Origin of the sequence: uncultured Azonexus sp., from assembly GCF_937982035.1 — a bacterium.
Taxonomy (GTDB): domain Bacteria; phylum Pseudomonadota; class Gammaproteobacteria; order Burkholderiales; family Rhodocyclaceae; genus Azonexus.
Map to the genome: position 1 here is coordinate 55,845 of NZ_CALJNI010000016.1, position 108,642 is coordinate 164,486.

The 108,642-nt window shown below is 64.2% G+C and carries 118 protein-coding genes and 3 pseudogenes (1 of these 121 cut by a window edge); 69 read left to right on the top strand and 52 right to left on the bottom strand.

The window, feature by feature from the left end; translation table 11 throughout:
* The 12 genes from murF to Q0799_RS11480 all read left to right on the top strand — a co-directional run.
* On the top strand, window positions 1-578 hold the 3' portion of the coding sequence (murF, locus tag Q0799_RS11425; protein WP_298398424.1) for a UDP-N-acetylmuramoyl-tripeptide--D-alanyl-D-alanine ligase. It extends 790 nt beyond the left edge of the window; the window shows 578 of its 1,368 coding nt (coding positions 791-1,368); the start codon falls outside the window, past its left edge; it ends in the stop codon at window positions 576-578.
* The gene (gene mraY / locus Q0799_RS11430) at window positions 578-1,681 is read left to right on the top strand and encodes a phospho-N-acetylmuramoyl-pentapeptide-transferase (protein WP_298398426.1); all 1,104 of its coding nucleotides are present in this window, start codon (window positions 578-580) and stop codon (window positions 1,679-1,681) included. Before murF ends, mraY begins: the two co-directional genes overlap by 1 nt.
* Window positions 1,682-3,034, top strand: a complete 1,353-nt coding sequence (murD, locus tag Q0799_RS11435) for a UDP-N-acetylmuramoyl-L-alanine--D-glutamate ligase (protein ID WP_298398428.1) — start codon at window positions 1,682-1,684, stop codon at window positions 3,032-3,034.
* A complete protein-coding gene (ftsW, locus tag Q0799_RS11440; protein WP_298398430.1) occupies window positions 3,031-4,194 on the top strand; it encodes a putative lipid II flippase FtsW in 1,164 nt (387 codons plus the stop codon). Before murD ends, ftsW begins: the two co-directional genes overlap by 4 nt.
* Complete coding sequence (gene murG, locus Q0799_RS11445; RefSeq protein WP_298398432.1) at window positions 4,191-5,249, top strand: undecaprenyldiphospho-muramoylpentapeptide beta-N-acetylglucosaminyltransferase; 1,059 nt, start codon at window positions 4,191-4,193, stop codon at window positions 5,247-5,249. The genes ftsW and murG overlap by 4 nt, the downstream gene beginning before the upstream one ends.
* Window positions 5,246-6,637, top strand: coding sequence for a UDP-N-acetylmuramate--L-alanine ligase (gene murC, locus Q0799_RS11450; protein WP_298398434.1), 1,392 nt, complete (start codon window positions 5,246-5,248; stop codon window positions 6,635-6,637). Before murG ends, murC begins: the two co-directional genes overlap by 4 nt.
* Window positions 6,634-7,539 carry a D-alanine--D-alanine ligase gene (locus Q0799_RS11455; protein ID WP_298398436.1) on the top strand — a complete coding sequence of 302 codons (906 nt, stop codon included), beginning with the start codon at window positions 6,634-6,636 and terminating at the stop codon, window positions 7,537-7,539. The genes murC and Q0799_RS11455 overlap by 4 nt, the downstream gene beginning before the upstream one ends.
* A gap of 8 nt (window positions 7,540-7,547) precedes the next feature.
* A complete protein-coding gene (locus Q0799_RS11460) occupies window positions 7,548-8,288 on the top strand; it encodes a cell division protein FtsQ/DivIB (RefSeq protein WP_298398438.1) in 741 nt (246 codons plus the stop codon).
* A gap of 4 nt (window positions 8,289-8,292) precedes the next feature.
* Entirely contained in the window at window positions 8,293-9,522 is a 1,230-nt protein-coding gene (ftsA, locus tag Q0799_RS11465; protein WP_028994343.1) for a cell division protein FtsA, read from the top strand.
* A 35-nt stretch (window positions 9,523-9,557) separates the two neighbouring features.
* Window positions 9,558-10,739, top strand: a complete 1,182-nt coding sequence (ftsZ, locus tag Q0799_RS11470) for a cell division protein FtsZ (protein WP_298398441.1) — start codon at window positions 9,558-9,560, stop codon at window positions 10,737-10,739.
* A gap of 91 nt (window positions 10,740-10,830) precedes the next feature.
* Window positions 10,831-11,745 (top strand): UDP-3-O-acyl-N-acetylglucosamine deacetylase, encoded by a 915-nt coding sequence (gene lpxC, locus Q0799_RS11475; RefSeq protein WP_298398442.1) that lies wholly within the window; start codon window positions 10,831-10,833, stop codon window positions 11,743-11,745.
* 7 nt (window positions 11,746-11,752) lie between these two features.
* Window positions 11,753-11,941, top strand: a complete 189-nt coding sequence (locus Q0799_RS11480) for a hypothetical protein (RefSeq protein ID WP_298398444.1) — start codon at window positions 11,753-11,755, stop codon at window positions 11,939-11,941.
* On the opposite strand, the gene Q0799_RS11485 is transcribed toward Q0799_RS11480, so the two are convergent.
* Complete coding sequence (locus tag Q0799_RS11485; RefSeq protein WP_298398446.1) at window positions 11,928-12,362, bottom strand: DciA family protein; 435 nt, start codon at window positions 12,360-12,362, stop codon at window positions 11,928-11,930. The two genes, Q0799_RS11480 and Q0799_RS11485, sit on opposite strands and share 14 nt — an antisense overlap.
* A 10-nt stretch (window positions 12,363-12,372) precedes the next feature.
* Between Q0799_RS11485 and Q0799_RS11490 the strand changes: the two genes are divergently transcribed.
* The 4 genes and pseudogenes from Q0799_RS11490 to ydiK all read left to right on the top strand — a co-directional run.
* Complete coding sequence (locus Q0799_RS11490) at window positions 12,373-13,293, top strand: M23 family metallopeptidase (protein ID WP_298398448.1); 921 nt, start codon at window positions 12,373-12,375, stop codon at window positions 13,291-13,293.
* Between the two features lie 105 nt (window positions 13,294-13,398).
* The gene (secA, locus tag Q0799_RS11495; protein WP_298398450.1) at window positions 13,399-16,104 is read left to right on the top strand and encodes a preprotein translocase subunit SecA; all 2,706 of its coding nucleotides are present in this window, start codon (window positions 13,399-13,401) and stop codon (window positions 16,102-16,104) included.
* 65 nt (window positions 16,105-16,169) lie between these two features.
* On the top strand, window positions 16,170-17,396 hold the full coding sequence (argJ, locus tag Q0799_RS11500; RefSeq protein WP_298398452.1) for a bifunctional glutamate N-acetyltransferase/amino-acid acetyltransferase ArgJ: 1,227 nt from the start codon (window positions 16,170-16,172) through the stop codon (window positions 17,394-17,396).
* Between the two features lie 3 nt (window positions 17,397-17,399).
* Window positions 17,400-18,437, top strand: a pseudogene (ydiK, locus tag Q0799_RS11505) (AI-2E family transporter YdiK); the annotation flags it as partial.
* Window positions 18,438-18,455: 18 nt separating this feature from the next.
* Here ydiK and Q0799_RS11510 read toward each other — a convergent pair.
* Both Q0799_RS11510 and apaG read right to left on the bottom strand, forming a co-directional pair.
* Entirely contained in the window at window positions 18,456-19,049 is a 594-nt protein-coding gene (locus tag Q0799_RS11510; protein WP_298398454.1) for a class I SAM-dependent methyltransferase, read from the bottom strand.
* The gene (gene apaG, locus Q0799_RS11515; RefSeq protein WP_298398456.1) at window positions 19,050-19,433 is read right to left on the bottom strand and encodes a Co2+/Mg2+ efflux protein ApaG; all 384 of its coding nucleotides are present in this window, start codon (window positions 19,431-19,433) and stop codon (window positions 19,050-19,052) included.
* 35 nt (window positions 19,434-19,468) lie between these two features.
* Here apaG and rpe point away from each other — a divergent pair, with 35 nt between their 5' ends.
* From rpe to Q0799_RS11545, 6 genes are all read left to right on the top strand, one after another.
* A complete protein-coding gene (gene rpe / locus Q0799_RS11520) occupies window positions 19,469-20,170 on the top strand; it encodes a ribulose-phosphate 3-epimerase (RefSeq protein ID WP_298398459.1) in 702 nt (233 codons plus the stop codon).
* Between the two features lie 228 nt (window positions 20,171-20,398).
* Window positions 20,399-21,874, top strand: coding sequence for an anthranilate synthase component I (gene trpE, locus Q0799_RS11525; protein ID WP_298398461.1), 1,476 nt, complete (start codon window positions 20,399-20,401; stop codon window positions 21,872-21,874).
* Between the two features lie 10 nt (window positions 21,875-21,884).
* Window positions 21,885-22,457, top strand: a complete 573-nt coding sequence (locus Q0799_RS11530; protein ID WP_298398463.1) for an aminodeoxychorismate/anthranilate synthase component II — start codon at window positions 21,885-21,887, stop codon at window positions 22,455-22,457.
* Window positions 22,454-23,482, top strand: coding sequence for an anthranilate phosphoribosyltransferase (trpD, locus tag Q0799_RS11535; protein ID WP_298398464.1), 1,029 nt, complete (start codon window positions 22,454-22,456; stop codon window positions 23,480-23,482). The genes Q0799_RS11530 and trpD overlap by 4 nt, the downstream gene beginning before the upstream one ends.
* A complete protein-coding gene (gene trpC / locus Q0799_RS11540; RefSeq protein WP_298398466.1) occupies window positions 23,479-24,267 on the top strand; it encodes an indole-3-glycerol phosphate synthase TrpC in 789 nt (262 codons plus the stop codon). Before trpD ends, trpC begins: the two co-directional genes overlap by 4 nt.
* A gap of 172 nt (window positions 24,268-24,439) precedes the next feature.
* Complete coding sequence (locus Q0799_RS11545; protein WP_298398468.1) at window positions 24,440-25,519, top strand: porin; 1,080 nt, start codon at window positions 24,440-24,442, stop codon at window positions 25,517-25,519.
* Window positions 25,520-25,666: 147 nt separating this feature from the next.
* Here the strand turns inward: Q0799_RS11545 and proB are convergent, their stop codons facing one another.
* The 4 genes from proB to rplU form a co-directional block, all read right to left on the bottom strand.
* Entirely contained in the window at window positions 25,667-26,785 is a 1,119-nt protein-coding gene (gene proB / locus Q0799_RS11550) for a glutamate 5-kinase (RefSeq protein ID WP_298398470.1), read from the bottom strand.
* Entirely contained in the window at window positions 26,782-27,855 is a 1,074-nt protein-coding gene (gene cgtA / locus Q0799_RS11555; RefSeq protein WP_028994361.1) for an Obg family GTPase CgtA, read from the bottom strand. Before cgtA ends, proB begins: the two co-directional genes overlap by 4 nt.
* 68 nt (window positions 27,856-27,923) lie before the next feature.
* Window positions 27,924-28,187 (bottom strand): 50S ribosomal protein L27, encoded by a 264-nt coding sequence (gene rpmA, locus Q0799_RS11560; protein ID WP_076092045.1) that lies wholly within the window; start codon window positions 28,185-28,187, stop codon window positions 27,924-27,926.
* Window positions 28,188-28,208: 21 nt separating this feature from the next.
* Window positions 28,209-28,520 carry a 50S ribosomal protein L21 gene (gene rplU / locus Q0799_RS11565; RefSeq protein ID WP_011289195.1) on the bottom strand — a complete coding sequence of 104 codons (312 nt, stop codon included), beginning with the start codon at window positions 28,518-28,520 and terminating at the stop codon, window positions 28,209-28,211.
* A gap of 128 nt (window positions 28,521-28,648) precedes the next feature.
* Between rplU and Q0799_RS11570 the strand changes: the two genes are divergently transcribed.
* Both Q0799_RS11570 and Q0799_RS11575 read left to right on the top strand, forming a co-directional pair.
* Window positions 28,649-28,993 (top strand): FKBP-type peptidyl-prolyl cis-trans isomerase, encoded by a 345-nt coding sequence (locus Q0799_RS11570; protein WP_028994363.1) that lies wholly within the window; start codon window positions 28,649-28,651, stop codon window positions 28,991-28,993.
* A complete protein-coding gene (locus tag Q0799_RS11575) occupies window positions 28,990-30,105 on the top strand; it encodes a pseudouridine synthase (RefSeq protein WP_298398477.1) in 1,116 nt (371 codons plus the stop codon). The genes Q0799_RS11570 and Q0799_RS11575 overlap by 4 nt, the downstream gene beginning before the upstream one ends.
* A gap of 81 nt (window positions 30,106-30,186) precedes the next feature.
* Here Q0799_RS11575 and Q0799_RS11580 read toward each other — a convergent pair whose 3' ends face one another.
* The 6 genes from Q0799_RS11580 to Q0799_RS11605 form a co-directional block, all read right to left on the bottom strand.
* Entirely contained in the window at window positions 30,187-30,624 is a 438-nt protein-coding gene (locus Q0799_RS11580) for a MaoC family dehydratase (RefSeq protein WP_028994365.1), read from the bottom strand.
* 74 nt (window positions 30,625-30,698) lie between these two features.
* Complete coding sequence (locus Q0799_RS11585) at window positions 30,699-31,898, bottom strand: ABC transporter permease (protein ID WP_298398479.1); 1,200 nt, start codon at window positions 31,896-31,898, stop codon at window positions 30,699-30,701.
* 2 nt (window positions 31,899-31,900) lie between these two features.
* Window positions 31,901-33,109: an ABC transporter permease gene (locus Q0799_RS11590; protein ID WP_298398481.1), complete on the bottom strand. Its 1,209-nt coding sequence runs from the start codon at window positions 33,107-33,109 to the stop codon at window positions 31,901-31,903.
* Window positions 33,096-33,788, bottom strand: a complete 693-nt coding sequence (locus tag Q0799_RS11595) for an ABC transporter ATP-binding protein (protein ID WP_298398483.1) — start codon at window positions 33,786-33,788, stop codon at window positions 33,096-33,098. Before Q0799_RS11595 ends, Q0799_RS11590 begins: the two co-directional genes overlap by 14 nt.
* The gene (locus Q0799_RS11600; RefSeq protein ID WP_298398485.1) at window positions 33,789-34,925 is read right to left on the bottom strand and encodes an efflux RND transporter periplasmic adaptor subunit; all 1,137 of its coding nucleotides are present in this window, start codon (window positions 34,923-34,925) and stop codon (window positions 33,789-33,791) included.
* Window positions 34,926-34,933: 8 nt separating this feature from the next.
* Window positions 34,934-35,521 (bottom strand): hypothetical protein, encoded by a 588-nt coding sequence (locus tag Q0799_RS11605; protein ID WP_028994370.1) that lies wholly within the window; start codon window positions 35,519-35,521, stop codon window positions 34,934-34,936.
* Window positions 35,522-35,864: 343 nt separating this feature from the next.
* Between Q0799_RS11605 and Q0799_RS11610 the strand changes: the two genes are divergently transcribed.
* On the top strand, window positions 35,865-36,218 hold the full coding sequence (locus Q0799_RS11610) for a RidA family protein (RefSeq protein WP_298398488.1): 354 nt from the start codon (window positions 35,865-35,867) through the stop codon (window positions 36,216-36,218).
* Here the strand turns inward: Q0799_RS11610 and Q0799_RS11615 are convergent.
* Window positions 36,209-36,499 (bottom strand): hypothetical protein, encoded by a 291-nt coding sequence (locus tag Q0799_RS11615; RefSeq protein WP_298398490.1) that lies wholly within the window; start codon window positions 36,497-36,499, stop codon window positions 36,209-36,211. The two genes, Q0799_RS11610 and Q0799_RS11615, sit on opposite strands and share 10 nt — an antisense overlap.
* A gap of 95 nt (window positions 36,500-36,594) precedes the next feature.
* Here Q0799_RS11615 and Q0799_RS11620 point away from each other — a divergent pair, with 95 nt between their 5' ends.
* Entirely contained in the window at window positions 36,595-37,281 is a 687-nt protein-coding gene (locus tag Q0799_RS11620) for a DUF3334 family protein (protein WP_298398492.1), read from the top strand.
* Between the two features lie 9 nt (window positions 37,282-37,290).
* Here Q0799_RS11620 and Q0799_RS11625 read toward each other — a convergent pair whose 3' ends face one another.
* Window positions 37,291-38,091, bottom strand: coding sequence for a M23 family metallopeptidase (locus Q0799_RS11625; RefSeq protein WP_298398494.1), 801 nt, complete (start codon window positions 38,089-38,091; stop codon window positions 37,291-37,293).
* Window positions 38,092-38,290: 199 nt separating this feature from the next.
* On the opposite strand from Q0799_RS11625, the gene paaX reads away from it, so the two are divergent.
* Window positions 38,291-39,238 carry a phenylacetic acid degradation operon negative regulatory protein PaaX gene (paaX, locus tag Q0799_RS11630; protein ID WP_298398496.1) on the top strand — a complete coding sequence of 316 codons (948 nt, stop codon included), beginning with the start codon at window positions 38,291-38,293 and terminating at the stop codon, window positions 39,236-39,238.
* On the opposite strand, the gene paaY is transcribed toward paaX, so the two are convergent.
* Complete coding sequence (gene paaY, locus Q0799_RS11635; protein WP_298398498.1) at window positions 39,227-39,847, bottom strand: phenylacetic acid degradation protein PaaY; 621 nt, start codon at window positions 39,845-39,847, stop codon at window positions 39,227-39,229. The two genes, paaX and paaY, sit on opposite strands and share 12 nt — an antisense overlap.
* Before the next feature lie 68 nt (window positions 39,848-39,915).
* On the opposite strand from paaY, the gene Q0799_RS11640 reads away from it, so the two are divergent.
* Window positions 39,916-40,716: an IclR family transcriptional regulator gene (locus Q0799_RS11640; RefSeq protein ID WP_298398500.1), complete on the top strand. Its 801-nt coding sequence runs from the start codon at window positions 39,916-39,918 to the stop codon at window positions 40,714-40,716.
* Between the two features lie 5 nt (window positions 40,717-40,721).
* Here Q0799_RS11640 and Q0799_RS11645 read toward each other — a convergent pair whose 3' ends face one another.
* The 9 genes from Q0799_RS11645 to paaN form a co-directional block, all read right to left on the bottom strand.
* Entirely contained in the window at window positions 40,722-41,504 is a 783-nt protein-coding gene (locus Q0799_RS11645; protein WP_298398502.1) for an enoyl-CoA hydratase/isomerase family protein, read from the bottom strand.
* 12 nt (window positions 41,505-41,516) lie between these two features.
* Window positions 41,517-42,290 (bottom strand): enoyl-CoA hydratase, encoded by a 774-nt coding sequence (locus Q0799_RS11650; protein WP_298398504.1) that lies wholly within the window; start codon window positions 42,288-42,290, stop codon window positions 41,517-41,519.
* Window positions 42,291-42,372: 82 nt separating this feature from the next.
* The gene (locus Q0799_RS11655; protein ID WP_298398506.1) at window positions 42,373-43,518 is read right to left on the bottom strand and encodes an ABC transporter substrate-binding protein; all 1,146 of its coding nucleotides are present in this window, start codon (window positions 43,516-43,518) and stop codon (window positions 42,373-42,375) included.
* Window positions 43,519-43,560: 42 nt separating this feature from the next.
* Window positions 43,561-44,766: a 3-oxoadipyl-CoA thiolase gene (gene pcaF / locus Q0799_RS11660; RefSeq protein ID WP_298398508.1), complete on the bottom strand. Its 1,206-nt coding sequence runs from the start codon at window positions 44,764-44,766 to the stop codon at window positions 43,561-43,563.
* A 10-nt stretch (window positions 44,767-44,776) separates the two neighbouring features.
* Window positions 44,777-46,102: a phenylacetate--CoA ligase PaaK gene (gene paaK, locus Q0799_RS11665; protein ID WP_298398510.1), complete on the bottom strand. Its 1,326-nt coding sequence runs from the start codon at window positions 46,100-46,102 to the stop codon at window positions 44,777-44,779.
* A gap of 26 nt (window positions 46,103-46,128) precedes the next feature.
* A complete protein-coding gene (gene paaI / locus Q0799_RS11670; protein WP_028994382.1) occupies window positions 46,129-46,599 on the bottom strand; it encodes a hydroxyphenylacetyl-CoA thioesterase PaaI in 471 nt (156 codons plus the stop codon).
* On the bottom strand, window positions 46,592-48,115 hold the full coding sequence (gene paaH, locus Q0799_RS11675; RefSeq protein WP_298398511.1) for a 3-hydroxyacyl-CoA dehydrogenase PaaH: 1,524 nt from the start codon (window positions 48,113-48,115) through the stop codon (window positions 46,592-46,594). Before paaH ends, paaI begins: the two co-directional genes overlap by 8 nt.
* A 2-nt stretch (window positions 48,116-48,117) precedes the next feature.
* Window positions 48,118-48,912 (bottom strand): 2-(1,2-epoxy-1,2-dihydrophenyl)acetyl-CoA isomerase PaaG, encoded by a 795-nt coding sequence (gene paaG, locus Q0799_RS11680; RefSeq protein ID WP_281983672.1) that lies wholly within the window; start codon window positions 48,910-48,912, stop codon window positions 48,118-48,120.
* Window positions 48,913-48,921: 9 nt separating this feature from the next.
* The gene (paaN, locus tag Q0799_RS11685; protein WP_298398515.1) at window positions 48,922-50,589 is read right to left on the bottom strand and encodes a phenylacetic acid degradation protein PaaN; all 1,668 of its coding nucleotides are present in this window, start codon (window positions 50,587-50,589) and stop codon (window positions 48,922-48,924) included.
* A 354-nt stretch (window positions 50,590-50,943) separates the two neighbouring features.
* Here paaN and Q0799_RS11690 point away from each other — a divergent pair, with 354 nt between their 5' ends.
* The 6 genes from Q0799_RS11690 to Q0799_RS15195 all read left to right on the top strand — a co-directional run bounded on the left by Q0799_RS11690 (window position 50,944) and on the right by Q0799_RS15195 (window position 57,104).
* Window positions 50,944-51,972 (top strand): hypothetical protein, encoded by a 1,029-nt coding sequence (locus Q0799_RS11690; RefSeq protein ID WP_028994386.1) that lies wholly within the window; start codon window positions 50,944-50,946, stop codon window positions 51,970-51,972.
* Window positions 51,973-52,071: 99 nt separating this feature from the next.
* Complete coding sequence (locus tag Q0799_RS11695; RefSeq protein WP_298398518.1) at window positions 52,072-53,121, top strand: 2Fe-2S iron-sulfur cluster-binding protein; 1,050 nt, start codon at window positions 52,072-52,074, stop codon at window positions 53,119-53,121.
* Window positions 53,122-53,200: 79 nt separating this feature from the next.
* Window positions 53,201-54,076, top strand: a complete 876-nt coding sequence (locus Q0799_RS11700) for a branched-chain amino acid ABC transporter permease (protein WP_298398520.1) — start codon at window positions 53,201-53,203, stop codon at window positions 54,074-54,076.
* Window positions 54,077-54,078: 2 nt separating this feature from the next.
* Entirely contained in the window at window positions 54,079-55,017 is a 939-nt protein-coding gene (locus Q0799_RS11705; RefSeq protein ID WP_281983675.1) for a branched-chain amino acid ABC transporter permease, read from the top strand.
* Window positions 55,014-55,775 carry an ABC transporter ATP-binding protein gene (locus tag Q0799_RS11710; RefSeq protein WP_298398524.1) on the top strand — a complete coding sequence of 254 codons (762 nt, stop codon included), beginning with the start codon at window positions 55,014-55,016 and terminating at the stop codon, window positions 55,773-55,775. The genes Q0799_RS11705 and Q0799_RS11710 overlap by 4 nt, the downstream gene beginning before the upstream one ends.
* Window positions 55,776-55,787: 12 nt before the next feature.
* Window positions 55,788-57,104, top strand: coding sequence for an ATP-binding cassette domain-containing protein (locus Q0799_RS15195; RefSeq protein WP_366940783.1), 1,317 nt, complete (start codon window positions 55,788-55,790; stop codon window positions 57,102-57,104).
* 3 nt (window positions 57,105-57,107) lie between these two features.
* Here the strand turns inward: Q0799_RS15195 and Q0799_RS11725 are convergent, their stop codons facing one another.
* The 6 genes from Q0799_RS11725 to Q0799_RS11750 form a co-directional block, all read right to left on the bottom strand.
* Window positions 57,108-57,641, bottom strand: a complete 534-nt coding sequence (locus tag Q0799_RS11725; RefSeq protein WP_298398526.1) for a protein disulfide oxidoreductase — start codon at window positions 57,639-57,641, stop codon at window positions 57,108-57,110.
* A complete protein-coding gene (pyrF, locus tag Q0799_RS11730; protein WP_298398528.1) occupies window positions 57,641-58,453 on the bottom strand; it encodes an orotidine-5'-phosphate decarboxylase in 813 nt (270 codons plus the stop codon). Before pyrF ends, Q0799_RS11725 begins: the two co-directional genes overlap by 1 nt.
* On the bottom strand, window positions 58,450-59,619 hold the full coding sequence (locus tag Q0799_RS11735; protein ID WP_298398530.1) for a class I SAM-dependent methyltransferase: 1,170 nt from the start codon (window positions 59,617-59,619) through the stop codon (window positions 58,450-58,452). Before Q0799_RS11735 ends, pyrF begins: the two co-directional genes overlap by 4 nt.
* The gene (locus tag Q0799_RS11740; RefSeq protein WP_298398531.1) at window positions 59,619-59,816 is read right to left on the bottom strand and encodes a hypothetical protein; all 198 of its coding nucleotides are present in this window, start codon (window positions 59,814-59,816) and stop codon (window positions 59,619-59,621) included. Before Q0799_RS11740 ends, Q0799_RS11735 begins: the two co-directional genes overlap by 1 nt.
* A 1-nt stretch (window position 59,817) precedes the next feature.
* The gene (locus tag Q0799_RS11745; protein ID WP_298398532.1) at window positions 59,818-61,614 is read right to left on the bottom strand and encodes a glutamine--tRNA ligase/YqeY domain fusion protein; all 1,797 of its coding nucleotides are present in this window, start codon (window positions 61,612-61,614) and stop codon (window positions 59,818-59,820) included.
* A gap of 66 nt (window positions 61,615-61,680) precedes the next feature.
* Window positions 61,681-63,252: an inorganic phosphate transporter gene (locus Q0799_RS11750; protein WP_298398534.1), complete on the bottom strand. Its 1,572-nt coding sequence runs from the start codon at window positions 63,250-63,252 to the stop codon at window positions 61,681-61,683.
* Between the two features lie 170 nt (window positions 63,253-63,422).
* On the opposite strand from Q0799_RS11750, the gene crcB reads away from it, so the two are divergent.
* Window positions 63,423-63,812 (top strand): fluoride efflux transporter CrcB, encoded by a 390-nt coding sequence (gene crcB / locus Q0799_RS11755; protein ID WP_298398536.1) that lies wholly within the window; start codon window positions 63,423-63,425, stop codon window positions 63,810-63,812.
* Between the two features lie 26 nt (window positions 63,813-63,838).
* Here crcB and Q0799_RS11760 read toward each other — a convergent pair whose 3' ends face one another.
* Window positions 63,839-64,099 carry a hypothetical protein gene (locus Q0799_RS11760; RefSeq protein ID WP_298398538.1) on the bottom strand — a complete coding sequence of 87 codons (261 nt, stop codon included), beginning with the start codon at window positions 64,097-64,099 and terminating at the stop codon, window positions 63,839-63,841.
* A 107-nt stretch (window positions 64,100-64,206) separates the two neighbouring features.
* Entirely contained in the window at window positions 64,207-65,199 is a 993-nt protein-coding gene (locus tag Q0799_RS11765) for a hypothetical protein (protein ID WP_298398540.1), read from the bottom strand.
* A gap of 109 nt (window positions 65,200-65,308) precedes the next feature.
* Between Q0799_RS11765 and hrpA the strand changes: the two genes are divergently transcribed.
* The 4 genes from hrpA to Q0799_RS11785 are packed head-to-tail and all read left to right on the top strand — an operon-like array spanning window position 65,309 to window position 71,232.
* A complete protein-coding gene (hrpA, locus tag Q0799_RS11770; RefSeq protein ID WP_298398542.1) occupies window positions 65,309-69,256 on the top strand; it encodes an ATP-dependent RNA helicase HrpA in 3,948 nt (1,315 codons plus the stop codon).
* Window positions 69,249-69,983 carry an EI24 domain-containing protein gene (locus Q0799_RS11775; protein WP_298398544.1) on the top strand — a complete coding sequence of 245 codons (735 nt, stop codon included), beginning with the start codon at window positions 69,249-69,251 and terminating at the stop codon, window positions 69,981-69,983. Before hrpA ends, Q0799_RS11775 begins: the two co-directional genes overlap by 8 nt.
* Window positions 69,980-70,750 carry a molybdopterin-binding protein gene (locus tag Q0799_RS11780; protein ID WP_298398546.1) on the top strand — a complete coding sequence of 257 codons (771 nt, stop codon included), beginning with the start codon at window positions 69,980-69,982 and terminating at the stop codon, window positions 70,748-70,750. The genes Q0799_RS11775 and Q0799_RS11780 overlap by 4 nt, the downstream gene beginning before the upstream one ends.
* A complete protein-coding gene (locus Q0799_RS11785) occupies window positions 70,747-71,232 on the top strand; it encodes a YbaK/EbsC family protein (protein WP_298398547.1) in 486 nt (161 codons plus the stop codon). The genes Q0799_RS11780 and Q0799_RS11785 overlap by 4 nt, the downstream gene beginning before the upstream one ends.
* 57 nt (window positions 71,233-71,289) lie before the next feature.
* On the opposite strand, the gene Q0799_RS11790 is transcribed toward Q0799_RS11785, so the two are convergent.
* The 15 genes from Q0799_RS11790 to Q0799_RS11860 all read right to left on the bottom strand — a co-directional run bounded on the left by Q0799_RS11790 (window position 71,290) and on the right by Q0799_RS11860 (window position 84,303).
* On the bottom strand, window positions 71,290-71,856 hold the full coding sequence (locus Q0799_RS11790; RefSeq protein ID WP_298398549.1) for a phasin family protein: 567 nt from the start codon (window positions 71,854-71,856) through the stop codon (window positions 71,290-71,292).
* A 78-nt stretch (window positions 71,857-71,934) separates the two neighbouring features.
* The gene (locus tag Q0799_RS11795) at window positions 71,935-72,489 is read right to left on the bottom strand and encodes a phasin family protein (protein WP_028994409.1); all 555 of its coding nucleotides are present in this window, start codon (window positions 72,487-72,489) and stop codon (window positions 71,935-71,937) included.
* 173 nt (window positions 72,490-72,662) lie between these two features.
* The gene (gene lptA / locus Q0799_RS11800) at window positions 72,663-73,256 is read right to left on the bottom strand and encodes a lipopolysaccharide transport periplasmic protein LptA (protein ID WP_298398552.1); all 594 of its coding nucleotides are present in this window, start codon (window positions 73,254-73,256) and stop codon (window positions 72,663-72,665) included.
* Window positions 73,253-73,834 (bottom strand): LPS export ABC transporter periplasmic protein LptC, encoded by a 582-nt coding sequence (gene lptC / locus Q0799_RS11805; protein ID WP_298398555.1) that lies wholly within the window; start codon window positions 73,832-73,834, stop codon window positions 73,253-73,255. The genes lptA and lptC overlap by 4 nt, the downstream gene beginning before the upstream one ends.
* 11 nt (window positions 73,835-73,845) lie before the next feature.
* Window positions 73,846-74,841 (bottom strand): KpsF/GutQ family sugar-phosphate isomerase, encoded by a 996-nt coding sequence (locus Q0799_RS11810; RefSeq protein WP_298398557.1) that lies wholly within the window; start codon window positions 74,839-74,841, stop codon window positions 73,846-73,848.
* An 84-nt stretch (window positions 74,842-74,925) separates the two neighbouring features.
* Window positions 74,926-75,555 carry a type II secretion system protein gene (locus Q0799_RS11815; RefSeq protein WP_298398559.1) on the bottom strand — a complete coding sequence of 210 codons (630 nt, stop codon included), beginning with the start codon at window positions 75,553-75,555 and terminating at the stop codon, window positions 74,926-74,928.
* A 26-nt stretch (window positions 75,556-75,581) separates the two neighbouring features.
* Complete coding sequence (locus Q0799_RS11820; RefSeq protein ID WP_298398561.1) at window positions 75,582-76,259, bottom strand: type II secretion system protein; 678 nt, start codon at window positions 76,257-76,259, stop codon at window positions 75,582-75,584.
* Entirely contained in the window at window positions 76,240-77,349 is a 1,110-nt protein-coding gene (locus tag Q0799_RS11825) for a hypothetical protein (protein ID WP_298398563.1), read from the bottom strand. Before Q0799_RS11825 ends, Q0799_RS11820 begins: the two co-directional genes overlap by 20 nt.
* 29 nt (window positions 77,350-77,378) lie before the next feature.
* Window positions 77,379-77,684 (bottom strand): hypothetical protein, encoded by a 306-nt coding sequence (locus Q0799_RS11830; protein ID WP_298398564.1) that lies wholly within the window; start codon window positions 77,682-77,684, stop codon window positions 77,379-77,381.
* Window positions 77,681-78,157: a hypothetical protein gene (locus Q0799_RS11835; RefSeq protein WP_298398565.1), complete on the bottom strand. Its 477-nt coding sequence runs from the start codon at window positions 78,155-78,157 to the stop codon at window positions 77,681-77,683. Before Q0799_RS11835 ends, Q0799_RS11830 begins: the two co-directional genes overlap by 4 nt.
* Window positions 78,154-79,485, bottom strand: coding sequence for a hypothetical protein (locus tag Q0799_RS11840; RefSeq protein ID WP_298398566.1), 1,332 nt, complete (start codon window positions 79,483-79,485; stop codon window positions 78,154-78,156). Before Q0799_RS11840 ends, Q0799_RS11835 begins: the two co-directional genes overlap by 4 nt.
* The gene (locus Q0799_RS11845) at window positions 79,482-80,663 is read right to left on the bottom strand and encodes a type II secretion system F family protein (protein ID WP_298398567.1); all 1,182 of its coding nucleotides are present in this window, start codon (window positions 80,661-80,663) and stop codon (window positions 79,482-79,484) included. The genes Q0799_RS11840 and Q0799_RS11845 overlap by 4 nt, the downstream gene beginning before the upstream one ends.
* A 2-nt stretch (window positions 80,664-80,665) precedes the next feature.
* Window positions 80,666-82,321: a GspE/PulE family protein gene (locus Q0799_RS11850; RefSeq protein WP_298398569.1), complete on the bottom strand. Its 1,656-nt coding sequence runs from the start codon at window positions 82,319-82,321 to the stop codon at window positions 80,666-80,668.
* Window positions 82,318-82,749: a tetratricopeptide repeat protein gene (locus Q0799_RS11855; protein WP_298398571.1), complete on the bottom strand. Its 432-nt coding sequence runs from the start codon at window positions 82,747-82,749 to the stop codon at window positions 82,318-82,320. Before Q0799_RS11855 ends, Q0799_RS11850 begins: the two co-directional genes overlap by 4 nt.
* Window positions 82,750-82,752: 3 nt before the next feature.
* On the bottom strand, window positions 82,753-84,303 hold the full coding sequence (locus Q0799_RS11860; RefSeq protein WP_298398575.1) for a type II and III secretion system protein: 1,551 nt from the start codon (window positions 84,301-84,303) through the stop codon (window positions 82,753-82,755).
* 161 nt (window positions 84,304-84,464) lie between these two features.
* Here Q0799_RS11860 and Q0799_RS11865 point away from each other — a divergent pair, with 161 nt between their 5' ends.
* From Q0799_RS11865 to Q0799_RS11935, 15 genes and pseudogenes are all read left to right on the top strand, one after another.
* Entirely contained in the window at window positions 84,465-85,286 is an 822-nt protein-coding gene (locus Q0799_RS11865; RefSeq protein WP_298398577.1) for an ABC transporter ATP-binding protein, read from the top strand.
* A complete protein-coding gene (mlaE, locus tag Q0799_RS11870; RefSeq protein ID WP_298398579.1) occupies window positions 85,270-86,064 on the top strand; it encodes a lipid asymmetry maintenance ABC transporter permease subunit MlaE in 795 nt (264 codons plus the stop codon). Before Q0799_RS11865 ends, mlaE begins: the two co-directional genes overlap by 17 nt.
* On the top strand, window positions 86,061-86,531 hold the full coding sequence (gene mlaD, locus Q0799_RS11875; protein ID WP_298398581.1) for an outer membrane lipid asymmetry maintenance protein MlaD: 471 nt from the start codon (window positions 86,061-86,063) through the stop codon (window positions 86,529-86,531). The genes mlaE and mlaD overlap by 4 nt, the downstream gene beginning before the upstream one ends.
* A complete protein-coding gene (locus Q0799_RS11880; protein ID WP_298398583.1) occupies window positions 86,528-87,247 on the top strand; it encodes a VacJ family lipoprotein in 720 nt (239 codons plus the stop codon). Before mlaD ends, Q0799_RS11880 begins: the two co-directional genes overlap by 4 nt.
* A gap of 16 nt (window positions 87,248-87,263) precedes the next feature.
* Window positions 87,264-87,890: a phospholipid-binding protein MlaC gene (locus tag Q0799_RS11885; RefSeq protein ID WP_298398585.1), complete on the top strand. Its 627-nt coding sequence runs from the start codon at window positions 87,264-87,266 to the stop codon at window positions 87,888-87,890.
* Window positions 87,890-88,171: an STAS domain-containing protein gene (locus Q0799_RS11890; protein ID WP_298398587.1), complete on the top strand. Its 282-nt coding sequence runs from the start codon at window positions 87,890-87,892 to the stop codon at window positions 88,169-88,171. Before Q0799_RS11885 ends, Q0799_RS11890 begins: the two co-directional genes overlap by 1 nt.
* Window positions 88,172-88,180: 9 nt before the next feature.
* Window positions 88,181-88,843, top strand: a pseudogene (locus Q0799_RS11895) (ABC transporter ATP-binding protein); the annotation flags it as partial.
* Window positions 88,844-88,896: 53 nt separating this feature from the next.
* A complete protein-coding gene (locus Q0799_RS11900) occupies window positions 88,897-89,649 on the top strand; it encodes an ABC transporter permease (RefSeq protein ID WP_298398588.1) in 753 nt (250 codons plus the stop codon).
* A gap of 6 nt (window positions 89,650-89,655) precedes the next feature.
* Window positions 89,656-89,898: a BolA family protein gene (locus Q0799_RS11905; RefSeq protein WP_028994430.1), complete on the top strand. Its 243-nt coding sequence runs from the start codon at window positions 89,656-89,658 to the stop codon at window positions 89,896-89,898.
* Window positions 89,891-91,144 (top strand): UDP-N-acetylglucosamine 1-carboxyvinyltransferase, encoded by a 1,254-nt coding sequence (murA, locus tag Q0799_RS11910; protein WP_298398591.1) that lies wholly within the window; start codon window positions 89,891-89,893, stop codon window positions 91,142-91,144. Before Q0799_RS11905 ends, murA begins: the two co-directional genes overlap by 8 nt.
* A gap of 200 nt (window positions 91,145-91,344) precedes the next feature.
* On the top strand, window positions 91,345-91,551 hold the full coding sequence (locus Q0799_RS11915) for a cold-shock protein (RefSeq protein ID WP_028994432.1): 207 nt from the start codon (window positions 91,345-91,347) through the stop codon (window positions 91,549-91,551).
* Window positions 91,552-91,684: 133 nt separating this feature from the next.
* Window positions 91,685-92,329 (top strand): ATP phosphoribosyltransferase, encoded by a 645-nt coding sequence (gene hisG / locus Q0799_RS11920; protein WP_028994433.1) that lies wholly within the window; start codon window positions 91,685-91,687, stop codon window positions 92,327-92,329.
* Window positions 92,330-93,634 (top strand): histidinol dehydrogenase, encoded by a 1,305-nt coding sequence (hisD, locus tag Q0799_RS11925; RefSeq protein WP_298398597.1) that lies wholly within the window; start codon window positions 92,330-92,332, stop codon window positions 93,632-93,634.
* A 6-nt stretch (window positions 93,635-93,640) separates the two neighbouring features.
* Window positions 93,641-94,201 carry a chromate transporter gene (locus Q0799_RS11930; RefSeq protein WP_298398598.1) on the top strand — a complete coding sequence of 187 codons (561 nt, stop codon included), beginning with the start codon at window positions 93,641-93,643 and terminating at the stop codon, window positions 94,199-94,201.
* Window positions 94,198-94,719 carry a chromate transporter gene (locus tag Q0799_RS11935; protein ID WP_298398600.1) on the top strand — a complete coding sequence of 174 codons (522 nt, stop codon included), beginning with the start codon at window positions 94,198-94,200 and terminating at the stop codon, window positions 94,717-94,719. The genes Q0799_RS11930 and Q0799_RS11935 overlap by 4 nt, the downstream gene beginning before the upstream one ends.
* A 13-nt stretch (window positions 94,720-94,732) precedes the next feature.
* Here the strand turns inward: Q0799_RS11935 and hisC are convergent, their stop codons facing one another.
* Window positions 94,733-95,803 carry a histidinol-phosphate transaminase gene (gene hisC / locus Q0799_RS11940; protein WP_298398602.1) on the bottom strand — a complete coding sequence of 357 codons (1,071 nt, stop codon included), beginning with the start codon at window positions 95,801-95,803 and terminating at the stop codon, window positions 94,733-94,735.
* Window positions 95,804-95,880: 77 nt separating this feature from the next.
* On the opposite strand from hisC, the gene hisB reads away from it, so the two are divergent.
* Genes hisB through tatC form a run of 10 tightly spaced genes read left to right on the top strand, consistent with a single transcriptional unit; the run spans window position 95,881 to window position 101,245 of the window.
* Window positions 95,881-96,468, top strand: coding sequence for an imidazoleglycerol-phosphate dehydratase HisB (gene hisB, locus Q0799_RS11945; protein WP_028994438.1), 588 nt, complete (start codon window positions 95,881-95,883; stop codon window positions 96,466-96,468).
* Complete coding sequence (hisH, locus tag Q0799_RS11950) at window positions 96,465-97,097, top strand: imidazole glycerol phosphate synthase subunit HisH (protein ID WP_298398606.1); 633 nt, start codon at window positions 96,465-96,467, stop codon at window positions 97,095-97,097. Before hisB ends, hisH begins: the two co-directional genes overlap by 4 nt.
* A 36-nt stretch (window positions 97,098-97,133) precedes the next feature.
* Complete coding sequence (gene hisA / locus Q0799_RS11955) at window positions 97,134-97,874, top strand: 1-(5-phosphoribosyl)-5-[(5-phosphoribosylamino)methylideneamino]imidazole-4-carboxamide isomerase (RefSeq protein WP_028994440.1); 741 nt, start codon at window positions 97,134-97,136, stop codon at window positions 97,872-97,874.
* Window positions 97,871-98,632 (top strand): imidazole glycerol phosphate synthase subunit HisF, encoded by a 762-nt coding sequence (gene hisF / locus Q0799_RS11960; protein WP_342663999.1) that lies wholly within the window; start codon window positions 97,871-97,873, stop codon window positions 98,630-98,632. The genes hisA and hisF overlap by 4 nt, the downstream gene beginning before the upstream one ends.
* Window positions 98,632-99,030 (top strand): phosphoribosyl-AMP cyclohydrolase, encoded by a 399-nt coding sequence (gene hisI / locus Q0799_RS11965; RefSeq protein ID WP_298398611.1) that lies wholly within the window; start codon window positions 98,632-98,634, stop codon window positions 99,028-99,030. The genes hisF and hisI overlap by 1 nt, the downstream gene beginning before the upstream one ends.
* Window positions 99,027-99,356 (top strand): phosphoribosyl-ATP diphosphatase, encoded by a 330-nt coding sequence (locus Q0799_RS11970; RefSeq protein ID WP_298398612.1) that lies wholly within the window; start codon window positions 99,027-99,029, stop codon window positions 99,354-99,356. The genes hisI and Q0799_RS11970 overlap by 4 nt, the downstream gene beginning before the upstream one ends.
* A complete protein-coding gene (locus Q0799_RS11975) occupies window positions 99,353-99,703 on the top strand; it encodes a histidine triad nucleotide-binding protein (protein WP_298398614.1) in 351 nt (116 codons plus the stop codon). Before Q0799_RS11970 ends, Q0799_RS11975 begins: the two co-directional genes overlap by 4 nt.
* Window positions 99,704-99,715: 12 nt before the next feature.
* Window positions 99,716-99,946, top strand: coding sequence for a Sec-independent protein translocase subunit TatA (tatA, locus tag Q0799_RS11980; RefSeq protein WP_298398617.1), 231 nt, complete (start codon window positions 99,716-99,718; stop codon window positions 99,944-99,946).
* A 43-nt stretch (window positions 99,947-99,989) separates the two neighbouring features.
* Window positions 99,990-100,391, top strand: coding sequence for a Sec-independent protein translocase protein TatB (tatB, locus tag Q0799_RS11985; RefSeq protein WP_298398619.1), 402 nt, complete (start codon window positions 99,990-99,992; stop codon window positions 100,389-100,391).
* The gene (gene tatC / locus Q0799_RS11990; RefSeq protein ID WP_298398621.1) at window positions 100,388-101,245 is read left to right on the top strand and encodes a twin-arginine translocase subunit TatC; all 858 of its coding nucleotides are present in this window, start codon (window positions 100,388-100,390) and stop codon (window positions 101,243-101,245) included. Before tatB ends, tatC begins: the two co-directional genes overlap by 4 nt.
* Here the strand turns inward: tatC and Q0799_RS11995 are convergent.
* Entirely contained in the window at window positions 101,242-102,042 is an 801-nt protein-coding gene (locus tag Q0799_RS11995; protein WP_298398623.1) for a class II glutamine amidotransferase, read from the bottom strand. The genes tatC and Q0799_RS11995 overlap by 4 nt on opposite strands.
* A gap of 5 nt (window positions 102,043-102,047) precedes the next feature.
* Entirely contained in the window at window positions 102,048-103,196 is a 1,149-nt protein-coding gene (locus Q0799_RS12000) for a Do family serine endopeptidase (RefSeq protein ID WP_298398625.1), read from the bottom strand.
* A gap of 14 nt (window positions 103,197-103,210) precedes the next feature.
* On the opposite strand from Q0799_RS12000, the gene Q0799_RS12005 reads away from it, so the two are divergent.
* A complete protein-coding gene (locus Q0799_RS12005; RefSeq protein WP_298398627.1) occupies window positions 103,211-103,957 on the top strand; it encodes a Nif3-like dinuclear metal center hexameric protein in 747 nt (248 codons plus the stop codon).
* Here the strand turns inward: Q0799_RS12005 and Q0799_RS12010 are convergent.
* The gene (locus tag Q0799_RS12010; RefSeq protein ID WP_298398628.1) at window positions 103,932-104,807 is read right to left on the bottom strand and encodes a hypothetical protein; all 876 of its coding nucleotides are present in this window, start codon (window positions 104,805-104,807) and stop codon (window positions 103,932-103,934) included. The genes Q0799_RS12005 and Q0799_RS12010 overlap by 26 nt on opposite strands.
* A gap of 77 nt (window positions 104,808-104,884) precedes the next feature.
* Between Q0799_RS12010 and Q0799_RS12015 the strand changes: the two genes are divergently transcribed.
* From Q0799_RS12015 to Q0799_RS12030, 4 genes and pseudogenes are all read left to right on the top strand, one after another.
* Window positions 104,885-105,586, top strand: coding sequence for a fumarylacetoacetate hydrolase family protein (locus tag Q0799_RS12015; RefSeq protein ID WP_298398630.1), 702 nt, complete (start codon window positions 104,885-104,887; stop codon window positions 105,584-105,586).
* 22 nt (window positions 105,587-105,608) lie between these two features.
* Window positions 105,609-106,934 carry an MATE family efflux transporter gene (locus Q0799_RS12020; RefSeq protein ID WP_298398632.1) on the top strand — a complete coding sequence of 442 codons (1,326 nt, stop codon included), beginning with the start codon at window positions 105,609-105,611 and terminating at the stop codon, window positions 106,932-106,934.
* 135 nt (window positions 106,935-107,069) lie between these two features.
* Window positions 107,070-108,230 (top strand): ADP-forming succinate--CoA ligase subunit beta, encoded by a 1,161-nt coding sequence (gene sucC / locus Q0799_RS12025; RefSeq protein WP_298398634.1) that lies wholly within the window; start codon window positions 107,070-107,072, stop codon window positions 108,228-108,230.
* A gap of 11 nt (window positions 108,231-108,241) precedes the next feature.
* Window positions 108,242-108,642 (top strand): annotated as a pseudogene (locus Q0799_RS12030) (succinate--CoA ligase subunit alpha); the annotation flags it as partial.

Sequence of the window (108,642 nt, forward strand, 5' to 3'; positions counted from 1 at the left end):
TGACGCTGACTGCGGCGGAAGGCGAAGTCGAATTCACGCTGGCCATTCCCGGTCGTCACAATGCCTGCAACGCGCTTGCCGCGGCTGCCGCCTGCCTCGCCGCCGGTCTGCCGCTGTCGGCCGTGGCCGAGGGCCTGGCCACCTTCGGTGGCGTCAAGGGGCGGCTGCAACTGCGCCAGGGCCGTAACGGTGCGCAGATCCTCGACGACACCTACAACGCCAATCCGGATTCGGTGCGCGCCGGTATCGACGTGCTCGCCGCGACCATCGGCCGCAAGGTGCTGGTGCTCGGCGACATGGGCGAGATCGGCGAAGCCAGCGGCCAGTACCACGACGAGATCGGCGGCTACGCCAAGAGCCAGGGCATCGACCGTCTGTTCGCGCTCGGCGACGCCAGCCAGCAGGCCGTGCGCAACTTCGGCGAAGGCGCCCGTCACTTCTGCAATGTCGACAAGCTGATCGGCGCGGTCGACAAGGAACTGGGTCCGGACACCACCGTACTGGTGAAGGGCTCGCGCTTCATGAAAATGGAACGGGTGGCCGACGCGCTGGCCGTTGCTTCCGGGGAGAACCTCTGATGCTTCTGGCCTTAGCCCAATGGCTCGCGCAGGACATTCGCTTTTTCAATGTCTTCAACTACATCACGCTGCGTACCGTGTTGGCGACGATGACCGCCTTGCTCATCTCATTCGCCGCCGGCCCGCGCGTGATCCGCTGGCTGGCCGCCAAGAAGATCGGTCAGGCGGTGCGCACCGACGGTCCGCAGACGCATCTGGTCAAGTCGGGGACGCCGACCATGGGCGGCGTGCTGATCCTGATCGCCATCGGCATCACCACGCTGCTGTGGGGCGACCTGTCCAACAAGTATGTGTGGACCGTGCTGGTCGTCACGCTCGGCTTCGGCATCATCGGCTGGTACGACGACTGGAAGAAGGTCGTTTACCGTGATCCGAACGGTCTGGCCAGCCGCTGGAAGTTTTTCTGGCAGTCGGTGCTCGGCGCCGGCGCGGCCCTGTTCCTGGCCTTCTCGGCGACGTCGACGGCGCAGACCGAACTGATCGTGCCCTTCTTCAAGAGCATCGCCTATCCGCTCGGCATCGTCGGCTTCATCACCCTGACCTATTTCGTCATCGTCGGTACCAGCAACGCGGTCAACCTGACCGACGGGCTGGACGGTCTGGCGATCATGCCGACGGTGATGATCGCCGCCGCGCTGGCGATCTTCGCCTATGTCACCGGTAACGCGGTGTATGCCAAGTACCTGCTGATTCCCTACGTGCCAGGCGCTGGCGAACTATGCATCCTGCTCGGCGCGATCGCCGGCGCCGGTCTCGGCTTCCTGTGGTTCAACGCCTACCCGGCCGAAGTCTTCATGGGCGACGTCGGCGCGCTGGCGCTCGGCGCCGCGCTCGGTACCGTCGCCGTCATCGTCCGCCAGGAAATCGTGCTGCTGATCATGGGCGGTGTCTTCGTCGTCGAGACGCTGTCGGTGATGCTGCAGGTGTCGTGGTTCAAGTACACCAAGAAACGTTTCGGCGAGGGCCGGCGAATACTGCGCATGGCGCCGCTGCACCACCACTTTGAACAAACGGGCTGGAAGGAGACGCAGGTTGTCGTCCGCTTCTGGATCATCACCATCATGCTGGTCCTGATCGGGCTGGCAACCTTGAAGCTGCGTTAAATGGAACTCAAGGGCAAACGCGTTCTGGTGATCGGGCTCGGCGAGTCCGGACTGGCGATGGCCAAATGGCTGCATCGCCAGGGCGCGTGCGTCCGTGTCGCCGATTCGCGCGACAACCCGCCCAACGTCGATGCGCTGCAGGCCGTCGCCCCGGGCGCCGAGCTGCTCGCTGGCGCCTTCTCGGCCGCCACCTTCGCCGGCTGCGAAGTCGTCGCGCTGTCGCCGGGCGTGGCCAAGGCGACGCCGGCGATCGCCGCCTGCGGCCTGCCGCTGATCTCGGAAATCGAATTGTTTGCCGCCGGCGTGCGCGGGCAGGTGGCAGGCTCGCAGATCGTCGCCATCACCGGCAGCAACGGCAAGACCACGACCACCGCGCTGACCGCCCACCTGCTCAACGGTGCCGGTGTGCCGGCCATCGCCTGCGGCAACATCTCGCCGTCGGCGCTCGATGCGCTGATGGATGCGCAGGATGCCGGCAATCTGCCTGCGGTCTGGGTGCTCGAACTGTCGAGCTTCCAGCTGGAAACCACGCATCACCTGAATGCCGCGGCGGCTACCGTGCTCAACCTCTCGGAAGACCATCTCGACCGCTACGACGGTAGCCTGGCCGAATACGCGGCGGCCAAGTCGCGCGTCTTCCAGGGCAAAGGCGCGATGATCCTCAACCGCGACGATGATTGGTCGATGGCCAACGGCCGCTGCGGTCGCAAGATGGTCACTTTCGGCCTCAATGCGGCGCCGCGCGGGACCGACTACGGATTGGTCGACGGCGCGATCGTGCGCGGCGGCGAGGCGCTGGTCGCGTTGGCCGACCTGCAACTGAGTGGTCTGCACAACGCCGCCAACGCGATGGCCGCACTGGCCTTGTGCGAGGCCGTCGGTGTTGCGCCGCAGCGCCTGATCGAACCGCTGAAGGCATTCCGCGGCCTGCCGCATCGGGTCGAAACCGTCGCCGAGATCGGCGGCGTGTTGTATGTCGACGACTCCAAGGGCACCAACGTCGGCGCCACGCTGGCGGCGATCGAGGGCATGGGGCGCAAGGTCGCCATCGTCCTGGGCGGCGACGGCAAGGGCCAGGACTTTTCTCCGCTCAAGGCGGCACTGGCCGAGCACGGCCGTGCGGTCGCGCTGATCGGCCGCGACGCCGCGGCGATCGGCATGGCCATCGAAGGTAGTGGCGTGCCGACCTGCATCGTCGGCGACATGGAAGCCGCCGTGCGCTGGCTGACCGCCCGCGCCGAGCCGGGCGACTGTGTGCTGCTGTCGCCGGCCTGTGCCAGCCTCGACATGTACCGCAACTACGCGCACCGCGCGCAAGCCTTCATCGACGCGGTCGGAGGGCTGAAGCCATGATGCTGTCCGCGCTCGACTCGCCGCGCCAGCAACTGGCCGAAATCGACCACGCCTTGCTGTGGTCGGCGCTGCTGCTCCTGCTCGGCGGGCTGGTGATGGTCTATTCGGCGTCGATCGCAATTGCCGAGGCCGGCCGCTTCACCAACAACCAGCCGGCCTACTACCTGATCCGGCACACGATTTTCCTGTGCATCGGGCTGGTCGCCGGCGCGGTCGCCTTCCAGCTGCCGCTGACGGTGTGGCAGAAATATGCGCCGGTGCTGTTCATGATCGGCGTCCTGCTGCTGGCCATCGTGCTCATTCCCGGCATCGGCAAGGACGTCAATGGCGCCCGTCGCTGGCTGCCGCTCGGCTTCGCCAACCTGCAGCCGTCCGAACTGATGAAACTGTTCGCCGTGCTCTACGCGGCCGACTACACGATCCGCAAGATCAACGTCATGCACGACCTGAAGCAAGCTTTCCTGCCGATGTTCGGCGCGATGGCGCTGGTCGGCATCCTGCTGCTCAAGGAGCCGGATTTCGGCGCCTTCGTCGTGATCATCTCGATCGCCATGGGCATCCTCTTCCTCGGCGGGTTGAAGGCACGCATGTTCGCACTGCTGATCGTCGGCCTGCTGATCGCCTTCGCGATCATGATCATCGTCTCGCCCTACCGGCGTGACCGCATCTTCGGCTTCATGGACCCGTGGGCCGATGCCTTCGGCCGTGGCTATCAACTCTCCCATTCGCTGATCGCCTTCGGTCGCGGCGAACTGTTCGGCGTCGGACTCGGCGCCAGCGTCGAGAAACTGTTCTACCTGCCGGAAGCACATACCGATTTCCTGCTTGCCGTGATCGGCGAGGAACTGGGTTTCGTCGGCGTACTGACCGTGATCGCACTGTTCGCCGTGCTGGTCCAGCGCGCCTTCGCCATCGGCCGCCAGTGCGTGCAACTCGACCGCCTGTACCCGGCATTGGTCGCCATGGGCATCGGCATCTGGCTGGGCGTGCAGTCCTTCATCAACATGGGCGTGAACGTCGGCCTGCTGCCGACCAAGGGCCTCACCCTGCCGCTGATGAGCTTCGGCGGCTCGGGCATCCTCGCCAACTGCGTGGCACTGGCCATTCTCCTGCGGGTGGATTGGGAGAATAGGCAATTGATGCGCGGAGGGAAGTTATGAGCAAAACCATCATGATCATGGCCGGCGGTACCGGCGGCCACATCTTCCCGGCGCTGGCCGTCGCCCACAAGATGCGCGAAGCCGGCTGGCGGGTCGTCTGGCTGGGCAACCCGGAGGGCATGGAGGCCCGCCTGGTGCCGCAGCACGGTTTCGAAATGGTCTGGGTCAAATTCTCCGCCCTGCGCGGCAAGGGCCTGCTGCGCAAGCTGCTGCTGCCGGTCAACCTGTTGCGCGGCTTCTGGCAGGGCTGGCAGGCGATCCGCCAGGTCAGGCCGGATGTGGTGCTGGGCATGGGCGGCTACATCACGTTCCCGGGTGGCATGATGGCGGCGCTCGCGGGCGTGCCGCTGGTACTGCACGAACAGAACTCGGTCGCCGGGTTGGCCAACAAGGTACTCGCCGGCGTTGCCGAGCGCATCGCCACCGGTTTTCCGGACGTGCTGAAGAAGGGCATCTGGCTGGGCAATCCGGTGCGTCCGGAAATCTCCGCCGTGGCGCCGCCGGCCGAGCGCTTTGCCGGGCGCGAGGGCGCACTGCGCGTACTGATCATCGGCGGCAGTCTGGGCGCGCAGGCGCTCAACGAAGCGGTGCCCAGGGGCATGGCCCTGCTGGCGGCCGACCAGTTGCCGCAGATCGTCCACCAGGCCGGCGAGAAGCATATCGACGCGCTCAAGGCGGCCTACGCGGCGGCCGGGGTGCAGGCGCACTGCGTGCCGTTCATCGAGGACATGGCCGGCGCCTACGAATGGGCCGATCTGGTCATCTGCCGCGCCGGGGCGTTGACCGTGGCGGAACTGGCGGCGGTCGGCGTGGCCAGCATCCTGGTGCCCTTCCCGCATGCCGTGGATGACCACCAGACCGGCAATGCCCGTTTCCTGGTCAATGTCGGCGGCGCCTTCCTGCTGCCGCAAAGCGAACTGACGCCGGAAGCCATCGCCCTGATCCGCAACTATTCGCGCGGCCAGCTTCAGGAAATGGCGGAAAAGGCCCGCAGCCTGGCCAAGCCGGAGGCCACGCTGGACGTGGTCAATCTCTGTACGGAAATTGCCAAATGAAGCACAAGGTCAAACACATCCACTTCGTCGGCGTCGGCGGTTCGGGCATGAGCGGCATCGCCGAGGTGCTCGCCCACCTCGACTACACGGTCAGCGGTTCGGATATCGCCGCCAGCGCGACGACGCGCCGCCTCGAAGGCGAGGGCGTGCGCGTGACCATCGGCCATGCCGAAGAGAACATTGCCGGTGCCGACGCCGTCGTCGTGTCGACGGCGGTCAAGGAAGACAATCCGGAAGTCGTTGCCGCCCGTGAGAAAAAGATTCCGGTCGTCCCGCGCGCCCAGATGCTGGCCGAACTGATGCGTCTGAAGCGCGGTATCGCCATCGCCGGCACCCACGGCAAGACGACGACGACCAGCCTGGTCACCAGCATCCTGGCCGAAGGCGGTATCGATCCGACCTTCGTCATCGGTGGCCGCCTGAATGCCGCCGGCGCCAACGCCCGCCTGGGCAGCGGCGATTTCCTGGTGGCCGAGGCCGACGAGTCGGATGCATCCTTCCTGTTCCTGTCACCGGTGATCTCGGTGGTCACCAACATCGACGCCGACCACATGGAGACCTACGGTCACGATTTCGAACGGCTCAAGGGCGCCTTCGTCGATTTCCTGAACCGCCTGCCGTTCTACGGCGTCGCCGTACTTTGTGGTGACGACGCCAACGTGCGCGCGATCATGCCGCAGGTGGCCAAGCAGATCGTCACCTACGGGCTGAGCCCGGAATCCAATTTCTACGCCGAGAACGTCGTCGCCGACGGCGGCCAGATGCGCTTCACCTGCGTCCGCGTCAATGGCACGACCTCGCGTCTCGAGATCACGCTGAACACGCCGGGCATGCACAACGTGCTCAATGCGCTGGCGGCGATTGCCGTCGCCACCGAAGTCGGTGTCGCCGATGCGGCCATCGTCAAGGCGCTGGCCGAGTTCAAGGGGGTTGGCCGCCGTTTCCAGCGTTACGGCGAAGTCGCCCTGCCGGCGGGCGGCAGCTTCACGCTGGTCGACGACTACGGCCACCACCCGGTCGAAATGGCGGCGACGCTGGCCGCCGCTCGCGGCGCCTTCCCCGGTCGCCGCCTGCTGCTGGCTTTCCAGCCGCACCGCTACACGCGCACGCGCGACTGTTTCGAGGATTTCGTCAAAGTGTTGTCGACGGTCGATGCCTTGTGCCTGGCCGAAATCTACGCCGCCGGCGAAGCGCCCATCGTCGCCGCCGACGGCCGTTCGCTGGCCCGCGCCTTGCGCGTCGGTGGCAAGGTCGAGCCGGTGTTTGTTGAAGATATCGCGGCAATGCCGCAAACGATCATGGATGTCGCCCGCGATGGCGACGTGGTACTGACCATGGGCGCCGGTTCTATCGGTGCGGTGCCCGGCAAGCTGGTGGAAGGCAAATGAGCGGTTTCGGCAAGGTCGCAGTCCTCTTCGGCGGAACTTCCGCCGAGCGCGAGGTTTCCCTGAACAGCGGTTCGCGCGTGCTGGCCGCATTGCAGGGCCAGGGTATCGATGCCCACGCCTTCGATCCGGCCGAGCAGCCGCTCGATGCGTTGAAAGGCTACGACCGTGCCTTCATCGCGCTGCACGGCCGCCACGGTGAAGACGGCACGATCCAGGGCGCGCTCGAGGTCATGCACATCCCCTATACCGGCTCCGGCGTGCTCGCCTCGGCGCTGGCCATGGACAAGTTCCGCACCAAGCTGATGTGGCAGGCAGCCGGGCTGCCAATCCCGGAATACGCGCTGCTGACCGCCGATTCCGATTTCGCCGACATCGAGGAAGAACTCGGCTTGCCGCTGTTCGTCAAGCCGGCGCGCGAAGGTTCGTCGATCGGCGTGACCAAGGTCAAGACGCCGGGCGAACTGAAGGCCGCCTATGTCGAAGCGGCCCGCCACGATCCGCTGGTGATCGCCGAAAAGGGCGTGATGGGCGGCGAATACACGGTCGGCATCGTCGGCGACGAGGTGCTGCCGATCATCAAGATCGAGCCGGCGACCGAGTGGTACGACTACGAAGCCAAGTACAACCGCGACGACACCCAATACCTGTGCCCCTGCGGGCTGCCCGAAGCCAAGGAAATGCAGATCCGCGCCCAGGCGCTGGAAGCGTTCCGGATGCTGGGCGGTCGCGGCTGGGGGCGCGTCGATTTCCTGATGGACGAAGACGGCAATCACTACTTCCTGGAAGTGAACACGGCGCCGGGCATGACCGATCACTCGCTGGTGCCAATGGGCGCCCGGGCGGCCGGCATGGACTACCCGGCACTGGTGCGTCGCGTCCTCGAACTGGCGGCCAACGACTGAGACGATGAATGTGGCACAAACCCCAACTGCTGACCGCGCTGGCCGACCTGCTGATGCTGGTCGCCGCTGCCGCCTTGCTGGCCGCCGGAGCGGTCTGGCTGGTGCGCGTGCCGTCGCTGCCGGTCAAGCAGGTGGTGTTCGTGGCACCGCTGGAACATGTACGCCGCGGCGAGATCGAGCAGGTTTTGCCGTCGGCGTTGCGTGGCAATTTCTTCAGCCTCGATCTGGAAGCCGTACGTCTGGCGCTGGAGCAGCTGCCCTGGGTGCGCCGGGCGCAGGTACGCCGGGTGTGGCCGGCGACGGTCGAAGTGGCGGTCGAGGAGCACAAGGCGGTGGCACGCTGGGGCGAGGGTTACGCGGAAATGGTGAACAGCCATGGCGAGGTGTTTGCCGCCCTGCTGCCGGAAAACGAGATGCGCGCCTTGCCCTTGCTGTCCGGTCCGCCGGGGACGGGGCGGGAAGTGCTGGAACGCTTCGCGGCATTCAATCAGGTACTGGCCGGGGTGGGCGAGCGGGCTGTCCAGTTGTCGCTGTCGCCGCGCCTGGCCTGGCAGTTGAAGCTGGAAAACGGCATGCGGGTGGAAATCGGGCGGGAACACCCGAAGTCGCCGGTCGGGCCGCGCCTGGAGCGTTTCGTGGCGGTGTATCCGTCGATGGTGGCCGGTTTGCCGGTGCTGCCGACGGTCGTGGATTTGAGGTATCCGAACGGTTTCGCGATGAAGGTCGCGGGCGAGGGGAAGGGAAAGTAAGACTATGAGCAGGGACAACAAGGATCTGGTGGTTGGCCTGGATATCGGAACGTCGAAGATCGTCGCGCTGGTCGCCGATCTCGACCACGAAGGACGGCTGAGCGTGATCGGCATGGGCTCGCAGGATTCGCGCGGGCTGAAGAAGGGGGTCGTGGTCAACATCGAGGAAACGGTGCACACGATCAGCCGCGTCATCCAGGAAGTCGAGTTGATGGCCGACTGCAAGGTCAGCCACGTGTACACGGGGATTGCCGGCAGCCACATCAAGAGCTTCAACTCGAACGGCATGGTGGCGATCAAGGACAAGGAAGTCACCCAGGCCGATGTCGAGCGCGTGATCGAGACGGCGCGGGCGATGCCGATCCCGGCCGAGCAGGAAATCCTGCACATCCTCACCCAGGAATTCGTCATCGACGGCCAGGACGGTATCCGCGAGCCGATCGGCATGAGCGGCATGCGCTTGGAAGTGAAGACGCATATCGTCACCGGCGCCGTGTCGGCGGCGCAGAACATCGTCAAGTGCGTGCGCCGCTGCGGTCTGGAGGTCAATGATCTGGTGCTGCAGCCGCTGGCTTCGAGCTACGCGACGCTGTCCGAGGACGAGAAGGACCTCGGTGTCTGCCTGATCGACATCGGCGGCGGCACCACCGACATCGCCGTGTGGACGCAGGGTGCGATCCGCCACACCTCGGTGATTCCGATTGCCGGCGACCAGATCACCAACGACATCGCCATGGCGCTGCGTACGCCGACGCGTGAAGCCGAGGACATCAAGTGCAAGTACGGCTGCGCCCTGGCGCAACTGGCCGAGATTTCGGAGAACCTCGATGTCGCCGGCGTCGACGACCGGCCCAGCCGCAAGTTGAGCCGCCGGGCACTGGCCGACGTGATCCAGCCGCGGGTCGAGGAATTGTTCGAGCTGATCCAGCACGAACTGCGCCGCGCCGGCTTCGAGGAAGTCCTGTCGTCCGGCATCGTCCTCACCGGCGGCGCCAGCGCCATGCCGGGCATGGTCGAACTGGGCGAGGAAATCTTCCACATGCCGGTGCGCCTGGGCAATCCCAAGTACGACGGCAGCCTGTCCGACGTCGTCCAGAACCCGCGCTTCTCGACGGCCTACGGCCTGCTGCTCGAAGCGCAGGCGCAGCGCAAGCGGGGGCAGAAGATTCAGGAGAAGCAGGGGATCAAGGATGTCTTCTCCAGCATGAAGCAATGGTTTTCCAAGAATTTTTGATTTGTCATTGAACAGTTTTTTCAGAGGAGGTCGTCATGTTTGAAATCATCGAGAAGGAAGAAGAGCTCGGCACCATCATCAAGGTGTTCGGGGTGGGTGGTGCCGGCGGCAATGCCATCGAGCACATGATCCGCGAAGGGGTGAACGGCGTTGAATTCATCGCCGCCAATACCGATGCCCAGGCGCTGGCCCGCAATGCCGCGTCGTCGAAACTGTCGCTGGGCAAGACCGGCCTCGGCGCCGGGGCCAAGCCGGAAGCCGGCAAGATGGCTGCCGACGCGCACCGCGACGAAATCCGCGCGTCGCTGGAAGGCGCCCACATGGCCTTCATCACCGCCGGCATGGGCGGCGGTACGGGCACCGGCGCTGCGCCGGTGGTCGCCGAGATCGCCCGCGAGATGGGCATCCTGACCGTCGGCGTGGTCACCAAGCCGTTCAGCTTCGAAGGCGGCAAGCGGATGAAGTCGGCCGAAGCCGGCATCGCCGAATTCTCCAAGCACGTCGATTCGCTGATCGTCATCCTCAACGACAAGCTGATGGAAGTCATGGGCGACGACGCCGATGTCGACGATTGCTTCAAGGCGGCCGACGACGTGCTCAAGAACGCGGTCGGCGGCATTGCCGAAATCATTACCTACCCGGGCCTGGTCAACGTCGACTTCGAAGACGTGCGTACGGTCATGGGTGAAATGGGCCGCGCCATGATGGGCTCGGCAGCGGCATCCGGCGTTGATCGCGCGCGCATCGCCGCCGAACAGGCCGTTGCCTCGCCGCTGCTCGAAGGCGTGAATCTGTCCGGTGCCCGCGGTGTGCTGGTGAACATTACCGCCGCCAAGGGCAACCTGAAGATGAAGGAAGTCAACGAGGTGATGAATACGGTCAAGGCCTTCGCTGCCGAAGACGCGCACATCATCTTCGGTGCCGTGTACGACGAACTGATGGGCGATGCGCTGCGCGTCACCGTCGTTGCCACCGGCCTCGGCCAGGCGGCCGCCAAGCGTCAGACCTTCGAAGTGATCAACACGCCGATGGTCGAAGCGGTGGCCACCGGTACCCATGACGCGGTCGCCTTCAACAGCGGCCCGGCCATCGACTACAACCAGATCGCCGACGTTCCGGCCGTGGTGCGCAAGCGCAACGTCACCGTCGAGGCGCTGGCCAACAGCGGTGTTGATCGTTACGACATCCCGGCCTTCCTGAGAAAGCAGGCCGATTGATCGGTAACAAAAACTCTCTCTGAAAAAGGGCGGCGGCGCATTGTGTTAAAATGCGCCGCCTTCCCCAATCATTCAAAGACTTAAAACAATAATGCTCAAGCAACGCACGCTGAAGACTGTGATCCATGCCTCGGGCGTCGGCCTGCATGGCGGTGTCAAGGTCAACCTGACCTTGCGGCCGGCTGCGCCGGATACCGGAATCGTCTTTCGTCGCGTTGATCTGCCTGTGCCGGTCGATATTCCCGCGCAGGCCGTCCTGATCGGCGACACCCGCATGTGTTCCTGCCTGGAGCGCGACGGGGTCAAGGTCGGTACCATCGAACACCTGATGTCGGCGCTGTGCGGCCTTGGCATCGACAATGCCTGGATCGACATCGATGCGCCGGAAGTGCCCATTCTCGACGGCTCGGCGGCGCCCTTCGTGTTCCTGATCCAGTCGGCCGGCATCGAAGAGCAGAATGCGGCCAAGAAATTCATCCGCGTCACCCGCCCGATCGAGGTCAAGGACGGCGACAAGTGGGCGCGTTTCGAGCCTTACGACGGCTATCGCCTGAGTTTTTCCATCGTCTTCAATCACCCGGCCATCGACAAGTCGGCGCAACAGGCCGTGGTCGATTTCGCCGAACAGTCCTACGTCCGCGAAGTGTCGCGGGCGCGTACCTTCGGGTTCATGCAGGAAGTCGAATACCTGCGCGAGAACGGACTGGCGCTGGGCGGCGGGCTCGAGAACGCGATCGTCCTCGACGAATTCCGTGTCCTCAACCAGGACGGGCTGCGTTACGGCGACGAGTTCGTCAAGCACAAGATCCTCGACGCCGTCGGCGACCTCTACCTGCTCGGTCATCCGCTGCTTGCCGCGTATTCGTCGCACAAAGGCGGCCATGCGCTGAACAATCAACTGGCGCGCGCCTTGCTGCAACAACAGGACGCCTGGGAACTGGTCAGCTTCGCCGAGTCCGCCAAGGCGCCGCAGGGCGTCACTCGCTGGCTGGCCCAGGCCGCCTGATCCGGCCATGTGGATGCTGCGCCTGCTCGCGGTCATCCTGGTCATCGCCGTCGGTGCCGGCATCCTGCTTTACGTCTTTACCGGGAATCGGGCCTATCTCTCGTTCAGCTGGCGCCTGTTCCGTTACGGGCTGGTCTTTGCCCTGCTGGTGTTCGCGCTGATGTTTGTCGAGCGCCTGGCGATCATTCCGATCTGATCGAACGTTGCAACAATGTGTCGAGCGCCTGGCGCAGTTTGCCCGGCGGCATGGTCTCGGCAACGGCCCGTAAACTGTCCGCGGCCCGCCCGGAAAGCGGCTTGATCGTGGAAGTTGTTGATCGATATGAGGATTGTCGAGGTTGAACTTTTACTTCGATGTCGTTACACTCGGCGCCTTCTAAAGATAATTCGCCACAAAGTCGCCGGCTCATCTGGCGCAATTTCGCGGCGACCGCGCCATTCTCGGCGTGGATAACCAGTTTCCCCGATTTGTAGTTGGCGACATGCGCAGCATGGCGCAGGGCACCGGGGGCAAGTTCGTCGAATCGGCTGGAGAGCTTCATCAGCAGCCTGGCATGGGCCATGACCCGGCCGACTGCGGCATCGGCGTCGAGGTAATGCGCTGGCGCTTTGTACATAGGAGGATCCGTGCAGATTATCGTTGTTTCACGCCATCTCAAGTCGGCGCGTACGATCACCATTATGCCCCGGCATGTGCTGGGCGCGCTCGCAGTTTTCTTCGTCCTGGTGTTCCTGTCGTCGGCATTCTTCTCGTTCATTTCCCTGCATTTCCGTCTGCCGATCGTCGAGAATATCCTGCTTTCCGTGCAGCAGCAGGAGACCCGCCAGACCCGCGATTACATCACCAACAACCTCAATCTGATGGCGACCCGTCTGGGCGAATTGCAGGGGCGTCTGTTGCAGCTCGACACCCTGGGTGACCGGGTTTCCGATCTGGCCGGCATCAAGCCCAAGGCCGCCGATGTCGCCGAAAAGCCGGGGCAGGGCGGTCCTTTCCTGCCGGCGCCCTTGTCGGCGACCGAACTGCAGCAGGAAATCGAGCGCCTGGCCACGGCCGTTGACCGCCAGGCCGACGATCTCGCCTTCATGGAGTTCAAGTTGCTGGAGAAACGGGTCGAAGAGCGCCTGATGCCGACCACGCTGCCGGTCAAGAATGCGGTTTTCGGTTCGGGCTTCGGCTATCGCAACGACCCGTTTGCCGGACTGCGCTCGCGTCACGACGGCCTGGATTTTGCCGCGCCGACCGGAACCCCGGTGGTTGCCGCCGCCGATGGTGTGGTGCTGACGGCTTCGTATCATCAGGAGTTCGGCAACATGATCGACGTCGATCATGGCGATGGCCTGGTTTCACGCTACGCCCACCTGTCGGCCATGGATGTCGTCGAGTCGCAGATCGTGCGACGCGGAGACAAGATCGGTGCGGTCGGGACTACCGGTCGGTCGACCGGGCCGCATCTGCATTTTGAAGTGCGTATGCTCGGCGTGCCGCAGAATCCGGCCACTTTCCTAAAGCGGGGCGAGGACTTCGCCCGGTTGCAACGACGCTGATCCGGGTTGCCGGCCATGGCCGGCAAGCGCCCCGACACCTCGGCCGGGCATGCTAGAATCCCGGCTCCATTGCTCACGTCTGCGCAATAAACCTATTCCATCGCGATGATATCCGGCCTACTCAAAAAGATTTTCGGCAGCCGCAACGATCGGCTGATCAAGCAGTATTCCCTGACCGTCAAGCGCATCAATGCGCTTGAGCCGCAGATGGCGGCACTGGACGACACCCAGCTCAAGGCCAAGACCGACGAATTCAGGAAGCGCCATGCCGATGGCGAGTCCCTCGACGACCTGCTGCCCGAAGCCTTTGCCGTGGTTCGCGAAGCGAGCAAGCGGGTGCTCGGCATGCGCCATTTCGATGTTCAGCTGATCGGCGGCATGGTCCTGCACTACGGCAAGATCGCCGAAATGCGCACCGGCGAAGGCAAGACCCTGGTCGCCACGCTGCCGTCCTACCTGAACGCGATTTCCGGCAAGGGCGTGCATGTCATCACGGTCAACGATTACCTGGCCAGTCGCGATGCGGAATGGATGGGCCGGCTGCACCGTTTCCTCGGGCTCTCGGTCGGCATCAACCTGTCGCAGATGGACCACGAGGCGAAGCAGGCGGCTTACGCTGCCGACATCACTTACGGCACCAACAACGAATTCGGCTTCGACTACCTGCGCGACAACATGGTCTATGCCGCCGGACAACGCGTCCAGCGCAGCCTCAGCTATGCCATCGTCGACGAAGTGGACTCGATCCTGATCGACGAGGCGCGGACGCCGCTGATCATTTCCGGCCAGGCCGACGACCACACCGACCTCTACCTGCGCATGAAGGACATCGTCCCGCAACTGACGCGGGCGATGGAAGAAAAGGGCGAGGGCGACTACTGGGTGGACGAGAAGGCGCACCAGGTGCACCTCAACGAATCCGGTTACGAACGCGCCGAGGTCCTGCTCGCCCAGGCCGGCATGCTGGCCGAAGGCAGCAGCCTCTACGACGCCGCCAACATCACGCTGATGCACCACCTGAACGCGGCACTGCGTGCGCTGACGCTGTTCAACAAGGATCAGCACTACGTTGTCCAGAACGGCGAAGTCATCATCGTCGACGAATTCACCGGTCGCCTGATGGCCGGTCGCCGCTGGTCGGACGGCCTGCACCAGGCGGTCGAAGCCAAGGAAGGCGTACAGATTCAGGCCGAGAACCAGACGCTGGCCTCGATCACTTTCCAGAACTACTTCCGCATGTACGGCAAGCTCGCCGGCATGACCGGCACGGCTGATACCGAAGCCTACGAATTCCAGCAGATCTACGCGCTGGAAACGGTGGTCATTCCGACCAACCGGCCGATGGCGCGCAAGGACATGAACGACCTGGTCTACAAGACCATGGACGAGAAGAACGCCGCCATCGTCGCCGACATCCGCGACTGCGCCAAGCGCGGCCAGCCGGTGCTGGTCGGCACGACCTCGATCGAGTCGTCGGAGCTTCTGTCGGCCCTGCTCGACAAGGAAAAGCTGTCGCACCAGGTGCTCAACGCCAAGCAGCACGCCCGCGAAGCCGAGATCGTCGCCCAGGCCGGTCGCCCGGGCATGATCACCATCGCCACCAACATGGCCGGTCGCGGTACCGACATCGTTCTCGGCGGCAATATCGAAAAGCAGCTCGACGCCGTGCGCAACGATGAGTCGCTGACGCCCGAGGCACGCGACGCCAAGGTCGCCGAAATGAAGGCCGAGTGGCAGCAGGTGCACGAGGCGGTGCTGGCTGCCGGCGGTCTGCACATCATCGGTTCCGAACGCCATGAATCGCGCCGCATCGACAACCAGTTGCGCGGTCGCGCCGGTCGTCAGGGCGATGCCGGTTCGTCGCGCTTCTACCTGTGCCTGGACGATCCGCTGCTGCGCATTTTTGCCGGCGAGCGTCTGCGCAGCATCATGGACAAGCTGAAGATGCCGGAAGGCGAGGCGATCGAGCATCCGCTCGTCACCCGTTCGCTGGAATCGGCGCAGCGCAAGGTCGAAGCCCGCAACTTCGACATCCGCAAGCAACTGCTCGAATACGACGACGTCGCTAACGATCAGCGCAAGGTCATCTACCAGCAGCGTAACGAACTGCTGGAAACCGACGACATTTCCGAGACCGTCGGCGCCATGCGCCACAGCGTGCTGCGTGAAATCTTCCGGCTCTACGTGCCCGAGGAGTCGGTCGAAGAGCAATGGGACATGGAAGGCCTGGAGCGTGCGCTGGCCGCCGACATGCAGATCGGTGCGCCGGTTGCGCAATGGTTCAAGGACGAGCCGACCCTGTCCGACGAGGAAATCCTCGAACGCATCACCCGGGGTGCCGACGAAGCCTATGCGGCCAAGGTCGAACTGGTCGGGACCGAGACCTTCCACCAGTTCGAGCGCAACGTCATGCTGCAGAGTCTGGACATGCACTGGCGCGAACATCTGGCCGCGCTCGACCACCTGCGTCAGGGCATTCACCTGCGCGGCTACGCGCAGAAGAACCCGAAGCAGGAATACAAGCGCGAGGCCTTCGAACTGTTCGAAGCCATGCTCGACGCCGTGCGCCGCGAAGTTACCCGCATCGTCTTCACCGTGCAGATCCGTTCGCCCGAAGATGTCGAGGAAACCGCGCCGCACGCCGACGTCAGCAACGTCAAGTACCAACACGCAGGCTACGACGAGGCGCTGGCCGATGAGGACGAAAAGCCGGCGCAACCGGTGCACAACGGCCCCAAGGTTGGGCGCAACGATCCCTGTCCCTGCGGTTCCGGCAAGAAATACAAACAATGTCACGGCAAGCTTTCCTGATCATTCGATAACCCCCCGATTCAAGGCACCCTACGCGGTGCCTTGATGCTGTTGGAGCTCTTACCATGCCCGTCAATTACGCTACCCCGACCGCCGATCAACTGTTCGCCGTGGCCGGTGTCCGTCTCGGCGTCGCTGAAGCCGAAATCCGCAAGAAGAACCGCCGCGACCTGACGCTGGTCGCCCTTGATGCCGGTTGTACGGTAGCCGGCGTGTTCACCCAGAACCGCTTCTGCGCCGCACCGGTCCAGTTGTGTCGTCAGCACCTCGCCGGGGGCAAGGAAATCCGCGCCCTGGTGATCAATACCGGCATCGCCAACGCCGGCACCGGCGAACCCGGCCGCCAGACCGCCCGTCAGACCTGCGAAGCGGTCGGCGAACTGCTCGGCGTCGCGGCGGAACAGGTGCTGCCGTTTTCCACCGGCGTGATCCTTGAGCCGCTACCGGTCGACCGCATCAAGGCCGGCCTGCCGGCCGCTTTCGCTGACCTCAAGGGCGACAACTGGCATGCCGCCGCGCACGGCATCATGACCACCGACACGGTGGCCAAGGCGGCTTCGCGCGTGGTTGCGGTCAACGGCAAGAAAGTCACGATTTCCGGCATTTCCAAGGGGGCCGGCATGATCAAGCCGAACATGGCGACCATGCTCGGCTTCCTCGCCACCGATGCCGGCATTGCCCAGCCGCTGCTTGACCAGCTGGTCAAGGAAGCGGCCGACGCCTCGTTCAACTGCATCACCGTCGATGGCGACACCTCGACCAACGACTCCTACGTGATGATCGCCTCCGGCCAGTCGGGCGCCAGCTTCGCAGCGGCAAGCGATGCCGGCTGGGCCGAGGTCAAGGCCGCGATCATTGCTGTGTCGGTCGAACTGGCGCAGGCCATCGTCCGCGACGGCGAAGGCGCGACCAAGTTCATCACGGTCGCCGTCGAGGGGGGCAAAACAATCGAGGAATGTCGCCAGGTCGGCTACGCCATCGGCCACTCGCCGCTGGTCAAGACCGCCTTCTTCGCCTCCGACCCCAACCTCGGGCGCATCCTCGCCGCCGTCGGGTATGCCGGTATTGCCGATCTCGACGTCGATGGCGTCAAGGTCTGGCTCGACGATGTGCTGGTCGCCGAGAATGGTGGCCGCGCCGCTGCCTACCAGGAAGCCGACGGTGCCCGGGTGATGGCGCAGGCCGAGATCACCGTGCGCGTCGCGCTCGGTCGCGGCAACGCAGCGGCCAAGGTTTACACCTGCGATTTCTCGTACGACTACGTCAAGATCAACGCTGACTACCGCTCGTAAGCCATGCGCGACATCCGCCGCGACCTGACCCGCAACACCCTGGCAATCTTCTTTGTTGTCGGGCTGGCCGGACTGTCGGTGTGGGTGCTCAGACCCTTTCTGGCCGCCGGCGTTTGGGCGGCGATGATCGTCGTCGCCACCTGGCCGGCCTTCCTGGTGCTCGAAGCGCGTCTCGGCGGTCGGCGCCTGCTGGCCATCGCCCTGATGACGCTGGCCATGCTGTTGTTGCTGGTGTTGCCGTTGTGGCTGGCGATCGACACCATTGCCGGCAATGTCGATGCCTTGAGCGCCGCGGCCGATTACCTGATCGCCAACGGCCTGCCACCGCTGCCGAACTGGCTGGCCGAACTGCCGCTGGTCGGCGGTACGCTGGCTGCGCTATGGGCGCAACTGGCCGCTGGCGGCACCGATGGTCTGATCGCTCAGGTCACGCCCTATGCGGCCGATACCGGAAAGTGGGCGCTCGCTCAGGTCGGCGGTCTTGGTGGCATGCTGGTGCAGTTCCTGCTGATCGTCACCATCGCCGCCATCATGTATTCCGGCGGCGAGCCGGCCGCCCGGCTGGTGCGCCGTTTTGGCCGCCGCCTGGCCGGCGTGCGCGGCGAAAACTCGGTGATCCTGGCCGGTCAGGCGATCCGAGGGGTGGCGCTCGGCGTCGGCGTGACCGCGCTGGTGCAGACAGTGCTCGGTGGCGTGGGTCTGGCGGTGGCCGGCGTGCCTTTCGCCGCCTTGCTGTCGGCCCTGATGCTGATGCTGTGCATCGCCCAGGTCGGGCCGGTGCTGATCCTGCTGCCGGCCGCCGGCTGGCTGTTCTGGAGCGGCGACACGGGCTGGGCGATCTTCCTGGTCGTATGGAGCGTGATTGTCGGCAGCCTCGACAACTTCTTGCGCCCGATGCTCATCCGGCGAGGCGCCGACCTGCCGCTGCTGCTGATCTTCGCCGGCGTCATCGGCGGCATGCTCGGCTTCGGCCTGATCGGCATCTTCGTCGGTCCGGTCGTCCTGGCCATTACCTGGACGCTGCTGCAGGCCTGGATCGCCGATGCCCTCGGCGACGACTCAGCGCCGGACCAGGCGGATACGCCGGAACCAGCCGCCGGCGAGGGCCGGGCTGTCCTCGCGCAGGGCGAGGCCGGGCTCGCCGTCGAGCAGGTCCTCGAAAACCACGTCGAGCCGGGTAGCGATACGCCGCGCTAAGGGATTGAGCAGGCGCCGCAGCGGTGCCTTCTGCTGTCGACGCAGGAATTTGTCGAGGATCAGGGCCTCGCCGCCGGGCTTCAGAACCCGTGAAATTTCCGCCAGGCACAGCGCCGGTTGCGGGACGACCGCCAGGATCAGGTGGGCGATCACGGCATCGAAACTGCCATCGGGAAACGGCAGCCGGTGCATGTCACCCTGGACAGCGGTGAAATCCAGATGCCGGGCGCGCGGCAGGCTGCGTCTGAGCATCGCGCCGGTCAGGTCGACGCCGACGTAGCGATGCTGTGCCGGCAGGTGCGGCAGATCGAGGCCGGTGCCGACGCCGGCCAGCAGAACCCTGCCCGGCGTCGCCGGCAGCGCGGCCAGGCTGCGCTGGCGCGGCGAGCGTGTCGTCCGTTCGATGGCCAGGTCGTAGAACGGCGCAATCAGCCAGTAACTGTGCTGCAGTCCCATTCAGTGCAGCGCGCGCGGAATGGCCAGAACGAACTCCGGAATCTCGGCATTGAAATGCGTGCCGTCCTCGGCCACCATCTGGTAAGTGCCGCGCATCGTCCCGACCGGTGTCGTCAACGACGAGCCGCTGGTGTACTCGAAACGCTCGCCCGGTTGCAGTAGCGGCTGCTTGCCGATCACACCCAGGCCGCGGACTTCCTGAACCTGGTTGTTGGCGTCGGTGATGATCCAGTGCCGCGACACCAGTTGCGCCGGCACGCTGCCGACGTTGCGGATCGATATCGTGTAGGCGAAGACGTAGCGGTTTTCTTCCGGGTCCGATTGTTCCGGGATGAATTGCGGGGTCGGGATGATTTCAATCTGGTACTTGTCGGGGTCGGTCATGGGATAATTTCGCCTCTTGTTTTCGGAAAACCATCATGTCAGCCAGGGATTTTGTCATCGCGCCGAGCATTCTGTCCGCCAATTTCGCCAAACTGGGCGAGGAAGTGGCCAACGTCATCGCCTCCGGCGCCGACTGGATTCACTTCGACGTGATGGACAACCATTATGTTCCCAACCTGACCATCGGACCACTCGTCTGCGAGGCGATCCGGCCCTGTACCGACGCGCCGATCGACGTGCACCTGATGGTCAAGCCGGTCGATCGCATCGTTCCCGATTTCGCCAAAGCCGGCGCCAACATCATCACCTTCCACCCGGAAGCCTCCGAGCACATCGACCGCACGCTGTCGCTGATCCGCGATGCCGGCTGTCAGGCCGGCCTGGTTTTCAACCCGGCAACGCCGCTGGATTACATGGACTACGTCATGGACAAGTTGGACGTCGTCCTGCTGATGAGCGTCAACCCCGGCTTCGGTGGCCAGAAGTTCATCCCCGGCACGCTGGCCAAGGCGCGTGCGGCGCGGGCCAAACTCGATGCCTACGAACGCGACAGCGGCCGGCGCATCCGCCTCGAGATCGACGGTGGGGTCAATACCGGCAACATCGCCGAAATCGCTCGTTCCGGGGTCGATGCCTTCGTTGCCGGTTCGGCTGTCTATGGCGCCGGCAGGGACAGCGACGCGCACCGTTACGACTCGATCATCGGTGCCCTGCGCAGCGAACTGGCCAAAGTCTGAGGCGAGACCGGGTGGACAGCGGTAAAGCGCATGCGCTAGACTGCGTTCCACCCGTCGCCTCCGGCCGGGACTTCTCTACACCTCACGACAAATGACCGCTTCCCGCAACTGGATCATCGAGCTTCGTTGGCGCCCCTGGCGTCCATAATCTCTCGCCCGTCTGGCGCCGAGTCTGTCGGCGCACCCAGTTGCAGCACCCCGTCATCGTTGTCGTACCCGAGGTATTCCATGACCGAAACCGAATTCAATGCGCTCGCCGCGCAAGGCTACAACCGTATTCCCGTCACGCTGGAAACGTTTGCCGATCTCGACACGCCGCTGTCGATCTACCTGAAGCTGGCCAACGGGCCGTTCACTTACCTGCTCGAATCGGTGCAGGGCGGCGAACGCTTCGGCCGCTATTCCATCATCGGCCTGGCCGCGTCGACGCGCATCGTCGTCCAGGGCCACGAGGTGCTGGTTCTCACCGGCAACCGCATCGCCGAGCGCGAACACGACGCCAACCCGCTCGATTTCATCGACGGCTACATGAAGCGATTCCGGGCGCCCGAGGCGACCGGCCTGCCACGCTTCCTCGGCGGACTGGTCGGCTGCTTCGGCTATGACACGATCCGCTACATCGAAACCAAGCTGACCAGGACCCAGCGTCCGGACGAAATCGGCACGCCTGACATCCAGCTGCTGCTGTCCGAGGAAATCGCCGTCGTCGACAACCTGTCCGGCAAGCTGACGCTGATCGTCTATGCCGAGCCCGGTTTCCCCGGTGCCTACCAGAAGGCGCGCGCCCGGCTCAAGGAATTGCTGGGCAAGCTGCGCCAGCCGGCGGTCATTCCGAGCGAAGCGCCGGCCCGTTCCGAGCCGGCGGTATCGGTGTTCGGCGAAGCCGCCTTCAAACAGGCGGTGAAGAAGGCCAAGGACTACATCACCGAAGGCGACATCATGCAGGTGGTGCTGTCGCAGCGCATGACCAAGCCCTTCCACGCCAGCCCGCTGGCGCTGTACCGGACGCTGCGCAGCCTCAACCCGTCGCCCTACATGTTCTATTTCGACTTCGAGGACTACCATGTCGTCGGCGCCTCGCCGGAAATCCTGGTCCGCCTCGAAGGCGACCGCGTCACCGTGCGTCCGATCGCCGGCACCCGCAAGCGCGGTGCCTCGCCGGAAGAGGATGCGGCACTGGCCGAAGACCTGCTGTCGGACGCCAAGGAGCTGGCCGAACACACCCAGTTGCTCGACCTCGGCCGCAATGACTGTGGCCGGGTGGCCAAGATCGGCAGCGTCAAGCTGACCGAGCGCATGGTCATCGAACGCTACTCGCATGTGATGCACATCGTCTCCAACGTCGAAGGCCGGCTGGAAAAAGGGCTGGATGCGGTCGACGTACTGAAAGCCACGTTCCCGGCCGGCACCGTCTCCGGCGCGCCCAAGGTGCGGGCAATGGAAATCATCGACGAACTGGAACCGGTCAAGCGCGGTATCTACGCCGGTTCGGTCGGCTATCTCGGCTTCAACGGCGACATGGACCTGGCCATCGCCATCCGCATCGCCGTGGTCAAGGACGGCAAGCTGCACGTCCAGGCCGGCGCCGGCATCGTCGCCGACTCCGATCCGCATTCCGAATGGGAAGAAACCCGGAACAAGGCGCGCGCCGTGCTGCGCGCCGCCGAACTGGCCGAGCAGGGCCTGAACACGCGGATGGATTGAGGGAGCAGCCATGTTATTGATGATCGACAACTACGACAGCTTCACCTACAACCTGGTCCAGTATTTCGGCGAACTCGGCCAGGAGGTGAAAGTCTTCCGCAACGACGCCATCACGCTGGCCGAGATTGCCCGTGTCAGGCCCGACTACCTGGTCATTTCGCCCGGCCCTTGCGCGCCGGCGCAGGCCGGGGTGTCGCTGGCGGCGATCAAGGAGTTCGCCGGCAAGATTCCGCTGCTCGGCGTCTGCCTCGGCCACCAGTCGATTGGCGAAGCCTTCGGCGGGCGCATCGTGCACGCCAGGACGCTGATGCACGGCAAGGTGTCGCCGGTGCACCACAAGAACGAGGGCGTCTTCCGCAACCTGCCCAATCCGCTGACCTGCACCCGCTACCACTCGCTGGCCATCGAGCGGGCCAGCCTGCCCGATTGTCTGGACATCACGGCGTGGACCGAGGACGGCGAGATCATGGGCGTACGTCACAAGACGCTGGCCGTCGAAGGCGTCCAGTTCCACCCGGAATCGATCCTGACCGAACGCGGTCACGATCTGTTGAACAACTTCCTCGAGGAGCATCGCCCATGACCCCGCAAGCCGCCCTCCAGCGCGTCATCGAGCATCGCGAAATCTTCCACGACGAAATGGTCTCGCTGATGCGCCAGATCATGAGCGGCGAAGTCTCGCCGGTGATGATCGCCGCCATCGTCACCGGACTGCGCGTCAAGAAGGAAACCATCGGCGAGATCGCCGCCGCCGCCAGCGTCATGCGCGAGCTGGCGACGCCGGTCAAGGTGCCCTACGACAAGCACTTCGTCGATATCGTCGGCACCGGCGGTGACGCCGCGCACAGCTTCAATATCTCCACCACCTCGATCTTCGTCGCCGCCGCTGCCGGTGCCAAGGTCGCCAAGCACGGCGGGCGCAGTGTCTCGTCGAGTTCGGGCAGTGCCGACGTGCTCGAGGCGCTTGGTGCCAACATCAATCTGACGCCGGAAAAGGTTGCTGCCTGCATCGAGCAGTGCGGCATCGGCTTCATGTTCGCGCCCAACCATCACAGCGCGATGAAGCATGTCGCGCCGGTCCGCCGCGAAATGGGCGTGCGTACCATCTTCAACATCCTCGGCCCGCTGACCAACCCGGCCGCCGCCCCGAACACGCTGATGGGCGTCTTTCATCCCGACCTGGTCGGCATCCAGGTCCGCGTCATGCAGCGCCTCGGTGCCGAGCGCGTGCTGGTCGTGCACGGCAAGGACAACCTCGACGAAATCTCGCTCGGCGCGACGACGCTGATCGGTGAGTTGAAGGACGGCGAAGTCCGCGAATACGAAGTGCACCCGGAAGACTTCGGCTTGCAGATGATGTCGCTCAGGAACCTGCGCGTCGGCAGCGCCGACGAGTCGAAGGCGATGATGCTCGCCGCCCTCGACAATCAGCCGGGTGCCGCCCGTGAGATCGTCTGCCTCAACGCCGGTGCTGCGCTTTATGTCGCCAACGCCGCCGCCAGCATCGGTGACGGCATCGCCAAGGCGCGCGAAGCCATCGCCAGTGGCGCCGCGCGCGCGAAACTGGCGCAGTTCGTCGAATGCACGCAACGCCTGGGGGCCGCATGAGCGACATCCTGAACAAGATCATCGCCACCAAGCGCGAGGAAATCGCCGCCGGTCTGGCCGTCAAATCCCTTGCCTCACTTGAGGCCGAAGCCGCGCAACAAGCCGCGCCGCGCGATTTCGTTGGTGCCATCCGCGCCAAGCTCGCCTGCGGCCAAGCTGCCGTGATTGCCGAAATCAAGAAGGCCAGCCCGTCCAAGGGTGTCATCCGCGCCGATTTCCGCCCGGCCGACATCGCCCGCAGCTACGCCGCTCACGGTGCCGCCTGCCTGTCGGTGCTGACCGACCGTCAGTATTTCCAGGGTGCCCCCGAATACCTGCAGGCCGCCCGCGCCGCCTGCAGCCTGCCGGTGCTGCGCAAGGACTTCATCGTCGATGCCTGGCAGGTCGCCGAAGCCCGTGCCATGGGCGCCGACGCCATCCTGCTTATCGCCGCCGCACTCAGCCTGCCGGAAATGCAGGCGCTGGAGCGCCAGGCCATGAGCTACGGCATGGCCGTGCTGGTCGAAGTGCACAACGGCGAGGAACTCGACGCCGCGCTGCAGTTGCAGACGCCGCTGCTCGGCATCAACAACCGCAACCTGCGCACCTTCGATGTCACCCTCGACACCACCCTCGGCCTGCTGGCGCGGATTCCCCAGGCGCGCATCGTGGTCACCGAAAGCGGCATCCTGAAGCCGGAAGATGTCGCCCTGATGCGCGAACACGCGGTCAACGCCTTCCTCGTCGGCGAAGCCTTTATGCGTGCGGATGAGCCGGGAGAAGAGCTGGCACGCCTGTTCCGGTGACGTGTTGTTGCGTTGATGCAACAGTCGCCACAATGTCTCGTCCCGCTGCTGGATTAAGTCTTGCCGCTGTCACATGCGGCTAGCACAATGCTTCACAACTTCTCGATCCGAGAGGTAAAGCTTAACCAGCCCGAAAGGCTGGTTAAAAACTAACCACTAAGGAGATTTTCTGATGCAAAAGAAGATTATCGCTCTGGCCATCGCTGGCCTGGCTTCTACCGCTGCTTTCGCGCAAACCAACGTTACCGTTTACGGTGTTGCTGATGCCTACTACGGCAACTTCTCTGCCAAAGGCACCGATGGTCTGAGCGGCATCCAGTCCGGCGGCCTGTCGGGTTCCCGCGTTGGCTTCCGTGGTACGGAAGACCTGGGCAATGGCCTGAAGGCTGTGTTCGAATACGAACTGGCTTTCAACCTTGACTCGAATGCTCCTAACACCGCGGCTATCAACGGTGCTGCTACCGCTGGTGATGCTCGTGGCAATGGCCTGACTAATACCCGTCAGTCCTTCGTCGGTCTGGCCGGTGGTTTCGGTACCGTCGTCGCCGGTCGTCTGCAGACCCCGGGTTACTACATCGGCAAGTTCGATGCCCTGGCTTCCGCTGCCATCTCCCCGCAAGCCATCCTGGCTGCTGACCAAGGCGCCACCATCGCTCCGTCCAACGCTGGTCGTGTGAACAACGCCGCTGCTTACATCTCGCCGACCTTCTCCGGCTTCTCCGCTGTTGCTGCTTACGGTTTCGGTGAAGAAACCGTTGACAACACTGAACGGGAAAGCGTGATTGGTCTGGGTCTGAACTACGCCAACGGTCCGGTTGCTGTCAGCTACGTCTACCACAAGGTTGGTAACGTTGGTGCCAACAACGTTGCCGGTGCTCAGTTCAACGACCAGAAAGAACACATGGTCGGCGCTTCTTACGACTTCGGCGTCGTCAAGGTTCTGGGTAGCTACCAGACCATGGACACCACCAACGTTCAGAACGACAAGGACAAGATCTATCAACTGGGCGTTGTCGTTCCGGTTGGTAAGGGCAATGTCCACGCTGCCTACGGTAAGGCTGCTCGTGACGCCGCTCGTAGCGACTCCAAGTCCTGGACCGTTGCTTACACCTACGGCCTGTCCAAGCGCACCACCGCTTACGCTGGCTACAACAGCACCTCCAACGATAACCTGGCCAACGCCGGTGTCTTGACCCCGGCAGCTGGTGGCAAGAGCCGCGGTGCTGTGGTTGGTCTGCGTCACACCTTCTAATCTAGCCTAGCTAGTTTTAGAAAACTGAAAGCGGTCACTCTTCGGGGTGACCGTTTTCTATTGGGGCTTATCAAAGCTTCGAACCCGGGACCGGGGCAATAAAAAACCACGCTCATGTTGGCGTGGTTTTTTGTTGTCAGCCTGATTTCAGACCAGGATCAGATTATCCCGGTGGATCATTTCCGGTTCGTCGATGTAGCCGAGGATGCCGTCGATTTCATGAGTCGCCTTGCGGGCGATCAGGCGGGCTTCGCCGCTGCCATAGTTGGCCAGGCCGCGGGCGATCTCGTGGCCATCGGGGGCGATGCAGGCAACCGCAGCGCCGCGCTCGAATTCGCCGTCAACGGCCGAGACGCCGACCGGTAGCAGGCTTTTCCCGGATTTCAAGGCCTTGACGGCGCCGTCGTCGAGTACGAGGCGGCCGGCAAGCTGCAGGTGGTCGGCCAGCCATTGCTTGCGTGCGGCCAGGGGCGGCGTCTGGGCGACGAGCAGGGTGCCCAGTGCCTCGCCGGTGGCCAGGCGCAGGATGGGATCGTTTTCGTGGCCGCTGGCGATGACGGTGTCGGCGCCGCTGCGTGCTGCGCGTTTGGCGGCGATGACCTTGGTGATCATGCCGCCGGTGCCGACGCGGCTACCGGCGCCACCGGCCATGGCTTCGAGCGTGGGGTCGCCGGCGCTGGCCTCCTGGATCAGCGTCGCCGCCGGATCCTTGCGCGGGTCGGCCGTGTACAGGCCCTTCTGGTCGGTGAGGATGATCAGGGCGTCGGCTTCGAGCAGGTTGGCGACCAGGGCGCCCAGCGTATCGTTGTCGCCGAACTTGATTTCGTCGGTGATCACCGTGTCGTTTTCGTTGATGATCGGGATGACGCCGAGGCCGAGCAGGGTGTTCAGGGTGGCGCGGGCGTTCAGGTAGCGCTTGCGGTCGGCGAGGTCGTCGTGGGTGAGCAGGATCTGCGCGGTGTGCAGGCCGTGCTTGCTGAAGGCGGCTTCGTAGACTTCGACCAGGCCGGCCTGGCCGACGGCGGCAGCGGCCTGTTTTTCATGCACGGTCTTCGGCCGGCGGCCCCAGCCCAGGCGCTGGACACCGCAGGCGACGGCGCCGGAGGAGACGAGGATGACCTCGCGTCCTTGTTCGCGCAGCGCGGCGATCTGGCGCGCCCAACTGTCGATGGCGGCGAGGTCGAGGCCGTTGCCGTTGCTGGTGACGAGTGCCGAGCCGACCTTGACGACCAGGCGTTTGGCAGAAGCGAGGCGGCTGCGGCTCATTGTTCCTCGGCAGGCGTGTCTTCGTCGTCGTCGGCGATTTCCGGGCGGGCCATCTGTTCGAGGGCTTCCTGGATCGCGTAGATCAGCGGCTTGGTGCCGTCGCCGGTGATGGCGGTGATCGGGAACACCGGGCCGTCGTACTTGGTTGCCTTCTTGTAGGCCTTGAGGAAATCCTTGACCGCCTTTTCGCGGTCTTCCTCGGGAATCAGGTCGAGCTTGTTGAGGACCAGCCAGCGCGGCTTGTCGGCCAGCGCCGGGTCGTGCTTGACCAATTCGCCGACGATGGCCTTGGCGTCCTTGACCGGGTCGGCATCGGGATCGATCGGTGCGATGTCGACCAGGTGCAGCAGGATGCGCGTGCGCTGCAGGTGCTTGAGGAAGCGGATGCCGAGGCCGGCGCCGTCGGCGGCACCTTCGATGAGTCCGGGCACGTCAGCCATGACGAAGCTTTTCTCGGCGCCGACGCGGACCACGCCGAGATTCGGGTGCAGCGTGGTGAACGGGTAGTCGGCGACCTTTGGGCGGGCCGACGAGACGGCGCGGATCAGCGTGCTCTTGCCGGCGTTGGGCAGGCCGAGCAGGCCGACGTCGGCGAGTACGCGCAGTTCGAGGCTGACCTCGAATTCCTCACCGGGATCGCCCTTGGTGCATTGGCGCGGCGCGCGGTTGGTCGACGACTTGAAATGGGTGTTGCCGAGGCCGCCCTTGCCGCCCTTGGCGAGCAGGACCTTCTTGTCGTGAACGTCGAGGTCGGCGAGGATTTCGCCGGTGTTCAGGTCGGTGACCACGGTGCCGACCGGCATGCGCAGGAAGATGTCATCGCCGCCCTTGCCGTAGCAGTCGGCGCTGCCGCCGTTCTCGCCGCGCTGGCCGAGGAACTTGCGGGTATAGCGGTAATCGACCAGGGTGTTGATGTTGCGGTCGGCGATTACGTAGACGCTGCCGCCACGACCGCCATCGCCGCCGTTGGGGCCACCCATCGGGATGTATTTTTCGCGGCGGAAGGTGGCGATGCCGTTGCCGCCGTCGCCGGCTTTAACGTAGATCTTTGCTTCGTCAATGAACTTCATGCTTTCCGCCTCTGAAAATTAAAAAGCCCTATCCGGCGGATAGGGCTTCTGGGTTCCGCCGGTCCGAATTATTCGGCAGCCGGAACGATGGTGACCGTGCGGCGCTTCTTTTCGCCCTTGATGGCGAACTGGATGGTGCCATCCTTCAGCGCGAACAGGGTGTGGTCCTTGCCCATGCCGACGTTTTCACCGGCGTGGAATTCGGTACCGCGCTGGCGAACGATGATGTTGCCGGCGAGAACGAATTGACCGCCGTAGCGCTTGACGCCGAGTCGTTGTGCCTGTGAGTCGCGGCCGTTACGCGAACTGCCGCCTGCTTTTTTGTGTGCCATTTGCTAGCTCCTTCTCTGAACTCAGGCAGCGATCGTGTCGATGCGCAGTTCGGTGTAGTTCTGACGATGGCCCTGACGCTTCTGGTAGTGCTTGCGACGGCGCATCTTGAAGATCTTGACCTTGTCGTGGCGGCCGTGGGAAACCACGGTGCACTTGACGGTGGCGCCAGCAAGGAAGGGGGCGCCGATCTTTACCGATTCGCCTTCGCCTACCATGAGGATCTGGTCAAGGGTAACTTCTGCGCCAACGTCTGCCGGTATCTGTTCTACTTTGAGTTTTTGGCCAGCGGAAACGCGATACTGCTTGCCGCCGGTTTTTATGACCGCATACATGGGTTGGACTCCGAAAATAAATCTAAAGGGTGCTACAAAGAACCGCGCATTATACGTAGAAGTTTATGAAAGTCAAAGCCTTTCAAGGGCTTGTGCTAGAATTTCGGCCTTTCGCAAAGGAGCATCTCATGGCTGAAATCACCACGGCCTCCGGCCTGATCTACGAAGACACCGTTGAAGGCAGCGGTGCTGTCGCCGCCGCCGGCGCTTTCGTCACCGTGCACTACACCGGCTGGCTGACCGACGGCAGCAAGTTCGATTCGAGCAAGGATCGCAACGACCCCTTCCAGTTTCCGCTCGGCCAGGGCCATGTCATCAAGGGCTGGGACGAAGGCGTCCAGGGCATGAAGATCGGCGGCACCCGCAAGCTGACCATCCCGGCTCACCTCGGTTACGGCGCCCGTGGCGCTGGCGGCGTCATCCCGCCGAATGCAACGCTGGTCTTCGAGGTCGAACTCCTCGATCTGCAATGACCCAGGCTGACGATCCCTGGGCCAAGTGGCGCCAGCCGGCCGGTTCGGCCGCGCCTGCCGCCGAGAAAGCGGAACCGCCTGTCCCGGAAAAATCCGTACCGGCGCGAGCACGGCCGGCCAAAACGCCGGAACGCCCGGAGGCCGACAAGCGGCCAGCGGATGAGGGTACGGCCGACCTGGAGGTCAAGGCAGAGGTGAAAACCAAGCCGGCCGGTACCTTGGGCGTGAAGGCTGGCCTGCGCTCCGAGGCACCCGGAAGACGCACGCCCTTGCGCGGCGGTTCGCCGGTACGCAAGCCGATGGCGGCTGCGGCGCCGGTTGAGCGTCCGGCGGCCCGGCCGGTGAAAAAGGCGGCGGCGCCGGTGGTCCGCTCCGGCCCGCCACCCGAAGGGACGCGCTTGTCCAAGGTGATGTCCGAACGCGGCATGTGCTCTCGGCGCGAGGCCGATCTGTGGATCGAGCGCGGCTGGGTTTTCGTCAATGGCGAGCAGGTCAGCGAACTCGGTTCGCGCATCGATCCGGATGCGCGCATCGAAGTCTCGACCGAGGCCAAGAAGGATCAGGCCAAGGCGGTCACCATCCTGCTGCACAAGCCGGTCGGTTATGTTTCCGGTCAGCCTGAGCCGGGCTGCATTCCGGCGGTGACGCTGATCACCGCAGAAAACCAGGTGCCGCAATCGGGCGGTCCCGAGTTCAAGCCGTGGATGCTGCGCGGCCTGGCGCCGGCCGGCCGGCTCGACGTCGATTCGACCGGCCTGCTGGTGCTGACCAGTGACGGTCGTGTCGCCAAGCGTCTGATCGGCGAGGACAGCGATGCCGAGAAGGAATACCTGGTGCGCGTCTCCGGCGAGATGATCAAGGGCGGCCTCGAACTGCTGCGCCACGGCCTGGAACTTGACGGCAAGCCGTTGAAGCCGGCCTGGGTCAAGCAATTGAACGAGGACCAGCTGCACTTCATCCTCAAGGAAGGCAAGAAGCGCCAGATCCGTCGCATGTGCGAACTGGTCGGTCTCAAGGTGGTCGGCCTGAAGCGTGTGCGCATCGGCCGCATCCGCCTCGGCGACCTGCCCATGGGGCAGTGGCGTTTCCTGCGCGCTGACGAAGCGTTTTAAGCTTTTCAGCACATAAGGCACAGCAACGAAAACGCCGGCAATTTGCCGGCGTTTTTTGCTTTGAACGAGTCGGCTGTCAGCTCAGACGGTGCCGGTCGGTGCGGCGCTACGCACCGGCGGCATCATCAGGCATTCGCCTTCGATCACGGTCTTGCCGGCAACCGTGCACACGGTGTCGAGGATGACGCGGTTCTTGGCGGTGTTGACCTCGCGCACGGTGACCGTGGCGGTAACGGTGTCGCCCGGCTTGACCGGGGCCTTGAACTTCAGCGTCTGCGACAGGTAGATGGTGCCGGGCCCGGGCAGCTTGTTGGCCAGCGTCGCCGAGATGAAGCCGGCCGACAGCATGCCGTGCGCGATGCGGGTGCCGAACATCGTGCCCTTGCAGTATTCCTCGTCGAGGTGGGCCGGATTGACGTCGGTCGAGATGCCGGCGAACAGGATGATGTCGGCTTCGGTCACGGTCTTGGAAGTGCTCGCGGACATGCCGGGGTGCAGTTGGTCGATGTGATAGGTCATGCTGTGACTCCTGATTCTTTATCGAAGTGGTTGCGGCAGAAAAATAAACTCTAACATACGTCAGCGTATGGCTGTCACTCGGTGCGCAGGGCTTCAACCGGATCGAGTCCGGCAGCGCGCCGGGCGGGCAGCACGCCGGCGGCGAGGCCGATGGCGATGGCGATACCCTCGGCGAGCAGGACGAAACTGAGCGGCGTGTGCACCGGCAGCGCCGGCACCAGCAGGTGGATCAGCTGCGCCAGGCCGATGCCGAGCAGCAAGCCGAGCGCTCCGCCCAGCGCCGAGAGGGCGATGGCTTCGCCGAGAAACAGCCCGAGGATGGTGCGCCGGCGGGCGCCGAGGGCGACCAGCAGGCCGATTTCGCCGGTTCGCTCGGTGACGGCGATGGTCATGATGGTGACGATGCCGACGCCGCCGACCAGCAGCGAAATGCCGCCGAGCGCGCCGACGGCCAGGGTCAGCACGTTGAGGATGTTGGACAGCGTCTTCAGCATTTCTTCCTGGGTGACGATGGTGAAGTCCTCGCGGCCGTGGCGTTCGATCAGGTGCCGGCGGATCTGGCTGGCGACCGCCGCCGACGGGGCGTTCTCGGCGACGGCGACATTGATTTCGTCCACGCCCTCGCGATTGAACAGTTCCTGGGCGCGGGCGGCGGGGATGAAGGCGGTGTCGTCGAGGTCGATGCCGAGGAACTGGCCCTTGGCTTCCATGATGCCGATCACGCGGAACTGCAGGCCACCGATGCGGATGCGCTGGCCGAGCGCGTTGTCGGCGCCGAACAGTTCTTCCTTCAGCTTGGCGCCGAGGACGACGAAGGCACGCGCATTGCCGGCATCGTCGGCGGGCAGGTACTGGCCGCTGCGTGCGGCCAGGCGGAAGGCGGCGGCGGAATCGGCGCTGACGCCGGAGATCAGCGTGCGTCGGGTGCGCCCGTTGCCCTGGATTTCGGCATTGCCCTTGATGTTCGGCGTCACCGCGACGACATGCGGCAGGCGGGCCAGCGATTGCGCATCCTCCAGCGTCAGCGGGCGGGCGCTCGACGGCAGGCCGGAGGGGGCGCCGCCGGTTTTCGTTTTGCCCGGGGCGATGGTCACGACGTTGGTGCCGAACTGGCTGAATTCGCCCAGTACATAGCGATGGATGCCCTCGCCGATCGAGGTGAGCAGGATCACCGAGGCAATGCCGACGGCGATGCCGAGCAGCGTCAGGAAGCTGCGTAGGCGCTGCGCGGTGACGGCGCGGGCGGCAAGGCGGATGGCGTCGCGGAGATCCATGCTCAGTGCTTCATCAGCGCCTGCGCCGGATCGAGCCGGGCGGCGCGCCGCGCCGGCAGGAAGCCGAACAGCAGGCCGGTGCCGATGGCGGTGGACAGGCCGGCGATCACCGCCCAGTGGGGCGGGTAGGCGGGAAAGATCGGGAAGATCTGACGCAGGGCAAAGGCGCCTAGCTGGCCGAGCAAGTAACCAAGGAGGGCGCCGACCGCCGACAGCATCGCCGCTTCAGTCAGGAAAGCCAGGCGGATGGTTCGCGCCGGCGCGCCGAGCGCCTTGAGCAGGCCGATTTCGCCGGTGCGCTGTGTCACCGCGACGAGCATCACGTTCATCACCAGAATGCCGGCCACCGCCAGGCTGATCGCGGCAATGCCGGCGACGGCCAGCGTCAGCGCGCCGAGCAGCTTGTCGAAGGTGGCCAGGACGGCATCCTGGGTGATCACCGTGACATCTTCCTCGCCGCGATGGCGCTGGGTCAGGATCGTCAGTGTCTGGTCGCGCGCCTGCGGAATGGCGTCGCGGCTGCGCGCCTCGACCAGTACGCGGAACAGCGTGTTGCTGTTGAACATTGCCTGGGCGAAGGCGACCGGGACGATGACCAGTTCGTCGGTATTCATGCCCAGCCCCTGGCCGGTCGACTTGAGGACGCCGACGATGCGCACGCGCCGGTCGCCGATGCGCACCAACTGGCCGACCGCCGGCGCGCTGCCGAACAGTTCGGCGCGGATGGTGGCGCCGATCACCGCGACCGCCGAGCCGCGGTTCCAGTCTTCCTCGGGCAGCGCGTCACCCTGGGCGAGGTCGAAATCGCGGATGGCGAAATAGTCGCGCGTGGTGCCGGCGACCATGACTTCGCGCAGCCGGCCGCCGAAGTTGATTTCCGAGGTGCCGACGGCGAGCGGGGCGACGCGGTGCACGGCCGGCGCGCGGCGGAGGGCACCGGCGTCGTCAATGGTCAGGTCGCGTGGCGTATTGGTGATCGCCGTCGCCGGGTTGAAGCCGCCGGTGCCGGTGCGCCCGGGCAGGATGATGACGAGGTTGCTGCCGAGCGACGAGAACTGGCCGACGACGTAACGTCGGGCACCGTCGCCGAGTGCCGTCAGCAGCACCACGGCGGCGACGCCGATGGCCATCGCCAGCACCGACAGCGCTGTGCGCACCGGGTAGCCGGTGGCGGCGTCGCGGGCGAAACGCAGGATGTCAGGCAGGCGCATGCGCGGCGCTGTCGTGCTTGAGGCGCCCGTCTTCCATGACCAGCTGGCGGCGGGCGCGTTCGCCCATCTGCGGGTCGTGGGTCACGATGACCAGGGTGACGCCGCTGGCGTTCAGGGCTTCGAGCAGATTGACCACTTCCTCGCCGGTGTGCCGGTCGAGGTTGCCGGTCGGTTCGTCGGCGAGGATCAGCGCCGGCTGCATGATCGTCGCCCGGGCGATGGCGACGCGCTGACGCTGGCCGCCGGAGAGTTGGTCCGGCTTGTGCTCGGCGCGCTGGTCCAGGCCGAAGTTCTTCAGTGCCTCGGTGACCCGGCGGTCGCGCTCGCTGCGTGCGATGCCGGCCAGCATCATCGGCAGGGCGATGTTTTCGGCGGCGGTCAGGCGTGGCACCAGATGAAAACTCTGGAAGACGAAGCCGATGCGCGTACTGCGCACCTGCGCCTGTTCGTCGGCGCTCAGGGTCGTCACGTCGCGCCCTTCCAGCCGGTAGCTGCCGGCATTGGGGCGGTCGAGCAGGCCGAGCAGGTTGAGCAGCGTCGATTTGCCCGAGCCGGACGGACCCATCACGGCGACGTATTCGCCGGCCGAGATGCTCAGGTCGAGGCCGGCCAGCGCTCGTACCGTGGTGTCGCCGAGCTGGAACCGGCGTTCGATCCCGGACAGTTCGATCAGTGCCATTCAGCGTGCCGCTTGTTCTTCCGTCGCCTTGGCGCCGGCGACGACGCCCGTGCGTTCGAGCGAGGTGACGATGCGTTCGCCGGCCTGCAGGCCTTCGCTGATCTCGGTGTGTTCCCAGTTGGCGAGCCCGGCCTTGATGCTGCGTTCGACCAGCTTGCCGTCTTCCAGCAGCAGCACCTTGCCGCCTTCCAGAATTGCCGCGGTCGGAATGCGCAGGACGTTTTCCCGGGTCGCCAGGATGATCTCGACATCGGCGCTGTAGCCGACCAGCAGGCCGGCGGCTTCGTCCGGTTTGGCGAAATCGACTTCAATGTCGACGGTGCGCGCCTGCTTTTCCACGGCCGAGACGTAGGGGGCAACACGCCGCACGGTCCCGGCCAGCACCTTGCCGGGCAGCGCATCGAGGGTGATGCGCACGGGTTGTCCGACCGCGATCTTGGGTGCATCGACTTCGTCCATCGGCGCCTTGACGTAGAGGCAGGCGTCGTCGAATAGGTCGATTGCCGGCGGTGTCGGCACGCCCGGCGGTGACGGCGTCGAGTATTCGCCCAGTTCGCCGACGATCTTGGCCACCGTGCCGGCAAAGGGGGCGTACAAGGCCACCCGGCCCTGGTCGACGCGGGTCGATTTGAGCCGCGCTTCGGCCTGGGCGATGTCGGCCCGCGCTGTGGCGCAGGCAGCCCGGCGGACCTCGGCGTCGGTGCGGGCGCTTTCCTCGCGGCTGGGCGAGACGAAGCCGCGGGCGCGCAGTTCGGCCTGCCGGCTGGCTTCCTTTTCGGCGTTGGTCGCGGCAATGCACACTTCCTCGGCACGCTTCGCCGCCAGCGTCACCTGAGCGGACGCCAGTGCCGAACTGGCCTGCTGGTCGTCGTTCCAGAGTTTGAGCAGCAACTGGCCTTTTTCGACCTTGTCGCCTTCCTTGACGCCGAGGTATTCGATGCGCCCGCCGACGATGGTCGACAGTTTGGTGCGCTGGCAGGCCTCGACCGTGCCGGCGCGGGTATTGGCCAGCGTGGCTTCGACGGTGCCGGTGCCGACGCTGGCGACGGTGACGGCAACCGGTTTGGGGCGGCTCAGCCAGAAGGCCGCGATGGCCAGGATGACGACGATGATCAGGGCGGTGACGAGGCGACGCATGGGATTTCCTATCTGAAGCCGGGCAGCCAGCCGGATTGTTCATGGCCCCAGACCGGTTCGAGGCTGCCCTGGTATAGCGCCTCGATCACCGGCGGCTCCTGCCAGGGTTCGTTCATGAAGGTCAGGCCGACTTCCTCGACGGTGCGTCCCGACCAGTAATGCTCGGCGACTTCGTCGAGCGCTTCGAGCGACAGGCTGTGCGGCAGGCGTAAATAATCGAGCCAGCTGGCATCGTGAAAGGAGCAGATGTAGGCGCCCTTGGTCCGCGAGCAGGAGAGGTTCTTGCCGAAGACGCGATCCGGATGCTTGTGGCGGAAGGTCATCGCGTCGGTCCGGGTGGCGAACTGCAGCAGGGCATGCAGGCGGCTGGGAAAATGGTTGTAGCGCCGTTGCCGGAAATATTCGAGGTGGTACTCGGCGAAATAATTCTGCACCGACAGCAACTGGTCGCCGGCGCTCGGTGCACCACCCTGCGGCGCGGCTAGCGTGGCACCGAAGGGGCTGCCCTTGAGAATGTCCCAGCCGGGCAGGTCGGCGCCTGCGTCGAGCCAGCAGAAAAGCTCCAGCGTTGCAGTGTCCTTGATCAGGTTGTCCATGATCCCGTTGGCGTGGTGCGAGTCCCGTCATTCTCGCCGATTGCACGGGTTTGACCAAACATGGCGTAAGGGAATTTGCTGGAGAAAAAAACAGGCTGGTTTTTTATTTTCAGAGTGGTAAGCTGAAGCCGTGTCGAGTGTGCAGCAAGCCCGGCATGCAGTGGCAGTCAATGCTGCGTTGCAGGAGATTCTATGGCAGTTGTCAAAGGAAGCATTTCTTGAGATTACCGTGTAGTACTCCCCATACGGCGTAAAGCCGGTTACCCCGACCGGGTGTGTCGGGGGGCAGCAAACGAAGCCCATGCCTCAAACGCATGGGCTTCACGCTTTTCAGGAACGGGAAATGTCGATTCAACGTTACGGCACGACACGCCGCTATTCCGATGCTGTGGTGCACAACGGCACCGTCTACCTCGTCGAAGTTTCTGCGCTGGCCGATGCCGGCATCGCCGAGCAGACCGCCGACATGCTGGCCAGCGTCGAGCGCTTGCTGGCGCAGCTTGGCAGTGACAAGCGCTATTTGCTCATGGCGACGATCTACCTGGCCGACATGGCCGACTACGATGCCATGAACGCCGTCTGGGATGTCTGGGTGCCGGCAGGCTGTGCGCCGTCCCGCGCCTGCGTGCAGGCCAGGCTGGCGAAACCGGAATACCGTGTCGAAATCGCGCTGACCGCAGCCATCGCTCAGGACTGAATTTCGGCGCTACAGTCGCAGCCGCTGCCGGCGGAAATCCAGCGGGCGCAGAGCCGGCCGGTCAGGCTGTCGGGGCCGGCGGCCAGTAGCAGGCCGCAGTGATAGCGTCCGGCCCCGGCCGACCAGGTCAGTGCCGGGCACGGACCGTGCCGTTGCAGGAAGCGCAAGCGGCCGAGCGGACAGGTTTCGAGTGCGCAGCAGACTCCGCAGCCATTGCAGGGCTGGCCTTCGGCGGGCTTGGCAGGGGCCTCGCGATGCAGTTCCAGGATGATTTCGCGCACGGCGCATGATGCGGCATCAAGGTGAAGGCCGGCAAGTCGTCCGTGACTGTGCTATATATGCGGATATTGTTAATTCACCGAGACTTTGCCGAATCATGATCGAACAAGACAAACCTGTCGTCTTTGGCACCGAAGACATCCTGATGAGCCTGTGCAACTCGGTGACCGATGTCCTCAATGTCGCCACGCAGAGCCAGATCCGTTATTCCGGCATGGTCCAGCGCATCAGCAAGACCTGCCTGAAGCCGGACATCGGCTGTTTCGTGCTCTTCGACGGTGGTTTCACCGGCCTGGTCGTGATCAACTTCTCCGCCTCGGCGGCGATGGAGCTCTACGAGAGTTATCTCCTGAGCATGGGCATGGCGAAGGATGAGTTGGCCAGTTCGCACACGGCCGATGAAGTCAGTAACGTGATGGGCGAACTGATGAACCAGATCGTCGGCAATTTCACCGGCAAGGTCGGACGTGAATTGCAGACCCACATCACCCAGAATCAGCCGAAGATGCTGGTGCTCAGCAAGCAGGTCATGCTCAGTGTCGATACCAATCTGGACAAGCCGGAAGCGCGCCGGGTCACCTTTTATACCAGCCGCAACAACATCTTCTACCTCGAACTGGCGATCGATCGCACAGAGTTCATCAAGCTGTTCGACTTCGACGCCCAGGAAGTGGCCGACCCCGACGAACTGATCGCCCAGGCGGCTGCCTCCGCCGGCAAACCGGCCGCCGTGCAGGCGCCGGCCAACGACCACGACGACCTGCTCAAGTCGCTCGGCATGTAAGCGCGGCCCTCAGGGGCGGGCGAGAAACAGCTCCGGGTCGACCGGCGTATCGTTGAGAATGACCGTCCAGTGCAGGTGCGGCCCGGTCGAGCGGCCGGTGGCGCCGACGGCGCCCAGGCGTTCGCCGCGGGCAACGCGTTGCCCCACCTGCACATCGATGCGCGACAGGTGCATGTAGATGCTGATCAGGCCCTGGCCGTGATCGAGGAAGACGCTGTTGCCGTTGAAGAAATAATCGCCGGTGTCGATCACCGTGCCAGCGGCCGGTGCGCGGACCGGCGCGCCGCTGGGGGCGGCGAAATCGAGCCCGTTGTGCGGGTTGCGCGGCAGGTCGTTGAAATAACGGCGCAGACCGAAACGCGATGACAGACGACCGTCGGCCGGCCGCGAGAAACCGGTGTCGGGGTTGCCGGTGCTGAAGCGGCGTTTCAGTTCGGCGGTATGCGCCTGCTCGCGCTCGATGCGCGCGAGGTCTTCCGGTGAAGGTTCGACCTTGCGTTTTTCCTTGATGGTCAGACGCTGTTCAGGATAGTTCTTCGTGCCGACCGGAATGCTGATTGTCCTGGTCGCCGCCGCGTCGGCGACGGTGACGTCCAGCGGAACCGGCAGGGCATCGAGGGGGATGCCGAGCAGGGCGTGCCAGCGTCCGGCATGGGCGACAACAGCGAGCGGGCTGGTGTTGTGGAACGCCTGTGGGCGTGGGCGGTTGTCTGGTCCCAGATCGATTACGGCAACGCCGCCCGGAACCGCCAGGTGCCGTGGCAGTTCGGCGTATGCCGGGGTAAACGACAGCGCGCTGCCGAGCAGCAATGCGGCGATCAGGCGTGCGCGTGAGATGGGATTTTCTGGTTTTCCGAAAATGTTACATATAAAAATCAAAAAAATTGAAATATGTGTCGTGTTGGTGTTGGTTGTTTCTGCGGTTGTCATGAAAAAGTCTTTTAAATTATGCTGATAAATGATTTAATTCGATTCTTCCTGATCGGCAAGTGCCCGGGGTCGTGATTCCGTGAATAGTGAAATACAGCAGCGTCTCAGCGCATTCCGGCAGAAACGCCGGGTGCAGGCCGGTTCGCTGATCATCACCGTCTTTGGCGACGCCATTCTGCCGCGTGGCGGCAAGATCTGGCTGGGCAGCCTGATCCGCCTGCTGGAACCGCTTGACCTCAACGAGCGCCTGATCCGGACTTCGGTCTTCCGCCTGGTCAAGGAAGAATGGTTGTGTACCGAAACCATCGGCCGTCGTGCCGATTATGCCCTGACCGCCGCCGGCCGGCGACGTTTCGAAGAAGCCGCCCGGCACATCTACGCCTCGCGGGCGCCGCTGTGGGATCACCGCTGGCGCCTGATCCTCCAGGTCGGCGAACTGCCCCAGAAGACCCGCGAACAGGTGCGCAGCGCGCTCGCCTGGCAGGGCTTCGGCATGCTCGGCAGCGAGTGCTTCGTGCACCCGGGCGCTGAACTCTCGGCGGTGCTCGATGCACTGGTTGCCGAGGGCCTGTCTTCGGCCTTGTCAGCCCTGTTGCCGCTGTTCGCCGCCGATTCGCGGTCGGCCATGTCGGCCAGCGACGCCGATCTGGTCAGCCGCGCCTGGAACCTGCCGGCGCTGGCCGAAGCCTACGGGCATTTCGTCACTCGCTACCAGCCGATTCTCGACGAACTGCAGCGCGACCAGCGACTGGTGTTGAGCGATCAGGATGCCTTCCTGCTGCGCATCCTGCTGATCCACGACTACCGGCGCATGCTGCTGCGCGATCCGGAACTGCCCGAAGTCCTGTTGCCCGCCCAGTGGCCCGGCCAGCAGGCACGCCTGCTGTGCAAGGAAATCTACCGGCGCCTGGAGACGGCCTCGTCGCGTCACCTCGATGCCATGCTGTGCGTGGCCGACGGCAGCACGCCGGTCGAGGACGCGACCCTGGCCAACCGCTTCAGCCAGGACGATCCCTTAAGCCGCTGAATCCTTCTTCAGGTCGACCAGCGGGATCACGCCGGCGATCTCGATGCGCCGGCGGTCGGCTTCGACCTCAGTCAACGGTGCCGTTTCGACCATCGTGGCCAGGCAGCGCCGGGTCAGCTCCTGGTAGGTTTTCGTGCCTTCGCCCTTCCAGGCGATTTCCTCGGCGCTCAGCGGGCGGACGACGCGGCCGGGCAGGCCGGCGACCAGCACGCCGTCGGGAATTTCCTGGCCGGCCTTGATGAAGCTTGAAGCGGCGACGATGCTGTTGGCGCCGATCACGGCGTTGTCCATGATCACCGCGTTCATGCCGACCAGCGCGTTGCGTCCGACGCGGCAGCCGTGCAGCACGGCGCCGTGGCCGATGTGCCCGTCTTCCTCGACCACCGTGTCGGTGCCGGGAAAACCGTGCATGACGCAGGTGTCCTGGAGGTTGGCGCCGCGTTCCAGGATCAGCCGGCCGAAATCGCCGCGCAGGCTGGCGCAGGGGCCGACGTAACAGCCCGGACCAACGATCACGTCGCCGATCAGGACGGCGCTGGGATGGACGTAGGCGGTCGGATCAACCACCGGGGTGATGCCGTCGATGGCATAGACGCGCAGGGAGTTCATGGGGCTTGTCGCTTGGCTGTCGAAGTGCATTATTATAGAACCTGTTTTGTAATGAGGAATTTTTGGCGATGAGCGAGGATACTGACGGCAAGCACGGCGTGCAGTCGATGGAGGTCGGCATGAGCATCCTGCGGGCCATGGTCGACGGGCAGCGCTCGATGATGCTCAAGGACATTGCGGCGGCTGCCGGGATGCCGGCGTCGAAAGCGCACCGTTACCTGGTCAGCCTGATCCGCGCCGGCCTGGTCGAACAGGACCCGATGAGTTCGCGTTACGACCTCGGGCCGTTCGCGCTCAACGTCGGCCTGGTCGCCCTCGACCGCCTCGACCGGGTACGCCTCGGCCTCAATGCCATCGCCGAACTGCGCGACGAGATCAACCAGACCACCGCACTCGCCGTCTGGGGCGACCGCGGTCCGGTGGTGGTGCGCTGGGAAAGGCCGCGCCGGCCGATCACGGTCAATGTCATCACCGGCACCGTGCTCGAACTGCTGTCGTCGGCCACCGGCCGGGTGTTCGCCGCGTGGATGCCGCGCAAGGTCGTCGCGCCGTTGCTCGCTGCCGAGATGAAGGCGCCGGACGTGCCGCCTGAACTGAAGAGCAAGGCCGGTGTTGAAGCCCTGCTGGCCGACGTCAGGGCCAGGGGCTTTGCCACCACCGACGGCTTCCACAAGGTGCCGGGGGTGACGGCAGCGGCGGTGCCGGTATTCAACTTCCGCAACGAAATCACCATGGCCCTGCTCGCCGTCGGCGTCCAGGGCATGCTCGACACCCGCGCCGACAGTCTCGAAGTCAGCCATCTGCGCCGGCACGCCGAGGCCCTGTCGCTGCGCCTGGGCGCCACCGGCGAGCCGAAACCGCCGCACTAGCAGGCTCAGGCGAGCCAGGCCGGCGGCCGCTTGTCGAGGAAGGCGGCGATGCCGTCGCGGGCTTCGGCGGTTGCCCGCTGGCGGGCGATGCGACCGGCCGTTTCCTCGCCCAGGGCCGCGTCGATGGGGCGCCCGGCAACCGCGGCGATCAGATCCTTGGCGGCGTTCTGGGCGAGCGGCCCGCCCTGCAGCAGCGCCGAAGTCAGTTGGTCGATGGCGGCGTCGAGTGCTTCGGGGGCGACCACCTCGCCGACCAGGCCGATCGCCAGTGCGCGTTCGGCGCCGATCTTCTCGCCGCTCTGGAAATAGCGCAGCGCGTGGCGCGGGCCGATGGCGCGCAGCACGTAGGGGCTGATCACTGCCGGGATGATCCCGAATTTCACTTCCGAGGTCGAGAAGCTGGCGTCGCTGGCGGCAATCGCCATGTCGCAGGCGGCGGTCAGGCCGGTGCCGCCACCCAGCGCGGCGCCCTGAACGCGGGCGACGGTCGGTTTGCGCAGGCTGGCCAGGGTGTGCAGCATGGCGGCGAAATTGCGGGCGTCGGCGAGGTTCTGCTCGGCGCCGAACTGCGCCGCCCGCTTCATCCAGTTGAGGTCGGCGCCGGCCGAGAAATGCCGGCCACGGCCGCCGAGGACGATGATACGCACGCCGGCGTCGGCTTCCAGTTCGCGACAGGCGGCGGCCAGTTCGGCGATCAGCGTCTCGTCGAAGGCGTTGAAGACGGCCGGACGGTTCATCCAGATCGTCGCCACCGGCCCTTTGCGTTCGATTTCCAGGGTTTCGTACATGCTCGTTCTCCGTCAGCGGTTATTGAACGCCGGCTTGCGCTTCTCGACGAAGGCGGCCATGCCTTCCTTCTGGTCTTCGAGGGCGAAGGCCGAATGGAAGACGCGACGTTCGAAGAGCAGGCCTTCGTTGAGCGAGGACTCGAAGGCGCGGTTGACCGATTCCTTGATCATCATGATCACCGGCAGCGAATAGCCGGCGATGGTCGTGGCGGCCTTCAGCGTCTCGTCGAGCAACTGATCGGCAGGAATCACCCGGGCGACCAGGCCGGCCTTCTCGGCTTCGGCGGCGTCCATCATGCGCGCGGTCAGGCACAGGTCCATCGCCTTGGCCTTGCCGACGGCGCGCGGCAGGCGCTGGGTGCCGCCGGCGCCGGGCATGGTGCCGAGGCGGATTTCTGGCTGACCGAACTTCGCCGTATCGGCGGCGAAGATCATGTCGCACATCATCGCCATTTCGCAGCCGCCGCCCAGCGCAAAGCCCGAAACGGCGGCGATCACCGGTTTGCGCGTGGTCTTGATGCGTTCCCAGTTGCGGGTGATGAAGTCCGTTTTATAGGCGTGCATGTAGTCGAAGTCCTTCATGAAGCCGATGTCGGCGCCGGCGGCGAAGGCCTTTTCGTTGCCGGTGAGGACGATGCAGCCGATGTTCTCGTCGGCTTCGAAGGCGTCGATGGCGGCGGCGATGCCGTCGACGACTTCGTTGTTCAGCGCGTTCATCGCTTCCGGCCGGTTGATGCGGATCAGGCCCACTTTGCCGTGGACTTCGCTGAGAACCGTGGTGCTCATGGCAAAAATCTCCAAAAAAAAGGCCGCCCAACCTCGGGCGGCCCGAAGTGCAGTTGTCTTTTATGCGTGCGTCGGTTCCGGCTTACTGGACGATGGTCCAGTTGCCGTTCTTGACTTCAAGCATGCGGAAGGCCGACAGGTCGAGGCCCATGTGGTCGGTCGGCGACATGTTGAAGGTGCCGCTGGTGCCGACGAAGCCCTTGGTCGCTTCGAGGGCGTCGCGGACCTTGGCCTTGTCGGTGCTGCCGGCGCGCTTGATGGCGTCGACCGCCAGCATCAGGCCGTCGTAGGCATAGCCGCCGAAGGTCGACACGTCGGTCTTGTAAGCCGCCTTGTAGGCATTGGCGTAAGCCGTGACGACAGCCTTCTGCGGGTCATTGGCCGGCAGCTGTTCCGGGATCAGCTGTGCCGGCGACGGCAGGCGGACGCCTTCGGCGGCCGGTCCGGCGAGCGTCAGGAATTCGTCGGAAGCGACGCCGTGCGACTGGTAAAGCGGCAGGTTGATGCCCAGTTGCTTGTAGTTCTTGGTGACGATGGCCGGGCCCTGGCCGAGACCGAACACGAACACGGCCTGGACGCCGGCGGTGTTGCGGATCTTGGTCAGCTGCGGGCTCATGTCGGTATCCTTGGGGCCGTAGGTTTCATTGGCGACCAGGGTGATCCCGTACTTGGCGGCGACGGCTTCCGTTTCCTTCTTGCCGGAAGCGCCGAAGCCGGAGGTTTCGGAGAACAGGGCAACCTTGCTGATACCGCGCTTCTTCATGTCCTCGAAGACCTTTTCGGCAGCCATGCGGTCGGTATGCGGGGTCTTGAACACCCACTTCTTGACCGGCTCGATGATGACCACGGCGCCGGCCAGCGAGATGAAGGGGATACCGGCACGTTCGACCAGCGGTACGGCCGACATGGTGGCGCCGGTGGTGGTGCCGCCAACCAGGATGTCGACCTTGTCATCGTCGATCAGGCGCTTGGTGAAGCCGTTGGCCTTGCCGGCGTCGCTACCGTCGTCGTAATGCACGAGTTGCAGCTGGCGACCGAGGACGCCGCCCTTCTTGTTGATGTCGGCGACGTAGAGTTGCAGCGTCTTCAGTTCCGGGTCGCCGAGGAAGGCGGCCGGGCCGGTCACCGACAGGACCGAACCGATCTTGATCGGCTCGGAAGCGAAGGCACCGAGGGCACCGAAGGCCAGGGCGGCGCCGGCGACGATTTTCTTCAAGCTTGCATTCATGGATTTGTCTCCTCCTTGAGGTTGTTGTCGAGTACAGCGGAATCAGATGCGTTCGATGATCAGGGCAATGCCCTGTCCGACTCCGATGCACATGGTACACAGTGCGAAGCGGCCCTTGCGCCTTTTCAGCTCGTAGGCCGCTGTCGTCACCAGTCTGGCACCGCTCATGCCGAGCGGATGGCCGAGCGCGATGGCGCCGCCATTGGGGTTAACGTGTGCCGCATCATCGGCCAGGCCGAGGTCGCGCAGCACGGCCAGCGCCTGGGCGGCGAAGGCTTCGTTGAGTTCGATCACATCCAATTGCGCCAGGCTCAGCCCGGTTTGCGCGAGTACCTTGCGCACCGCCGGGGCCGGGCCGAAACCCATGATCCGCGGTGCCAGGCCGGCGGTCGCCATGCCGACCACGCGGGCCAGCGGCGTCAGGCCGTAACGGCCGGCGGCGGCTTCGGAAGCAAGCAGCAGCGCGCAGGCACCGTCATTGACGCCGGAGGCGTTGCCGGCGGTGACGGTCAGGTCGGGGCCGTTTACGCCCTTCAGTTTGGCCAGTTGTTCGAGCGTGGTCTCGGGGCGCGGGTGCTCGTCGGTATCGACCACTTTGGCGTCGCCCTTCTTCTGCGGGATCACCACCGGCACCAGCTCGTCGGCAAAACGGCCGGCGGCGTGGGCGGCACCCCAGCGCTGCTGCGAGCGGACGGCGAAGGCATCCTGGTCGGCGCGGCTGATCTTGAAGTCTTCCGCCACGTTGTCGGCGGTCTGCGGCATCGAGTGCGTCTCGTACAGCTTCTTCATCAGCGGATTGACGAAGCGCCAGCCGATGGTCGTGTCGAAGATCGCCGCGTTGCGCGAGAAGGCCGATTCCGCCTTGCCCATGACGAAGGGCGCGCGCGACATGCTTTCGACGCCGCCGGCGATCATCAGCCTGGCTTCGCCGGCCTTGATCGAACGGGCGGCCAGGCCGACCGCATCCATGCCGGAGCCGCACAGGCGGTTGACCGTGGTCCCCGGCACTTCGACCGGCAGACCGGCGAGCAGGCCGGACATGCGGGCGACGTTGCGATTGTCTTCGCCGGCTTGGTTGGCGCAGCCGTAGATGATGTCGTCGACCGTGCTCCAGTCGACCTGCGGGTTGCGTTCCATCAGCGCCTTGAGCGGGATGGCGCCGAGGTCGTCGGCGCGCACGCTGCTGAGGGCGCCGCCGTAGCGGCCGATGGGAGTGCGGATGGCGTCGCAGATGAAGGCTTGGGTCATGGTGCTTTCCTCAGTTCTGCTTCGGGCGTTCGTCGAGCACGCGCTTGGCCTTGCCGACCTGGGTGCGCGGGATGGCGTCGAATTCCATGACGGTGATCTTGGTCGATACGCCGATGTTGGTTTTGATGCGGTGCTGCAGTTCCTTGCCGATCTGCTGGATGTCGGCTGGGGCGAGTTTTCCGGACAGCTCGCGCTGGACTTCACAACGCACTTCCAGGTTGTCCATGTGGCCGTCGCGGGTGACCACGACCTGGTAATTGCCGGCCAGGCGGGCATCGCGCAGGATCTGTTCCTCGATCTGGGTGGGGAAGACGTTGACGCCACGGATGATCAGCATGTCGTCGGAACGGCCGGTGATCTTGCCGATGCGGCGGAAGGAACGGGCGGTCGGCGGCAGCAGGCGAGTCAGGTCGCGGGTGCGGTAGCGGATGACCGGGAAGGCCTGTTTGGTCAGCGAGGTGAACACCAGTTCGCCTTCCGAACCGTCGGGCAGGACTTCGCCGGTTTCCGGGTCGATGATCTCGGGGTAGAAGTGGTCTTCCCAGATTACCGGACCGTCCTTGGTCTCGATGCATTCGCAGGCGACGCCCGGGCCCATGACTTCGGTCAGGCCGTAGATGTCGATGGCGTCAAGGCCGAGCTTCTTCTCGATTTCGGCACGCATGCCTTCGCCCCAGGGCTCGGCGCCAAAGATGCCGACCTTGAGCGAAATCTCATCCGGCTTGATGCCCAGGCGCTCGAATTCCTCGGCGATCACCAGGGAGTAGGAGGGCGTGACCATGATGATGTCCGGCTTGAAATCCATGATCTGCTGGACCTGCTTCTCGGTCTGCCCGCCGGACATCGGCACGGCGGTGCAGCCCAGGCGCTCGGCGCCGTAGTGGGCGCCGAGGCCGCCGGTGAACATGCCGTAACCGTAGGCGACATGGACCATGTCGCCGGCACGGCCACCGGCGGCGCGGATCGAGCGGGCGACCAGGTTGGCCCAGTTGTCGATGTCCTGCTGGGTGTAGCCGACGACGATGGGCTTGCCGGTCGTGCCCGACGAGGCGTGCAGGCGGGCGACCTTGTCGCGCGGCACGGCGAACAGGCCGAAGGGGTAGTTGTCGCGCAGGTCGAGCTTGGTCATGAACGGGAACTTGGCCAGGTCGGCCAGGCACTTCAGGTCGTCCGGATGGACGCCCTTGGCCTCGCACTTGGCGCGGTACGGGGCGACGTTGTCGTAGGTGTGGCGCACCGACCACTTCAGGCGTTCAAGCTGGAGCGCCGAAATCTCGTCGCGGCTGGCCGTTTCGATGGCTTCAAGTTCGCCCGGTTGGGGTTTTCTGGCAGTCATGTTTGTCTCCTCCGTGTTGATTGGCGTCAGGCTCGGTCGGCCTGTTGCAGCCCGGCGATGACTTCGCCGGCAATGCGGTAACTCTTGCCCCGGAACAGGGCGATGGTGGTGCCGTGCTGGTTGCGCACGGTGATGTCGTAGACGCCGGTGCGGCCGGCTGCCGAGCGTTCCGTCGCCTCGGCCTGGAGAATCTCGTCCTCGCGGGCGGGGGCGAGAAAATCGATGTGGCAGGCCGAGGCCACGGTATTGCGGTTGTAGCTGTTGCAGGCGTAGGCGAAGGCGGTGTCGGCCAGCGTGAAGATCATGCCGCCGTGGCAGATGTGGTGGCCGTTGACCATGTCCGAGCGCACGCGCATGGTGAGCAGGGACTGGCCGGGGGCGACGCTGAGTATCTTGATGCCGAAGGCCTGCGCCGCCCGGTCGCGGGCGTACATGGCCTGGGCGGTGGCTTCGGCGAGTGCTTGCGCTTCGCTGGCGCCGAGTTGGGGTTCAGTCATGGAGATTCTTTCCGGCAAAGACGGCGCGACGGATCAGCGGCGAGACGCGGTAGCGGTCTTCGCCGTAGCTGGCGCCAAGGTTGGCGAGTACGTTGCGGATGGTGGCGACGCCGACCTGGTCGGCCCAGGCCAGCGGGCCGCGCGGGTAATTGACGCCCAGGCGCATCGCCGCGTCGGCGGCGGTGGCGGCGCAGACGCCCTGGTTGACCGCGTCGGCGGCCTCGTTGGCGAGCATGGCGACAGTGCGCATGACCGCCAGGCCGGGCACGTCGGCCAGCCGCGAGACGGCGTAGCCGGCGGCCTGCAGCAGACCGACGGCGGCTTCGGCGGCGGCCGGTTCGCACTGCGCGGCGACGGCGACGGCGAGGCGGCCGGCGGTTTCGTAATCGAGAGCCAGGTCGACCAGCACGCAGTTGGCGACGCCGTCGCTGGCGGCACGCTCGGTGGCCGAGCGGCCGTCGGTCTGGAAAAGCGCGGCGCGGCCGATTTCGGCGACGCGACCGTCGCTGGACGGTGCCCGGCTGAACGACAGCTTGCCGTGTTGCAGGCGCTCGACGAGGGCTTCGGCGAGCGGCGATTCACCGCAGACGACGATCTTGCCGGCCGGCGTGCGCGGCGCTTCGGTCTGTGGCGCCGGGCGGGTGGTGTCGGCGGAATAATCGAAGAAACCGCGCCCGCTCTTGCGGCCGTAGAAGCCGGCGTCGACCAGTTCCTGCTGGATCAGCGAGGGCAGGAAGCGCGGGTCGTGGTAGAAGGCGCGCCAGACCGAGTTGGTGACGGCGAAATTGACGTCGTGGCCGATCAGGTCCATCAACTCGAACGGGCCCATGCGGAAACCGCCGGCTTCGCGCAGCACGGCGTCGAGCGTTGCCGGGTCGGCGGCGCCTTCCTGCAGCAGGCGCAGCGCTTCGGCGTAATAGGGGCGGGCGACGCGGTTGACGATGAAGCCGGGGGTCGATTTGGCATGCACCGGCGTCTTGCCCCAGGCAGCGGCGGTGGCGTACAGCGTGTCGGCGACGGCGCCGTCGGTGGCCAGGCCGGAGACGATCTCGACCAGCGCCATCAGCGGCGCCGGATTGAAGAAGTGCAGCCCGGCCAGCCGCTGCGGGCGCTTGAGCGCGCTGCCGATGGCGGTGACCGAGATCGACGAGGTGTTGGTGCCGAACAGGCAGTCGTCGCCGACGATGGCTTCGAGGTCGGCGTACAGCTTCTGCTTGGCTTCCAGGTTCTCGACAATGGCTTCGACCACCAGCGCGCAGCCGGCCAGGTCGGCCAGGCTGTCTGCTGGTTGCAGGCGAGCACCGGCGGCGGCAGCGTCGGCGGCGCTGAGCTTGCCCTTGTCGGCCAGCTTGGCGAACTGGCCGCGGATGTTTTCGATGGCGGCCGCTGCGGCGCCCGGCCGGTTGTCGAGCAGGCGCACCGGGTGGCCGGCCTGCGCCGCGACCTGGGCGATGCCGGCGCCCATGGCACCGGCGCCGACCACGGCGACGACCGCGGTTTGAGGAAGGGCTGCCATCGTCAGTCCCCGGTGAATTTCGGCGCGCGTTTTTCCATGAAGGCGGCGACGCCTTCGGCGTAATCGGCGCTCCAGCCGAGTTCGCGCATGAAGCCGCCCTCAAAGGAGAGTTGCTGCTCCAGCGTGTGGCCGGGGGCGGCGTGCATCGCCTGGCGGGTGCGCACCAGGGCCTTGGTCGGAAGCGCGGCGAGCTGGGCGGCGAGCGCGTCGATGCGGGCGGCGAAGGCGTCGTCGGCAACGCATTCCCAGATCAGCCCCCACTCGGCGGCCTTCGCTGCCGGCAGCTTGTCGGCGAGCAGGGCCAGGCCCATGGCGCGCGCCATGCCGACCCGTTGTGGCAGGAACCAGGTGCCGCCGGTGTCGGGAATCAGGCCGATCTTCGAGAAGGCCTGCAGGAAGGACGCCGACTGCGTGGCGACGACCAGGTCGCAGGCCAGCGCCACCGAGGCGCCAGCGCCGGCGGCGATGCCGTTGACCGCGGCCAGGGTCGGCACGCGCAGGTTCTGCAGGCGCAGCACCAGCGGCTTGTAGTTCTTCTCGACGATGTTGCCGATGTCCGGCTGGTGGCCGTCTATCGCCTGCATGTCGGGGTCGGCCAGGTCCTGGCCAGCACTGAAGGCGCGGCCGGCGCCGCTGAGCACCAGGACGCGGATGCTGCGGTCGGCCTGGACGCGGTCGAGGGCGACGCGCAGTTCGGCGTGCATCTCGCCGGTGAAGCTGTTCAGCTTGTCGGGGCGGTTCAGGGTCAGGCGGGCGATGCCGTTGCTGACTTCAAAACGGATGGTGGCGAATTCCATGCGGCCCCCTCAGATATGGTAACGACGCTGGACGACGACAAACCGGTTGGCGACGAAGGCGGCGTCGGCGTAGGACGCGTTCGCTGCCGGGTTGCCGCCGGTGCCGTGGTAGTCGGAATAGGCTGCCGACTGGTTCACGAAGACGCCGCCGGTCAGGTTGATCGACAGGGCGACCTTGGCGCGCATCGTGGCGGCGGTCATTGCGTCGATGATTTCCGGGCAGGTCGAGTAGATGCCGGCGGTCAGCGCGCCATGCGTCGACACGATGCGTTCGGACAGGGCGATGGCGGCCGGCGTGTCGGCGACCTTGACGATGAAGCTGATCGGCCCGAAGCGTTCTTCCATGTAGGCGGCTTCGTCGGCGGCGTCGCAGGCGAGCAGGACCGGGGTGCGCACTTCGGCGGCCGGGAATTCCGGGTTGTCCAGCTTGCTGGAGGCGAGCACGACGCGGCCGAGGGCGCCGCTGTCGGCGTCCTTGATGCGCTGCAAGGTGTCGGCCGACTGCACGGCGCCGAGCACGGCGAGGGCGACTTCCGGTTTGCTCAGGAAACCGGAGACGGCCTTGGCCAGGTCGGCGCACACTTCGTCGTAGGACTTGTGGCCGTCTTCGGTATCGATGCCGGCGGCCGGCACGAAGATCGCCTGCGAGGTGGTGCACATCTGGCCGGAGTAGAGCGAGAGCGTGAACGCGAGGTTGCGCAGCATTGCCTTGTAGGCGTCGGTCGAGTCGATGACGATGTTGTTGACGCCGGCCAGTTCGGCATAGACGCGGGCCTGGCGGGCGTTGTCGACCAGCCACTGGCCGAAGGCGTTGCCGCCGGTGAAATCGACCGATTTCACGGCCGGATGCGTGACCAGCTTCTGCGTCGCGCTGCGTTCGCTGGCGACGCACAGGGTGACCAGGTTGGGATCGATGCCGTTTTCGGCGAGCACGGCGCGGATCGTGCGCACGGTGATCGCTGCCGGCAGGATGGCGTTGCTGTGCGGCTTGACGATCACCGCATTGCCGGTGGCGAGCGCCGCGAACAGGCCGGGATAGGTATTCCAGGTGGGGAAGGTGCCGCAGCCGACGACGACGCCGACGCCCTGGCCGACGATCTCGAAGTGCTTCTTCATGACCAGCGGCGGGTTCTTGCCCTGCGGCTTGTCCCAGACCGTTTCGGCCGGCACGAAGCTCTGTTCGCGGTAGGCATAGGCGACGGCTTCGAGTCCGCGGTCCTGGGCGTGCGGGGCGCCGGCCTGGAAGGCCATCATCCAGCCCTGGCCAGTGGTCATCATCACCGCGTGGGCGATTTCGAAGCTCTGCTTGTTCAGGCGATCGAGGATTTCCAGGCAGACGCCGGTGCGCCCGTCCACGCCGGCCTTCTGCCAGCCGTCCATGGCCTTCCGGCCGGCGGCGATCAGCACTTCCGGATCGCACACCGGGTAGCTGACGTTCAGTGCTATGCCGTAAGGCGAGCGTTCGCCGCCGTGCCAGCCCTTGCTGCCCGGCTGATCGAGCTCGAAGGCCCGGCCGAGGTGGGCGGAAAACGCTGCCTTGCCGTCGTCGGCGGCGGTTTCGCCATACGTCTTGGGACTCGGCATTTCGTTATAGGCGGACCAGTAGCCGCGGGTGCGGATGGCTTCCAGGGCACCGTCGAGCGTGGCGTGGTGCTTGTTCAATAGATGTTGGGGCATGGGGTGTCTCCTCGGTGACGGTTTCTGTCGTGCTTCTTTGTTGCAACGATACGAAGATGTTTGTAAAAAGTCAAATAAAGGTATCGTTTTTTTGTGTGCTTTTTGTCGTTATGTTTAGCAAAATTTATTACGTTGATGTATTAAAGTGCAAAAAAAACAATATGTTGCTTGTGTGATTTTGCGATTTTGATCTTTATGTTCTGCATTGCGTAAGTTGTTCCGGATCGTGTTTTTTATATTTCGATACAAAAATTGTTGACACAAATGCCTTGGATGTATCATTATTTCTCCGTCGCCTCGCCAAGCCGGCGGGGTGCCCAAAACGACCACGATATTTCGATTGAAGGAGGAGCTATGGCTGCCAACAAGGAGCGTTTTTCGGACAAGATGGAATTCCCGCCGGAAATCCAGCAACCCAACGTCTATCCGCTGTCCTGGAACAGCAAGACCAAGAAGTTGCAGGAAGTGTGGGAAGCGGCGCGGCGCGAGGACTGGGATCCCGAGAAGTTGCCGTGGGACACGCTGGACCTGGAAAGCTACACCTGGGAAGAGCGCGAATCGATCGCTTACTGGTGGAGCCTGTTGTCGGTGTTCGACGCATCCGCCCCGCCGGTCTTCGCCGAAGCGCTGATCAAGACCTATGAAGTGCATGAGGAAGATCCGGTGCGCAAGTGCTTCTTCTCGGTCACCCGCGACGAGCAGAACCACGAGATCATGTGCGGCCTGGCTATCACCAAGCTGCTCGGTCATCCCGATCCGATCACCTACCAGCCGAAGACCGAACTCGGCAAGCGCCTGCAGAAGAACGTGCAGTGGCTGTACTTCAACGGCGCCCGCTACTGGAACGGCTACAAGCAGGCCGTGCCCAAGTACGACCTGGCCGTGCTGTTCTCGTCCTTCCTGATGGGCGAGATCGCTGCCGCCACCATCTTCAAGCAGATGTACGACAACTCCCGCGAGGCCGTCTTCAAGGAAGGCTTCAAGAACATTGGCCGCGACGAAGGTCGTCACATGGCCATCTGCATGGCGGTCATGGAGCGCGATTACCCGGGCCTCAAGGAAGAAACCAAGGCCGTCGTCACCAAGCAGATCCGCGCCGGTTACCTGTTCCTGTCGGCCGTGCTGTTCGAGCCGCCGATGGAGTTCTGGGACCTGCCGGCCGACTTCATCGACAACCAGCGCGAGGCCGAGGAAGTGGCCCGCGGTGCCGGCTTCGGCATCCCCAGCTACGAGGCGAAGAAGGAAAACTGGCGCAACGCGATGATCAACCTCAAGGGCGTTCTTGACCGTTACAACATCCCGTTCCCGGCGATCCCGGAAGTCGGCATCACCGGCCAGGAAGTCAGCGACGTCGACCTGGACGACATCATCCCGGTCTTCTGATGCGCCTCATCCGCCCGTCAGTCTGATCGACAGCCGGTGCCCCTGACGGGGCGCCGGCTTTGCCACAACAGAGAACACAGGATAACAAGGGGAAGACAAATGGCTCGTATCATCATGCAGCCGTCCGGTAAATCGGTCGAATGCAATTATGGCGATACCGTTCTGATGGCGCTGGAGAAGGCCGGCTACGCGCTGCCCAACAACTGCCGCGCCGGTGCCTGCGGCGAATGCAAGGTCAAGGTCACGCAGGGTCAGTTCGACCAGGGCATGGTCCTCGACATGGCGCTCTCCCAGGACGAGCGCAAACAGGGCTACGGCCTGATGTGCATGGCCAAGCCGATTTCCGAGGAAATCACCATCGAGTGGGGCACCGAGGATGCCAAACCGAAACTTTTCCCGCCGCGCGAGGATGCGCTCTTCGTCGTCGTCGACAAGCGATCGATCGCCGCGCGTGTGGTTGAACTGAGGCTGCGCCCGGTCGGCCAGCCGATCCGTTACTGGCCCGGCCAGTATGTCACCCTGGGCAATCCGCGGGCCGATGTGCCGGCGCGTGCCTATTCGATTTCCAACGCACCGCGCCCGGATGGCGAACTGGTGCTGCAGATTGCCCGCCAGGAAGGCGGCGTCACCAGCAACTGGGTGCACGAACAGCTCGGTATCGGCGAGAGCGTCAAGGTTTCCGGCGCCTACGGCACCTTCATCGGCGATCCTTCGGTCGATACGCCGGTCCTCTGCCTGGCTGCCGGCACCGGTCTGGCACCCGTGCTGGCACTGGCCGAGGCTGCCTTGCGCCGCGGTTTCCGGCGGCCGGTCACGATGCTGTTTTCGGCGCGCAGCCACGACGACGTCTATGCCGAAGGCCTGATGGCCTGGTGGCGGACCAAGCATCGCAATTTCGACTACAAGGTCACGCTGACCCGCGAGCAGCGCGAGGGCTATCTGAACGGGCGGGTGGACGCGGTCCTGCCGAAGATGTTTACCGATCTGTCCAAGCACACCATTTTCGCCGCCGGCAGTCCGGAGTTCGTCGACGCCTGCGTCCAGGTCGTCAAGCAACTGGGCGCCAAACCCGAGCTGATCCATACCGAAGGCTTCTTCTCGCAGCAACAGCCCGAGGTTCCCGACAGCGATCACCTGTTGCCAAGCTAGTCGCCCGAACGGGACAATGCGCGATAAACACACGGAGGAGACAATATGACAACGACCCGTCAACGGGCAGGGAGCCACCATGCTGGCTGAGTTCCTGCAATTCCTGTTTTCCGGCATCACCGTCGGTGCCACCTATGCGCTGGCGGCGCTTGGCTTCACGCTGATCTACAACGCCAGCCATGTGATCAACTTCGCCCAGGGCGAATTCATCATGCTCGGCGGCATGCTGGCCGTGCTATTTGCCCAGATGGGCCTGCCGCTGCCGGCTGTCCTGCTGCTCGCCGTCCTGGTGCCGGCGGTGGTTGGCGTGCTGGTCGAGAAACTGGCGATCGAACCGGTCAAGGGCGCCGAGACGGTGACCCTGATCATCATCACCATCGGCGCCTCGCTGGTCATCCGCGGTCTGATCCAGGTCTGGCTGGGCAAGAACACCTTCAGCCTGCCGGCTTTCTCGGGTGACGAACCGATTCACGTCCTCGGCGCCACCTTGCTGCCGCAGAGCCTGTGGGTGCTCGGCATCACTGCCCTGGTCGTGGTCGCGCTCTGGTACTTCTTCAACCGCACCTTGCAGGGCAAGGCCATGCTGGCGACCTCGGTCAACCGGCTGGCCGCCGAACTGGTCGGCATCAACACCAGCTGGGTGCTGTTCATGAGCTTCGCCATGTCGGCTGCGCTCGGTGCGCTTGGCGGCATCCTGATCACGCCGATCACCATGACTTCCTACGATGTCGGCATCATGCTCGGTCTCAAGGGCTTCGTCGCCGCTGTCGTCGGCGGTCTGGGCAACGGTCTGGGCGCGGTGGTCGGCGGTCTGTTGGTCGGCATCCTCGAAGCGATGGGCGCCGGTTACATCTCGTCGGCGTACAAGGACGCGATTCCCTTCGTGCTCATCCTGCTGATTCTCTTCTTCATGCCGCGCGGCCTGTTCGGCGGTAAATCGACGGATCGGGTGTAAGCATGAACAAGCGCATTTACTACGGCCTCTACGGCCTGATCGTGATCTTGCTGGTGCTGCCCTTCGTCGTGCCCAACAATTTCTACCTCGACCTCGCGGTGCGCATGGCGATCAACGCCATCATCGTCATCGGGCTCAACCTGCTGATCGGCTTTGCCGGCCAGATCAGCCTCGGTCACGCCGGCTTCCTCGGCATCGGTGCCTATGCCTCGGCGGTGCTGCCGATGCATTTCGGCTGGCACCCGGTGACCGCCATGCTCACCGGGGCCCTGGCCTCGGCCCTGCTGGCGGCGCTGGTGGCCAAGCCGATTTTCAAGCTGAAGGGGCATTACCTGGCGATGGCGACGCTCGGCCTGGGCATCATCATCAACATCGCGCTGCGCAATGAAGCCCAGTGGACCGGCGGTCCCGACGGCATGCCGGTGCTGCCGATGGCCTTGTTCGGTTTCGAGATCGGCTCCGACCGCCAGTGGTACTGGGTGGTGGCGGCACTGCTGGTGCTGACCGTGTGGGGCTCGCTGAACCTGATCGACTCGCCCTTCGGGCGGGCGCTGCGCGCGCTCCACGGTTCCGAGGTGGCATCGCAGGTGGTCGGCGTCAACGTCGCCCGCTACAAGGTGTCGATCTTTGTCCTGTCGGCCTTCTCGGCCAGCATCATGGGCAGTATCTCGGCGCATTACATCGGTTTCATCAGCCCCAACTTCGCCGACTTCTTCCATTCCATCGAACTGGTCACCATGGTCGTCATCGGCGGCATGGCCTCGGTCTACGGCTCGATCGTCGGCGCCGTGCTGCTGACGGCGCTGCCGCAGGCGCTGGCGACCTTCGAGGGCTGGGAAACGGTCGCCTTCGGCGCCATCCTGATGCTGTGCATGATCTTCATGCCGCGCGGCCTGGTGCCGACGCTGGCGGCACGCTTCAGCAAGGGGGACGACAAATGAGCCTGCTCGAAGTCAAGGATCTGTCGATTCATTTCGGCGGCGTCAAGGCCGTCCAGAATGTCAGCTTCAGCATCGATTCCGGCATCGTCTATTCGGTGATCGGCCCCAACGGTGCCGGCAAGACGACGCTGTTCAACCTGATCACCGGCGTGTATACGCCGACCAGCGGGGAAATCCGTCTCGACGGCGAAATCATCCAGGGCAAATCGCCGGATGAGCTGGCACGGCGGGGTATGGCGCGGACCTTCCAGAACCTGCAGATCTGCATGAACATGAGCGCCATCGAGAACGTCATGGTCGGCGCCCATCTGCGGCTGGATCGCAACCTGTTCAAGGCGATGCTGCGCCTGCCCGCGCTCAAGCGGCGCGACGAGGCGCTGCGTGAAGAGGCTGCCGGATTGATGGAATTCGTCGGTCTCGGCGAATATGTCGGCGCGCGCGCCGACGCCATGTCCTACGGCGCGCTCAAGCGCCTGGAAATCGCCCGTGCGCTGGCGATGAAGCCGCGTCTGATCTTCCTCGACGAGCCGGCCGCCGGCCTCAACCCCAAGGAAACCCAGGAAGTCGACCATCTGGTGCGCAAGGTTGCCGATTCGGGCATCACCGTCGTTCTCGTCGAACACGACATGAAGATGGTGATGAACCTCTCCGACCGCATCCTGGTGCTCGATTACGGCCGCAAGCTGGCCGAGGGCACCGGCCAGGAGGTGCGCGGCAATCCCGACGTGATCGCCGCCTACCTCGGCACCCACGCCTGACAGGGACGAGACATGAAAACACTGACCATCATCACCGAAGAACACCAGAATCTCTGGCGCATCGCCACCACGCTCGACGCCGTCGCCCTGGAAATGGAAGCCGGCGAACCGGTCGACCCGGCTTTCTTCAGCTCGGTCTTCGACTACATCGAGCACTTCATGGACGCCTGCCATCACGCCAAGGAAGACGATCACCTGTTCCCGGCGCTGCGCCTGCGCAGCCCGGAAGCGGCAGCTGTCCTCGACCGCCTGCAGGCCGAGCACCGCAACGGTCCTGAAGTGCTGCGCTCGTTGCGCGCGCAACTGGCGGCGACCGCGGCCGGGACGCTGGGCAACGCCGAGTTCATCGGCGCCCTGCGCATCTACACGCAGAGCCTGAAGGCGCACATCCGGACCGAGGAAAAGGACGCCATGCCGTTGGCCCGCGAGGTGCTGACTACCGAGGACTGGGAGAGCATCGACCGGGCCTTTGCCGACAACGACGACCCGTTGTTCGGCGAGCAGGCGCGCGTCGAGTACCGCCAGCTCTACCACCGCATTGCCAGCCTGGCGCCGGAATCGGTCGGCCTCGGCGCCCACAGCGGCGGCGAACTGGAACCCGGCGGCAGCCACGCGGCCGGCGACATCCTGCTCCACGTCAGCGGGTTGGAAAGCTGTTACGGCCGGATCAAGGCACTCAAGGGCATCGACCTCGAAGTGCGTAAAGGTGAGCTGGTCGCCCTGGTCGGCGCCAACGGCGCCGGCAAGACGACCTTCCTGCGCACCCTGTCGGGCGTGCAGCCGATGAGCGGCGGACGCATCTTCTTCGACGGCGAGGACATCAGCGGCCTGCGCGCCGACCAGCGCGTGCGCCTCGGCATTTGTCAGAGCCCGGAGGGGCGGCAGGTGTTCGGCCCGCTGTCGATCGAGGACAACCTGCGCCTGGGCGCCTACACCCAGCCGAAGGCCGGGGTCGAGGCGGAACTGGAAAAGGTCTTCGCGATGTTCCCGATCCTCAAGGAAAAGCGCCACCTGCCGGCCGGTACGCTGTCCGGCGGCCAGCAGCAGATGCTGGCCATCGGCCGGGCGTTGATGGGGCGGCCGAAGATGCTGCTGCTCGACGAACCGTCGATGGGCCTGGCGCCGCTGCTGGTCGAGGAAGTGTTCAACGTCGTCAAGTCGCTGAAGGCACAGGGCATGACCATCCTGCTCGTCGAGCAGAACGCCTTTGCCGCGCTGGCTATCGCCGACCGCGGCTATGTGCTGGAAACCGGCGCGGTGACGCTGACCGACAGCGGCCAGGCACTGATCGCCAACGAACAGGTGCGCGCCGCTTACCTCGGCATGTAGCGTTCAGGTGGTGGCGCCGAGGCCGGCCCACCACAGGCGCAGGCGCAGGCCGATCTCGCTGGTGTAGCCGACCGAGACGAAGCGGATCCGGCCGTCCGGCGCGAGTACGACGAAGCCCGGCGTGCCGGGCAGGCGGTAGCCTTTCATGATCGCCCCGTCGGGGTCGGGCAGGGTCGGGAAGCGGTAGCCTTGGTCCGCCATGAAACGCGCGACTGCCGCAGCGTCGCCGCTTTGCGTGGCGATGCTGATCACCGGACGGTCAGCGGCGATGTTTTCGACGCTGCCGGCGGTGGTCTTGCAGATCGGGCACCATTCGGCCCAGAAATAGATCAGCAGCGGCTGGCCGGGATGCGCAGCACGCCAGGCGGCGAGGTCGAAAGCCTGGCCATCGGTGTGCACGCCGGCGAACTGCGGTGCCGGGCCGCGCGCCGTGTCGCGCAACTGCCAGGCCTGGAAGGCGAGGAAGGCGGCGACGAAGAGGGCGATTTCCAGCGCCCAGCGGCGCCAGCGCGGTTTTTTCCCGGCGTTTTCCGGCATCAGCGGTGGGCGTTGATCGCGTCGCGCGTTTCGCGCGCGGCAAGACGCGCGGCGCTGGCGTAATCCTCACCTTTACCGGCGTAGAGGATGGCGCGCGAGGAATTGATCATCAGGCCGGTGCCCGCTGCGGTGCGGCCGGCCTTGACGGTAGCCTCGATGTCGCCGCCCTGGGCGCCGATGCCGGGCACCAGCAGCGGCATCTCGCCGACGATTTCGCGCACGCGGGCGATTTCGGCGGGGAAGGTGGCGCCGACCACCAGGCCGATCTGGCCGGTCGTGTTCCATTGTTCGGCGGCCAGGCGGGCGACGCGTTCGTACAGCTTTTCGCCGCCGACATCGAGGAACTGCAGGTCGGAACCGCCGGCGTTCGAGGTCCGGCAGAGCAGGATCACGCCCTTGTCCGGGAAGGCCAGGTAGGGCTCGACCGAATCGCGGCCCATGTAGGGATTGACCGTGACGGCATCGGCCCGGAAGCGCTCGAAGGCCTCGACTGCGTACTGCTCGGCGGTCGAACCGATGTCGCCGCGCTTGGCGTCGAGGATCACCGGGATGCCGGGATGCCGCTCGTGGATGTGGGCGACTAGCGCTTCCAGTTGGTCTTCGGCGCGCCGGGCGGCGAAGTAGGCGATCTGCGGCTTGAACGAACAGACGAGGTCGGCCGTGGCGTCGACGATGGTCTTGCAGAATTCGAAGATGGCGTCATCGCGACCCTTCAGGTGTGCCGGAAACTTGGCCGGATCGGGATCGAGGCCGACGCAGAGCTGCGAGTCGTTCTTTTGCCAGGCGGCGGCGAGTTGTTCGGTAAAGGTCATGTTTCGTCCTTTGGCAGATAGCGGGAAAACTTGTCAGGCAGCAGGCAGGTCTGCAGGCTGCGCTGGGTGAACAGGAAACGGCCGTCGCAGACGAAACCGAGCTGTTGCCAGTCGACTTCGTGGTTGAGCATCATCGTGCACTCGATCAGGTCGCGGCGGCGCATCCGGCGGTTTTTCGGGAACAGTGCCAGCACCGAGCCGTCGAAATTCGGGCAGTCGTGCAGGAAGAACGGCGTCGGCTTGCGCGTGCGGCCGTTGACGTAGATGCGCGGATCGTCGTTGATCGGGAAATGGCGGCCCCAATGCCACCAGTTGCTGTCGTCGAACTTGCGCACGCGGCGGGCGAGCAGGCGTTGCTTGTGCGGCAGCAGGGCGGGGTGTTCGATGCCGTAGATCATGCGCCGCGTCTCGCCGGTGTCGGCGGTCTTCGAGCAGACGAAATCGAGGTTGCCCTCGACGTGCCGGAATACCGGGTCGGCACCGGAAACGCCGCCGACGCGCACGTCGAACAGGTCGGACAGGCGCACGCCGTGGTTTTCGCGCAGGAACATCAACTGGCCGTCGACTTCGGTGAAGGTCCGGCCGTCGTCCATGCGCCGGTCGAGACGGCCCTTCTCGAAGCGGAAAATGCAGCAGTTCGGCGTCGCCCCGGCGAAGACGCGGACATCGCCGGTCTCGAAGAAATGCGTGATGCTGCCCTGGGCGAACAGCCAGGCGTTGAGCTTTCGGGCCGAGGTCAGCTTGATGAATTCGCGCGGCACGATGAAGACCAGTTCGCCGCCCGGCTCGAGGTGGCGGATGCACTTCTCGATGAAGAACAGGAACAGGTTGCTGCGCTTGTCGAACAGCGGCGATTTCAGTTTCTTGCGGGTACGTGCGGCGATGTCCTGGTAGCGGACATAGGGCGGATTGCCGACGATGGTGGCGAAGCGCTCGTTTTCCGGCAGCGCGAAGAAATCCATGACGCGGGCACCGGCCGGGGCCACGCGGCGGTCGATCTCGACCCCGGTGAGCTCGGCGCCGCGCGCCTGCAGCGCATGGTAGAACGCGCCGTCGCCGGCCGACGGTTCGAGCACACGCCCACGGTTGCGGCACAGGCCGAGCATGAATTCCACCACGCTGGGCGGGGTGAAGACCTGGCCGAGGCGTTCGACGTCGAGCGGCATCAGTCGCTGCCGGTCGTCCGTTGTGCGGTGGCCTGTTCGCGCGCCTTCTTTTCCCAGTAGCGCTCGTTCTTGCTCTCGTCGACGAAGCGGTAGCGGCCGGCGAGTTCGCAGCCCTTCATGCCGGGGTTGCACGGCAGATTGTTGATCTTCGTGCAGCGGTCAGCGACCTCATGCGGACAACCCCAGCTTCCCGCCATGTCAGCTACCCTTGCCCCACGAATCCTTGAGCGTGACGGCGCGGTTGAAGACCGGCGCGCCCGGTTGCGAGTCGATGCGGTCGGCGACGAAGTAGCCGTGCCGTTCGAACTGGAAGCGCTGTTCGGGCTGGACATCCTTGAGCGAGGGTTCGAGCATGGCGGTGATGACCTTGCGCGAATCCGGGTTGAGGTCGTCGAGGAAGTTGCGTTCGAGGTCGGGGGCGTCGCCTTCGCGTCGGCTGCCCGGTGCCGGCACCGAGAACAGGCGGTCGTAGAGGCGGATTTCGGCCGGGCAGGCATGCGCCGCCGAAATCCAGTGCAGGTTGCCCTTGACCTTGACGCTGTCGGCGCCCGGCGTGCCCGACTTGGTGTCGGGCAGGTAGGTGCAATGCACGGCGATCACCTTGCCGTTCTCGTCCTTGTCGCAGCCGGTGCATTCGACGATGTAGCCGTACTTGAGGCGCGCCTTGTTGCCCGGGAAGAGGCGGCGGAAGCCTTTTTCCGGGACTTCCTGGAAGTCCTCGCCCTCGATCCACAGTTCGCGGCCGAAGGGCATGGTGCGCTGGCCGAGTTCCGGCTTGAGCGGATGGTTGGGCGCGTGGCAGTCCTCGAACTGGCCCTCGGGATAGTTGTCGATGATCAGCTTGAGCGGGTCGAGCACTGCAACGCGGCGTTCGTCGGCCTCGTTCATGACTTCACGCATGGCGTCCTCGAAGACGACGTAGTCGATCAGCGAGTCGTGCTTGGAGACGCCGATGCGTTCGGCGAAGAGGCGGAAACCCTCGGGCGAATAGCCGCGGCGGCGGGCGCCGACCAGCGTCGGCATGCGCGGGTCGTCCCAGCCGTCGACGTGTTTTTCCTCGACCAGCTGGATCAGCTTGCGCTTGGATAGGACGACGTAGGTCAGATTCAGGCGCGAGAATTCGATCTGCTGCGGCAGCGGCCGTTGCAGCAGGCCGCCCTCGGCCAGGCGCTCGAGCAGCCAGTCGTAGAACGGGCGCTGGTCCTCGAATTCGAGCGTGCAGATCGAGTGGGTGATGCACTCGAGCGCGTCTTCGATCGGGTGGGCGAAGGTGTACATCGGGTACACGCACCACTTGTCGCCGGTGTTGTGGTGGGTGGCGTGGCGGATGCGGTAGATGGCCGGGTCGCGCAGGTTGATGTTGGCCGAGGCCATGTCGATCTTGGCGCGCAGGATGTGGGCGCCGTCGGCGAACTCGCCGGCCTGCATGCGCTTGAACAGGTCCATGTTGTCGGCGACCGAGCGGTTGCGGAACGGCGAATCCTTGCCGGCCTGGGTCAGCGTGCCGCGGTTGGCGCGCATTTCCTCGGCCGACTGGCTGTCGACATAGGCGTGGCCGGCGGAGATCAGGTATTCGGCGAACTGGACCATCCAGTCGAAGTAGTTCGACGCGTAGTAGAGGTTGTCCTCGGCGTCGTCAGCCCACGAGCAGCCCAGCCATTTGACGGCGTCGAGGATGGAATCGACGTATTCCTGCTCTTCCTTCTCCGGGTTGGTGTCGTCGAAGCGCATGTGGCAGCGGCCGCCGAATTCGCGGGCGAGGCCGAAGTTGAGCAGGATCGACTTGGCGTGACCGAAGTGCAGGTAGCCGTTCGGTTCGGGCGGGAAACGGGTACGGATCTTCGCCGGGTCGAGTGGCGCTGCGGCGTGATCGGCAGCAAGGCCGGGGCCGCCGGCCCAGCGCCGCTGGGCGTGCTTGCCGGCCGCGAGGTCGGCCTCGACGATGTTCTTGATGAAATTGGCGGCGGCGACTGGCGCAGAAGTTTCTTTTGACATGAGGTGCTGTTCGGGGGCGATGTGTTGAGCCACAAAGCCCCGATTTTACCAGCCGCCGGCCCCGGATCAGGCGTGTACGATACCGAAAATCATGAAGTAGATCATCGCTGCCATCAGTGCCGATGCCGGCACGGTGATGATCCAGGCGGCGGCGATCTTGAATGCCGCCGAGCGCTTGACCAGTTCGTGGCGATAGACCTTGCGCATCTGCTTGCGCTCGTATTTCGACAGGTCGGCCTGGGCCGTACGGGCCTTCAACTGGTCGAGCATTTCCTGCTTGTCCTTGATGCTGGCCTTGGCGAAACGGTTGAGGAAGGTTTCGACAACCTCCTTGTCGGCACCGAGATGGTGTTCCTTGATTTCGTCGATCATCTGCGAGTAGTTGCTCTTGATGAATTCGCGCAGGAAGCCGACCCCGAAGACGCCGCCCAGCGCGGTATGCGTCGAGCTGACCGGCAGACCCATCTGCGAAGCGATGATGACGGTCAGGGCGGCCGACATGGCGATGCAGAATGCGCGCATCTGGTCGAGTTCGGTGATCTCGCTGCCGACGGTGCGGATCAGCTTCGGGCCGTACAGTGCCAGACCGACGGCCAGGCCGATGGCGCCGACCAGCATGATCCACAGTGGAATGCCGGCCTTGCCGTGAACCTGTCCGTGGGCGACGGTGTCGGCAATCGCAGCCAGCGGGCCGATGGCGTTGGCAACGTCGTTGGCGCCGTGGGCAAAACTGAGCAGCGCGGCGGCGAAGATCAGAGGCATGGTGAACAGCGAGTTGATGCTGGCCTTGCTGTTGCTCAGGCTGGCGGCCCGACCCTTGACCGAGATGCCCATCAGGAACCAGGTCAGCAGCCCGATGCCGGCGCCGATGGCGCAGGCGGTCCAGAAGTCGACTTTCCAGATCTTGTTCAGGCCCTTGAGGATCAGGTAGGTGCTGAAGGCAAATGCCATCAGGCCGATCAGGACAGGCACGGTTTTCTTTGCCGCTTCGACCATGTCCGGTTTGTAGGTGATCGAACGCTTGATCCAGAACAGGAAGGCTGCCGCGACGGCACCGCCGAGCACCGGCGAAATGACCCAGCTGGCAGCAATGCTGCCCATCGTGCCCCAGTTGGCGGCTTCCATGCCGCCAGCGGCAACACCGGCGCCGAGGACGGCGCCGACAATGGAATGGGTGGTCGACACCGGGGCGCCGACGGCCGTGGCGAAGTTCAGCCACAGTGCACCGGCCAGCAGGGCGGCGGTCATCATCCAGATGAAGCGGTTGCTGTCGGAGATTGCGGCCGGATTGATGATTCCACCACGGATGGTCGATACCACGTCACCACCGGCGATCAGTGCGCCCATGACTTCGAAGATGGCGGCAATGATGATGGCGCCGGTCATCGTGATGGCACGCGAGCCGACCGCCGGACCGACGTTGTTGGCGACGTCGTTGGCGCCGATGTTCATTGCCATGTAGCCGCCGATCATCGCGGCCACCACCAGCATGATGCCCTGGGTGCCGGTGACGCCGACGCCGAGGGCGGTGTAGATCATGATGCAGACGACGAAGAGCAGGCCGATGCCAAGACGGGAAAACTCACGCCGGCCACGCTTGGTGGCTTTCTCGATATCGTTGAAGTCCTTCAGTTCCATGCATTTCTCCCTGGCCCTTGCTGCGGGCGCGACCAAGCATTCAATGGCATCGTTTTCTGGGCGCGACGATGCTCGGTGTTGCAAAAAGGCGCTATTGTGACAGCTTTGTTTCGTTTTTGTTATTGCAGCGCCGGGTGTCGCCCGGCCGCCCGTCGCGCTAGAATGCACCCATGAATGCAATCGGATTTGCCGCCGTGGGTGCGGGTGCCGCGCTGGGTGCCTGGGTGCGCTGGGGTCTTGGCCTGGCGCTCAATCCGCTATTCCTGTCCTTGCCACTGGGAACGCTGGCGGCCAACGTGATCGGCGGTTATCTGGTCGGTATCGCCGTCGGTGTCTTTCATCTCAATTCCGGTTTGCCGCTGGCCCTGAAGCTGTTTGTCATCACCGGCTTCCTCGGGGGGATGACGACCTTCTCGACCTTTTCTGCCGAAGTGGTCGAGCGCTTGCTGTCGAATCAGCCGATGCTCGCCCTGGGCCTGGCTTCGATTCATCTGGCCGGTTCGCTGACCGCGACCTGGCTGGGGCTGATGACCGTGGGGGCGACGCGGATCTGGTCGTAGGCCGCGTTCCTCGGCGAAGCTTCTGTTTAGCTGGCGACCTTTTCCATCTGGTGGGGGTAGAGACCGACCTGGGTTGTCACGCTGCCATCACTACAACTCCACCAGACGACGACCCAAGCAGCGCCATCGGCGTCGATCCGCTCGACCTCGCAGCTTGATCCGATCATGTTCATGAACAGATCAAGCTCATCCTCATCGAGGTCCGGGTCGGGGGTGATGGAGAGAATGCGGACACAGTCGCCGTTGGCGACGGTGAGGCCCTTGCAATCGATGGTAGTGGCGGGCATGGCTGGCTCCGGTGGGGTGGGCGGTGTGTCGCAAATTCGACGCCGGCAGGGACTTTTACCGGTGCCTGCAATCGGCGTGCCAGCCGGGGCTTGACATGGTGCGCTGGTCAGAACAGCCGGGTCAGCCGCTCGGCCAGCGTGCGCTCGTTGGCGAAGGTCAAGTCATACATCGCTGAGAAGGCCTTGGCATTTTCGTCGCTGAGCCCGGCGATGCACATGACGAATTGCCGTCCGTCCATCCCCAGTCGCTTTTTCAAGGCCAGATAACGGTCGATGTTCTGACGGAACTCGCCGCTCTTGCATTCGATGCAGATCGGGGTGTCGCCATCGATCAGCATGAAGACGTCGATTTCGTACGGGTCGCCATTGGCCAGCGTCAGATTCAGTCCGCGCGTGCATGAGAAACGGCGCTGCCTTTCCTTGGCATAGCGCAGGCAGGTCATCAGCGCATGCCACTCCAGCCATTCACCGTTGAAGAAATTGCGGATGGTCGGTGCCGTCTGCAGGATCACCCGGACATTGTTTTCCGGCTTGTTGTGGAAGCACTTGGCAACGAAGGAAAAGTCATAAAGTTGCTGGCAGAAGGCCGAGATGGCTTTGGCATCCTCCGGTGATTTCTTGTCCAGATTGATTGTCGCGCTCGCGTGTTCCTTCTGCTGCGACCAGCGGATACGCTCCAGCACTTCCTTGAGTACCGGCAGATTGCCGCCGATGATTTCGGCGATTTCGTCGAAGAAACCACTGGTGTCGACACCGCGCATGTTCGCCTGGACCTTGATCTGTTTCTTGTGGAACCAGTCGTAGATCGGACCGTGCTGCAGTTCGCTGGCCAGAAAATCAGTATTGGCCAGATCGATGGCGGTTATTGCGTCATTACCCTTGGCCGGCGCTGTTTGTGGGGTTGCCGGACTTGCCTGGCTGCTGAGCCGGATGACTTCGCGTTGAGCAGTGAAATACTTGTCGAGCAGCTTCTCGATGAAATAGAGCGTTGGATAGACCAGCGTGCCTGTCCCGCACTTTGGACAGGCGATGTTCTGATTGACGAGATTGTCGGCCTGCTCGGCGAGCAGGGCGCATTTGTTGCAGCGGATGACGGCCATGGATGAAGGGCTGGTTCAGTTGTTTATGCCGAAAGTATAGCGAAGAAGTCCGGCTTTGTATCTGTGCAGCTTTGTGCCTACGCCAAGGCGCCGAATATAATCCGTCCCCATGCATCCCCCCTCAAACAAGCGCGGCTCGCGCGACGACGTCTCCCTGATCACCCTGACCGCCGATGCGCGCCGCCTGCGGGCCTTGCAGCGCGAACTGCCACGTTCGGCCGGCGACAAGCGGCAGAAGCTCCAGGCCGACCTGGAAACACTGCTCGCTGCCTCGCAGGCCGCCGTCGCCGAACGGCGCGGCAAGCTGCCGAAGCCCGAATTCCAGCCCGACCTGCCGGTCAATGAGCGGCGCGACGAGATCGCCAAGCTGATCGCCGGCAACCAGGTGGTCATCGTCTGCGGCGAGACCGGCTCGGGCAAGACGACGCAGTTGCCGAAGATCTGCCTCGATCTGGGCATCGGCGCGCGTGGCCTGATCGGCCACACGCAGCCGCGGCGGCTGGCCGCCCGTTCGGTGGCGACGCGGCTGGCGCAGGAGCTGAAGACCCAGGTCGGCGCCGGCGTCGGCGTGAAAATCCGCTTCCACGATAAATCGACGTCCGATAGCTGGGTCAAGCTGATGACCGACGGCATCCTGCTCGCCGAGTCGCAAAGTGATCCGTACCTGAACGCCTATGAGGCGATCATCATCGACGAGGCGCACGAGCGTAGCCTGAACATCGACTTCCTGCTCGGTTACCTGAAGCAGTTGCTGCCGCGCCGGCCGGACCTGAAGCTGATCATCACCTCGGCGACCATCGACGCCGAGCGCTTCTCGCAGCATTTCAACGGCGCCCCGGTGATCGAGGTGTCCGGGCGACTGTACCCGGTCGAGGTGCGTCATCGTCCGGTCGAGGACATCGACAAGAAGGACGACGAGCGTGATCTCTACGACGCCATTGTCGATGCGGCCGACGAACTGGCCCGGCTGGGTTCCGGCGACATCCTGGTCTTCCTGCCCGGCGAACGCGAAATCCGCGAGGCGGCGGAGGCGCTACGCAAGCACGCTTTGGCGCGACCCGGCCTGTCCAGCGCGCATGCGCCGGAAATCCTGCCGCTGTTCTCGCGCCTGTCGGCCGGCGAGCAGGATCGCATCTTCAAGCCCTCGGGCGGCCAGCGGCGCATCGTGCTGGCCACCAACGTCGCCGAAACCTCGCTCACCGTGCCGGGCATCCGCTACGTCATCGACACCGGTCTGGCGCGGGTCAAGCGCTACTCCTACCGTAACAAGGTCGAGCAGTTGCAGGTCGAGAAGATTTCGCAGGCAGCGGCCCGCCAGCGCGCCGGCCGTTGCGGTCGCGTCGCCGCCGGCGTGTGCATCCGTTTGTATGATGAGGCCGATTTCAACGCCCGGCCGCCGTTTACCGATCCGGAAATCCTGCGTTCTTCGCTGGCCGGCGTCATCCTGCGCATGAAGTCGCTGCGCCTGACCGACGTCGAGAGCTTTCCCTTCATCGAGCCGCCGCCGGCCAAGGCGATCAGCGACGGCTATGCCTTGTTGCAGGAGCTCGGCGCGCTCGACGACGACAATAAATTGACCAAGGTCGGCGAGGCGCTGGCGAAACTGCCGCTCGATCCGCGCATCGGCCGCATGCTGGTCGCCGCCCGTGACCTCGGTTGCCTGAGCGAAGTGCTGATCATCGCTGCCGGGCTGTCCACGCAGGACCCGCGCGAGCGGCCGCAGGAACGCCAGCAGGCGGCGGACGAAAAGCACAAATTGTTCGCCGACGAGAAATCGGAATTCCTCAGTTGGGTCAAATTGTGGGGCTGGTTCAAGCAGGCCGTCGAGCACAAGAAATCGAACAAGTCGCTGGTCGATACCTGTCACGCGCATTTCCTTTCCTACCTGCGCCTGCGCGAATGGCGCGAGGTGCATGGGCAGTTGCACGCGATGGTGACCGAACTTGGCTGGAAGGAAAACGAGATTCCCGGTACCTACGACGCCATCCATATGGCGCTGCTCTCCGGGCTGTTGGGCAATATTGGCTGCAAGTCGGATGAGTCCGGTTACTACCTCGGCGCGCGCGGCATCCGTTTCCTGATCCACCCGTCGTCGCCGCTGCAGAAGAAGGCCGGCAAGTGGATCATGGCTGCCGAGATCACTGAGACGACGCGCCTCTTTGGCCGCTGCGTGGCGCGCATCGAATCGGACTGGATCGAGAAAGTGGGCGCTCACCTGATCAAGCGCCAGTACTTCGATCCGCACTGGGAAAAGAAAGCGATGCAGGTCGCCGGCTGGGAACGCACGACCCTCTACGGGATCGTCATCAACCCCAAGCGGCGCATCCATTACGGCCCGCTGGCGCCGGCCGAGGCGCGCGAGATCTTCATCCGTCAGGGGCTGGTTGCTGAGGAAATCGAGGAAAGCTTTGCCAAGCGCTGGCCCTTCTTCCAGCACAACCAGAAGCAGATCCGCGAGATCGAGAAGATCGAGCACAAGCAGCGTCGGCAGGACGTGCTGGTCGATGACGAGCTGATCTTCGCCTTCTACGATCACCTGATCCCGGAAGACATCCACAACGGCGCTACCTTCGACCACTGGCGCAAGACCGCCGAGCAGGACAACCCGAAGCTGCTCTTCCTGGCCAAGGACGACCTGATGCGCCACTCGGCAGCCGGCGTCACCACCGAAGCCTTCCCGCACAAGCTCAAGGCCGGCGGTGTGGAGTATGCGCTCACTTATCACTTCGAGCCGGGCTCGCCCAGGGATGGCGTCACGCTGACGCTGCCGCTGGCGCAGTTGAACCAGATTCCGGCGGCGCGCATGGAATGGCTGGTGCCGGGGCTGATCAAGGAAAAGCTGGTGCAGTTGATCAAGACGCTGCCGCAGAAAATCCGCGCCAAGCTGGTGCCGGTGCCGGAATTCGTCGAGGAATTCCTGGCTGCTGTCGAAGGCAACGACCGCAAGCTCAACCAGGGCATCATCAACCCGCTGATCGAATTCATCCTCGAAGCGCGCGGGCTGAACGCGCGCGGCTGGGCGGTGACGCCCGACGCCTTCCGCCCCGACGCGCTTCCGCCGCACTTCTCGATGAACTACAAGTTGATCGACGAGCACGGCCGGCAGCTCGACATGAACCGCAGCCTGGTCGCGCTGCGCGGTGAATGGGGCAAGGAAGCCAAGGAGGAATTTGCCGAACTGCACGAAACGCCGTCCGAATATACCCAACTCACCGACTGGACCTTCGGCGAACTGCCGGAGCTGATGGAAGTCCCGGTTGGGAAACAAACCGTGATCGGCTATCCGGCGCTGATCGACGACGGCGAAACGGTCAGCCTGAAGGTCTTCGATTCCGCCGAGGAAGCCGCCGACGCGCACCGCAAGGGTCTGTCGCGGCTGTTCATGCTGCAGTTCAGGGAGCAGGTGAAGTACTTCGACAAGAACGTCCCCGGCCTGACCCAGATGGCGATGCAGTTCATGGCGCTGGGCAGCAGCGACGACCTGAAGCGGCAGATCGTCGAATTGACGTTCGAGCGTGCCTGCCTGACCGAACCGCTGCCGACCACGCCGGAGGCGTTCAAGGCGCGTTGTACCGAGGCCAAGGCGCGGCTCGGGTTGATCATGCAGGAAGTCTGCCGCCTGGTCGGTACCGTGCTCAGCGAATGGCAGGCGGTGACGAAGAAGCTGCCGGCGTTCAAGGCGCAGGCGGCGGCTGTCGCCGACATCGAGGCGCAACTGAAGCGCCTGATTGGCAGGAACTTCGTCGTCGATACGCCGTTCGAGCGCTTGCAGCACTACCCGCGCTACCTGAAAGCGATCGGCGTGCGTCTCGACAAGCTGAAAGCCAATCCCGCCCGCGACGCCCAGTTGATGGCCGAGTACGCGCCGCTGTGGACCAACTACGAACGCCGCGCGATCCAGCTGGCGAAGATGGGCGCGGTCGATCCGCAGGTCGAGCAGTTCCGCTGGCTGTTGGAAGAACTGCGCGTCGGTCTCTACGCGCAGGAGTTGCGCACGCCGGTGCCGGTGTCGGTGAAGCGCTTGCAGAAACAATGGGAGGGCATCCGCCATGGCTGAAATCATGCTGGCGCTGACGCGCACGGTCGGCGATCTCCGTCACCCCAAGGTCTGGGGCTATGTGCTGGCACCGGCACTGTTGTCCTTGCTGGTTTCGATAGCGCTGGCGCTTTTGGGGCTGGGATGGTTGGTCGAGCAGATGATGGACTATCCGCCCATGACCTTGCTGGTGGCCTGGGGACTGGTGTGGCTGGCCAATGTGCTGGCCTGGCTCGGTGGCTGGATGGCGATCCTGGCGCTGGCCTACCTGCTGGCCGTGATGCTGGCGGCCGTCGTGATCATGCCGCTGATGCTGAAGCATCTGGCGGAGACCCGCTATCGTGATCTGGTCCCGATGGGGCAGGACAGTTTTGTCGCGGCCACGGTCAATAGTTTGGGCGCCTCGCTGATCTTCCTGCTCGCCTGGGGGTTAACTGTTCCCTTGTGGCTGATCCCGGGGATGTCGCTGGCGATCCCGTTATTGCTGATGGCCTGGCTGAACCGGCGGACCTTTGCCTACGACGCCCTGGCCGCTCATGCCAGCGACAGCGAATGGCGCGAATTGTTCGCCAGGCACAAGGCGCCCCTGCTGGTGCTCGGCCTGATCATGGCGGTGCTCGCCCATGTGCCGCTGTTCGGCCTTCTGGTGCCGGCACTGGCGGCGCTATCATTCGTTCACTACGGGCTGGAAGCCCTGCGCCGCTCGCGCGGTGGCGCGATTGTCAGCATTCAGGGAGAGCGTTCATGAGTCGTACCTTTGGCGCCGTCATCATCGGCGACGAAATCCTGTCCGGCAAGCGCCAGGACAAGCACTTCGCCAGGATTGCCGAGATGCTTGGCGCACGCGGCCTGCAACTGTCCTGGGTCGAATACCTGGGCGACGATCGGCAGCGCCTGACCGATACCTTCAAACGCACGATGGCTACCGGCGATGTCGTCTTTTCCTGCGGGGGCATCGGCAACACGCCCGACGATCATACCCGGCAGGCGGTGGCGGCGGCGCTCGGCGTCGATCTCGAACTGCATCCGGAAGGTTTCGAGGAGCTCAAGGTCCGTTTTGCCAACGAGGAAATCACCGACAAGCGCAAGTTGCTGGTGACTTTCCCGCGTGGCGTGGGCATCGTGCCCAATCCGTTCAACCGGATTCCCGGTTTCATGGCCAACGACCATTACTTTGTGCCCGGTTTTCCGCAGATGGCGCACCCCATGATCGAATGGGCGCTCGACACCTTTTACCGCGACGAATTCAAGCCGGTCGGCGACAAGGTCGAGAAGGCGTTTCTGCTGACCGGGCCGAATGCCTATGAGAGTGCCCTGCTCGACCTGATGGAGCGTATCGTCGCCGCCTACCCCGCGCTGCGCCTGTTCTCGCTGCCGTCGCTGGTCGGTCAGGAGCGCAGGCATCTCGAGTTGGGCGTCGAGGGGGCGCCAGCCCTGGTTGATCAGGCGATGGAGGAAATCCGCGTCGAGATCGAAAAACGCGGCATCACCTGGCGTTGGCGGGAGGCAGCATGAAAGCGGCCGAACATCCGACCGCGCGGCGCACCCAGCAGTTGCTCGCCGCAGCCGGGTTGGCCGGCACGGTTGTCGAATTCGAACAGCCGACGCGGACCAGCGCCGAGGCCGCCGCGGCCATCGGCTGCACGGTGGCGGAAATCGCCAAGACCGTGGTTTTTCGTGGCAAGGAGAGCGGGCAGGCGGTGCTGGTCGTTGCCAGCGGCGACAACCGGGTGTGCGAGCGCAAGGTGGCGGCGCTGGTCGGCGAGAAGCTCGGCCGAGCCGATGCCGATTTTGTCCGTGAGGCGACCGGCTACGCCATTGGCGGCGTGGCACCGCTGGGTCATGCGCAGCCGGTTCGGCTGCTGCTCGACCGCGATCTGCAACGGTTCATGCAGATCTGGGCGGCCGGCGGCACGCCGTATTCGGTCTTCCCGCTGACACCCGGCGAATTGCAGGCCTTGACCGGGAGCGATTGGCTGGACATCCGCCAGGACTGAATTCAAGTCGACAAAAAAGCCCGCGCCGGGCGCGGGCTGATCGGGGGCGCCAGCTGCTTACTTGGCGGCGCTCTTGCGGGCAGCGGCGGTGGCGCTGCTCTTGGCCGGCGCGGCAGCCTTGGTGGCAACCTGCATGTTGGCTTCGGCGATTTCCGACAGTTGCTTGGCCATCGAGGTCATCTGGTCGAAAGCCTTGGTCGAGGCACCGAGCATGGATTGCATGGTGGCAGCGAAGACGTCGCCGCCGACCGGGGCCGAGGCCTTGGCCTTTTCGACGGCGCTGGCAGCGTTCTTCTGGAAGCTGCTGTACTGGCTTTCCATGACCGAGGTCACTTCCTTCTGCATCTCGGAAACCAGATCGTACACGCTGCGCGAGTATTCCATCAGCTTCTCGACGTTCGGCTGGGCCAGTTCGCTGTTCAGCTTGGCGACGGCGTTGGCGTCCTTGGCGGCCAGCAGTTGCTGGGTATTGGCGACCGTGGCGTTGAAGAACTCGCGGGAAGCAGCCATGTTCAGCGCGGTCAGGCGCTCCAGGCCGTTGAAGGCAGTGCGCATCAGCGCGGTCATGACTTCGGCGTTGGCTTTCTGGGCGGCGGTCAGTTGTTCGATATTCGGGTTGCTCATCATCATCTCCAGTGTGGTTTTTGGTGGTACGGATGAAACAATGCCTCCGCCCGGGAGCGGAGGCCGGAATACGGCGAATTACTTCTTCTTGGACGCGGCAGCGGTGGCGCCGACGGCCTTGACGGTGGCGTTGGTTGCAGCAGCAACGTTGGCTTCGGCAATCTCGGCAACCTGCTTGGCAGCCTTGTTCATGTTGTCGAAAGCGGAGTTGGCAGCGGCGATGGCGCTCTTGACGGCGGCAACGGCAACGTCAGAACCGGCCGGGGCCGACTTGGCAGCCTGGTCAAGCAGACCGGCAACGGTCTTCTGGAAGTCGCCGAACTGGGCTTCGACCATCTTCGACAGTTCTTCCTGGGTCTGGGCAGAGATTTCGTAGACGCTGCGCGAGTAGGCGACGGCCTTCTCGACGTTCGGCTGGGCCAGCGAAGCCTGGATCGACAGGGCTTCCTGAACGTCCTTGGCACCCATCAGGGCCTTGGCGCCGGAGACGGAGTCTTCCATCAGCGAACGGGCGGTGTTCAGGTTCAGGGCGGCGATGCGCTCGGCGGAAGCCAGCGCGGTATTGGCCAGCGACAGCAGGGAGTCGACGGTAGCCTTGTTGGCGGCAGCAAATTGCTCGGGGGTCTTGAACATGGATATCTCCTGAAGGAAAGGTCGTACAGAAAAAGCATTCCGTCGCGGTGCCTTTAGATTATCCGATGCTGCACCGCACCATGTCCCTGATTATAGATCAGCTTGTCGTCTTGTCAACAATTATTTTGTGCACCGCACCATTTGATTAAATTATTCAAAATCAATGAGTTATTTTATTCTGTCGGCATCAGGGTGCTCGCGCCGCGCAACTCCAGTGTTTCGCCGCGGGTTGTCGGTCGAGCGGCTTCGCTTCCCTTGTTGCGCGGCTGGATGACGGCCCGGACGCGCGGTGTGATGCTCTTCGGGTCGCGAGCTTCTGCTGCGCTGGCGAGGAATTTTTCACTGACTGCGTCGTACCAGATGTAGTCGCCTCGCACTTCGTCCTCGCCGCTGCGTACTTTTGCCCGATGGAAGAGTTCGGCGATTTCGCTGTTGCTGTTGTATTCGATGCGCTCGGCCTCGCCTTCGACATAGTCCTCGCGGCCGTCCCGTTTCTGGCGGAAGGTGGCCTTGCTACCGGGGGCGGCGAAGGCGATGCCCTTCTGGAAGCCGTACTGGTCTTCGGTGATGATGATGCGTTCGGCCTTGAGAACCAGCGTGCCCTTGGTAATGACCACGTCACCTTCGAGAATCTGCTGTTTCTTTGTGTCGTCGATGGAGATGCGATTGGCTTCGAGCAGCATCGGCTTGTCGCGGTCGGCTTTTTCGGCAATGGCTGGCTGGCTGACGGCAATGGCGAGAGCGAGCGTGGCTAGGCGCATGATCATGGTTGGGCTCGGGGGGCAAGGTACTGGCCGCGAACTTGCGATTTCAGTTCGAAGGTCGACGCGTTGTTGTCGATATGGGCGCCAATGCCGGAAATCCAGGAGGCGCCCTGCGTGATGTGTACCGGTTGATCGGTATGGGCCTGCCCGGTATCCGGCATCACGTTGAGCAGGCTGGTTTCGGCGATGAGAGCGGGTTTTTCCGGGGTTTCCGCGCGGACGATGCGAACGGTCTCGGTAAGCACGATGTTTTCCCCCTGTGCGGTCACCCTGGCCTGGCCGGCCGTCACGGTCACCGGCGGGGCGTTCTTGCGATAGGCGATCAGTTCCGGATTACGGATTTCGGAGCTGTCGTCGTGCGGGAAATGTTTCATGTGCGGTGCGCTCAGACGGTATTTCAATTGCCCGTCGTCGTCGTGTCGACGTATCTGGAAGTTTTCCGCATAGGCGTCCGGAGTGCCGTCGTCGCCGCGCGGGCTGGCCGATTCGGTCGGTGTCAGGCTGGCCTGCAGCCAGAAGCTCAAACCGGCAATGAGGGCCAGCAGGGTGATCGGGAAGATTTGACCGGACCAGTTCTTCATGGCACTGGGACTCAGATGACTTTCGCGGAGAACAAGTCGTGCATGTTGAGGGCACCAAGCAGAGGTCCGTCGGCGAGGGCAACCAGCAGTCCGTTGATGCGCATGCGCTCCATCATTTCCACTGCTTCGACGGCCAGTTGATCCGGAGCGATGAAATGCGGCGATTTATTCATGAAATCGGCGATTACTCCATGATGCAGATCGAGGCGCTTTTCAAAGGCGCGTCGCAAGTCGCCGTCGGTGAAAATGCCGATGGCACGGCCCGTCGGGTCGGAAATTGCCACCAGGCCGAGTCCGCCCCGCGACATTGCCACGATGGCATCACCAAGCGGGGTGTCCGGGGGAACGACCGGGACCAGGTCGGCCGGTCGCATGACGTCGCGGACATGGGTCAGCAAACGTCGGCCAAGCGAGCCACCGGGGTGCGAACGGGCAAAATCCTCGGGGCCGAATCCGCGGGCGTCGAGCAGGGCAACAGCCAGGGCATCGCCGAGTGCCAGCGCTGCCGTGGTGCTGGCGGTCGGGGCCAGGTTGTGCGGGCAGGCTTCCTGGGCGACACCGGCATCAAGGTGGATGTCGGCCTCGCGCGCCAGCGTCGAGCCGGGCTCGCCGGTCATGGCGATCAGCCGGGCACCCTGGCGCTTGATTGCCGGGACGATGCGCAGCAGCTCCTCGGATTCGCCCGAGTTGGAGAGCGCGAGCAGGATGTCCTGGCGGGTGATCATGCCCAGGTCGCCATGGCTGGCCTCGGCCGGGTGGACGAAATAGGCGGGGGTGCCGGTGCTGGCCATGGTCGCGGCGATCTTGCGTGCGATATGTCCGGACTTGCCCATGCCGCTGACGATCAGTCTGCCTTTGCAGCCGAGGATAAGGCGGACGGCCTCGGCGAACTCGCCGTTGATCCTGTCCTTGAGCGCGTCGACAGCAGCCGCTTCGATGGCCAGTGTCTGGCGACCGAGATTCAAGGCGCGTTCCGGCGAGAAGGAATTGGGCGTGGCTGTGTGCATGGCAGGCAGATGGTCTTGAGCGGGAAGTATACCCGACTTCGACGATCTGCCCGCGGATGCCCCGGTTGTGCCGGGGCTTGGGATTCAGACGTTGCGGCAGATGGTGTATTGCCCGGCGCCGTCGGTGTATGCAGTGATGGCGGTGTTGAAATCCGGGGTGTTGACCGCGCTTTGCTGGAATCCGAGGATGCTGCCTTGGCCTGGCCGTCCGTCATCCTGCTGGGCGTCGATGGCATTGGCAATTTTTGCGGCCAGGTTGGTGGTGCAGATGACCGTGCCATGCAGCAAGGTGCTCGTGTTGTTGCTGAGGTCCGTCTGAAAGCCGGTGATGCCGCCGGCAGCGTTGAGCGGCTGTTTGCCATTGCTGCTATCACCGCCGATCAGGCCGGCAAGACGCAGGTGTTGCCAGCCCAGCATGCTCTCGTCGCTGCCGGTTGACGAGTTGAAATTTCCAGCGATTTTGCCGTCGGCGTCTCCGTCGCCAACTCCGTTCCAGCGCCCGCTCGCCAGCGGGTCATCGCCCGGCAGCGCCTTGTAGCGATCCCGGTAGCCCAGAATGGCGACGGCGACGCCGTCTAGTTCCTTCTCGACTGCCCGGATCTTGCTCTGCGTGAGCATTTCCTGGCCTTTCAGGATGCCGCCCAGCAGGACGCCGATGATGACCAGCACGATGGCGATTTCGATCAGGGTGAAACCATGTTGCCTGTGTTGCATGATGCACTCCTTCGGTGGGTGGAAAATCAGGGCAGGCGCCCGGCGGCGAGCATCCGGGTGTTGAGTACGGTGGGCACGATCCAGGCGACGTGATCGTCGTACTGGGCATCCGGCGGGCGGTTGATGAAGATTCGATCGGCGTTGGCGTTTTCTGCCTCGTCGGGGTGGCTGGCCGGCGTGCGCTGGCCGTTGCTGCGGTAGCCGCCCAGGCCGTTACGTCCGTGACTGACGATGACCGCGGGGAGTCCGTCAGCAATCGTGTGGCTGGCTGTGGCGGTGGGTCGGACCGCCAGCGATCCCTCGCTGTCCAGCGTGAACCCGGCTCTTGCTTCGCCGCTCGGTGCTGCAATGAATTTTTCGTGGGCGTAGTAGCTGAGGCGTTGTCCCCAGGGGTCGGTTTCCGGCAAGGCCAGGGTTCGCCAGGGAAAAACACCCTTGCTTCGCGGGCAGTTTTCGATGCCTGCGTCGGCAAGTTGACTGTCGTGCGCCGGATCGGCGGCGCAGGGCAGGCGACCGTGGCTGATCGCGAATCCATAAAGGGCTTCCAGGCTCAGTTCGAGCTGAGCTCGGGCGCGCTGTTCGGCGTGCAGGCGCCGTTGTCCGGTGGTTTGTCCGAGCAGGCTCCCGGCGAGCAGACCGAAGACGATCAGGACGATGCTGAGTTCGATCAGCGAGAAGCCGCTTTCAGTAGGCGATCTGGTCATTGTGATCGGCCCGCCGCTGCGGCATGTCGAAAGTGTGTGCCGGTGTTTCGGCATTACCGTTGCGCGAGGGCGCGGCATTCCTGCCTTCCAGGTAGTCGGCGATGTCGCCGCCGGGACGCTGCTGGGCGCCTATTCTGGCGCCAGCGACGATTACCACCAGTGGCCTTGCCGTCTGGCCGGGGATGTGCAGGCCGGCCAGGTCTGGCCTCAAGGGATCGGCGAACTGATAGAAAACGCTTTCCGACCATTGGCCTTCATGCCACCAGCCATTCTCGTCGGTGAGGAAGTCGCAGGCTGGTGAGGCCCAGAACATGCCTGAGGGACGTTCTTCGCCGCCCTCGGCAGGCTGGTTGGTCGGCACCCGGCCGAAGCGGCTGCCGGCGAATCCTTCACCGATGCCTGCGGCAAGGGGAGCGGGCCAGGGGTAGCGGCCGGTTTGCCGGGCATGTGCGTTCAGGCAGTCGCGCAGTCGGTGCGCGATGCGCAGTTCGACGGCGGCCATCAGGCTGCTGCGGCTGATGCTGAGGATGCTGTCGTTACTTTCCGGCGCACTCCTGAAGTCCCGTGGATTGTCATGGCTCAGGCTGGCTTCGAGATAATCCGCCGGGTCGTTCGATGGCCGTCGTTGCCCAGGCAGCGGCGGTCCGGGGTGAATGATCAATGCGGCGATATCGTCCTTGCCGTTCAGGGACAGCCCGGTGGGCGTGTCGCTGTTGATCGGGCTGGCACTCCGGTGGTCGCGCAGCCCGGGAGCAATGACGTACCAGAGCGTATTCAGGTTGTCGTCGAGCGGCTGCGGTATGTCCAGCGTGCTCCATGGCAGGCGGCCAATCAGGCTGGGGCAGTGCTGACCGGTCAGCAACTCGGCGCGACCGTCGCCCGGCCCGGATGCCGAGCGTTGTGCCGGACAGGGCAGGCTGCCCGGACGGTTGGCATCGTTGACGGCGCGGGCGATCAGAGCCTCGCGTGCCATTGCCATGGCCGCATGTTGGGCGCGCATGCTTTCCAGTCGGGCGTGACTGGCGGCGCCCTGGGCATAGGCCAGATACCCTCCGAATCCGAGCAGGCCGAACAGCAGTGCATATGCCACTGAGCCGTTCTGATGTTGAGCGAGGGGCCTCATCGGGTCTCCACGATGTTGTGGCGGAAAACGTGACCGTTTTGCAGCAAGGGAGCCTGTCGACCGTCGCCGACCGGGATGACCGATCGGATGTCGTTCTGCGGTTTGCCGTCTATCCACTGAATGCCCCGTCCGCTCGGGGTTTTCAGGAAGCCGTCGTTACGTTCCGGGAGTTGTCCGGATAGTTCGAACTGACGTCGTTGTTCCGGGGTGAAAAAAAGCCTGCCCGGCGTTTCCGCCGGGCAGGAGAAGCTGGTCAGCGAACCGACCAGCAGGGGCAGTAGACATCGAATGGCGGCCTTCATCGCTGCATTTCCAGCGCTGCCATCTGGCAACTGGCGAACAAACCGTCGTCCCGGCGTTCGATCCGGCAGGCGCGCAACTGGTGCTGGATGGGCGAGCGTGCCTGCCAGGCCTCGATTCGCGAGAGCAGCGCTTCTTCGTGGATGAAGCTGTCTTCCAGTGTCGCGGGATACTCGCGCCACCAGCTGGCCGCCGATCCGCGGGGGAGGACGGTTGTTGCACGGTCGTCGGCAGCCAGCGGTTGAAGATCGACCAGCAATCGCAGCGCCTGATCGGTGCTTGCCGCCGCTTTATGCTGTTGCATGAGCTGGTGCTCGCTTTTGGCATTCTCCTGGCGCAGGTGTGCGAGTTCTCCTGCCTCTTCCGCCGCGATACGCCAGGACCAGAACAGTATCCCGGGTGTAAGCAGGCCGGATAGCATGACGAAAAGCAGCGGGGTACGCAGGCTGCGCGGGATGACCGGGGGCATGCTCATGTCGGCGTCGTCCCGCGAAGTTGTATCGAAAAACGGAATTCGCCGGCGCCGTCTGGCTGCGGCTGGACAACCAGCCGGAAGTGCCGGTCGTCGTTCTGGGGCAAGTCTTGCAACAGCACGCCGGCCTGTTCGCTGTTGCTTGCCCGGACGCGGCCGTCCAGCCTCAGTTCGGCACGAGCGTCGGTCAGCGCTTGGGTGCTGGGAATCCGCCAGTCGATCTGATCGAGTTCGATCGCGGGTTGCCGGTCGAGTACCCGACTCAGCGTGACGAGATCGTTTGCGAATGCGCTGCGTTGCTGGCTGAGTTGCCGGTGTTCCTGGGCAAATTGTCGTAGCTGTTCGGGACTCAAGCCGCTGCGGCTGACATCGGTGAGCGTCGCGGCGAGGGCCTGGCGGGTATGTGCCAGGTGCTGCCGTTCGAGAGCGGTCTGTCTTCGCAAGGCATCGAGTTCGATCAGGCACGCCGCCGACAGGCTCACGCCCACGCCCAGCAACAATGCCCCCGTGCGCCAGCACCATTTTCCGAACTGCCGGTGCCTGGCAACCGCTCTTGCCGGGGGCGGGGCGAACTGCTGCCTGGGCCAGTGTCTGTCGGCCAGCGACAGGATGAGTTGCGCGGCGTCCTCGTTCGTCGGCAGGTGATTGACGGTGATGTCTGCGGGCGCCTGCGGGCGCCATTCGCGAGGTCCGATCAGACACAGCGTCGCCGGGGTGTCGGTGGCATTGCCGTGCATCAGAAGTCGCCGCCAGGCGTCTTCGATCGCCGCATGGTCATCGTTTTCCACCCATTGCACAGCGTTTGGCAGGCCGTGTTCGAGCAAGGTCAGCCGGTAGTGGCGACGATGTGTGGTCAGTACCACGATGCGGGGAGATTTTTCAGCCGTGTTTCCGAGCAATGGCCTCAGTAACAGGGGCAGGGTGTAGATGCCGGCAAGGGCGGTGCGGTGCAGTCGTTGCGTCCAGGTGTCGATGGCGCTGCTATTGACCACGGCCATGAGGCTGATCGCCGTGTTTTCCTCGCGCCGGCCCTTGTTCATCGCGACGCATCGCCATGGGGTGTCGGGGAAAGCGCGACGACTCCGGGTTTCTGCCAGTTGCTGACGTTCGCGTCGAGGCAGCGCCGGCATCGCTTCGCCGAGATAGCGCTCTTCGTGCCGATTGATCAGCAGCAGGAAACGCCGATTGTCGGCGTTTTCCAGGTAGCGGCTGAATTCATCGAAGCCGGCGGGCGTTTCCGGGAAGTCGGCAATTCTCTCCGGCCGTCCGTTGCGCATTTCCCAGGCAGACATCCCGTTCTCGTCGAGGTAAAGGCGGATGGTCTGAGTCATGGCATTCCTCCCTCGATCAGACCGTAGAGCGGTTGTATGGTGGCCAGCATGATCCAGCCGAGCAGTAGGCCGATCAGTAGCGTCAAGGTCGGACCAATCAGTCCTTGCAGGGTGGCGATGGCGTCGCCGGCTTCGCGTTCGCAGCGTCGGCCGATGTGCTGCAGAGCCTGCTCCAGCGTGCCGCTGTGTTCGCCGGCATGCAGGATGCGGATCAGTAGCGGCGGGAAGAAGTTGTGGCGGGAAAAGGCATCGGCCAGACCGCTTCCCTGTTCGACGTCGTCGGCGATTTGCGTGACGATGCCGCCGGCGAAGCGGTTGCCAACGGCGGCAGGAATGCTCCTGAGTGCTTCGAGCAACGGGATGCCGCTGCTGTAGAGCAGGGCGAGCAGTTCGGCGAGCCGGGCTGTCAGGAGTTTGCGCCGGATCTGACCGGTGAGCGGGAGGCACAGGCTGAGACGGTCGATTTCCGGTGCCAGTGCGGGATGCCGGCGCAGGATGGCGGTGGCGGGAAACAGCAGCAATGGGGGAAGCCCCAGCCAGGCCCAGTGGTTCAGGAGAAAATCCGCTGTGGCGAACAGCAGGATGCTCGCCAGAGGCAGGGGCTGGCTGCTGTCGGCCAGGAAATTGCGAATCTGCGGCACCAGGTAAAGCATCAGGAAGAGGCCCGCGGCAAGAACCATCAGGCCGGCGAGCAGCGGTTGCAGCAGGAGTTTTCTCGTGGTTCGGGCCTGTTCTTCACCCTGCTGCAGGCTGTCACCCAGGCGGCGCAGGCTGTCTGGCAGTCGTCCGCTGCACTCTCCGGCGCGGATGACGCCGATGAGGGCGGGGTCCAGCTTTTCTTCCGCAAGTGCTTGCGACAGGGGCTGGCCGGCCGCAAGCCGATCGCCCAGGCGTCGGCACAGCGCGGGCAGGCGGGCGCCTTCGCTGCTTGTGCCCAGGTCATGTAGCGCGTCCAGCAAGGGGATGCCGGCGGCGAGCAGTTGTTCGAGTTGCAGGCAGAGGTCGGCCAGTTCGCCGCGCGACGGGCGTGCCGGCGGGCGCTGGCGTCGGGGTTTGGCGTAGATCAGTTCCAGGCCTTGCTGGCGCAGTTCCTGTTCCAGATGTGCCAGCGAGCAGGCCTCTCGCTCGCCGGAAACGCGTTGCAGGTTGCTGTCGAGGGCGCGGTAACGGAAAAACATGTTCACAGCCACTCGCTCAGATCGACTGCGCGGCTGACTTCCTCCAGCGTCGTGTCGCCTCGCCGCACCGCTTCCAGTGCGTTGTCGGCCAGCGTGCTGAAGCCGCGCTTCCTGGCCTGGGCATAGAGTTCGGGGGGCGAAGCCGCATCGGCGAGCAGGAGATCGAGCACTTTGTCGATGCGCAGGATTTCCATCAGCACCAGGCGGCCGTGATAGCCGCGCTGACGACACGCCGGGCAGGCTCCGGCAACCGGCAGAACGGTGCGGCCCAGCAATGCCGATTCGGCGGGGTCGGCCGGACGTTCGCTGCGACAGGCGGGGCACAGGCGGCGTACCAGTCGCTGGGCGACGATGCCGGTCAGGTTGCCGTGCAGCATGCGCGGACTGATGCCGAGTTCGGCCAGTCGCGACAGTGCGGCGATGGCGCTGCCGGCGTGCAGGGTGGCGAATACCTGATGACCGGTCAGGGCGGCCCGCAGGGTCATGGCTGCCGTTTCGGCGTCGCGGATCTCGCCGATCAGCATGACGTCAGGGTCCTGGCGGAGCATTGAGCGGACGCCGTCGGCGAAGTCCATCTTCACGTTGTCGGACAGCGAGGTCTGGCGCAGCAGCGGCAGCGGGTATTCGACCGGGTCCTCCAGGGTCATGACGTTGACGCCGTCGTTCCTGAGGCGGTTGAGTAAGGAATAGAGCGTGGTCGTCTTGCCGCTGCCGGTCGGTCCGGTGACCAGGAAGAGGCCTTCGGGGCGCGACAGCATGCGGCCAAGCAGGGCCTGGTGGCTGTCGTTTATGCCCAGGGATTCCATGGGGACAATGCCCTTTTGCCGGTCCAGGACGCGGAGCACGATGCTCTCGCCGTGAATCCCAGGATGGCTGGCGACGCGGAAATCAATGTTGCGTCCGCCGATGCGGCGGCCGAGGTGGCCGTCTTGCGGCAGCCGGTTTTCCGCGATGTTCATGCCGGAGATGACCTTGATCCGGCTCGACAGCGGCGCCCAGGTCGAGCGATGCAGGATGCGGATGGTTTCCAGCAGGCCGTCGATGCGGTAGCGGATACGCAGGCTGGCAGCTTCCGGTTCGAAGTGCAGGTCGGAGGCGCGGCGCCTGACGGCGTCGGCGAGTAGCGCGTCGACCAGGCGGACTGCCGGCGAATCGCCGGAAAGTGCGCTCAAGGGGCCCTTGCCTTCGAATTCGTCGAGAATGCCGTCGATGGCCAGGGCGCAGCCGTAATGGAGGTCGATGGCTTGTTCGATTTCGCCGGGGGCGGCCAGCAGGATTTCGGTATCCATGCCGGCCGGCGTGTGCGCGTGCAGACTGGCCAGTGCCTGGTGGTCGCTGGGTGACGCCATCGCCAGGCGCCAGCGGCGGCGTCCCGGATTGATGGCGATCGGCAGGATGCGATGGCGGCGGGCGGTTTCGGCTGGCAGCAGGCGGATGGCTTCGGGGGCGATGTCGTGACGCGCCGGGTCGAAGCGTTCCAGGCCGAGTTGCCGGGACAGAACGTCGCTGACCCCGGGTTCGTCGGCAAATCCGAGGGTGTGCACCAGGATGCCCAGCGGCTGGCGGTTCTTCTGCTGTTCGACCAGGGCGATGCGCAGCTGATCCTCGTCAATCAGGCCGGCTTCCAGCAGGTGCTGGCCGAGCGGCTTGGCGTTCATGGCAGGGCCGCCTGCAGTTGTGACAGGCGTTGGCGCACCATCGCCTGCGGGAAGTTGTGCGCTTGTTCCGCGGCCAGTTCGAGCGCTTTCCGGTAGTGGCGAATGGCTGCGCCGGTCTGTTCCAGGTGGTCGAGGCAGACGGCCAGGTTGTACAAGGTATCGGCTTGCCCGGCGGCGAGTTCGTCGGCCCTGGCGTAGGCCAGGCGGGCTTCCGGCCAGCGCTGCTCCCGGCCGAGCAGGGCGCCCAGGCGGAGCAGCAATCCGGCGTTTCCGGGGTGCGTGGCAATCAGGTCGCGTAGATGGCTTTCCTGGCTTTCGGCGTAGGCCGCGCGGTTCAGGGCGGCACCGATGAAGTCGGTACCTGGGTCGGCGAGGGCGGCGCTGCCTGATAGCGCCAGAAAAAGGCAGAGTGCGTTTGCAGTTTGCATGGATTACTCCGTGACGGAACGCGGCTTCAAGGGGTGGGCATGCGCCGGTGGGTTGAAGAATGTGTTCCCGGGCAGGGCTTCGGCCTGCGCCGCGTAATCGCCGCGCAGTCCGGGGTCGCGGATCACCACTGGGCGCAGGAAAATGACCAGTTCGGTCTTGCGCGTACGGTTGTTGCGATTGTTGAAGGCCTCGCCGGCCAGGGGGAGGTCACCAAGGAGCGGTACGCGCTGGGTCTGGTAATCGGCCCGGTCTTCCATCAGGCCGCCCAGTACGGCGGTTTGTCCGTTGGCGATGCGCATGACCGATTCGATTTCCCGGGTACGGATCATCGGGACGAGATTCTCGATGCCGTTGCGGCGGAGATCGGGGTTCGGGTCCGGGACTTCGCGGTCGATGCTGGTGATGCTCGGGCGAATGTTCAGCAGGATCGAGTCGTCGTTGGCGATTTGCGGCGTCACGCCCATGACCAGGCCGACCGAGACGGTTTGCGGTGTGGTGGTATAGGTTGTGGTTGTGCCGACATTGGCTGTGGTGGTCGTATCCGCCCTGACCTGGAAATAGACGTAGTTTTCGACGACGCGCAAGAGTGCGGCCTGGTTGTTGAGAACCGACAGGCGAGGACTGGAAAGTACCCGGCTGGTGCCGAAACGTTCGAGCAGGCTGATCAGTGCGCGGGGGTTGTCGTCCCGGTTGTAGCTCAGGTTCACGCTGCCTTTCAGTGCGTTGCCGGCCAGCGAAAAGATGCCGCCACGGACCAGACCGTTCCAGTCGATACCTTGCTGGTAGCCGTCGCTGAGCGTGACTTCGACGATGGTGGCCTCGATCATCACCTGCCGACGGGCGGCTTTGATTGTCCGGTCAATGAAGCGGCGAATCCGGCGATGTTCATCCTGAGTGGCGTAAGCCGTGACCAGGCCGGCTTCCGCATCCACGATCAGGCGGGGCGGCGCGGTCTTGTCCGCCGGAGTGCCCGTCGCTTTCATCAGTCGTTCGAGATTGCTTTCCAACCCCGCCCAGAAACGATGCGCGCTGACGTTTTCGATGCGGGTGTTGGACAGACTGCCGCCGCTGCCGTTGTCCCCGGCGTCGCCGATCTGCATCTTGTTGGCCACCGAGGTGCTGACGGTACGCCCCAGGTTCACGTAATCCACCGGGTAGTGGGCGAAGTAAGGTGTATCGGGAAGTATCAGGAGGCTGTCGGCCGTGAATTCGAAGCGTAGCGGAACCTGTCGGGAAATGCGTTCGAGCAGGACGGGCAGCGGCTGCCGGCTGGCCTTGAGCGTGATCTTGCCAATGATTTCCGGGGCGATATCGATGTCGATGTCGGCGTCGCGGGCCAGGGCGAACAACAGATCGCGCACCGGTACGTCGCTGACGGTCACGCTGAAGCCGTCGTCGCCCGGCTTGCTGGCCGGCATCGCTGCCGGCTGGTCGACGATGTCCGGAATCGGGCCGGCCGGATGCGTCAGGCGGAGATGGCCTTGGGGCGTGCTGGCAGGGGATGTTGTGCCACAGGCGACGGCGGCAATCAGAATGAATGGCAGGATCAGCATGACTCGGTGCATGGTGATGCGCGCAGTGGAAGCAAAGCGTTATGCTAAATGCAATTTATTTATTTGTCATCATTGTTTTGTCTCTTTGCGCCTGTCTTAGGCGAAATGACGATAGACAGTTCTGATAGAATGCGGACTGTCTTTTTTTCAGGGAATCGGCGTTGACGGACGACATACTGGTCGATATCCAGGACCTGCACTTTCAATATGACGGGCGCCCGGTGCTGCAAGGAATCAACATGCAGATTCCGCGTGGCAAGGTGGTTGCCATCATGGGGGGGTCGGGATGTGGCAAGACCACCTTGCTGCGTTGTATCGGGGGGCAGTTGAAGCCAACCGGCGGTAGCGTTCGCCTGGAGAACCATCAGGTCTGCAAGATGTCGGAGGCCGAGTTGTATCGGCTGCGCCGCCGGATGGGAATGCTCTTCCAGTTCGGCGCGCTGTTCACCGACCTGTCGGTGTTCGATAACGTGGCTTTCCCGTTGCGTGAGCACACCGACCTGTCCGAAGAAATGATTCGCGACCTGGTGCTGATGAAACTCGAAGCGGTCGGTCTGCGCGGTGCCCACGCTCTGATGCCGGGATCGCTGTCGGGCGGCATGGCACGGCGTGTGGCTCTGGCCCGGGCTGTTGCCCTGGATCCCATGCTGATCATGTACGACGAGCCGTTCACCGGCCTTGATCCGATTGCGCTGGGCGTGATCGGGCGCCTGATCCGGACGCTGAACGATGCACTGGGCGCAACCTCGATCATGGTCACGCACGATATCCAGGAGTCCTTGCTGATCGTCGATTACATCTATTTCCTGAACGGCGGCAAGGTTGTCGCCCAGGGGACGCCGGACGAAATTCGCGCGTCCACCGATCCTTTCGTGCATCAGTTCGTCCATGCCGAGCCGGACGGCCCGGTGCATTTCGATTATCCGGCGCCCTCTGTGCTCCAGGATTTCTTGCCGGGAGGGGCGCATGCCAGGGCCGCTTGAATTGGTGCGCCGTCTCGGCAGTTCGGTCGTTGATCGTATCTGGCGACTGGGTTTTGCCACGCGTTTCTTTTTCGCCATCCTGCTGCATTCGGGAACGGCCTTCCGCCGGCTGCCGCTGACGCTGCGCGAAATCTACTTCAGCGGCGTCCTGTCCCTGTTGATCATCCTCGTTTCTGGATTGTTCGTCGGTCTGGTTCTGGGCTTGCAGGGGTACGAAACGCTGCAGCGCTATGGTTCGACCGAGGCGCTGGGCATCCTGGTCGCACTCTCGCTGGTGCGCGAGCTTGGGCCGGTGGTTGCCGGCCTGCTCTTCGCTTCGCGCGCCGGTTCGTCGATCACCGCCGAGATCGGCCTGATGAAGACGACCGAGCAGTTGAAGGCGATGGACATGATGGCGGTCAATCCGATTGCCCGGGTGGTGGCGCCGCGGTTCTGGGGTGGGGTCATCTCGATGCCGCTGCTGGCGGCGATGTTCTCGGCCATGGGGGTGTTCGGCGGCTGGCTGATCGGCGTCGTCTTCATCGGCGTCGATGACGGCGCATTCTGGTCGCAGATGCAGTCGAGCGTCGATTTTCGCTACGACATCATGAACGGCGTCATCAAGAGCGTGGTGTTCGGTTTTGCCGTGTCGTTGATTGCCGTATTCGAAGGCTACGACTCGACGCCGACTGCCGAGGGCGTGTCGCGGGCCATCACGCGTACTGTGGTAACGTCGGCGATGACCATACTGGCGCTGGATTTCATTCTCACTTCGTTCATGTTCCGAGGTAATTCATGAACCGTACCGTTCTCGACCTGTGGGTCGGCTTCTTCGTTGCACTCGGCCTGGCCGCAGTGTTGTTTTTGGCGCTCAAGGTCGGCAATCTTTCTGCGGCGCACCTGTCCGAAACCTATGTGCTGCAAGCCAGGTTTGATAACATCGGCGGCCTGAAAGTGCGAGGCCCGGTACGCAGTGCCGGCGTACTCGTCGGACGGATTGCCGACATCCGTTTCGATCCCGAGACCTATCAGGCTGTCGTGACCATGAATATTGACGGGCGCTACCGTTTCCCGCGGGATACTTTCGCCTCGATTTACACGGCCGGCTTGCTGGGTGAGCAGTACATCGGGTTCGATGTCGGCGGTGACGACAAGATGTTGCAAGCGGGCGAGATGGTCAGGATGACCCAATCGGCCGTGGTTCTGGAAAAATTGATTAGCCAATTCCTCTTCAACAAGGCAGCTGAAGGACAGGATAGCAAATGACAAAACTGACAGGGAGTTCGATTCGGCGGCTGGTAAGTCTGCTGGCGCTCGGGGGGGCGCTGGTCGTGACGGGGCAGGCGGGCGCGCAGGACAATCCGCGCGATCCGTACGAGGGCTTCAATCGCACCATGTACTCCGTGAATGAAGCGCTGGATAAATATGCTGCGCGTCCGGTCGCCCAGGCATACGATGCCGGTGTTCCGCTGCCGGTCAAAGCCAGTGTCGGCAACTTCTTCGGCAATGTCGGCGAACTCTGGATCGGGGCAAACAGTGCCATGCAGGGCAAGCCCCGCGACGCCGGCACCGGTTTTGCCCGGTTGTTCATCAATTCAACCGTCGGCATTTTCGGCCTGTTCGATGTCGCCAGCGAAATGGGCCTGGAGCGCTTCAACGAAGACTTCGGTCAGACGCTTGCCGTCTGGGGTGTCAATGATGGCCCCTACCTGTTCCTGCCGGTGATCGGGCCGCGGACCAGTCGTGACTTGGCGGGTTGGGCAGTCGACTCCTTCGCCGATCCGGTATCCCATATCAGTCCGGCATCGGTTCGTCTGGGAACCTCGGTGGTTCGTTTTGTCGATATCCGTGCCGGCCTCCTGCCGGCCGACAAGATCATCGACGAGGCGGCACTCGACAAGTATGCCTACATTCGCGACGCTTACCTGCAGCGGCGCAATAACCTGATCCACGATGGCCGCCCGCCAAGGATGGATGACTGACGTCGACGGAATGACCATGATCAAGCACCTCTCCGCCATTTTTCTTGCTGCCCTGCTGTCCTTTTCCGCGCATGCCACCGAGGCGCCGGATGCCCTGGTCAAGCGCGTTTCGGGCGAAGTCCTGGATATCGTCCGCCAGGACAAGGATATTCGTAACGGCGATATCCAGAAGATTGTCGCGCTGGTCGATGCCAAGGTATTGCCGCATTTCAATTTCCAGCGCATGACCTCGCTGGCGGTGGGGCGTGACTGGCGTAGCGCAAGTGCCGCCCAGAAAACCCGCTTGCAGTCGGAGTTCAAGATGCTGCTGGTGCGCACCTACGCCAACGCACTGACCAGTTACAGCAACCAGCGCATTGTTTTCCGTCCCTTCCGCATGCGTGACGGTGAAACGGAAGCCGTGGTCCGCTCCGAGGTTGTCCAGCCCGGCGCCCAGCCGGTGCAGATCGATTACTGGCTGGAGCTGGCCGATGGTCAGTGGAAGGTTTTCGATGTCGTCGTTGCCGGCATCAGCCTGGTGACCAACTATCGCGAGCAGTTTGCCCGTGAAGTCCGCGACGGTGGTATCGACGGTTTGATCGCCAGCCTGGCGGCCAAGAACAAGTCGCTGGAAGTTGCTGCCAACAACCGGACTGCTCGTTGATGATTGAAAGCGTAAACGGCCGGCTCTGCGTCGGTTGTGCGATGACGACCGATCAGGCGCGGGAGCTGCTCGAGCGGGGGCGTGCCTTGATTGTCCCGGGTGAGCAGGTCATCGATCTGTCGGGGGTCGGCGACGCCGATTCCTCAGCGGTGGCAGTCATGCTCGGCTGGTTGCGCCATGGTGCGCTGACCGGTGCGCTGATCCGCTTTGCCGGCGTGCCGGCCGGGGTGGCTTCGCTGGCTGAACTCTACGGTGTTTCCGACCTTCTGCCCCTGGCCTGACGGCCGCTCATGATCCCCGCCGTTTCCATCGTCGATGTCGTCAAGACCTTTGGCTCGCTGAGGGCGCTGGACGGCCTTTCCCTGGAAATTCGGCAAGGTGAATTCTTCGGTCTGCTCGGGCCGAACGGGGCCGGCAAGACGACGTTGATATCCTGTCTGGCCGGCTTGGCGCGCCTGGATTCGGGCAGTATCCGGGTGCTCGGCCACGATGTCGTCCGCGATTTTCGCCAGGCCCGCCGTCTGCTCGGCGTGGTGCCGCAGGAGCTGGTCTTCGATCCGTTCTTCAGTGTGCGCGAAACCCTGCGCATCCAGTCCGGTTACTTCGGCATCCGTCGCAATGACGACTGGATCGACGAAATCCTGCATCACCTCGACCTGACCGGCAAGGCCGACGCCAACATGCGCCGTCTCTCCGGTGGCATGAAGCGCCGTGTGCTGGTTGCCCAGGCGCTGGTGCACAAGCCGCCGGTGATCGTCCTCGACGAGCCGACGGCCGGCGTCGATGTCGAGTTGCGCCAGGGTCTGTGGCAATTTGTTCGTCGGCTCAACGGCGAAGGGCACACCATCATCCTGACCACGCATTACCTCGAAGAGGCGGAAGCCCTCTGCAACCGCATCGCGCTGATGAAGCAGGGGCAGTTGCTGGCCCTCGACAGTACCGCCAACCTGATGGCTGCGCACCCCGGGGCGTCGCTGGAAGAGGTTTTCCTGCGGACGATGCAGCGATGATCGGTTTCTGGACCCTGTTCTACAAGGAAGTGCTGCGTTTCTGGAAGGTCGCCTTCCAGACCGTGGCCGCGCCGGTGCTGACGGCCATGCTCTACCTGATGATCTTCGGTCATGTGCTGGAGGATCATGTGCGGGTGCATGGCATCGGCTACACCAGTTTCCTGATTCCCGGGCTGGTGATGATGCAGGTGCTGCAGAACGCCTTCGCCAATTCCTCGTCCAGCCTGATCCAGGCCAAGATCACCGGTTCCATCGTCTTTGTCCTGCTGCCGCCCTTGCCGTACAGCAGCTTTTTCATCGCCTACGTGCTGGCCGCCATGCTGCGCGGGATCATGGTCGGTGTCGGCGTATTGCTGGTCACGGTGTGGTTCGTCGATCTGCAGGTGGTGGCGCCCGGCTGGGTGCTGCTCTTTGCCGTGCTCAGCGGTGCCCTGTTTGGCGCGCTGGGGATGATTGCCGGTATCTGGGTCGAGAAATTCGACCAGCTGGCCGCTTTCCAGAACTTTTTGATCATGCCGCTGACTATGCTCTCCGGTGTCTTCTACTCGATTTACACTTTGCCGCCATTCTGGCAACAACTGTCCCATTACAATCCTGTCTTTTACATGATCGACGGCTTCCGTTACGGCTTTTTCGGCGTTTCGGACGTGTCGCCGGTGCACAGTCTGGCCGTGGTGGCCAGCTGTTTTGCCCTGACCAGCCTGTTGACCCTGGCCCTGCTCAAGCGGGGCTGGAAACTGAGAACCTGAATCCGCATGCATCCCGACCAGATCAAGCAACTCATCCTCGCCGGCATGGCCTGCGATCACCTCGAACTCGACGGCGACGGGCAGCATTTCGAAGCCCTCGTCGTCAGTGCCGAATTTGCCGGCAAGAATCGCGTCCAGCGCCAGCAGCGCGTCTATCAGACGCTCAAGGAAAAACTGGCGACCGGCGAACTGCACGCCCTGTCTTTCAAGACCCTGACCCCCGAAGAATGGAGTGCCCAGCGTGGATAAACTGTTGATCCGGGGCGGTAGCGTCCTCAAGGGCGAAGTCGCCATGTCCGGGGCCAAGAACGCGGCGCTGCCGATTCTCTGTGCCTCGCTGCTCTCGGCCGATCCGCTCGAATTGGGCAATGTGCCGCAACTCAACGACATCTCGACCATGCTGCGCCTGCTCGGCGACATGGGCATCGGCGTGCGCCACGAGGGGGGCGACGGGCTGACGCTTGACGGCAGCGGTCTGAACAACCCGGTGGCTTCCTACGAGATGGTCAAGACCATGCGTGCCTCCATTCTGGTGCTCGGTCCGCTGGTTGCCCGCTGTGGCGAAGCCCGCGTGTCGCTGCCCGGCGGTTGCGCCATCGGCGCCCGCCCGGTCGATCAGCATATCAAGGGGCTGCAGGCGATGGGTGCCGAAGTCACTGTCGAGCAGGGCTATGTGCATGCCCGCGCCAGCCGTCTGAAGGGGGCGCGCATCTGTACCGACATGGTCACCGTCACCGGTACCGAAAACCTGATGATGGCGGCCTGCCTGGCCGACGGCGAGACGATCATCGAGAACGCCGCCCGCGAACCCGAAGTCGTTGACCTGGCCAACTGCCTGGTGGCGATGGGCGCCCGGATTTCCGGCGCCGGCACCGACATCATCCGCATCCAGGGCGTGGAAAAACTGCACGGTGCCCGCCATTCGATCATGCCCGACCGCATCGAGACCGGTACCTACCTGTGCGCGGCCGCAGTGACCGGCGGCGACATCCGCCTGACCCGGACGTCGGCCGCCTACCTCGATTCCGTCGTCGACAAGCTGATGGATGCCGGTTGCGAAATCGTCGTCGAACGCGACGCGATCCGCCTGACGGCACCGGCCAAGCTGAAATCGGTCAGCCTGCGCACGGCGCCGTATCCGGCGTTCCCGACCGACATGCAGGCGCAGTTCATGGCCATGAACTGTGTTGCCGACGGGGTGGCGACGATCCGCGAGACGATTTTCGAAAACCGTTTCATGCACGTCAGCGAACTGATGCGCCTTGGCGCCAACATCCAGATCGAAGGCAACAACGCGATCGTTCGCGGGGTCGATCGCCTTGAGGGGGCAACGGTCATGGCCACCGACCTGCGGGCTTCGGCGTCGCTGATCATTGCCGGCCTGGTGGCCAGCGGCGAGACCCTGATCGATCGCATTTACCACCTGGATCGCGGCTACGAGCGCATCGAGCAGAAGCTGGCGGCGCTTGGTGCCAGCGTCGAACGGGTCCGTTGATGTTGTTTTTGGCATGAAACCCGGGATTTTTTTGCCGGAGCTTGAAAAAAGTCTGAAAAATGCTTTGCTTTATTCTGTGTCTGCCCCATACTCATCGACACGGGATTTCCAGGCAGTGTGTTGTTCCTGCACCGGTTTCGGTTTGTCAGCTCCTCGGTCTTGATTCTCGATTTTTTTAATATTTTCCAAGGAAGCTATTCATGGCAACTGGTACCGTCAAGTGGTTCAACGACTCCAAGGGTTTTGGTTTCATCTCTCCGTCCGAAGGTGGTGAAGACCTCTTCGCTCACTTCTCTGCAATTCAAGGCAACGGTTTCAAGACCCTGGCCGAAAACCAGAAGGTGACCTTCGACGTCGTCAATGGCCCGAAGGGCAAGCAGGCTGCCAACATCCGCCCGGCTGAATAAGCTACCGGATACGCCTGTATCGAAAAGCCCGGCTTGCCGGGCTTTTTGCTTTTGGGTCGCCGCCATTGGCGGCGATTTCGGCGGCCATGCTGCTTTGCGGTAAAATCACCGCTTTACCCACGAGACACTCCCCGTGACCGGTATCACTATTGCCCTGTCCAAGGGCCGCATCTTCGACGAAACCCTTCCGCTGCTGGCCGCAGCCGGCATCGTGCCGGCCGAGAATCCGGAAACCTCGCGCAAGCTGATCATCGAGACCAATCAGCCGGACGTGCGCGTCGTCATCGTTCGCGCCACCGACGTGCCGACCTATGTCCAGTACGGCGCGGCCGATATCGGCGTGGCCGGCAAGGATGTGCTGATCGAGCACGGCGGTGAAGGCCTTTACGCACCGCTCGATCTGAAGATCGCCAAGTGCCGGATGATGGTCGCCATCCCCGAAGGTTTCGATTACCAGAACGCCGTGCGCCAAGGCAACCGCCTCAAGGTGGCATCCAAGTACATCAAGACGGCGCGCGAACATTTCGCCGCCAAGGGTGTGCACGTCGACCTGATCAAGCTCTACGGTTCGATGGAACTGGCGCCGCTGGCCGGCCTGGCCGACGCCATCGTCGATCTGGTGTCGACCGGCGGCACGCTGAAGGCCAACAAGCTGGTCGCCTGCGAGCACATCATGGACATTTCCTCGCGCCTGGTCGTCAATCAGGCGGCACTCAAGGTCAAGCGCGAGACCCTGCAACCGATCATCGATGCCTTTGCCCAGGCGGTGGAGAAGTAAATGACTGTCGCGATCAAGCGCCTGTCCACGGTCGACGCCGATTTCGCGGCCAGGCTGAAGGAACTGCTCGCCTTCGAGGCAGCGGCGGATGAGGGCATCGAGCGTACCGTCGCCGGCATCCTCGCCGACGTCAAGGCCCGTGGCGATGCTGCCGTGGTCGATTACAGCAACCGTTTCGACCGGCTGACGGCTGTTTCGATGGCCGATCTCGAACTGTCACCCGACGAGCTCGAAAAGGCCCTGGCCGGTTTGCCGGCCGACCGTCGTGCTGCCCTCGAAGTCGCCGCCCAGCGTGTGCGTGCCTACCACGAGAAGCAGAAGCTCGACGGCTGGTCCTATACCGAAGCCGACGGCACTCTGCTCGGCCAGATGATCACCCCGCTCGACCGCGTAGGCCTCTATGTGCCGGGCGGCAAGGCGGCCTATCCGTCGTCGGTGCTGATGAACGCGATTCCGGCCAAGGTCGCCGGCGTCAAGGAACTGATCATGGTCGTGCCGACGCCGGGCGGCGAACACAACCAGCTGGTGCTGGCGGCGGCCTGCCTGGCCGGTGTCGATCGCGTGTTCACCATCGGCGGCGCGCAGGCGGTCGGGGCGCTGGCCTACGGTACAGAGAGCGTGCCGCAGGTGGACAAGATCGTCGGTCCGGGCAACGCCTACGTAGCGACGGCCAAGCGCCGCGTGTTCGGCATCGTCGGCATCGACATGGTCGCCGGTCCGTCCGAAATCCTGGTTGTCTCGGACGGCTCGGGCAATCCCGACTGGGTGGCGATGGACCTGTTCTCGCAGGCCGAGCACGACGAACTGGCGCAATCCATCCTGATCTGCCCGGACGCCGCTTTCATCGAACGCGTCCAGGTCAGCATCGACAAGCTGCTGCCGACGATGCCGCGCCAGGAGACGATCCGTACCTCGTTGACCAATCGCGGCGCCTTCATCCAGGTTCGCGACATGGACGAGGCAATCGCCATCGCCAACCGCGTCGCGCCCGAGCACCTTGAACTGGCCCTCGACAATCCCGATCCGTGGGTGGAAAAGATTCACCACGCCGGCGCCATCTTCATCGGCCACTACACCTCGGAATCGCTCGGCGATTACTGTGCCGGGCCGAACCACGTGCTGCCGACCTCAGGCTCGGCACGTTTCTCGTCGCCGCTCGGGGTCTACGATTTCCAGAAGCGGACCAGCCTGATCAAGGTGTCGAAGGCCGGCGCGCAGACGCTGGGCCGGGTCGCGTCTACGCTGGCGCACGGCGAGGGCCTGCCGGCACATGCGAAATCGGCGGAATTCCGGCTGGAAGACTGAGCTTTCATGAACCAGCATCAGCCGAATCAAGTGCGCCCGGATCTCCGGGCGCTTTTTTTGGGCTTTTCGTCGGTCGGCCTGTCCGGTTTCGGCGGCGTGCTGCCCTTTGCCCGGCGCATGCTGGTCGACCAGCGCGGCTGGATGACCGCCGAGGAATTCAACGCCCAGCTCGGGCTCTGCCAGTTCCTGCCGGGGCCGAATGTGGTCAATCTGGCGGTGCTGGTTGGCAAGCGTTACCGCGGACTGGCGGGGGCCATCGTCGCGCCGGTCGGCCTGCTGGCCGGGCCGATTGCCATCGTCCTGCTGCTGGCCATGCTCTACGATGCTTACGGCAGTCTGCCGGTCGCCCAGTCGATGCTGCGCGGCGTGGCTGCCGTCGGCGCCGGTCTGTTGTTCGCCATGGCCTGGCGCATGGGCATGGCGATCCGTGACAAGGCGGCTTTCCTGCCTTTTGCCGCGCTCGTTGTCTTCGGGATTGCCTGGCTGCGCTGGCCGATGCTGTGGGTGATGCTGGCCGGTCTGTTGCTCTCCGGCGGTCTGGCCTACTGGCGGTTGGGGCGGCGATGAGCCTGATCGTCGACCTGTTCCGCGAATTCGCGATCCTGTCCTTCGTCGCCTTTGGTGGCGCGACCGCGCTGTTGCCTGAGATGCACCGCGTCGTCGTCGAAAATCACCAGTGGCTGGACGACACGACCTTCACTCATTTGTACGCCATCGCCCAGGCCGCGCCGGGCCCGAACGTGCTGGTGGTGACCCTGATCGGCTGGCACGTCGCCGGCCTGGGCGGGGCGCTGGCTGCAACGCTGGCGATGTGCCTGCCGATGAGCGTGCTCATCTACCTGCTGATCGACCGCTGGGAAAGCTTCGCCGGCAAGCGCTGGCAGCGGGCGATCAGCATCGGCGTGGCGCCGCTGGCGGTCGGCCTGGTGTTTTCCGGGGCGACGCTGATCAGTCAGGCGGCCGGTCTGGGGCTGGCCGCGTGGCTGCTGCTGGCGGCCACGGTGCTGGCCAACCTGAAGACCGGACTGCATCCGCTGTGGTTCATCGGCGTCGGCGCCTTGCTCGGTTTGCTCGGCCTCGTTTGAGGCCGTCGCCGACTCAACCGAGGATTTCGCGCAGCGCCGCGCTCAGTGCCTGACAGTCGGCATCGCTGCCGATGGTGATGCGCAGGTACTGGTCGATGCGCGGCAGCTTGAAGTGGCGGACGATGATGTTGCGTTCACGCAGCGCCTTGGCCAGTTCGGCGGCGTCGCGACCGGGATGACGGGCGAAGATGAAATTGGCGGCCGACGGCAGCACCTCGAAGCCTTGTCCGGCGAGATCGGCGGTCAGCGCCTCGCGGGTGGCGATCACCGTGGCGCAGCATTGACGGAAGTAGTCTTCGTCCTCAATCGCGGCAACGGCACCGACGATCGCCAGGCGGTCCAGCGGGTAGGAATTGAAGCTGTTCTTGACCCGCTCCAGCGCTTCGATCAGGTCCGGGTGGCCGACCGCGAAGCCGACCCGCAAACCGGCCAGCGAGCGCGATTTGGACAAGGTGTGCACGACCAGCAGGTTGTCATATTGCTGGGTCAGCGGGATGGCGCTGGTGCCGCCGAAGTCGACGTAGGCCTCATCAACGACCACGACCGAATCCGGGTTGGCGCGAACGATGCGCTCGATGGCGGCAAGCGGCAGCAGGCGACCGGTCGGGGCGTTCGGGTTGGCAATCAGGATGCCGCCGTTGGCGACGCCGCAGTAGTCGGCCGGGTCGATGGAGAAATCGGCGGCCAGCGGCACGGTGCGGTGCGCGACGCCGTAGAGGCCGCAATAGACCGGGTAGAAGCTGTAGGTGATGTCCGGGAAGAGAATCGGCGCATCGTGCTTGAGCAGTGCCATGAAGATGTGCGCCAGGACTTCGTCGGAGCCGTTGCCGACGAAGACTTCGCCGGGCTTCACGCCGTGATGCCGGGCAATGGCGTTCTTCAGCAGGTCGGCGTTGGGGTCCGGGTAAAGGCGCAGGCGGGCACCGTCGTCGCCGAGCTCGGCCTTTATGGCGGCGACCACCCGGGGGGAGGGCGGACAGGGGTGCTCGTTGGTGTTCAGCTTGATCAGATTAGCGATCTTGGGCTGTTCGCCCGGCACGTAGGGGGTGAGGTCGCGGACGACCTGGCTCCAGAAGCGGCTCATCGGGTTTTCACGGTAGGCGTAAAAGTAAGACGAAATGGTATCATGGCCCTCCGTTTCAACGTTTTTCCGCCAAGTCCATGCGACAAGCCGAAGTTACCCGCAATACCCTGGAGACCCAGATCACCATCAAGGTGAATCTTGATGGTACCGGCCAGGGCCGGTTCGCCACCGGCGTTCCCTTCCTCGACCACATGCTCGACCAGATTGCCCGGCACGGCTTGATCGACCTCGATGTCGACGCCAAGGGCGATCTGCACATCGACGCCCATCACACGGTCGAGGATATCGGCATCACCTTCGGTCAGGCGCTGGCCAAGGCCTGGGGCGACAAGAAGGGGCTGACCCGTTACGGCCACAGCTACGTGCCGCTGGACGAAGCGCTGTCGCGCGTGGTCATCGACCTGTCGGGGCGGCCGGGGCTGGAGCTCAATTGCGAATTCACCCGGGCGATGATCGGCCAGTTCGATGTCGACCTGGTCTCCGAATTCTTCCACGGCCTGGTCAACCATGCCGGGATGACGCTGCACATCGACAACCTGCGCGGCAAGAATGCCCATCACCAGGCCGAGACCATCTTCAAGGCCTTCGGCCGGGCGCTGCGCATGGCGGTGACGCCGGATCCGCGCATGGCCGGTTGCATGCCGTCGACGAAGGGAACGCTGTGACCATCGCCGTCATCGATTACGGCATGGGCAATCTGCGCTCGGTGTCGAAGGCGCTGGAGCATGTCGCCGGCAGCGAAGCCGTGGTCGTCACCGCCGATCCGGCGGTGGTCGCCGCTGCCGATCGGGTGGTCTTTCCCGGCCAGGGGGCGATGCCCGACTGCATGCGCGAACTCGATGCCCGCAATCTGCGGGAAGCCGTGCTGGCGGCGGCAAAGAACAAACCCTTTCTCGGTATCTGCGTCGGCGAACAGATGTTGTTCGAACGCAGCGAAGAGGGCGATGTTGCCGGTCTCGGTGTTTTTCCCGGTGTCGTCCGGCGCTTTCCCGAGGCGCAGATGGTCGATGCCAGCGGCGCTCGCCTGAAGGTCCCGCACATGGGCTGGAACGAAGTCCGGCAGGCGCCGCACGCCCTGTGGTCGGGGATTGCCGACGGCTCGCGCTTCTATTTCGTGCATAGCTACTGCGTGCAGACGATCGATCCGGCGCTGACTGTCGGCACGACCGACTACGGTGTGCCCTTTACCTGTGCGGTGGGCCGGGATAATATCTTTGCGGTCCAGTTCCATCCCGAGAAAAGCGCTCGCGACGGCCTGCAACTCCTGAAGAATTTTGTCGAGTGGCGCCCCTGATTCGCGTCTGTCGTAAATTTTCCCGTTGATTCCCCCATGCTGATCATTCCCGCAATTGACCTGAAGGACGGACAATGTGTCCGCCTCAAGCAGGGCCTGATGGAAGAGGCCACCATTTTCTCCGACAGCCCGGCCGAACAGGCCCGGCACTGGCTGGATCAAGGCGCGCGCCGCCTGCATCTAGTCGACTTGAACGGTGCCTTTGCCGGCAAGCCGAAGAATGCCGCTGCGATCAAGGCCATCCTGGCCGAGGTCGGTGACGACATTCCGGTCCAGCTCGGCGGCGGCATCCGCGATCTCGACACCATCGAAGCTTGTCTCGACGGCGGCCTGTCCTACGTCATCATCGGCACTGCGGCGGTGAAGAATCCGGGCTTCCTGCACGACGCCTGCGTTGCCTTCCCCGGACACATCATCGTCGGCCTCGACGCCAAGGACGGCAAGGTGGCGACCGACGGCTGGTCGAAACTGACCGGTCACGACGTCGTCGATCTCGGCAAGAAATACGAGGACTACGGCGTCGAGTCGATCATCTACACCGATATCGGTCGTGACGGCATGCTTTCCGGCCTGAACATCGAAGCCACCGTGCGTCTGGCTCAGGCGCTGACCATTCCGGTGATTGCTTCAGGCGGCCTGTCCAACCTCGACGACATCCGCGCCCTGTGCGCGGTCGAGGGCGAAGGCGTCGTCGGCACCATCGCCGGTCGCGCCGTGTACGACGGTTCGCTCGATTTCAAGGCGGCGCAGGAACTCGCCGACGAGCTGGGCGCCTGATGCTCGCCAAACGCATCATCCCCTGTCTCGATGTCACCGCTGGCCGGGTCGTCAAGGGCACCAATTTCGTCGGCCTGCGCGATGCCGGCGATCCGATTGAAATCGCCCGCCGCTACAACGAGCAGGGCGCCGACGAAGTCACCTTCCTCGACATCACGGCCTCCTCCGATCAGCGCGACATCATCCTGCACATCGTCGAAGCCTGCGCCGAGCAGGTCTTCATTCCGCTCACCGTCGGTGGTGGTGTGCGCAAGGTAGAAGACGTACGTCGCCTGCTCAACGCCGGTGCCGACAAAGTGTCGATGAATACCGCCGCAGTGCAGAATCCGGACCTGGTCTTCGACGCATCGAGCAAGGTCGGTTCGCAGTGCATCGTCGTCGCCATCGACGCCAAGCAGGTCGCACCGGGCAAGTGGCATGTGTTCACGCACGGCGGCCGCAACGATACCGGACTCGACGCTATCGAATGGGCGAAGAAGGTCGAGGCGCTGGGGGCCGGCGAAATCCTGCTGACCAGCATGGACCGCGACGGCACCAAGAACGGTTTCGATCTGCCGCTGACGCGCGGCGTATCCGACGCGGTCGGGATTCCGGTGATTGCCTCGGGCGGCGTCGGCAACCTGCAGCATCTGGCCGACGGCGTTTCCGAAGGCCGCGCCGATGCGGTGCTGGCTGCATCCATCTTCCATTTCGGCGAATACACGGTGCGCCAGGCCAAGGAGTACATGGCCGCGCGCGGGATCGAAGTGCGACTGTAATGGCCGATCTCGATCACGCCCTCGGCTGGCTCGACGCGCTCAAATGGGACGCCGACGGCATGATCCCGGCGATTGCCCAGGATGCCGCCGGGCGTATCGTGATGTTCGCCTACATGAACCGCGAGTCGCTGCAGGAAACGGTGCGCAGCGGCAACGCGGTATACTGGTCGCGTTCGCGGGCACGTTTGTGGCGCAAAGGCGAGGAATCGGGGCACTGGCAGAAGGTCAGCGCCATCCGTACCGATTGCGACGGCGACGTGCTGCTGCTGACGGTCGAACAGGTCGGCGGCATCGCCTGCCATACCGGCCGGGCGAGTTGTTTTTTCAATGAGTTGCAAGGGGAACGCTGGGTTCCCGTCGATCCGGTTTTGAAAGATCCGAAGGACATCTACCAATGAGCACGCACGACATCCTGCACCGCTTGTCCGAGACGCTGGCCTCGCGTCGCCACGCTGATCCGGAGAAGTCCTATACCGCCAAGCTGTTCTCGGAAGGCCCCGATTCCATTCTTAAGAAGATCGGCGAGGAATGCGCCGAACTGATCATGGCCGGCAAGGACGGCAAGCGTCTGAACATCGTCCGCGAGTCGACCGATGTCGTCTATCACATCCTGGTCCTGCTCGCTTTCTACGGTCTGTCGATTGAGGACGTGTCGCAGGAAATGCGCCGCCGCGAAGGGATTTCCGGCATCGACGAGAAGGCCTCGCGGAGCGCCGGCAAGTGAGCGACTGCCTGTTCTGCAAGATCGTCGCCGGAACCATTCCGTCGCAGAAGGTCTACGAGGACGATAAGGTGCTGGCTTTCAAGGATATCCATCCGGCGCGTCCGGTGCACATTCTGGTGGTGCCGAAGAAGCACATCACCTCGCTGGCGACGGTCGCTCCGGAGGATGCGGAAGTGCTCGGGCACATGCTGGTCAAGGCCAATGAAATTGCAGTTGCCCAGGGTAGCCCCGGCGGCTTCCGTGTCATCATCAACACTGGCGAGATCGGGCAGCAGGAAGTGCCCCATCTGCACATGCACATCGTGGGCGGACCCGACCCGGTCGGCCCCATGCTCAAGCGAATTTAAGGAGACATCATCATGGGTACTTTTTCCATCTGGCACTGGCTGATCGTTCTGGTCATCGTCCTGCTCGTGTTCGGCACCAAGAAGCTGCGCAACGTCGGTCAGGATCTCGGCGGTGCGGTCAAGGGCTTCAAGGACGGCATGAAGGACGCCAACGCCGACAAACCGGCCGAAGGCGCCCAGCCGACCCAGCAGGTCGGCGGCCAGACCATCGACGTTGAGGTCCAGGAAAAGACCAAGTCCTGATAATCCGGGCAGGCGCTTGTCTGCCCGATCATGAAAAAAATCCATGTTCGATATCGGTTTTTCCGAGTTGATGGTGATCGGCATCGTTGCGCTGCTGGTCATCGGTCCTGAACGCCTGCCCAAGGTGGCGCGCACGCTCGGCCATTTGCTCGGTCGTGCCCAGCGTTACGTCAATGACGTCAAGTCCGACATCAATCGCGAAATGCAGCTCGACGAGTTGAAGAAACTGCAGGCGCAGGTCGCCGACTCGGCCCGTTCGCTGGAAGATACGGTGCGCAAGGAATACGATTCCGTCCGCACGACCTTCGCAACGCCGGTCCAGGATGCAATCGCCGATCTCGAAGCGAACGCCCGCAAGATCGAACAAGATGTCGCTACGGTCGCCGGCCAGGCGAATCCCGTCGCGACGCCGGCAGCACCGGAAAAGGATGGCGGCAAGGCATGAGCGAGACCGAGCAGCAGGAAACCTTTGTCTCTCACCTGATCGAATTGCGCGACCGGGTATTGCGCAGCCTGATCGCCATCGCCGTGGTGATGGGCGGACTGGCCCTTTATCCCGGGCCGGGGGCGATTTACGACCTGCTGGCAGCGCCGCTGACCAGTGCCTTGCCCGAGGGGACCAAGATGGTCGCCATCGGCGTCGTCACGCCGTTCATGGTGCCGCTCAAGGTAACCGCCATGGTGGCCTTCGTGCTTGCCCTGCCCTATGTGCTGTTTCAGGCCTGGGGTTTCGTTGCGCCCGGTTTGTACGCTCACGAGCGCCGCCTGGGCATTCCGCTGATCATCTCGAGCACGGTGCTGTTCGTGCTGGGCATGGCCTTCTGTTACTTCTTCGTCTTCGGCCAGGTCTTCCACTTCATCGCCAGTTTCGCGCCCAAGAGCATTACCCCGGCGCCGGATATCGAAGCCTACCTGTCCTTCGTGATGACCATGTTCATGGCCTTCGGCCTGTCCTTCGAGGTGCCGGTGGCGCTCGTCGTGCTGGTCAAGCTGGGCGTGGTCAAGGTCGAGAAGCTGCGCGAATGGCGTTCCTATTTCATCGTCGGCGCCTTTGTCGTGGCTGCCGTGGTCACGCCGCCCGACGTTGTCTCGCAGCTGGCACTGGCAGTTCCGATGTGTCTGCTCTACGAACTGGGTATCCTGGCGGCGACCCTGGTATCGAAAACCACGACCCGCGCCGATGCCGATGCGGCTGCCGCCGCCGCCAGCACAGCCCAGTCCGCTGCCGCCGATATTGACCTAGACGCCGAGCTGGACAAGGCCGAAGCCGATTTCCGCAAACTCGACGGGAAATCCTAATCGCGTGGCGGTCCCGGACGGGTTGCCAGCAGGCCCGCCGGCGCGCCGTCGATGAAGCGCCACAGTGTTCCGGCCGGCATCGTCGTCCATTGCTCGTTGTCGGTCAGCGGCAGGGTGGCGATCACCGCGACCCGGTCCCGGGCGCCGGTCACTTCACGGAAATCGACGGTCAGGTCCTGGTCTTTCAGGTGCGCTTCGGCAAACGGTGCCTGGCGAACGATGTAGCTGAGTCGCGTCGAGGCATGGGCGAACAGGCAGTCCCCGTTGGACAGCAGGAAGTTGAATTCACCATGCCCCGCAACCTGCAAGGTGAGCTCGTGCAGCGCCGCGAACAAGGCGTCGACCGATGGCATGACCTCACCGAAACGACGGCGGAATTCCTGCAGCAGCCAGCAGAAGGCGCGCTCGCTGTCGGTGTTGCCGACCGGCATGAAGCTGCCGTCGAGTGTCGGCTGGAAATCGATCAGGTTGCCGTTATGTGCAAAGATCCAGTACCGGCCCCACAGTTCGCGCATGAAGGGATGCGTGTTTTCCAGCGCAACCGTTCCCTGCGTGGCCTTGCGGATGTGCGCGATGACATTCATCGAGCGGATCGGATAGCGGCTGACCAGTTCGGCCACCGGCGAGCTGGCCGAGGGCTGCGGGTCGAGGAAGACGCGCGTGCCGCGGCCCTCGAAAAAGGCGATGCCCCAGCCGTCCGAATGCACGTCAGTCGCGCCGCCGCGTGCCTGGAAGCCGGAGAAGGAAAAACAGATGTCCGTGGGCACGTTGCAGTTCATGCCCAGTAGCTGGCACATGGGGATTATTCCTCGGTGCGTAGCGGCGGACGCTTGCCGATCCGGACCTGCAGTTCGAGGATGCTGCGGTCGCGGCGCAGGCGGAAGGCGGCTTTTTCTTCCGGCTTGAGTTCGGCGATCAGATCGAGCATGACCTGCGGGTCGGTGACGGCCTTGCCATTGACCGAGAGCAGCACGTCGCCCGGGCGGACGCCGGCGCGATCGGCCGGGCTGCCGCGCACGACGCCGGCGATCAGGGCGCCGTCGGTATCCGGCAGGCCGAAGGATTCGGCCAGTTCCTCGGTGATTTCCTGGGCTTCGACACCGATCCAGCCGCGGGTCACCGAGCCGCTTTCGATGATCTGTTCCATGATGCTGCGCGCACTCGATACCGGAATGGCGAAGCCGATGCCGTGGTTGCCGCCGGTGCGGGAATAGATCGCGGTGTTGATGCCGACCAGGTTGCCTTGGGCATCGACCAGGGCGCCGCCGGAGTTGCCGGGGTTGATGGCGGCGTCGGTCTGGATGAAGTTCTCGAAGGTGTTGATCCCCAGGTGCGAGCGGCCCAGTGCCGAGACGATGCCCATGGTCACCGTCTGGCCGACGCCGAAGGGATTGCCGATGGCGAGCACGACATCGCCGACGTTCAGGTTGTCCATCTGGCCGAAGGTGATCGCCGGCAGGCCGCTGGCGTCGATGCGCAGAACGGCGAGGTCGGATTCCGGATCGGTGCCGACGATGCGTGCCTTGTAGGTCTTGCCGTCGTTGAGGGCGACCTGGATGTCGTCGGCGCCTTCGATGACGTGGAAATTGGTCAGGATGTAGCCGTTCTGGCTGACAATGACGCCCGAACCGAGCCCGGAGTTGCGCCGGTTCTGGCCCTCGGGGCGTTCGCCGAAGAAGTGGCGGAAGATCGGATCGTCGAACAGCGGATGGCGTTGCTGACGGACCTGCTGCGTGGTGTAGATGTGCACCACGGCGGGCAGCGAGGAGCGGGCGGCATCACGATAAGACGCCACGGCTCGCTGGCCACCATCGGCAACCGGTGCGGCTTCCTGCAGCGCGATGATGCGCTGGCCGCGCGGCAGCCATTCCGGCTTCAGTGTCGAAACCGTGAAGACGACGGCCAGCGCAACGGTGACCGTTTGTGCAAAAATCAGCCACAACCTGTGCATGTGAGTCCGTGACGATGAAACTTGATGAACTGACGCTGTATCTCGATGAATTGCTGCAAGCGCCGAAGTACCGGGATTATTGCCCAAACGGTCTGCAAGTGGAAGGTTGTGGCGAAGTGACGCGTATCGTTGCCGGGGTCACGGCCAGCCAGAAACTGCTCGACCTGGCGGTCGAGCGGGGCGCCCAGGCCGTTCTGGTTCATCACGGCTATTTCTGGAAGGGTGAGGACGGGTGCATCACCGGCATGCGCCGCAAGCGTCTGGCGACCCTGCTCGGCAACGGAATCAGCCTGCTGGCCTACCATCTGCCGCTCGATGCACACCCGGAACTGGGCAACAACGCGCAATTGGCGCAACTGTTCGGCTGGCTGCCGGAAGGACGCTTCGGTGAGCAGGAAATCGGCTGGGTCGGTCGCCTGCCGGCGCCGGGCACGCTGGCCGAGGTGACTGCCGGGATCAATGCGGCGCTGGGGCGGCAAGCCCTGGTGATCGGCGATCCGGCGCGCACGATCCGGCGCGTCGCCTGGTGTTCCGGCGGCGCGCAGGGCTATTTCGAGCAGGCCATCGCCCTCGGCGTCGATCTTTACCTGTCCGGCGAAATCTCGGAACAGACCGTGCATCTGGCCGAGGAAAGTGGCGTCGCCTATGTCGCCGCCGGCCATCATGCCACCGAGCGTTACGGGGTCAAGGCACTGGCTGCCCACCTGCAGGCGCGTTTTGCTCTGGAATGCAGTTTCATCGACCTCGATAATCCGGTCTGAGGCGACTCAGTTGCTGCAGCACCAGTGCGCTCAGGATGCCGCCGAGCAGTGCGCCGCCGAGCAGTTCGAGCCATTTTTGCCAGGCGCTGCCGGCAGAGGCCTTTTCTTCTGCCAGTGGTCCGGCGGCGGGCGGTTGCTGGAGGGCAATGGCCAGCTGCAGTTCCTGCTCGGCCGCCTTGATCTCGCCGCCGATGGCCATCGCCGCTTCGAGCTTTTGCAGGCTTTCGTTGAGCCGGCTCAGGCTGGTTTCCATGCGCAGCATGCGGGCTTCGGTTTCGGCGCTGAGCGATGGCGGCAGGTTGTAATCGAGTTGCATCGGCGAGTTGCCGAGAACCAGCCGGTCGCCGCGTGCTTCGGGCGGCGGCCGGGGTGCCGGACGGGGCTTCGCTGCGGGAGCGGCGCTGCGTGGCCGTGGCGGCTCGCTGGCAACCGCCGGTGCGGTCGTTGGGGCTGCGCCGCTGGCGATCCTGGATTCGGTTTGCCGGGTGTCCGGGGGGGAGGGCATGACGAAGTAGTCTCGTTGCAGTTCGACGCCGCAACCGGCCCGCAAGCGTAGGGTGGCCAGGGGTTCATGCAGGGGCTCGGCCGCCGTGATGCGCAGGCGTGTGCCCTGGCTGCCCTGTTCTAGTTGCAGGCGGGCATTGGCGATCACCGGCAACTCGGCATCCTTGATCCGCGACAGGCCGAAGCAGACGGCCTCCAGCTTTTCATCCGCCCGGGCGATGATGGCGACTTCCGCGTGCAGGGGCTCGCCGATCCGCGAATGCACGGTCAGCTCGCCGAGTCCGGCGGCAAGCGCGGCGGGCGATGCCATCAACAGGCAGAGCAGGAGCGGCAGGCTGGGCTTCACGGAGCGAATCGGGATAACATGACGGGGTGCAATGGGCGAAGTATTGCACATTTGTCGAAACATGCCAGGGTCATTTCATGCATTACGTCATTCCCCCCCGTTTGCCGGTGGCGTTGCCGGTTTTTGACAGCGATGCCTTTTTCCCGGTTCGCCGGATTTTTTGTGTCGGCCGCAATTACGCCGAGCATGCGCGGGAAATGGGCGCGACGGCTCAGGCTGACGGGCTGGAACCCCCGTTTTTCTTTACTAAGCCGGCCGATGCGCTGATCTGCGGTGCCGACGAGCTGGCCGTGAGTTATCCGCCGGCGACTGCCAACCTGCACCACGAGGTCGAGATGGTCGTCGCGCTCGGCGCCGGCGGTGCCGATGTGCCGGTCGAGGTGGCGGCCGGCCTGGTTTTCGGCTACGCGGTCGGGCTCGATCTGACGCGACGCGACATCCAGGCCTGGGCCAAGGAAAAGGGCCATCCCTGGGACATGGGCAAGGGTTTTGACCAGTCGGCGGTCTGCGGGCCGCTGGCGCCGCTGGCTACTGCCGGTCATCCGCGCGCCGGCGCGATCTGGCTCAAGGTCAACGGTGAGTTGCGCCAGCAGGGCGATCTCGATCAGATGGGCTGGAAAGTCGAGGACATCATCGCCAACCTGTCGACGCTGGTGCGTCTGGAGGCCGGCGACCTGATCTACACCGGCACGCCGGCCGGGGTCGGGCCGCTGTTACGCGGCGACCTGCTCGAAGGCGGCGTCGACGGCCTGCCCGGATTGCGCGCCCGCATCGTCTGATCGTCTGTCCGTGCTGAGCGCAATGCGTGGCCTGATCGGCCACGCCTTTCCCATTCTCGTTGCCCAGCTTGCGTCGATCGGCATGATGGTCGTCGACACGGCGGTACTCGGCCACGTCAGCCCGGCCGACCTTGCGGCGGTCGCCATCGGCGGCGGCATCCATATTTCGCTGGTGTTCGCCCTGGTCGGCGTGGTTCAGGCGGTGGCGCCGCTGGTCGCGCATCTGCACGGCGCCCGTCGCGGCGACGAAGTGGCCGGCATCCTGCAGCAGGGTTTCTGGCTGGCGCTGCTGCTCAGTCTGCCCGGCATGCTCTTCCTGCGTCATCCCGGTTTCGTGCTCGACCTCTTCGCCATGGATGCGGCGGTCGATGCCAAAGTCCGCGAATACCTCGGCCTGCTCGCCTGGAGCCTGCCGGCGGCGCTGCTCTATCGTACCTTCTACGCCTTCTGCAATGCCCTCGGGCGACCGCGGGTGTTGATGGGCATCGGGCTGGCGGGACTGGCCATTCACGCCGTGCTTGCCTGGGGGCTGGCCTTGCAGGGCTGGCTGGGCGAGCCTCTTGGGGTTGTCGGTTGCGCCCTGTCGAACATCGTAATTGGCTGGCTGGCCTGTACGACGGGGGCGCTGTGGCTGAATTTCGGTTCGCTCGGTCGCCGCTATCGACCGTTTGCCGCCTGGCAGGCGCCGCGCTGGCCGGTCTGGCGCCAGTTGCTGCGTCTGGGCCTGCCGATGGGATTTTCCAATCTGGTCGAAATCACGGCATTCACGCTGGTCGCCCTGTTCGTCGCTTCGCTCGGCGCAACCGAAGTCGCCGGTCATCGCATCATCGCCAACCTGTCGGCACTCGCCTACATGCTGCCGCTGTCGCTGGCGATTGCCACGCTGGCGGCGGTCGGTCAGTTGCTCGGCGCGCGCGACTGGGCACGGCTGCGGGTGACGGTGCGCGCTGCCTTGTATCTGTCGGCCTCGCTCTCCCTGCTGCTCGGGGTGCTGCTGTGGCTGGCCGCCGAGCCGCTGGTGGCGGCCTATACCGACGATCCGGCGGTGCGCGGGGTGGCGCTGAGTCTGATCGTCTATGTCGCGATCTACCAGTTCTTCGATGCCCTGCAGACCATCGCCGGCCATGTGCTGCGAGCCTGTCGGGTGACTTTCGTGCCGATGCTGATCCAGACTTTCTGCTTCTGGGGGATCGCCCTGGGCGGCGGTGCCTGGCTGTGCTACCGCTGGCAACCGGCGCTGGGGGTTGCCGGTTTCTGGCTGGCAGCGGTGATTGCGCTGGTGGCGGCAGCGGCATTGCTTTTGCCGTTGATGGTCAAGGTCATCCGCCTGAGTGAAAGCGCTTCGTAATTATGAATTTTGGCCTGCAATAATTTGTTGCGGCTGTGGTAAGATTTTCGGCTCGAAGAAGTATAACCGGGCGGGGCCAGGGGGATGTTCGGCGCCGCTCAAAGCTCGCAACTCAACTCAACGCAAGGAAAGCGCATGAAAATTCACGAATATCAGGGCAAGCAAATCCTGAAGAAATTCGGCGTTACGGTTCCGCGCGGGATTCACTGCACGACCGTCGAAGACGCGGTCAAGGCAGCTGAAACCCTGGGCGGCAAGGTCTGGGTCGTCAAGGCGCAGATCCACGCAGGCGGCCGTGGCAAGGGCGGCGGCGTCAAGGTCGCAACCTCTCTGGAAAAAGTGCGTGAGTACGCCAGCCAGATCCTCGGTATGCAGCTGATCACGCACCAGACCGGTCCGGAAGGCCAGAAGGTCCGTCACCTGCTGATCGAAGAAGGCGCCGACATCCAGCACGAATACTATGTGGCCGCGCTGACCGACCGTGCCACGCAATCGGTCGCCATGATGGCCTCGTACGAAGGCGGCATGGACATCGAAGAAGTCGCCCACAAGACCCCGGAAAAGATCGTCAAGGTCTTCATCAACCCGCTGGTCGGCCTGACCGACGAGCAGGCGCTGACCCTGGCCAAGGGCATGGGCATGAACGAAGCCTCGATTCCGCAGTGTGTCGATACGCTGAAGAAGCTGTACACCTGCTACATGGAAACCGACGCTTCGCTGGCTGAAATCAACCCGCTGATCCACGAAGCCGACGGTACCGTCAAGGCGCTCGACGCCAAGTTCAATTTCGACTCCAATGCCCTGTTCCGCCAGCCGGAAATCGTCGCCATGCGCGACCTGGACGAAGAAGACGCCGACGAAATCGAAGCTTCCAAGTTCGACCTGGCCTACATCTCGCTCGACGGCAACATCGGCTGCCTGGTGAACGGTGCCGGTCTGGCCATGGCCACCATGGACACGATCAAGCTGTTCGGCGCCGAGCCGGCCAACTTCCTCGACGTCGGCGGCGGTGCCACGACCGAGAAGGTCACCGAAGCCTTCAAGATCATGCTCAAGAACACCAAGGTCAAGGGCATCCTGGTCAACATCTTCGGCGGCATCATGAAGTGCGACACCATCGCCACCGGCGTGGTTGCTGCAGCCAAGGAAGTCAATCTGTCGGTGCCGCTGGTCGTCCGCATGAAGGGCACCAACGAAGACCTGGGCAAGAAGATCCTCAAGGATTCCGGCCTGCCCATCATCTCTGCCGATTCCATGGCCGAGGCCGCCACCCAGATCGTTGCCGCGGTCAAGTAAGGAGCCACCGAATGTCTATCCTGATCAACAAGAACACCAAGATCATCACCCAGGGCATCACCGGCAAGACCGGTCAGTTCCATACGGAAAAGTGCCAGGAGTATGCAAACGGCAAGGAATGCTTCGTTGCCGGCGTGAACCCGAAGAAGGCCGGCGAGTCGATCTTCAACATCCCCATCTACGCTTCGGTCAAGGAAGCCGCCGCTGAAACCGGCGCCACCGTGTCCGTCATCTACGTGCCGCCCGCCGGTGCCGCTGCCGCGATCTGGGAAGCTGTCGAAGCCGACCTCGATCTGGCCATCTGCATCACCGAAGGCATCCCCGTCCGCGACATGCTGATGGTGCGCAACAAGATGAAGGAAAAGGAAGCCAAGGGCGGCAAGAAGACCCTGCTGCTCGGCCCGAACTGCCC

Excerpts from the sequence above, each read along its gene's own strand:
- Q0799_RS11810 (WP_298398557.1), bottom strand. The coding sequence starts at position 74,841 with ATGCACACAGCCACGCCCAATTCCTTCTCGCCGGAACGCGCCTTGAAT.
- Q0799_RS11575 (WP_298398477.1), top strand. The coding sequence starts at position 28,990 with ATGACCCAGGCTGACGATCCCTGGGCCAAGTGGCGCCAGCCGGCCGGT.
- Q0799_RS15195 (WP_366940783.1), top strand. The coding sequence starts at position 55,788 with ATGAAAACACTGACCATCATCACCGAAGAACACCAGAATCTCTGGCGC.
- hrpA (WP_298398542.1), top strand. The coding sequence starts at position 65,309 with ATGCATCCCCCCTCAAACAAGCGCGGCTCGCGCGACGACGTCTCCCTG.
- Q0799_RS11740 (WP_298398531.1), bottom strand. The coding sequence starts at position 59,816 with ATGGCGGGAAGCTGGGGTTGTCCGCATGAGGTCGCTGACCGCTGCACG.
- cgtA (WP_028994361.1), bottom strand. The coding sequence starts at position 27,855 with ATGAAGTTCATTGACGAAGCAAAGATCTACGTTAAAGCCGGCGACGGC.
- Q0799_RS11880 (WP_298398583.1), top strand. The coding sequence starts at position 86,528 with ATGACAAAACTGACAGGGAGTTCGATTCGGCGGCTGGTAAGTCTGCTG.
- Q0799_RS12020 (WP_298398632.1), top strand. The coding sequence starts at position 105,609 with ATGCGTGGCCTGATCGGCCACGCCTTTCCCATTCTCGTTGCCCAGCTT.
- hisC (WP_298398602.1), bottom strand. The coding sequence starts at position 95,803 with ATGAGCCGCTTCTGGAGCCAGGTCGTCCGCGACCTCACCCCCTACGTG.
- rpmA (WP_076092045.1), bottom strand. The coding sequence starts at position 28,187 with ATGGCACACAAAAAAGCAGGCGGCAGTTCGCGTAACGGCCGCGACTCA.
- rpe (WP_298398459.1), top strand. The coding sequence starts at position 19,469 with ATGTCAGCCAGGGATTTTGTCATCGCGCCGAGCATTCTGTCCGCCAAT.
- crcB (WP_298398536.1), top strand. The coding sequence starts at position 63,423 with ATGAATGCAATCGGATTTGCCGCCGTGGGTGCGGGTGCCGCGCTGGGT.
- mraY (WP_298398426.1), top strand. The coding sequence starts at position 578 with ATGCTTCTGGCCTTAGCCCAATGGCTCGCGCAGGACATTCGCTTTTTC.
- apaG (WP_298398456.1), bottom strand. The coding sequence starts at position 19,433 with ATGACCGACCCCGACAAGTACCAGATTGAAATCATCCCGACCCCGCAA.
- Q0799_RS11545 (WP_298398468.1), top strand. The coding sequence starts at position 24,440 with ATGCAAAAGAAGATTATCGCTCTGGCCATCGCTGGCCTGGCTTCTACC.
- Q0799_RS11890 (WP_298398587.1), top strand. The coding sequence starts at position 87,890 with ATGATTGAAAGCGTAAACGGCCGGCTCTGCGTCGGTTGTGCGATGACG.
- Q0799_RS11700 (WP_298398520.1), top strand. The coding sequence starts at position 53,201 with ATGCTGGCTGAGTTCCTGCAATTCCTGTTTTCCGGCATCACCGTCGGT.
- Q0799_RS11750 (WP_298398534.1), bottom strand. The coding sequence starts at position 63,252 with ATGGAACTGAAGGACTTCAACGATATCGAGAAAGCCACCAAGCGTGGC.
- Q0799_RS11930 (WP_298398598.1), top strand. The coding sequence starts at position 93,641 with ATGAACCAGCATCAGCCGAATCAAGTGCGCCCGGATCTCCGGGCGCTT.
- Q0799_RS11935 (WP_298398600.1), top strand. The coding sequence starts at position 94,198 with ATGAGCCTGATCGTCGACCTGTTCCGCGAATTCGCGATCCTGTCCTTC.
- hisA (WP_028994440.1), top strand. The coding sequence starts at position 97,134 with ATGCTGATCATTCCCGCAATTGACCTGAAGGACGGACAATGTGTCCGC.
- rplU (WP_011289195.1), bottom strand. The coding sequence starts at position 28,520 with ATGTATGCGGTCATAAAAACCGGCGGCAAGCAGTATCGCGTTTCCGCT.
- Q0799_RS11785 (WP_298398547.1), top strand. The coding sequence starts at position 70,747 with ATGAAAGCGGCCGAACATCCGACCGCGCGGCGCACCCAGCAGTTGCTC.
- Q0799_RS11580 (WP_028994365.1), bottom strand. The coding sequence starts at position 30,624 with ATGACCTATCACATCGACCAACTGCACCCCGGCATGTCCGCGAGCACT.
- sucC (WP_298398634.1), top strand. The coding sequence starts at position 107,070 with ATGAAAATTCACGAATATCAGGGCAAGCAAATCCTGAAGAAATTCGGC.
- Q0799_RS11835 (WP_298398565.1), bottom strand. The coding sequence starts at position 78,157 with ATGAGCATGCCCCCGGTCATCCCGCGCAGCCTGCGTACCCCGCTGCTT.
- Q0799_RS11760 (WP_298398538.1), bottom strand. The coding sequence starts at position 64,099 with ATGCCCGCCACTACCATCGATTGCAAGGGCCTCACCGTCGCCAACGGC.
- paaG (WP_281983672.1), bottom strand. The coding sequence starts at position 48,912 with ATGGAATTCGCCACCATCCGTTTTGAAGTCAGCAACGGCATCGCCCGC.
- Q0799_RS11620 (WP_298398492.1), top strand. The coding sequence starts at position 36,595 with ATGATCGAACAAGACAAACCTGTCGTCTTTGGCACCGAAGACATCCTG.
- mlaD (WP_298398581.1), top strand. The coding sequence starts at position 86,061 with ATGAACCGTACCGTTCTCGACCTGTGGGTCGGCTTCTTCGTTGCACTC.
- Q0799_RS11455 (WP_298398436.1), top strand. The coding sequence starts at position 6,634 with ATGAGCGGTTTCGGCAAGGTCGCAGTCCTCTTCGGCGGAACTTCCGCC.
- Q0799_RS11595 (WP_298398483.1), bottom strand. The coding sequence starts at position 33,788 with ATGGCACTGATCGAACTGTCCGGGATCGAACGCCGGTTCCAGCTCGGC.
- Q0799_RS11480 (WP_298398444.1), top strand. The coding sequence starts at position 11,753 with ATGTGGATGCTGCGCCTGCTCGCGGTCATCCTGGTCATCGCCGTCGGT.
- Q0799_RS11830 (WP_298398564.1), bottom strand. The coding sequence starts at position 77,684 with ATGAAGGCCGCCATTCGATGTCTACTGCCCCTGCTGGTCGGTTCGCTG.
- Q0799_RS11900 (WP_298398588.1), top strand. The coding sequence starts at position 88,897 with ATGATCGGTTTCTGGACCCTGTTCTACAAGGAAGTGCTGCGTTTCTGG.
- Q0799_RS11815 (WP_298398559.1), bottom strand. The coding sequence starts at position 75,555 with ATGCAACACAGGCAACATGGTTTCACCCTGATCGAAATCGCCATCGTG.
- Q0799_RS11610 (WP_298398488.1), top strand. The coding sequence starts at position 35,865 with ATGTCGATTCAACGTTACGGCACGACACGCCGCTATTCCGATGCTGTG.
- Q0799_RS11570 (WP_028994363.1), top strand. The coding sequence starts at position 28,649 with ATGGCTGAAATCACCACGGCCTCCGGCCTGATCTACGAAGACACCGTT.
- pyrF (WP_298398528.1), bottom strand. The coding sequence starts at position 58,453 with ATGACCTTTACCGAACAACTCGCCGCCGCCTGGCAAAAGAACGACTCG.
- murC (WP_298398434.1), top strand. The coding sequence starts at position 5,246 with ATGAAGCACAAGGTCAAACACATCCACTTCGTCGGCGTCGGCGGTTCG.
- Q0799_RS11705 (WP_281983675.1), top strand. The coding sequence starts at position 54,079 with ATGAACAAGCGCATTTACTACGGCCTCTACGGCCTGATCGTGATCTTG.
- paaK (WP_298398510.1), bottom strand. The coding sequence starts at position 46,102 with ATGACTGCCAGAAAACCCCAACCGGGCGAACTTGAAGCCATCGAAACG.
- ftsA (WP_028994343.1), top strand. The coding sequence starts at position 8,293 with ATGAGCAGGGACAACAAGGATCTGGTGGTTGGCCTGGATATCGGAACG.
- trpC (WP_298398466.1), top strand. The coding sequence starts at position 23,479 with ATGAGCGACATCCTGAACAAGATCATCGCCACCAAGCGCGAGGAAATC.
- Q0799_RS11765 (WP_298398540.1), bottom strand. The coding sequence starts at position 65,199 with ATGGCCGTCATCCGCTGCAACAAATGCGCCCTGCTCGCCGAGCAGGCC.
- lptC (WP_298398555.1), bottom strand. The coding sequence starts at position 73,834 with ATGAAGAACTGGTCCGGTCAAATCTTCCCGATCACCCTGCTGGCCCTC.
- Q0799_RS11735 (WP_298398530.1), bottom strand. The coding sequence starts at position 59,619 with ATGCCGCTCGACGTCGAACGCCTCGGCCAGGTCTTCACCCCGCCCAGC.
- lptA (WP_298398552.1), bottom strand. The coding sequence starts at position 73,256 with ATGATCATGCGCCTAGCCACGCTCGCTCTCGCCATTGCCGTCAGCCAG.
- Q0799_RS11485 (WP_298398446.1), bottom strand. The coding sequence starts at position 12,362 with ATGTACAAAGCGCCAGCGCATTACCTCGACGCCGATGCCGCAGTCGGC.
- Q0799_RS11650 (WP_298398504.1), bottom strand. The coding sequence starts at position 42,290 with ATGAGCACCACGGTTCTCAGCGAAGTCCACGGCAAAGTGGGCCTGATC.
- Q0799_RS11855 (WP_298398571.1), bottom strand. The coding sequence starts at position 82,749 with ATGCAAACTGCAAACGCACTCTGCCTTTTTCTGGCGCTATCAGGCAGC.
- trpD (WP_298398464.1), top strand. The coding sequence starts at position 22,454 with ATGACCCCGCAAGCCGCCCTCCAGCGCGTCATCGAGCATCGCGAAATC.
- Q0799_RS11645 (WP_298398502.1), bottom strand. The coding sequence starts at position 41,504 with ATGTACGAAACCCTGGAAATCGAACGCAAAGGGCCGGTGGCGACGATC.
- Q0799_RS11640 (WP_298398500.1), top strand. The coding sequence starts at position 39,916 with ATGAGCGAGGATACTGACGGCAAGCACGGCGTGCAGTCGATGGAGGTC.
- Q0799_RS11775 (WP_298398544.1), top strand. The coding sequence starts at position 69,249 with ATGGCTGAAATCATGCTGGCGCTGACGCGCACGGTCGGCGATCTCCGT.
- Q0799_RS11745 (WP_298398532.1), bottom strand. The coding sequence starts at position 61,614 with ATGTCAAAAGAAACTTCTGCGCCAGTCGCCGCCGCCAATTTCATCAAG.
- Q0799_RS11510 (WP_298398454.1), bottom strand. The coding sequence starts at position 19,049 with ATGGGACTGCAGCACAGTTACTGGCTGATTGCGCCGTTCTACGACCTG.
- Q0799_RS11885 (WP_298398585.1), top strand. The coding sequence starts at position 87,264 with ATGATCAAGCACCTCTCCGCCATTTTTCTTGCTGCCCTGCTGTCCTTT.
- paaY (WP_298398498.1), bottom strand. The coding sequence starts at position 39,847 with ATGAACTCCCTGCGCGTCTATGCCATCGACGGCATCACCCCGGTGGTT.
- argJ (WP_298398452.1), top strand. The coding sequence starts at position 16,170 with ATGCCCGTCAATTACGCTACCCCGACCGCCGATCAACTGTTCGCCGTG.
- hisI (WP_298398611.1), top strand. The coding sequence starts at position 98,632 with ATGGCCGATCTCGATCACGCCCTCGGCTGGCTCGACGCGCTCAAATGG.
- Q0799_RS11710 (WP_298398524.1), top strand. The coding sequence starts at position 55,014 with ATGAGCCTGCTCGAAGTCAAGGATCTGTCGATTCATTTCGGCGGCGTC.
- Q0799_RS11690 (WP_028994386.1), top strand. The coding sequence starts at position 50,944 with ATGGCTGCCAACAAGGAGCGTTTTTCGGACAAGATGGAATTCCCGCCG.
- tatC (WP_298398621.1), top strand. The coding sequence starts at position 100,388 with ATGAGCGAGACCGAGCAGCAGGAAACCTTTGTCTCTCACCTGATCGAA.
- Q0799_RS11590 (WP_298398481.1), bottom strand. The coding sequence starts at position 33,109 with ATGCGCCTGCCTGACATCCTGCGTTTCGCCCGCGACGCCGCCACCGGC.
- Q0799_RS11605 (WP_028994370.1), bottom strand. The coding sequence starts at position 35,521 with ATGGACAACCTGATCAAGGACACTGCAACGCTGGAGCTTTTCTGCTGG.
- Q0799_RS11905 (WP_028994430.1), top strand. The coding sequence starts at position 89,656 with ATGCATCCCGACCAGATCAAGCAACTCATCCTCGCCGGCATGGCCTGC.
- Q0799_RS12015 (WP_298398630.1), top strand. The coding sequence starts at position 104,885 with ATGCATTACGTCATTCCCCCCCGTTTGCCGGTGGCGTTGCCGGTTTTT.
- lpxC (WP_298398442.1), top strand. The coding sequence starts at position 10,831 with ATGCTCAAGCAACGCACGCTGAAGACTGTGATCCATGCCTCGGGCGTC.
- Q0799_RS11600 (WP_298398485.1), bottom strand. The coding sequence starts at position 34,925 with ATGCGTCGCCTCGTCACCGCCCTGATCATCGTCGTCATCCTGGCCATC.
- Q0799_RS11695 (WP_298398518.1), top strand. The coding sequence starts at position 52,072 with ATGGCTCGTATCATCATGCAGCCGTCCGGTAAATCGGTCGAATGCAAT.
- Q0799_RS11840 (WP_298398566.1), bottom strand. The coding sequence starts at position 79,485 with ATGACTCAGACCATCCGCCTTTACCTCGACGAGAACGGGATGTCTGCC.
- Q0799_RS11820 (WP_298398561.1), bottom strand. The coding sequence starts at position 76,259 with ATGACCAGATCGCCTACTGAAAGCGGCTTCTCGCTGATCGAACTCAGC.
- Q0799_RS11795 (WP_028994409.1), bottom strand. The coding sequence starts at position 72,489 with ATGTTCAAGACCCCCGAGCAATTTGCTGCCGCCAACAAGGCTACCGTC.
- murD (WP_298398428.1), top strand. The coding sequence starts at position 1,682 with ATGGAACTCAAGGGCAAACGCGTTCTGGTGATCGGGCTCGGCGAGTCC.
- trpE (WP_298398461.1), top strand. The coding sequence starts at position 20,399 with ATGACCGAAACCGAATTCAATGCGCTCGCCGCGCAAGGCTACAACCGT.
- Q0799_RS11725 (WP_298398526.1), bottom strand. The coding sequence starts at position 57,641 with ATGCCGGAAAACGCCGGGAAAAAACCGCGCTGGCGCCGCTGGGCGCTG.
- Q0799_RS11585 (WP_298398479.1), bottom strand. The coding sequence starts at position 31,898 with ATGGATCTCCGCGACGCCATCCGCCTTGCCGCCCGCGCCGTCACCGCG.
- Q0799_RS11860 (WP_298398575.1), bottom strand. The coding sequence starts at position 84,303 with ATGCTGATCCTGCCATTCATTCTGATTGCCGCCGTCGCCTGTGGCACA.
- ftsW (WP_298398430.1), top strand. The coding sequence starts at position 3,031 with ATGATGCTGTCCGCGCTCGACTCGCCGCGCCAGCAACTGGCCGAAATC.
- tatA (WP_298398617.1), top strand. The coding sequence starts at position 99,716 with ATGGGTACTTTTTCCATCTGGCACTGGCTGATCGTTCTGGTCATCGTC.
- Q0799_RS11655 (WP_298398506.1), bottom strand. The coding sequence starts at position 43,518 with ATGAATGCAAGCTTGAAGAAAATCGTCGCCGGCGCCGCCCTGGCCTTC.
- Q0799_RS11780 (WP_298398546.1), top strand. The coding sequence starts at position 69,980 with ATGAGTCGTACCTTTGGCGCCGTCATCATCGGCGACGAAATCCTGTCC.
- Q0799_RS11790 (WP_298398549.1), bottom strand. The coding sequence starts at position 71,856 with ATGAGCAACCCGAATATCGAACAACTGACCGCCGCCCAGAAAGCCAAC.
- hisD (WP_298398597.1), top strand. The coding sequence starts at position 92,330 with ATGACTGTCGCGATCAAGCGCCTGTCCACGGTCGACGCCGATTTCGCG.
- ftsZ (WP_298398441.1), top strand. The coding sequence starts at position 9,558 with ATGTTTGAAATCATCGAGAAGGAAGAAGAGCTCGGCACCATCATCAAG.
- murG (WP_298398432.1), top strand. The coding sequence starts at position 4,191 with ATGAGCAAAACCATCATGATCATGGCCGGCGGTACCGGCGGCCACATC.
- paaN (WP_298398515.1), bottom strand. The coding sequence starts at position 50,589 with ATGCCCCAACATCTATTGAACAAGCACCACGCCACGCTCGACGGTGCC.
- paaI (WP_028994382.1), bottom strand. The coding sequence starts at position 46,599 with ATGACTGAACCCCAACTCGGCGCCAGCGAAGCGCAAGCACTCGCCGAA.
- pcaF (WP_298398508.1), bottom strand. The coding sequence starts at position 44,766 with ATGACCCAAGCCTTCATCTGCGACGCCATCCGCACTCCCATCGGCCGC.
- Q0799_RS11915 (WP_028994432.1), top strand. The coding sequence starts at position 91,345 with ATGGCAACTGGTACCGTCAAGTGGTTCAACGACTCCAAGGGTTTTGGT.
- tatB (WP_298398619.1), top strand. The coding sequence starts at position 99,990 with ATGTTCGATATCGGTTTTTCCGAGTTGATGGTGATCGGCATCGTTGCG.
- Q0799_RS12000 (WP_298398625.1), bottom strand. The coding sequence starts at position 103,196 with ATGCACAGGTTGTGGCTGATTTTTGCACAAACGGTCACCGTTGCGCTG.
- Q0799_RS11995 (WP_298398623.1), bottom strand. The coding sequence starts at position 102,042 with ATGTGCCAGCTACTGGGCATGAACTGCAACGTGCCCACGGACATCTGT.
- Q0799_RS11460 (WP_298398438.1), top strand. The coding sequence starts at position 7,548 with ATGTGGCACAAACCCCAACTGCTGACCGCGCTGGCCGACCTGCTGATG.
- hisB (WP_028994438.1), top strand. The coding sequence starts at position 95,881 with ATGCGACAAGCCGAAGTTACCCGCAATACCCTGGAGACCCAGATCACC.
- mlaE (WP_298398579.1), top strand. The coding sequence starts at position 85,270 with ATGCCAGGGCCGCTTGAATTGGTGCGCCGTCTCGGCAGTTCGGTCGTT.
- Q0799_RS11970 (WP_298398612.1), top strand. The coding sequence starts at position 99,027 with ATGAGCACGCACGACATCCTGCACCGCTTGTCCGAGACGCTGGCCTCG.
- proB (WP_298398470.1), bottom strand. The coding sequence starts at position 26,785 with ATGAGCCGCAGCCGCCTCGCTTCTGCCAAACGCCTGGTCGTCAAGGTC.
- Q0799_RS11530 (WP_298398463.1), top strand. The coding sequence starts at position 21,885 with ATGTTATTGATGATCGACAACTACGACAGCTTCACCTACAACCTGGTC.
- Q0799_RS12005 (WP_298398627.1), top strand. The coding sequence starts at position 103,211 with ATGAAACTTGATGAACTGACGCTGTATCTCGATGAATTGCTGCAAGCG.
- Q0799_RS11845 (WP_298398567.1), bottom strand. The coding sequence starts at position 80,663 with ATGTTTTTCCGTTACCGCGCCCTCGACAGCAACCTGCAACGCGTTTCC.
- secA (WP_298398450.1), top strand. The coding sequence starts at position 13,399 with ATGATATCCGGCCTACTCAAAAAGATTTTCGGCAGCCGCAACGATCGG.
- paaH (WP_298398511.1), bottom strand. The coding sequence starts at position 48,115 with ATGGCAGCCCTTCCTCAAACCGCGGTCGTCGCCGTGGTCGGCGCCGGT.
- Q0799_RS11850 (WP_298398569.1), bottom strand. The coding sequence starts at position 82,321 with ATGAACGCCAAGCCGCTCGGCCAGCACCTGCTGGAAGCCGGCCTGATT.